The sequence below is a fragment of the Funiculus sociatus GB2-C1 genome, from assembly GCF_039962115.1.
Lineage (GTDB): Bacteria > Cyanobacteriota > Cyanobacteriia > Cyanobacteriales > FACHB-T130 > Funiculus > Funiculus sociatus.
Genome location: NZ_JAMPKJ010000005.1, coordinates 1 through 115,343, shown reverse-complemented (window position 1 = coordinate 115,343; position 115,343 = coordinate 1). Strand labels below are relative to the sequence as shown.

95 protein-coding genes are annotated in these 115,343 nt (G+C 45.9%); 54 read left to right on the top strand and 41 right to left on the bottom strand.

Going from position 1 to position 115,343, the window contains the following annotated elements; all coding sequences use genetic code 11:
• The first annotated feature begins 596 nt into the window (after positions 1 to 596).
• From NDI42_RS04325 to NDI42_RS04285, 9 genes are all read left to right on the top strand, one after another.
• Positions 597 to 1,415 carry a response regulator transcription factor gene (locus NDI42_RS04325; RefSeq protein WP_199311056.1) on the top strand — a complete coding sequence of 273 codons (819 nt, stop codon included), beginning with the start codon at positions 597 to 599 and terminating at the stop codon, positions 1,413 to 1,415.
• 166 nt (positions 1,416 to 1,581) lie between these two features.
• Positions 1,582 to 2,499: an EboA family metabolite traffic protein gene (locus NDI42_RS04320; protein ID WP_242017553.1), complete on the top strand. Its 918-nt coding sequence runs from the start codon at positions 1,582 to 1,584 to the stop codon at positions 2,497 to 2,499.
• Positions 2,500 to 2,824: 325 nt separating this feature from the next.
• Entirely contained in the window at positions 2,825 to 3,730 is a 906-nt protein-coding gene (locus NDI42_RS04315) for a TatD family hydrolase (RefSeq protein WP_190436070.1), read from the top strand.
• Between the two features lie 101 nt (positions 3,731 to 3,831).
• Positions 3,832 to 4,746 carry a UbiA-like protein EboC gene (eboC, locus tag NDI42_RS04310; RefSeq protein ID WP_313930860.1) on the top strand — a complete coding sequence of 305 codons (915 nt, stop codon included), beginning with the start codon at positions 3,832 to 3,834 and terminating at the stop codon, positions 4,744 to 4,746.
• Positions 4,747 to 4,764: 18 nt separating this feature from the next.
• A complete protein-coding gene (gene tyrA / locus NDI42_RS04305) occupies positions 4,765 to 5,871 on the top strand; it encodes a bifunctional chorismate mutase/prephenate dehydrogenase (protein ID WP_199311055.1) in 1,107 nt (368 codons plus the stop codon).
• A 197-nt stretch (positions 5,872 to 6,068) separates the two neighbouring features.
• Positions 6,069 to 6,722, top strand: a complete 654-nt coding sequence (locus tag NDI42_RS04300) for a DsbA family oxidoreductase (RefSeq protein WP_190452861.1) — start codon at positions 6,069 to 6,071, stop codon at positions 6,720 to 6,722.
• Positions 6,723 to 6,757: 35 nt separating this feature from the next.
• Positions 6,758 to 7,984, top strand: a complete 1,227-nt coding sequence (locus NDI42_RS04295) for a 3-dehydroquinate synthase (RefSeq protein ID WP_190452859.1) — start codon at positions 6,758 to 6,760, stop codon at positions 7,982 to 7,984.
• A 201-nt stretch (positions 7,985 to 8,185) separates the two neighbouring features.
• Positions 8,186 to 9,409: a metabolite traffic protein EboE gene (gene eboE, locus NDI42_RS04290; RefSeq protein WP_190452856.1), complete on the top strand. Its 1,224-nt coding sequence runs from the start codon at positions 8,186 to 8,188 to the stop codon at positions 9,407 to 9,409.
• A 235-nt stretch (positions 9,410 to 9,644) separates the two neighbouring features.
• Complete coding sequence (locus NDI42_RS04285; protein ID WP_190452855.1) at positions 9,645 to 11,018, top strand: alkaline phosphatase family protein; 1,374 nt, start codon at positions 9,645 to 9,647, stop codon at positions 11,016 to 11,018.
• Positions 11,019 to 11,087: 69 nt separating this feature from the next.
• On the opposite strand, the gene miaA is transcribed toward NDI42_RS04285, so the two are convergent.
• Complete coding sequence (miaA, locus tag NDI42_RS04280) at positions 11,088 to 11,993, bottom strand: tRNA (adenosine(37)-N6)-dimethylallyltransferase MiaA (RefSeq protein ID WP_190452853.1); 906 nt, start codon at positions 11,991 to 11,993, stop codon at positions 11,088 to 11,090.
• A gap of 172 nt (positions 11,994 to 12,165) precedes the next feature.
• Between miaA and gyrB the strand changes: the two genes are divergently transcribed.
• The 4 genes from gyrB to NDI42_RS04260 all read left to right on the top strand — a co-directional run bounded on the left by gyrB (position 12,166) and on the right by NDI42_RS04260 (position 17,565).
• Positions 12,166 to 14,109: a DNA topoisomerase (ATP-hydrolyzing) subunit B gene (gyrB, locus tag NDI42_RS04275; protein WP_190452851.1), complete on the top strand. Its 1,944-nt coding sequence runs from the start codon at positions 12,166 to 12,168 to the stop codon at positions 14,107 to 14,109.
• Between the two features lie 308 nt (positions 14,110 to 14,417).
• A complete protein-coding gene (locus tag NDI42_RS04270) occupies positions 14,418 to 15,368 on the top strand; it encodes a type IV pilin-like G/H family protein (protein WP_190452849.1) in 951 nt (316 codons plus the stop codon).
• A gap of 6 nt (positions 15,369 to 15,374) precedes the next feature.
• The gene (locus NDI42_RS04265) at positions 15,375 to 15,503 is read left to right on the top strand and encodes a hypothetical protein (RefSeq protein ID WP_348231367.1); all 129 of its coding nucleotides are present in this window, start codon (positions 15,375 to 15,377) and stop codon (positions 15,501 to 15,503) included.
• Positions 15,504 to 15,522: 19 nt separating this feature from the next.
• A complete protein-coding gene (locus NDI42_RS04260) occupies positions 15,523 to 17,565 on the top strand; it encodes an ABC transporter ATP-binding protein (RefSeq protein ID WP_190452848.1) in 2,043 nt (680 codons plus the stop codon).
• Between the two features lie 226 nt (positions 17,566 to 17,791).
• Here the strand turns inward: NDI42_RS04260 and NDI42_RS04255 are convergent, their stop codons facing one another.
• Entirely contained in the window at positions 17,792 to 19,588 is a 1,797-nt protein-coding gene (locus NDI42_RS04255; protein WP_190452846.1) for a serine/threonine protein kinase, read from the bottom strand.
• 289 nt (positions 19,589 to 19,877) lie between these two features.
• Complete coding sequence (locus tag NDI42_RS04250; RefSeq protein WP_190452844.1) at positions 19,878 to 21,179, bottom strand: serine/threonine protein kinase; 1,302 nt, start codon at positions 21,177 to 21,179, stop codon at positions 19,878 to 19,880.
• A 229-nt stretch (positions 21,180 to 21,408) separates the two neighbouring features.
• Between NDI42_RS04250 and NDI42_RS04245 the strand changes: the two genes are divergently transcribed.
• The 4 genes from NDI42_RS04245 (at position 21,409) to NDI42_RS04230 (ending at position 24,213) form a co-directional block, all read left to right on the top strand.
• Positions 21,409 to 22,092 carry an S-layer homology domain-containing protein gene (locus tag NDI42_RS04245; protein WP_190452842.1) on the top strand — a complete coding sequence of 228 codons (684 nt, stop codon included), beginning with the start codon at positions 21,409 to 21,411 and terminating at the stop codon, positions 22,090 to 22,092.
• 144 nt (positions 22,093 to 22,236) lie between these two features.
• Positions 22,237 to 23,079 (top strand): FAD-binding domain-containing protein, encoded by an 843-nt coding sequence (locus NDI42_RS04240; protein ID WP_190452922.1) that lies wholly within the window; start codon positions 22,237 to 22,239, stop codon positions 23,077 to 23,079.
• A gap of 21 nt (positions 23,080 to 23,100) precedes the next feature.
• A complete protein-coding gene (locus tag NDI42_RS04235) occupies positions 23,101 to 23,517 on the top strand; it encodes a hypothetical protein (protein ID WP_190452840.1) in 417 nt (138 codons plus the stop codon).
• A 15-nt stretch (positions 23,518 to 23,532) separates the two neighbouring features.
• Complete coding sequence (locus NDI42_RS04230) at positions 23,533 to 24,213, top strand: chromophore lyase CpcT/CpeT (RefSeq protein WP_199311053.1); 681 nt, start codon at positions 23,533 to 23,535, stop codon at positions 24,211 to 24,213.
• On the opposite strand, the gene NDI42_RS04225 is transcribed toward NDI42_RS04230, so the two are convergent.
• From NDI42_RS04225 to NDI42_RS04215, 3 genes are all read right to left on the bottom strand, one after another.
• Positions 24,160 to 24,441, bottom strand: coding sequence for a hypothetical protein (locus NDI42_RS04225; RefSeq protein WP_190452838.1), 282 nt, complete (start codon positions 24,439 to 24,441; stop codon positions 24,160 to 24,162). The two genes, NDI42_RS04230 and NDI42_RS04225, sit on opposite strands and share 54 nt — an antisense overlap.
• An 81-nt stretch (positions 24,442 to 24,522) precedes the next feature.
• On the bottom strand, positions 24,523 to 24,684 hold the full coding sequence (locus NDI42_RS04220) for a hypothetical protein (protein ID WP_190452836.1): 162 nt from the start codon (positions 24,682 to 24,684) through the stop codon (positions 24,523 to 24,525).
• Positions 24,685 to 24,691: 7 nt separating this feature from the next.
• Complete coding sequence (locus NDI42_RS04215) at positions 24,692 to 24,949, bottom strand: hypothetical protein (protein ID WP_190452833.1); 258 nt, start codon at positions 24,947 to 24,949, stop codon at positions 24,692 to 24,694.
• Between the two features lie 218 nt (positions 24,950 to 25,167).
• Between NDI42_RS04215 and NDI42_RS04210 the strand changes: the two genes are divergently transcribed.
• Positions 25,168 to 29,091 (top strand): WD40 repeat domain-containing protein, encoded by a 3,924-nt coding sequence (locus NDI42_RS04210; RefSeq protein ID WP_190452831.1) that lies wholly within the window; start codon positions 25,168 to 25,170, stop codon positions 29,089 to 29,091.
• 73 nt (positions 29,092 to 29,164) lie between these two features.
• On the opposite strand, the gene NDI42_RS04205 is transcribed toward NDI42_RS04210, so the two are convergent.
• Positions 29,165 to 29,626, bottom strand: a complete 462-nt coding sequence (locus tag NDI42_RS04205) for a putative quinol monooxygenase (RefSeq protein WP_190452829.1) — start codon at positions 29,624 to 29,626, stop codon at positions 29,165 to 29,167.
• Between the two features lie 210 nt (positions 29,627 to 29,836).
• Between NDI42_RS04205 and NDI42_RS04200 the strand changes: the two genes are divergently transcribed.
• The 6 genes from NDI42_RS04200 to NDI42_RS04175 all read left to right on the top strand — a co-directional run bounded on the left by NDI42_RS04200 (position 29,837) and on the right by NDI42_RS04175 (position 36,760).
• Positions 29,837 to 30,373 carry a PadR family transcriptional regulator gene (locus NDI42_RS04200; RefSeq protein ID WP_190452827.1) on the top strand — a complete coding sequence of 179 codons (537 nt, stop codon included), beginning with the start codon at positions 29,837 to 29,839 and terminating at the stop codon, positions 30,371 to 30,373.
• Between the two features lie 61 nt (positions 30,374 to 30,434).
• On the top strand, positions 30,435 to 31,790 hold the full coding sequence (locus tag NDI42_RS04195) for a PQQ-dependent sugar dehydrogenase (RefSeq protein WP_190452825.1): 1,356 nt from the start codon (positions 30,435 to 30,437) through the stop codon (positions 31,788 to 31,790).
• Positions 31,791 to 31,797: 7 nt separating this feature from the next.
• Positions 31,798 to 33,174: a pentapeptide repeat-containing protein gene (locus NDI42_RS04190; RefSeq protein WP_190452823.1), complete on the top strand. Its 1,377-nt coding sequence runs from the start codon at positions 31,798 to 31,800 to the stop codon at positions 33,172 to 33,174.
• Positions 33,175 to 33,236: 62 nt separating this feature from the next.
• Complete coding sequence (locus NDI42_RS04185) at positions 33,237 to 33,662, top strand: pentapeptide repeat-containing protein (RefSeq protein WP_190452821.1); 426 nt, start codon at positions 33,237 to 33,239, stop codon at positions 33,660 to 33,662.
• A 127-nt stretch (positions 33,663 to 33,789) separates the two neighbouring features.
• Positions 33,790 to 35,571: a pyruvate kinase gene (pyk, locus tag NDI42_RS04180; protein WP_190452819.1), complete on the top strand. Its 1,782-nt coding sequence runs from the start codon at positions 33,790 to 33,792 to the stop codon at positions 35,569 to 35,571.
• 802 nt (positions 35,572 to 36,373) lie between these two features.
• Entirely contained in the window at positions 36,374 to 36,760 is a 387-nt protein-coding gene (locus NDI42_RS04175; RefSeq protein WP_190452817.1) for a hypothetical protein, read from the top strand.
• Between the two features lie 328 nt (positions 36,761 to 37,088).
• Here NDI42_RS04175 and NDI42_RS04170 read toward each other — a convergent pair whose 3' ends face one another.
• Together NDI42_RS04170 and NDI42_RS04165 are read right to left on the bottom strand one after the other, a co-directional pair.
• Positions 37,089 to 37,238, bottom strand: coding sequence for a hypothetical protein (locus tag NDI42_RS04170; protein ID WP_190452815.1), 150 nt, complete (start codon positions 37,236 to 37,238; stop codon positions 37,089 to 37,091).
• A 104-nt stretch (positions 37,239 to 37,342) separates the two neighbouring features.
• Entirely contained in the window at positions 37,343 to 37,537 is a 195-nt protein-coding gene (locus NDI42_RS04165; protein ID WP_190423913.1) for a hypothetical protein, read from the bottom strand.
• A 529-nt stretch (positions 37,538 to 38,066) separates the two neighbouring features.
• Here NDI42_RS04165 and NDI42_RS04160 point away from each other — a divergent pair.
• Entirely contained in the window at positions 38,067 to 38,402 is a 336-nt protein-coding gene (locus NDI42_RS04160; protein ID WP_190452813.1) for an STAS domain-containing protein, read from the top strand.
• A gap of 123 nt (positions 38,403 to 38,525) precedes the next feature.
• Positions 38,526 to 41,216: a TIGR03960 family B12-binding radical SAM protein gene (locus NDI42_RS04155; protein WP_190452811.1), complete on the top strand. Its 2,691-nt coding sequence runs from the start codon at positions 38,526 to 38,528 to the stop codon at positions 41,214 to 41,216.
• On the opposite strand, the gene NDI42_RS04150 is transcribed toward NDI42_RS04155, so the two are convergent.
• The 3 genes from NDI42_RS04150 to NDI42_RS04140 form a co-directional block, all read right to left on the bottom strand.
• On the bottom strand, positions 41,198 to 41,968 hold the full coding sequence (locus NDI42_RS04150) for a 2-phosphosulfolactate phosphatase (protein ID WP_190452809.1): 771 nt from the start codon (positions 41,966 to 41,968) through the stop codon (positions 41,198 to 41,200). The two genes, NDI42_RS04155 and NDI42_RS04150, sit on opposite strands and share 19 nt — an antisense overlap.
• Positions 41,969 to 42,106: 138 nt before the next feature.
• Entirely contained in the window at positions 42,107 to 43,297 is a 1,191-nt protein-coding gene (locus NDI42_RS04145) for a glycosyltransferase family 4 protein (RefSeq protein WP_190452806.1), read from the bottom strand.
• Positions 43,298 to 43,990: 693 nt separating this feature from the next.
• A complete protein-coding gene (locus NDI42_RS04140) occupies positions 43,991 to 45,631 on the bottom strand; it encodes a DUF2079 domain-containing protein (RefSeq protein ID WP_190452803.1) in 1,641 nt (546 codons plus the stop codon).
• A 131-nt stretch (positions 45,632 to 45,762) separates the two neighbouring features.
• On the opposite strand from NDI42_RS04140, the gene NDI42_RS04135 reads away from it, so the two are divergent.
• Positions 45,763 to 46,938 carry a histidine kinase gene (locus NDI42_RS04135; RefSeq protein WP_190452917.1) on the top strand — a complete coding sequence of 392 codons (1,176 nt, stop codon included), beginning with the start codon at positions 45,763 to 45,765 and terminating at the stop codon, positions 46,936 to 46,938.
• A 55-nt stretch (positions 46,939 to 46,993) separates the two neighbouring features.
• Here NDI42_RS04135 and mutT read toward each other — a convergent pair whose 3' ends face one another.
• From mutT to NDI42_RS04120, 3 genes are all read right to left on the bottom strand, one after another.
• Complete coding sequence (gene mutT / locus NDI42_RS04130) at positions 46,994 to 47,404, bottom strand: 8-oxo-dGTP diphosphatase MutT (protein ID WP_190423901.1); 411 nt, start codon at positions 47,402 to 47,404, stop codon at positions 46,994 to 46,996.
• A gap of 192 nt (positions 47,405 to 47,596) precedes the next feature.
• Complete coding sequence (locus NDI42_RS04125) at positions 47,597 to 47,944, bottom strand: DUF760 domain-containing protein (protein ID WP_190452916.1); 348 nt, start codon at positions 47,942 to 47,944, stop codon at positions 47,597 to 47,599.
• A gap of 250 nt (positions 47,945 to 48,194) precedes the next feature.
• Positions 48,195 to 49,151 (bottom strand): RNA polymerase sigma factor, RpoD/SigA family, encoded by a 957-nt coding sequence (locus NDI42_RS04120; protein ID WP_190452801.1) that lies wholly within the window; start codon positions 49,149 to 49,151, stop codon positions 48,195 to 48,197.
• Positions 49,152 to 49,536: 385 nt separating this feature from the next.
• On the opposite strand from NDI42_RS04120, the gene NDI42_RS04115 reads away from it, so the two are divergent.
• Entirely contained in the window at positions 49,537 to 50,181 is a 645-nt protein-coding gene (locus NDI42_RS04115; protein WP_190452799.1) for a histidine phosphatase family protein, read from the top strand.
• Positions 50,182 to 50,185: 4 nt separating this feature from the next.
• On the top strand, positions 50,186 to 51,268 hold the full coding sequence (locus NDI42_RS04110) for a glucokinase (protein WP_190452797.1): 1,083 nt from the start codon (positions 50,186 to 50,188) through the stop codon (positions 51,266 to 51,268).
• 101 nt (positions 51,269 to 51,369) lie between these two features.
• Here NDI42_RS04110 and NDI42_RS04105 read toward each other — a convergent pair whose 3' ends face one another.
• On the bottom strand, positions 51,370 to 52,659 hold the full coding sequence (locus NDI42_RS04105; protein ID WP_190452795.1) for an ABC transporter substrate-binding protein: 1,290 nt from the start codon (positions 52,657 to 52,659) through the stop codon (positions 51,370 to 51,372).
• Between the two features lie 362 nt (positions 52,660 to 53,021).
• Between NDI42_RS04105 and NDI42_RS04100 the strand changes: the two genes are divergently transcribed.
• The 3 genes from NDI42_RS04100 to NDI42_RS04090 all read left to right on the top strand — a co-directional run bounded on the left by NDI42_RS04100 (position 53,022) and on the right by NDI42_RS04090 (position 55,968).
• Complete coding sequence (locus NDI42_RS04100; protein WP_190452792.1) at positions 53,022 to 53,789, top strand: YebC/PmpR family DNA-binding transcriptional regulator; 768 nt, start codon at positions 53,022 to 53,024, stop codon at positions 53,787 to 53,789.
• A 240-nt stretch (positions 53,790 to 54,029) separates the two neighbouring features.
• Positions 54,030 to 54,485 carry an orange carotenoid protein N-terminal domain-containing protein gene (locus NDI42_RS04095; protein ID WP_190452790.1) on the top strand — a complete coding sequence of 152 codons (456 nt, stop codon included), beginning with the start codon at positions 54,030 to 54,032 and terminating at the stop codon, positions 54,483 to 54,485.
• 262 nt (positions 54,486 to 54,747) lie between these two features.
• Positions 54,748 to 55,968 carry an FAD-dependent hydroxylase gene (locus tag NDI42_RS04090; protein WP_190452788.1) on the top strand — a complete coding sequence of 407 codons (1,221 nt, stop codon included), beginning with the start codon at positions 54,748 to 54,750 and terminating at the stop codon, positions 55,966 to 55,968.
• 91 nt (positions 55,969 to 56,059) lie between these two features.
• Here the strand turns inward: NDI42_RS04090 and NDI42_RS04085 are convergent, their stop codons facing one another.
• Positions 56,060 to 56,851 carry a hypothetical protein gene (locus tag NDI42_RS04085; protein WP_242017551.1) on the bottom strand — a complete coding sequence of 264 codons (792 nt, stop codon included), beginning with the start codon at positions 56,849 to 56,851 and terminating at the stop codon, positions 56,060 to 56,062.
• A gap of 570 nt (positions 56,852 to 57,421) precedes the next feature.
• On the bottom strand, positions 57,422 to 58,609 hold the full coding sequence (locus NDI42_RS04080) for an EcsC family protein (RefSeq protein WP_190452786.1): 1,188 nt from the start codon (positions 58,607 to 58,609) through the stop codon (positions 57,422 to 57,424).
• Between the two features lie 402 nt (positions 58,610 to 59,011).
• Here NDI42_RS04080 and NDI42_RS04075 point away from each other — a divergent pair, with 402 nt between their 5' ends.
• Positions 59,012 to 59,860 (top strand): ABC transporter permease, encoded by an 849-nt coding sequence (locus NDI42_RS04075; protein ID WP_190452784.1) that lies wholly within the window; start codon positions 59,012 to 59,014, stop codon positions 59,858 to 59,860.
• 357 nt (positions 59,861 to 60,217) lie between these two features.
• Here the strand turns inward: NDI42_RS04075 and NDI42_RS04070 are convergent, their stop codons facing one another.
• The 4 genes from NDI42_RS04070 to NDI42_RS04055 form a co-directional block, all read right to left on the bottom strand.
• Positions 60,218 to 60,715 carry a hypothetical protein gene (locus NDI42_RS04070; protein WP_190452781.1) on the bottom strand — a complete coding sequence of 166 codons (498 nt, stop codon included), beginning with the start codon at positions 60,713 to 60,715 and terminating at the stop codon, positions 60,218 to 60,220.
• Between the two features lie 216 nt (positions 60,716 to 60,931).
• Positions 60,932 to 61,912 (bottom strand): DUF1517 domain-containing protein, encoded by a 981-nt coding sequence (locus tag NDI42_RS04065; protein ID WP_190452779.1) that lies wholly within the window; start codon positions 61,910 to 61,912, stop codon positions 60,932 to 60,934.
• 147 nt (positions 61,913 to 62,059) lie between these two features.
• Positions 62,060 to 62,281, bottom strand: coding sequence for a sulfur carrier protein ThiS (gene thiS / locus NDI42_RS04060; RefSeq protein WP_190447382.1), 222 nt, complete (start codon positions 62,279 to 62,281; stop codon positions 62,060 to 62,062).
• Positions 62,274 to 63,383 (bottom strand): thiamine phosphate synthase, encoded by a 1,110-nt coding sequence (locus NDI42_RS04055; RefSeq protein WP_190452914.1) that lies wholly within the window; start codon positions 63,381 to 63,383, stop codon positions 62,274 to 62,276. The genes thiS and NDI42_RS04055 overlap by 8 nt, the downstream gene beginning before the upstream one ends.
• 405 nt (positions 63,384 to 63,788) lie before the next feature.
• Here NDI42_RS04055 and NDI42_RS04050 point away from each other — a divergent pair, with 405 nt between their 5' ends.
• Complete coding sequence (locus NDI42_RS04050) at positions 63,789 to 65,654, top strand: DUF1565 domain-containing protein (protein ID WP_190452777.1); 1,866 nt, start codon at positions 63,789 to 63,791, stop codon at positions 65,652 to 65,654.
• 59 nt (positions 65,655 to 65,713) lie between these two features.
• Positions 65,714 to 66,187, top strand: a complete 474-nt coding sequence (locus tag NDI42_RS04045) for an ATP-binding protein (RefSeq protein WP_190452775.1) — start codon at positions 65,714 to 65,716, stop codon at positions 66,185 to 66,187.
• Between the two features lie 111 nt (positions 66,188 to 66,298).
• On the opposite strand, the gene NDI42_RS04040 is transcribed toward NDI42_RS04045, so the two are convergent.
• Both NDI42_RS04040 and dapF read right to left on the bottom strand, forming a co-directional pair.
• A complete protein-coding gene (locus tag NDI42_RS04040; RefSeq protein WP_199311051.1) occupies positions 66,299 to 67,315 on the bottom strand; it encodes a PDDEXK family nuclease in 1,017 nt (338 codons plus the stop codon).
• A 63-nt stretch (positions 67,316 to 67,378) separates the two neighbouring features.
• Positions 67,379 to 68,293 carry a diaminopimelate epimerase gene (gene dapF / locus NDI42_RS04035; protein WP_190452772.1) on the bottom strand — a complete coding sequence of 305 codons (915 nt, stop codon included), beginning with the start codon at positions 68,291 to 68,293 and terminating at the stop codon, positions 67,379 to 67,381.
• A 139-nt stretch (positions 68,294 to 68,432) separates the two neighbouring features.
• On the opposite strand from dapF, the gene NDI42_RS04030 reads away from it, so the two are divergent.
• Positions 68,433 to 68,648 (top strand): Hfq-related RNA-binding protein, encoded by a 216-nt coding sequence (locus NDI42_RS04030; RefSeq protein ID WP_190423867.1) that lies wholly within the window; start codon positions 68,433 to 68,435, stop codon positions 68,646 to 68,648.
• Between the two features lie 48 nt (positions 68,649 to 68,696).
• Here the strand turns inward: NDI42_RS04030 and NDI42_RS04025 are convergent, their stop codons facing one another.
• Positions 68,697 to 71,033, bottom strand: a complete 2,337-nt coding sequence (locus NDI42_RS04025; RefSeq protein WP_190452770.1) for a cation:proton antiporter domain-containing protein — start codon at positions 71,031 to 71,033, stop codon at positions 68,697 to 68,699.
• 360 nt (positions 71,034 to 71,393) lie between these two features.
• On the opposite strand from NDI42_RS04025, the gene NDI42_RS04020 reads away from it, so the two are divergent.
• Positions 71,394 to 72,320, top strand: coding sequence for a M23 family metallopeptidase (locus NDI42_RS04020; protein ID WP_190452768.1), 927 nt, complete (start codon positions 71,394 to 71,396; stop codon positions 72,318 to 72,320).
• A 194-nt stretch (positions 72,321 to 72,514) separates the two neighbouring features.
• Here the strand turns inward: NDI42_RS04020 and NDI42_RS04015 are convergent, their stop codons facing one another.
• The gene (locus tag NDI42_RS04015) at positions 72,515 to 72,664 is read right to left on the bottom strand and encodes a hypothetical protein (protein ID WP_190452767.1); all 150 of its coding nucleotides are present in this window, start codon (positions 72,662 to 72,664) and stop codon (positions 72,515 to 72,517) included.
• 184 nt (positions 72,665 to 72,848) lie between these two features.
• Between NDI42_RS04015 and NDI42_RS04010 the strand changes: the two genes are divergently transcribed.
• Entirely contained in the window at positions 72,849 to 73,409 is a 561-nt protein-coding gene (locus NDI42_RS04010) for a late competence development ComFB family protein (RefSeq protein WP_190452764.1), read from the top strand.
• Positions 73,410 to 73,654: 245 nt separating this feature from the next.
• On the opposite strand, the gene NDI42_RS04005 is transcribed toward NDI42_RS04010, so the two are convergent.
• Positions 73,655 to 74,236: a L,D-transpeptidase gene (locus NDI42_RS04005; RefSeq protein ID WP_242017550.1), complete on the bottom strand. Its 582-nt coding sequence runs from the start codon at positions 74,234 to 74,236 to the stop codon at positions 73,655 to 73,657.
• A 453-nt stretch (positions 74,237 to 74,689) separates the two neighbouring features.
• On the opposite strand from NDI42_RS04005, the gene NDI42_RS04000 reads away from it, so the two are divergent.
• Together NDI42_RS04000 and NDI42_RS03995 are read left to right on the top strand one after the other, a co-directional pair.
• Positions 74,690 to 75,340, top strand: a complete 651-nt coding sequence (locus tag NDI42_RS04000; protein ID WP_190423859.1) for a sigma-70 family RNA polymerase sigma factor — start codon at positions 74,690 to 74,692, stop codon at positions 75,338 to 75,340.
• Between the two features lie 382 nt (positions 75,341 to 75,722).
• Entirely contained in the window at positions 75,723 to 76,289 is a 567-nt protein-coding gene (locus NDI42_RS03995) for an anti-sigma factor family protein (protein ID WP_190423857.1), read from the top strand.
• 159 nt (positions 76,290 to 76,448) lie between these two features.
• Here the strand turns inward: NDI42_RS03995 and NDI42_RS03990 are convergent, their stop codons facing one another.
• A complete protein-coding gene (locus tag NDI42_RS03990) occupies positions 76,449 to 76,841 on the bottom strand; it encodes a gamma-glutamylcyclotransferase family protein (RefSeq protein WP_190452762.1) in 393 nt (130 codons plus the stop codon).
• Positions 76,842 to 76,978: 137 nt separating this feature from the next.
• Between NDI42_RS03990 and leuS the strand changes: the two genes are divergently transcribed.
• Positions 76,979 to 79,543 carry a leucine--tRNA ligase gene (gene leuS / locus NDI42_RS03985; RefSeq protein WP_190452752.1) on the top strand — a complete coding sequence of 855 codons (2,565 nt, stop codon included), beginning with the start codon at positions 76,979 to 76,981 and terminating at the stop codon, positions 79,541 to 79,543.
• A gap of 159 nt (positions 79,544 to 79,702) precedes the next feature.
• Here the strand turns inward: leuS and NDI42_RS03980 are convergent, their stop codons facing one another.
• The 3 genes from NDI42_RS03980 to psb27 all read right to left on the bottom strand — a co-directional run bounded on the left by NDI42_RS03980 (position 79,703) and on the right by psb27 (position 82,184).
• A complete protein-coding gene (locus tag NDI42_RS03980) occupies positions 79,703 to 79,912 on the bottom strand; it encodes a hypothetical protein (protein ID WP_190452750.1) in 210 nt (69 codons plus the stop codon).
• Positions 79,913 to 79,955: 43 nt separating this feature from the next.
• Positions 79,956 to 81,485 (bottom strand): family 10 glycosylhydrolase, encoded by a 1,530-nt coding sequence (locus NDI42_RS03975; protein WP_190452748.1) that lies wholly within the window; start codon positions 81,483 to 81,485, stop codon positions 79,956 to 79,958.
• Between the two features lie 297 nt (positions 81,486 to 81,782).
• The gene (psb27, locus tag NDI42_RS03970; RefSeq protein ID WP_190452745.1) at positions 81,783 to 82,184 is read right to left on the bottom strand and encodes a photosystem II protein Psb27; all 402 of its coding nucleotides are present in this window, start codon (positions 82,182 to 82,184) and stop codon (positions 81,783 to 81,785) included.
• Between the two features lie 478 nt (positions 82,185 to 82,662).
• Between psb27 and NDI42_RS03965 the strand changes: the two genes are divergently transcribed.
• Genes NDI42_RS03965 through NDI42_RS03955 form a run of 3 tightly spaced genes read left to right on the top strand, consistent with a single transcriptional unit; the run spans position 82,663 to position 89,474 of the window.
• Positions 82,663 to 83,463 carry an alpha/beta fold hydrolase gene (locus tag NDI42_RS03965; RefSeq protein WP_190423841.1) on the top strand — a complete coding sequence of 267 codons (801 nt, stop codon included), beginning with the start codon at positions 82,663 to 82,665 and terminating at the stop codon, positions 83,461 to 83,463.
• 54 nt (positions 83,464 to 83,517) lie between these two features.
• A complete protein-coding gene (locus NDI42_RS03960; RefSeq protein ID WP_199311050.1) occupies positions 83,518 to 87,138 on the top strand; it encodes a response regulator in 3,621 nt (1,206 codons plus the stop codon).
• A gap of 2 nt (positions 87,139 to 87,140) precedes the next feature.
• A complete protein-coding gene (locus NDI42_RS03955) occupies positions 87,141 to 89,474 on the top strand; it encodes a hybrid sensor histidine kinase/response regulator (RefSeq protein WP_190452736.1) in 2,334 nt (777 codons plus the stop codon).
• Between the two features lie 27 nt (positions 89,475 to 89,501).
• Here NDI42_RS03955 and NDI42_RS03950 read toward each other — a convergent pair whose 3' ends face one another.
• A complete protein-coding gene (locus NDI42_RS03950) occupies positions 89,502 to 90,197 on the bottom strand; it encodes a DUF8692 domain-containing protein (protein ID WP_190452734.1) in 696 nt (231 codons plus the stop codon).
• A 44-nt stretch (positions 90,198 to 90,241) separates the two neighbouring features.
• A complete protein-coding gene (locus tag NDI42_RS03945; RefSeq protein ID WP_190452908.1) occupies positions 90,242 to 91,198 on the bottom strand; it encodes a glycosyltransferase in 957 nt (318 codons plus the stop codon).
• Here NDI42_RS03945 and NDI42_RS03940 point away from each other — a divergent pair.
• Positions 91,185 to 91,337, top strand: coding sequence for a hypothetical protein (locus NDI42_RS03940; protein ID WP_348231365.1), 153 nt, complete (start codon positions 91,185 to 91,187; stop codon positions 91,335 to 91,337). The two genes, NDI42_RS03945 and NDI42_RS03940, sit on opposite strands and share 14 nt — an antisense overlap.
• A 332-nt stretch (positions 91,338 to 91,669) precedes the next feature.
• On the opposite strand, the gene NDI42_RS03935 is transcribed toward NDI42_RS03940, so the two are convergent.
• The 4 genes from NDI42_RS03935 to NDI42_RS03920 all read right to left on the bottom strand — a co-directional run bounded on the left by NDI42_RS03935 (position 91,670) and on the right by NDI42_RS03920 (position 95,159).
• Positions 91,670 to 92,737: an LOG family protein gene (locus NDI42_RS03935; RefSeq protein WP_190452733.1), complete on the bottom strand. Its 1,068-nt coding sequence runs from the start codon at positions 92,735 to 92,737 to the stop codon at positions 91,670 to 91,672.
• Positions 92,738 to 93,051: 314 nt separating this feature from the next.
• Positions 93,052 to 93,375 carry a thioredoxin gene (gene trxA, locus NDI42_RS03930; protein ID WP_190423833.1) on the bottom strand — a complete coding sequence of 108 codons (324 nt, stop codon included), beginning with the start codon at positions 93,373 to 93,375 and terminating at the stop codon, positions 93,052 to 93,054.
• Between the two features lie 276 nt (positions 93,376 to 93,651).
• On the bottom strand, positions 93,652 to 94,815 hold the full coding sequence (locus tag NDI42_RS03925; RefSeq protein WP_190423831.1) for a GuaB3 family IMP dehydrogenase-related protein: 1,164 nt from the start codon (positions 94,813 to 94,815) through the stop codon (positions 93,652 to 93,654).
• 170 nt (positions 94,816 to 94,985) lie between these two features.
• A complete protein-coding gene (locus NDI42_RS03920) occupies positions 94,986 to 95,159 on the bottom strand; it encodes a hypothetical protein (RefSeq protein WP_190452731.1) in 174 nt (57 codons plus the stop codon).
• A gap of 112 nt (positions 95,160 to 95,271) precedes the next feature.
• Between NDI42_RS03920 and NDI42_RS03915 the strand changes: the two genes are divergently transcribed.
• Entirely contained in the window at positions 95,272 to 97,983 is a 2,712-nt protein-coding gene (locus tag NDI42_RS03915; protein ID WP_190452729.1) for a tetratricopeptide repeat protein, read from the top strand.
• Between the two features lie 74 nt (positions 97,984 to 98,057).
• Here NDI42_RS03915 and NDI42_RS03910 read toward each other — a convergent pair whose 3' ends face one another.
• From NDI42_RS03910 to NDI42_RS03900, 3 genes are all read right to left on the bottom strand, one after another.
• The gene (locus NDI42_RS03910; RefSeq protein ID WP_190452727.1) at positions 98,058 to 98,702 is read right to left on the bottom strand and encodes a hypothetical protein; all 645 of its coding nucleotides are present in this window, start codon (positions 98,700 to 98,702) and stop codon (positions 98,058 to 98,060) included.
• Positions 98,703 to 98,855: 153 nt separating this feature from the next.
• A complete protein-coding gene (locus tag NDI42_RS03905) occupies positions 98,856 to 100,985 on the bottom strand; it encodes an SPFH domain-containing protein (protein WP_190452725.1) in 2,130 nt (709 codons plus the stop codon).
• 91 nt (positions 100,986 to 101,076) lie between these two features.
• Positions 101,077 to 101,742: an OB-fold-containig protein gene (locus NDI42_RS03900; protein ID WP_190452723.1), complete on the bottom strand. Its 666-nt coding sequence runs from the start codon at positions 101,740 to 101,742 to the stop codon at positions 101,077 to 101,079.
• Between the two features lie 491 nt (positions 101,743 to 102,233).
• Between NDI42_RS03900 and NDI42_RS03895 the strand changes: the two genes are divergently transcribed.
• The 5 genes from NDI42_RS03895 to NDI42_RS03875 all read left to right on the top strand — a co-directional run bounded on the left by NDI42_RS03895 (position 102,234) and on the right by NDI42_RS03875 (position 108,465).
• Positions 102,234 to 102,470: a hypothetical protein gene (locus NDI42_RS03895; RefSeq protein WP_190452720.1), complete on the top strand. Its 237-nt coding sequence runs from the start codon at positions 102,234 to 102,236 to the stop codon at positions 102,468 to 102,470.
• A gap of 79 nt (positions 102,471 to 102,549) precedes the next feature.
• Positions 102,550 to 105,048: an endonuclease MutS2 gene (locus NDI42_RS03890; RefSeq protein ID WP_190452718.1), complete on the top strand. Its 2,499-nt coding sequence runs from the start codon at positions 102,550 to 102,552 to the stop codon at positions 105,046 to 105,048.
• 144 nt (positions 105,049 to 105,192) lie between these two features.
• Positions 105,193 to 105,780, top strand: coding sequence for a DUF3038 domain-containing protein (locus NDI42_RS03885; protein WP_190442410.1), 588 nt, complete (start codon positions 105,193 to 105,195; stop codon positions 105,778 to 105,780).
• Between the two features lie 26 nt (positions 105,781 to 105,806).
• Positions 105,807 to 107,420, top strand: a complete 1,614-nt coding sequence (locus tag NDI42_RS03880; RefSeq protein WP_190452716.1) for a DUF4335 domain-containing protein — start codon at positions 105,807 to 105,809, stop codon at positions 107,418 to 107,420.
• Between the two features lie 124 nt (positions 107,421 to 107,544).
• Positions 107,545 to 108,465 (top strand): tetratricopeptide repeat-containing protein, encoded by a 921-nt coding sequence (locus NDI42_RS03875; RefSeq protein WP_190452715.1) that lies wholly within the window; start codon positions 107,545 to 107,547, stop codon positions 108,463 to 108,465.
• Positions 108,466 to 108,472: 7 nt separating this feature from the next.
• On the opposite strand, the gene NDI42_RS03870 is transcribed toward NDI42_RS03875, so the two are convergent.
• Entirely contained in the window at positions 108,473 to 110,482 is a 2,010-nt protein-coding gene (locus NDI42_RS03870) for a hypothetical protein (RefSeq protein ID WP_190452713.1), read from the bottom strand.
• 68 nt (positions 110,483 to 110,550) lie between these two features.
• Here NDI42_RS03870 and NDI42_RS03865 point away from each other — a divergent pair, with 68 nt between their 5' ends.
• The 3 genes from NDI42_RS03865 (at position 110,551) to NDI42_RS03855 (ending at position 115,181) form a co-directional block, all read left to right on the top strand.
• Complete coding sequence (locus NDI42_RS03865) at positions 110,551 to 113,796, top strand: alpha-mannosidase (protein WP_190452711.1); 3,246 nt, start codon at positions 110,551 to 110,553, stop codon at positions 113,794 to 113,796.
• A 27-nt stretch (positions 113,797 to 113,823) separates the two neighbouring features.
• On the top strand, positions 113,824 to 114,420 hold the full coding sequence (locus tag NDI42_RS03860) for a methyltransferase domain-containing protein (RefSeq protein WP_190452709.1): 597 nt from the start codon (positions 113,824 to 113,826) through the stop codon (positions 114,418 to 114,420).
• An 89-nt stretch (positions 114,421 to 114,509) separates the two neighbouring features.
• Positions 114,510 to 115,181, top strand: a complete 672-nt coding sequence (locus NDI42_RS03855) for a HEAT repeat domain-containing protein (RefSeq protein WP_190452707.1) — start codon at positions 114,510 to 114,512, stop codon at positions 115,179 to 115,181.
• Positions 115,182 to 115,343: the final 162 nt, after the last annotated feature.

The window sequence follows — 115,343 nt, the reverse complement described above, 5'->3', positions numbered from 1 at the left end:
TTGTTCTTTTTGTGTTTTTTAGTGCTTGCTCACTCTGTTAATTATTAAATTTGAGTTAACAGCACTTTCGTGTTGGGTCTTCCCTGTGAAGAAGCTTACAAAACTTTAAGGTGAGGCTGCAATGAATAATCTATTGATATATTTGTCAATTCTTTCGATTTTGTTCTTTATATATACGTAAGTATTGCCGCCTACCTTGCTGTGATTGGCTCACAGCAAGGCTTAAAGCCCTATGAATTTAATCAGTTTATATTCTATTGACTTGCCTTGTATAGACAAACACACGATGTTTTTTATCTCTACCTTTAGGAGTATTTACAAATATTAACATTAAAAAGAGAATTTTCGTAGAGGAGAGATTAACCCAATCTAAAATCTACCTAGTCTCCACCAAGTAACTGTATCCTGTTTCATTTAGCAAAAAAAAATGTGTAAAAATAAGGGCTTAACCTGATTAGGGAAAGTCCATAATTTGCTTGGTAAACTTGAAGTGCGTCATTGGTTTTACAAATTTGCACTTTTTGAATCTTCAAGCTCTCTTCTTACTTGATGAAACTGGATGTGTTCACATACGTAAGTGTTGAGTAATAGGGAAAATGGTGAAAAAAATTTTAGTAATTGAGGATAATGCCCCAACGCGAAATTTCTTTGTAGAATGCCTTAAAGCTGGAGGTTTCTACACTATTGATGCTGAAGACGGTAAATTGGGAATTCAAAAGGCACAAAAACAGCTACCCGACCTGATAATTTGCGACATTGTAATGCCGGAAACAAATGGTTACGATGTCCTAGCTACGCTGCGCTCTAACCCCCTGACAGCGATTATTCCTTTCATTTTTGTCAGTTGCAAGGGGGAACGGCCTGACCTCCGCAAAGGCATGGAACTGGGAGCAGATGACTATCTCACTAAACCTTGTATGGGAGAGGAATTGCTGAGCGCGATCGCTACCCGTTTGAAAAAACAAGCTACCTTACTACAGTGGAGTTCATCTGAGAACCAGCGATCAGATTCACCTTCTACTGAAGCTGCAAGCGCGTCTTCTCCGCAGTCAATATTTCCTGAATGTCCCCAAATGATTGAGATATTCAATTTTATTGAGAGTAATTATCATCAACCGATTACGCTCTGTGATGTGGCTCAGGCATTTGGTTACTCTCCGGCTTACCTGACTAGCTTAGTGCGGCAACATACCGGAGAGAGTATATACCGCTGGATTGTCAAGCGTCGGATGGCACAGGCGCTTTTCTTGCTCCAAGAAACCGACCAGGCAGTAAATCAAATTGCTGAAGCAGTCGGCTATAAAGACGCAGGCCATTTCAGCCGCCAATTTCGCCAATTTTACGATACAACTCCTCAAGGCTGGAGAAGCACTCATCGCCTAAAGCTAGAGACACAACAATATCAAAAGAATTGACCAATGTATCAAAAGATTATTCATTGCAACTTTGCCTTAAATTCTTAAAAGTTAAGAGTAAGGAGTTAGGAGGCGAGGAGTTATAAACTCATAATTCATGACTTTTGTAATCTAGTATTCGATTCGCACACACCAGGCGAACCTTGAACCAAAGCCAACCCTTTTAATGAGTATTATGTATTCTTTAATTGACCTTGATCTAAAGGGCGTAAACGGCTTACTCCGTTGCTGGCTAGCACAAAATATCGCCAAAGAAAGTCTCACCTGGCTAGATGAGAAGATAAAGCAGATTGCCGAAGGTAATCAGGAGCGAGTATTCTTTACCTCCTTCAGTGCTGTGCCTCGCTATACGGGCAAAAAAAACCTGGAACTAACACCAGAAGACTTACAAGCAGTTTCAATACAAAGAGGTTGGTTCCCCGGTCATTGGAGCGTAGATCAAGCGGCTCGCACCTTACTGATACTGGCGCTGCCGCAGGATAATGTGGAGAAATATCTGCGATCGCTTGAGCAAATCTTCACCACCGCTGACGTGGGAGAGCTAGTCGCTCTCTATCAAAGCTTGCCAATATTACCCTACCCAGAACGGCTTTGCGCCAGAGCTGCTGAGGGAGTACGGAGTAACATGACTTCCGTGTTTAATGCGATCGCATTGCAAAACCCTTATCCTGCTGACTATTTCGACAACAACGCCTGGAACCAAATGGTACTAAAAGCTGTTTTTGTCGGTAGTCCCTTGCATCTCATCGTCGGACTCGACCGTCGTGCTAACCCAGATTTAGCAAGAATGTTGGCAGACTATGCTCACGAACGTTGGGCGGCTAAACGTCCAGTAACGCCGGAACTCTGGCGACCAGTCGGGCGGTTTGCGGACACCCGGATAGTAGCGGATTTGGAAAAGGTGCTGAACGCTCCTGATGCAGTCCAGCAAGAAGCAGCTGCTTTGGCTTGTTCTCAATGTCCCTTACCCCAAGCTCAAGAACTACTCGCTCGTCACCCAAACTTGCAATCATCTATTGAGCAGGGTCGTCTGACTTGGAGCAGTTTTAGCCAAAATAGACTTCTGGCATTAATTCAGCCCTGAACTAAAATACTCTTCCAGAAGCCGCAAAGCGTCTAAGGGGCTTCACAGACTAAAGTCATCGTCACTATTCCTTGGTAAATGTTTCAACCTGTTTTAACGGGTTTAAGTTTTCAGCCGGAAATTTATTTACAGGAATATGAATGCAATAAGCCACAATCTGAAAAAGTTTTGAGTTAAATCTTTTCTAATAATTCAAAACTCATGTGATGTGTCACTTTCCAAGTCAGAACGCCCTTAACAAGGGGAGAAAAGTTGCACATAACTCAAAACTCATAATTCTGCGAAATCCATTATTCAAGAAGTAACCATGTCTAACAACAGCAGGATGTTCATCGATCCTCACATTCATATGTCCTCCCGCACAAGTTACGATTACCTCGTGATGCGAGAGTATGGCATTGTTGCCGTCATTGAACCTTCCTTCTGGTTGGGACAGCCCCGGACTAACGCCGGGAGTTTTAAGGACTATTACAGCAGCATTGTCGGGTGGGAGCGATTCCGAGCCAGCCAGTTTGGGATCAAACACTACTGCACAATTGGCTTGAACCCGAAAGAAGCTAACAACGAGGCGTTAGCAGAAGAAGTTATGGAACTGTTGCCACTTTATGCCTGTAAAGAGGGCGTGGTTGCTATTGGTGAAATTGGCTATGACGATATGACACCAGCTGAGGACAAATATTTTCGTCTACAGCTAGAGTTAGCAAAAGAATTGGATATGGTGGTGTTGATTCACACTCCCCACCGCAACAAGAAAGCAGGTACTAGCCGTAGCATGGATCGCTGTATTGAGCATGGATTAGATCCAGCGCAGGTAATTATAGACCACAACAACGAGGAAACTGTTGAAGAGGTACTAAATAGAGGTTTCTGGGCTGCTTTCACGATTTATCCGCAGACCAAGATGGGGAATGCAAGGATGGTGGAGATCGTGCGCCAGTATGGATGCGATCGCGTAATCGTAGACAGTAGTGCAGATTGGGGAGTCAGCGATCCCCTAGCTGTACCTAAGACAGCCCAGCTAATGCTAGAACGGGGAATCTCAGAAGAGTATGTGCGGGCTGTCTGTTACGAAAATGCCCTAACAGCTTATAGCCAAAGCGGTCAGATGAAAGAAGCAGACTGGCTAGAACCCTTACCTATTGACCAACGCGAACTTTTCAACGGAAATTCCGTACTGCGCGGACAGTCACCAGTCGTAGAGTCTAACCGCGACTTTGCACTCATTGAGTAATTGGCTCATGGCTCATGGTCAATTCACTATTAGCTATTAGCAAAAAATAGCCTTCTACCTCATAACTCCCGAAAAAAATCTTATAATCACGGAGAATCACAGTGAATGCTGCAAGTTTGAGTTCCCACCGTTTGTGGGCTTATCTACAGCTAATGCGGCCTGCAAATATTGTTACTGCTTGGGCAGACATTCTAGTTGGTTTTGCAGCTTCAGGAGCGATCGCATTCCTAAATCAAACGCTAACAGGATCGGCAACACTTGCATGGTTACTTCTAGCTACCACAGGTTTATACGGTGGCGGTGTAGTATTTAATGATGTATTCGACGCTGAACTGGATGCCAAAGAGCGACCAGAAAGACCAATTCCTAGCGATCGCGCATCTCGTCAAGGTGCGATCGCGCTTGGAAGTCTGCTTTTAGCTGTCGGCATAGTTGCAGCCTTGCAAGTATCCTGGTTGAGTGGCGCGATCGCTGCTACCATCGCCTTTGCCGCTCTACTATATGATGCTTTCGGCAAACACCACTCAATTCTTGGCCCCGTCAACATGGGCATTTGTCGCGGCGGCAATTTATTGCTTGGCGTGAGTGCTGTACCAGCAATGTTGGGAGAACGCTGGTTTTTAGCTTTAATTCCTATCACCTACATTGCTGCTGTCACCGCTATTAGCAAAGGTGAAGTACATGGGGGAAAAGCGAGTACGGGAATAACAGCTTTGCTATTTGTTGGTGCAGTCATTGTTAGCATATTAGCGCTGGGGCTTTTGCCAGATTATCAAGTTCTTGCCGCATTGCCGTTTATTCTTTTATTCGCTGGGCGTGTGTTACCTGCTTTTGTAAAAGCCGCCCGCGAACCAACTCCAGACCTAATTCGAGTCGCAGTGAAGGCGGGCGTATTGTCGTTAATAGTCTTGGATGCGACAGTTGCAGCTGGTTTCGCAACTTTACCTTACGGTTTGTTGGTTTTGAGCCTGCTACCAATTTCAATGATACTGGCGCAAATATTTGCTGTGACTTGAAGCCTAGCCTCCGCGTTCATGGCTAATGGTAATGAACAATTAGCCGCAATTAGTAATGAAAACAATACTTACGAGCGGTTTTATATGATACCAGATAAGCTCAAGCAAACTGACCAATTTCTAATCAAGCTATTACGCGATCGCATATCGATTTTGAGTGAATCAGAAGTTCCAATTGAAGAACAACTATCCTATATTGCTCCCTTTCTTGCCCAGATTGGTGTTCCGGAATCTGTTTGGGAAAATGTAGTAACGAGTTGTCTCGCCGGTACCGATAACTTTTCATCTATAAATAATGTCAGACCCCGACAAATTACCATTATTGGCGGGCTTGGCAGAATGGGAAAATTGTTTACACAACAACTGTCAGCAGCAGGCCACAACGTTAGCATTCTTGAACACAATGATTGGGATAATGCAGATAAACTGCTGAGCCAAGCAGACCTAGTTTTAATTAGCGTTCCTATTGACAGAACGATAGATGTAATCAAGCGTACAGCTAAATATCTTTCTCCAACTACAGCACTGGCAGATATTACCAGTATCAAGACTCAGCCAGTACAAGCAATGCTCGATTTCCATGCTGGGCCTGTAATCGGATTACATCCCATGTTTGGCCCAACTGTCAAATCTTTCCTATCCCAAAAAGTTGTAGTTTGTCCAGGGCGAAATCAGGATTCATTTCAATGGTTTCTAGACTTCATAGAAAGTCAGGGTAGCAAGCTGATTGTATGCACTCCCCAAGAACACGACCGCATGATGGTAATTATTCAAGCAACGCGGCATTTTTCCAGGTTTAGTCTCGGTGTTTTTCTAGCAGCAGAAAGAATAGATATAGACCGTAGCTTGTCGATGTCAACCCCAAGTTATCGCTTAGAAATTGACATAGTAAAACGTTTGTTTGCCCAAAGTCCGCCCTTATGTGTAGACATCATGCTGGCGACAGAAGACAGATGTCAAACTATTGAGAGATTGGCGAACACCTACAGCCAATTAGCACAACTGGTGGCACAGAAAGACCGCTCCGCCTTAATCGAAGAATTTGAAACAGTTCAAAACTTTTTCGCCGAAGAAATCATCCAAACCACAGAAAAAGAATACACACTTAATGCTTTGGTTAACTGAGTAAAATAGAACCACAACAATCAAAATTCATTTATATAACAATCCTCAGTAATTTATGAACTTCTCCCTTTCCTCCTCTTTTGCTCCTGGGTAGTTCGTTTAAAAAGTAACTTTCAAAACTCAGGATTGGTATATAACTCCCTCTTTTCTCCTCCTCTGAGGTTCATTAATCTTCAAAAATAAAACCAGATTGCCATATGCTCATTGAAATTTTTCACGATACCGCCTGCCCTTGGTGCTATATTGGCAAAAAACATCTCTTCGATGCCCTTGAAAAATGGCAATACGAAGCGATAAAGATTCGGTGGCATCCCTTCTTGCTAGACGACACAATTCCCCCTCAAGGAGTTGAGTTTCGCGCCTTTATGAAAGCGAGGAAAGGCATGGAACCCGAAGAATTGAAACGCCTGTTTGACTACACTAAGCAAAGAGGTGAGGCATCTGGCGTAAAACTAGATTTCAACAAAATATCTTTGGCTGTTAATACAACGCTTTCCCATCAGATGATCGCACTTTCCCCAACAAAAAGTAAAAATGCTGTAGTTGAAGCAATTTACAAAGCTTACTTTGAAGAAGGGTTAAACATCGGAGACATCGAAACCCTTGTTTCTGTGGGCAAAGCTGCTGGCATAGATGCTACACAATTACGCAGCCTTTTAAGCAGTGATGCTGCCTTAGATGAGGTTATGGCTGATGCGACATCTGCGCGACGTAGCGGTATCAACAGCGTGCCTTTCTTCATCTTCAATAACAAAATCAACGTCAATGGTTCTCAGTCGGTAGAGGTGTTTCTTCAAACTTTGGAACGCGCTGCACTTCCGGAAACGTTGAAAGTGAATTCTTTGTGGTAAGTACGATTGTTCGCGGTAATTTAAAAAACAAAAATATGACAATTGGCATCAAGCAAAAGACTGATTTGAATCTGGAACCGATTCATCAATGTGTCCCCGTTACCTTTCGCTATAACGTTCACTTTACCAAAGGTTTGTTTGAATTGAACAATCCTTTACTTGCACAAGCGATCGCATCCGAAGGAGACGCGGAACCAAAGAAAGTAATAGCAGTTGTAGATGGAGGGTTATTGCGGTTTCATCGGGGGCTGTTAGGTAAATTAGCAGCGTATAGCGAGCATTATAGAGACATCCTAACGCTCATGCTTGAGCCGATGATAGTTCTTGGGGGAGAAGCAGCTAAAAACGAACCAATGTTGCTAGAGCAAATTCACAAACTTATTGATTCAGCTGGCTTATGTCGCCATTCGTACATCTTGGCGATTGGGGGAGGAGCCATGCTAGATATGGTAGGATATGCCGCAGCGACTGCTCACAGAGGCATTCGATTAATCCGAATTCCTACAACAGTATTGGCACAAAATGATTCCGGAGTCGGAGTAAAAAACGGAATTAATGCCTTTGGAAAAAAGAACTTTCTCGGTACTTTTGCACCTCCTCATGCTGTCTTGAATGACTTTGATTTTCTGACTACTTTGAACGAGCGAGACTGGCGTTCCGGTGTTGCTGAGGCGGTCAAAGTTGCACTGATTAAAGATAGGAAATTCTTTGAGTTTATCCAGACACACGCACAAGCGATCGCTTGTCGCGATATGGACATCATGCAACAGCTAATCTATCGCTGCGCCCAGTTACACTTACAACATATTGCCACCAGCGGCGATCCCTTTGAAATGGGTTCATCGCGTCCCCTAGATTTCGGCCACTGGGCGGCTCACAGGCTAGAGCATTTGACAAATTACAGCCTGCGTCATGGCGAAGCAGTAGCGATTGGAATTGCACTAGATAGCACCTATTCTTATCTAGCTGGACTGCTTCCCGCGTCGCACTGGCAGCAGATAATAAATACACTCAAGGTATTGGGTTTTACGCTTTATGTGCCGGAACTAGCTCCAACACAGCCAGGAAATTCCCGATGCTTATTCCGGGGACTAACCGAGTTTCGGGAACATTTGGGCGGTGAATTAACCCTAATGCTGCTGCAAGGAATTGGGCAGGGAATTGAGGTTCACGAAGTGGATATCTCTTTATATATGCAAGCCGTTTCTATCCTGAAACAGCTTGATAAAGCTAAGCAGACAGTAACTTGTAGTTTGGGTTGAGTACCGTTCACCCAACTTACCTTATCAAGTTAGGTGTCATTCGATAGTAGCGAAGAATGGCACTGATTTAGGAGCCTCGAAATAAATTTCGGGTTCAAAGCTTACTTAAGCTCTGAACCCGTTCCAGCGGGTTTTAGCTTTTAGTCTAAACTAAAGTTTAGGGCTTAAGTTCAGTGCCATTCGATAGTAGGGAACGTAAGCATGAAAATTGGGAACAGCAGCTTTCACTTAACTTATTGCACAAACATTCATCCAGGCGAAAACTGGAGCGAAGTCTTCGCCAACCTAAAAAAATATGTTCCAAATCTCCAAGCAAGATTGGCACCAGGGAAACCATTCGGTATTGGGTTACGGTTATCAGATATAGCAGCACGGGAACTGCTGGAAGAAGATACTTTAGCTCAGTTTCAAATATGGCTGAATCAACAAAATTTATACGTGTTTACCTTAAATGGATTTCCTTACGGGGGATTTCACCGGCAAGTTGTAAAAGACCAAGTTTATGCTCCAGATTGGTCAAAGAAGGAACGGTTAGATTATACAATCCGCTTGACGAAAATTCTGGCAGCCTTATTACCAGAAGAAATTGACGGCGGAATTTCTACATTGCCGTTATCTTATAAACCGTGGTGGGTAGAAGACAAAATAAGCTGCGATGCAGTCTTCAAAAACAGCAGTTTAAACTTAGCTTTAGCTGCTGCCGAAATGGTACGCATCCGGGAAGAAACAGGGAAACTGCTGCATTTGGATTTGGAACCGGAACCGGATGGATTAATTGAAAATGCTGCCGAAGTAATTGATTTCTTCCAAAATTGGTTATTACCAATCGGAGGAGCGTGGTTAGCAAAACACTTGGATATTTCGCAGGAATTAGCCGAGGCGAAGTTGTTTGAACACCTGCGCGTTTGCTATGACACCTGTCATTTCGCGGTGGAATATGAAGATCCAATATCAGTTTTTAAAAGTTTCAAAGCGGCGGGAATTCAAATTGGCAAGATTCAGCTAAGCGCCGCAATTCAGGTGGCGTTGCCTTCTACTATTCAGGAACAGAACTTGCTAATTGAACGGTTGCATCCTTTTGCAGAATCTACCTATCTGCACCAAGTTATAGAGCGGAATGGTGATGGAACTTTGCATCACTATCCTGACTTAGCAACTGCTTTACCGTACCTCAAGCAATCATCCGCCGAGGAGTGGCGAACTCACTTTCACGTCCCAATTTTTATCCGCGATTATCAAATATTACAGTCTACTCAAGACGATATTGTGACTGTTCTGGATCTGCTGCAAGAAAACTCCACCTGTAAGCAGTTGGAGATTGAAACTTACACTTGGGATGTGTTGCCATCCGAGATGAAGATGGATTTATTAACATCTATCCAGAGAGAGTATGAATGGGTGTTAGCAACAGTTGTTACTTGCTAACTTCTATTAGTTCTTGAGTAATAATATCAAACCTGTTTGTAAGAAGCTCGCCTCAAGACACTCTCAGTAAACGGGGAGCAATAAAAGTTTGATTCTGTTATTTTTAAATATCCCAAGAGGGAAGCAATAAAAGTTTGGATTTTCTTGGTCTCTGGTTACTAAACAAGGGTAGGGCATGAAGCTCTTTATCAACGCGATCGCTTAAATTTCAGATAACTAATAATCAATAAAAATAATGCAGAAAACAGTTGTTCTCAATGTCGTGGGATTAACGCCCAGTTTATTAGGAAAACATACACCGTTTTTATCAGAATGGGCGGCACAAGGACAAGTGGTTCCGATTAAACCAGCATTGCCTGCTGTAACTTGTTCGGTTCAGGCGACTTACTTAACTGGAAAATGGCCTAATGAACATGGAATTGTTGGTAATGGTTGGTACTTTCGAGACGAGTGTGAAATAAAATTTTGGCGACAGTCTAACAAATTAATTCAGGCTCCGAAAGTGTGGGAAACGGCGCGATCGCTTGACCCGACATTCACCTGTGCTAATCTCTTCTGGTGGTACAACATGTACTCTTCAGCAAATATTTCGGTGACACCACGACCGATGTATCCGGCTGACGGCAGAAAAATTCCGGATATTTATACTCAACCTGCCGAGTTGCGATCGCATCTTCAAGATCGTCTCGGTACTTTTCCTTTATTCGAGTTTTGGGGCCCAAAAACGTCTATCCGTTCCAGTCAGTGGATCGCCGAGTCAGCTAAGGTTGTAGAGCAGATGTATGCTCCCACATTAACTTTAATTTATATTCCGCACTTAGATTACAACTTGCAGCGGCTGGGTACTGATGAGCAAGCGCTCGCAACTGATTTAAAAGAGGTAGACGACGTATGCAAGGACTTAATCCAGTTTTACGAATCTCGCGGATCGCAAGTAATAGTTCTTTCTGAATATGGAATAACACCCGTAAATAAAGCCGTCTCATTAAACCGAATATTGCGGGAAAATGGCTATCTTGCAGTGAGGGAAGAGTTGGGATTAGAGTTACTGGATGCAGGAGCCAGTATTGCTTTCGCCGTCGCAGATCACCAAGTGGCTCACATCTATATAAACGACAAAGACAAAGTTTCACAAGTGCGGAATTTAATCGAAGAAGTGCCAGGTGTGGAATTAGTTTTAGGCGAAAAAGAGAAGGCAAATTACCATCTAAATCATCCTCGCTCTGGTGAATTAGTAGCTATTGCTGCTCCTGATTCTTGGTTCACATACTATTACTGGTTGGACGACACCAAAGCACCAGATTTTGCCCGCAATGTAGATATTCACCGCAAGCCGGGCTACGACCCAGCGGAGTTATTTATCGACCCTTCTATTAAGTTTCCTCAGTTGAAGATAGCTGGAATATTACTTAAGAAGAAGCTGGGCTTTCGCACTTTGTTAGATGTCATTTCCTTAGATGCTTCATTAGTGAAAGGTTCTCATGGGCGACTTCCTAATTCTCCTGACGATGCGCCATTAATTATTACTAATAATACCAATCTGCTGCCAGCTACCCTAGAGGCGACAGACATCCACGATATCATCTTATCCCACTTACAAAAGGTATAGCCCAAAATGGTCGGTAGAGGAAAGGGTATAATTTCGCAGGAATTTCTACCAATAAAAATTTAATCTTTATTAGGGATTAAAACTATGCAGATTCTTGAGAAAATCTTGCACTCGCTGCCATACTTGCTCTAATAAATCGGGAGACTCTGCATCAAACCATTCAATCTGAGGATATGCCTTAAACCAAGTGCGCTGTCGCTTAGCAAATTGGGAAGTGTGCAAAACTGTTAATTGTTTTGCTTCATTCAAAGAAATTTCCCCAGCCAAATATTGCTTCATTTCTCGATATCCCAACGTATTCAGCAGAGGCAAATCAAAACTGTATTTTTGACACAAGGCTTTTACTTCTGCTTCCCAACCAGCCGCTAACATTTGTTCTGTGCGCTGTTCAATGCGGCGGGTGAGATCAGAGCGATCGCAATCTAACCCAATTTGCAAAATGGGATAATCGGGTGGGTTCTCTCCTTGCTGCTCGGAGATGGCACGACCAGTCACATAATATACTTCTAAGGCACGTAACGTCCGCACAGGATCGTTGGGATGAATTTTCTTTGCCGCGGCTGGATCGACTTGTTGCACAAAGGCGTAAAGTTGAGTTTGACCGAGAGAGGAAAGTTGCGATCGCAATTCCTTATGCGGTGCCACCCTGGGAATCTTTAACCCCTTAACCACAGAATTGATGTAAAGTCCAGTACCTCCAACCATTACCAAAGGAGCAGGTACACAAGCAATCAAAGCTTGCGCCTGCTGCTGGTAATCTGCCACAGTTAACGTTTCCGTGGGATCGCAGATATCAATTAAGTAGTGTGGCACCAACTTTTTATCCGTCTCACTTGGCTTAGCTGTCCCAATATCAAATTCGCGGTACACTTGACGCGAATCAGCACTGAGAATCGCCGAACCCAGCCGCTGCGCCAAAGCCAAACCTAGCCCAGACTTACCCGTTGCCGTTGCACCACAGATTACGATGAGCATCTAACTCCTCGCCTCTAACTTTACCCGGTTATTCATGGGTATATCCCCTAGACAAATCGCTCTTTATATTGACCTACAGCCGCTTTGAAAGCTTTTATGTTACAATTTCGGAGTGTTTTTCCCTTTTTGGAGTCCCGGTAGGGTTCCAAGCCATTATTGGAGAATCCTTTTCATGACGAGCAGTTACAGTGCCGATCAGATTCAAGTTCTGGAAGGTTTAGAACCAGTCCGGAAACGACCGGGGATGTACATCGGTTCCACTGGACCCCGTGGACTTCACCATCTAGTTTACGAGGTAGTGGACAACTCGGTTGATGAGGCTCTGGCTGGCTACTGCACTCATATTGAGATAGACATCAACGCCGATGGTTCTGTCACAGTTACAGACGACGGGCGAGGCATTCCCACAGATACTCATCCTACCACTGGCAAATCAGCCTTAGAAACGGTGATGACAGTGCTGCACGCCGGAGGTAAGTTTGGTGGTGGCGGCTACAAGGTTTCTGGTGGTTTGCATGGTGTCGGTATTTCAGTAGTGAATGCCTTGTCCGAGTGGGTAGACGTGACCGTTTGGCGGGAGAAGCGGGAGCATACCATGCGCTTTGAGCGCGGTATTCCTGTCACAGAACTGAAAGCCAAGCCAATTAAAGAAGCCAAAACAGGCACCTCAATTAGTTTCAAGCCAGATTCGCAGATTTTTGTGACTACTGGCATTGAGTTTGATTACACCACCTTGGCGAGCCGTCTGCGGGAGCTTGCTTACTTAAATGCGGGTGTCAAAATCACCTTTACTGACAACCGCCTGGAATTGGTTAAGGGTGGAGAGCCCAGAGTAGAAACCTACTGCTACGAGGGAGGTATTAAAGAGTATATCGCCTATATGAATAGCGATAAGCAGGCTCTCCACGAAGAAATTATCTATGTATCCGGCGAACGCAACAATGTGCAGGTAGAGGTGGCGTTGCAGTGGTGCGTTGATGCTTATACAGACACTCTGCTGGGGTTTGCAAATAATATTCGCACAGTTGACGGCGGTACTCACCTGGAAGGGTTGAAGGCGGTGTTGACTCGGACATTGAATGCGATCGCTCGCAAGCGCAACAAAATCAAAGAAAATGAACCGAACCTCGGCGGAGAGAATGTCCGCGAAGGTTTAACGGGCGTGATCTCCGTCAAAGTCCCCGATCCGGAATTTGAAGGACAAACTAAAACCAAACTCGGTAACACCGAAGTTCGGGGAATCGTTGATTCTCTGGTAGGCGAAGTTCTAACAGAATATTTAGAGTTTCGTCCAAACGTTGGCGATGCGATTCTGGAAAAAGCGATTCAAGCTTTCAAAGCCGCCGAAGCAGCGCGTCACGCACGAGAATTAGTGCGCCGCAAATCGGTTTTGGAATCTTCTCCTTTACCGGGTAAATTAGCCGATTGCAGTACGCGAGATCCCTCAGAATCTGAAATTTACATCGTAGAAGGGGACTCAGCCGGAGGAAGTGCCAAACAAGGACGCGACAGACGCAACCAAGCTATACTCCCATTGCGCGGTAAAATTCTCAACATCGAGAAAACCGACGATGCCAAAATCTACAAAAACACCGAAATCCAGGCGCTGATTACTGCACTGGGGTTGGGTGTCAAGGGTGAGGAGTTCGATGCTTCTCAGCTGCGCTATCACTGCATCGTGATTATGACTGACGCTGACGTAGATGGGGCGCACATTCGGACGCTGTTATTGACGTTCTTCTATCGTTATCAACGGGCGCTGATTGAGCAGGGTTACATCTATATCGCTTGTCCTCCACTATATAAGGTAGAACGGGGACGCAATCATTACTATTGCTATAGCGATCGCGAACTCAACAACCTGGTGCAAAACGAGTTCCCCGCCAATGCTAATTACACCATCCAGCGATTCAAAGGCTTGGGTGAAATGATGCCGCAACAGTTGTGGGATACTACCATGAACCCGGAAACTCGCACCCTCAAACGGGTGGAAATTGAAGACGCTGCTGAAGCCGATCGCATCTTTACCGTCTTAATGGGCGATCGCGTCGCACCCCGCCGCGAATTCATCGAAACCTACGGTTCTCGCCTTAACCTCGCCGATCTAGATATCTAGATTACCTGAGTTGTAGAACGCCATCAAATCCTCACCGCCTGTAGCCATCAGGCGGTGAATTTTTCTCTTGTTGCGATTTACACAGTTGTCGGTTGAAACCAGGCGACGCAAGTGTTACCTAACAAATCCTTCAGAAGGTTGGATTTGGTTCCAATAAACCAAACTACGCTCGTTTATCCTGTGGTAAAACAATATCAAAAAAATAAAATATACTAATTTATGTGCTACTTATAAATACTGAACTCCCAAAAGTAACGAAAAAACCTTAAAATATTCCCAAAAAATTATTAAGGAATTGCCAAAACATAATGATTTACTTTAACGTTCCAGTTAAGGGCTTGTTTGTTGCATCCAGCGTACTGATAGCAATGGGCAGCACTCTAGCTATATCGGTAAGTACCCAAGCCACAATTCCCACCTTCATTGCTCAAACTAAACCTGCACCACAAACAGACGCTGCTAAACAGCAGCTTTTGGGGCAATGGCAAACTAAAGATCCAGAATCGGGAGATTTGGTTACATTTATTTTCGCACCGGAAGGAAAATTATTTATTTTATTTCCTGCACCCGAAGGCGCACCCGAAGCCCCTCCTGTAGCTTTAGGAATTAAGTATCAAATTAATTCCACCGCGAAACCCGGACAAATTGACCTAGTTTTTACCGAAGAAGAAAGCATTAAAAGCATCTTTGAGTTTACCGATAAAAATCAGCTGCGCGTAGAGTTAGAAGGTCGCAAAGCTGGACAATCTAGACCTACTGCTTTTAGTTCTGAGGCAACAGTTTTCGAGAAGGTTTCTCAGACAACAACATTGCCCGCCAACACTCAAGTAATTGACCTAGAAACTGAAAAGAAAAATGCAGCTGATAATCAACTTCCCAGACCGCAAAGCGAAGCCAAGCTGTATATCGGGATGATGAACAAAGCGCAGCAGGTTTATTATCGAGAACAAGGTAAATTTGCAACAGAATTTGAAGAGACAGGACTGGGAACTGAGCCAGGAAGCGCGTATTACACTTATCGGCTTGCATCACCAGGTAATGAGAAAGAAAGCGTGATGATAACCGCCCAAGCCAAGGATTCTAAACTTCCTAGCTACACGGGGGTTGTGTTCGTCACAAAAAGTAACGGTAAAGCCACTACAATTGCAACTATTTGCGAGACAATTAAACCCTCAACTTCGCCTCCGGCTATGCCCACTGCTCCCAGCAGCGGTTCATCAGAAATAAAATGCCCTGATGGTTCGCGTCCCATACAGTAAATGCTTTTGAGGAACTTTCTTCAGGTAGCGCCAGACAGGTTTATAGGTGCATTGGCGATCGCGATCGCATCTTTGATTACAGAAACATTGAGAACTATTTCCCCAAGATGGAATGAATTGTTAAGATGCAGTTAATTTTCAAACCTTGAGTACCATGAGTGACACCGTTCTAGACGTTCGCAACCTGCAAGTTCAATTTGCAACTGACGAAAAGCAAATTTTGGCAGTTGATGGTATTTCCTTCAAACTGGAGGGTGGGCAAACACTGGGAATTGTAGGAGAGTCGGGGTCGGGAAAATCGGTGACTTCCCTCGCAGTTATGGGTCTGGTGCCAAGTCCAGGGAAGATAAAAGGCGGCGAAATTTGGTTTAAAAACTCAAAAGCGAATAGCAAAGAAAAAGTTAATCTGCTAAATCTGACACCCGAAGAACTGCGTTCGTATCGCGGTGGTCAGATTTCCATGATTTTTCAGGAACCGATGAGTTCCTTAAACCCAGTTTTTACCTGTGGGTATCAGCTAGTCGAGGCAATCCGTCAGCATCAAGATATTTCCGAAAAGGAGGCAAAAAGACAAGCGATCGCGCACCTGCAAGAAGTTAAGTTACTCCCCAGCGATGAGGAGTTGAGAAAACGCTATTTAGAAGCAAATGAAGCGTTAAGCGAAGCGGAAGTTAATCGCCACATCAATCAGCAAAAACTGGCAATATTGGATCGCTATCCCCACGAACTCTCCGGCGGTCAATTGCAGCGGATCATGATTGCAATGGCCATTTCCTGTAACCCAGCAATACTAATTGCTGACGAACCGACAACAGCCCTAGATGTGACAGTACAGGCAACAATTCTGGACTTACTGCGAGAATTGCGCGATGCCCGTGGAATGTCGATGATGTTTATCGCCCACGACTTGGGCGTAATTGCGGAAATTGCTGACACTGTAGCCGTGATGTATCAGGGCAAAATTGTTGAGTACGGAACAGTTGAGCAGATTTTTTCCAATCCCCAACATCCTTATACCAAAGGTTTGTTAGCTTGTCGCCCCAGCCTGAATCGCCGCGTGCAATATCTCCCCACCGTCTCTGACTTCATGGAAGTTGTGACTACCTCCAGCGGCGAAATCGAGATTCGGGAAAAAACGGTTAATAGGGAAATAGTTGATAATAACGAATCATTAACAACAACTGCTCAAGGTTCTCCTTTAATCGTTAATAGGAATGACCCATCAACAATAGTAGGTCAAAGTTCATCTTTCATAGTGCGTAATGAACCATTAACAACGAACCCCGAACAATCAATCAGAATGGGTCATGCTTCCTCGTTCATAGTTAATAACGATGAACCACCAACGGAAACCCCAATTTTACAAGTCCGCGACTTGCAAGTAGGTTTTCCAATAAAAGGGATGTTTGGTCAAACCCAACGCTATATGATGGCGGTGAATAATGTCTCTTTTGATGTTTTTCCCGGTGAAACGCTGGGATTGGTAGGAGAATCGGGTTGTGGCAAAAGTACCTTAGCACGTACCTTACTACGCTTGATTGAGCCAATGAGCGGTCAGGTGATATTTGAAAATCAAGACATCACCAAACTCTCTGGAAAGTATCTGCGGCTATTGCGGCGGGAAATGCAGATTATCTTCCAGAACCCATATAGCTCCCTCGATCCACGCATGAAAATCGGAGAAGCTGTGATAGAGCCGCTACGCATTCATGGCTATGCGAAGACAAAAAAAGAATGCCGCGATCGCGCAACTTATCTGTTAGAGCGCGTAGGTTTAAATCCTATCTTGATGAACCGTTACCCTCACGAGTTTTCTGGCGGACAACGCCAGCGGGTGTGCATTGCTCGTGCTTTGGCACTAAATCCCAAGTTCATAATTTGCGACGAATCTGTATCAGCGCTAGATGTATCCGTACAAGCGCAAGTGCTGAATTTGCTTAAAGAATTACAGAGCGAATTTGGGCTAACTTATATTTTCATTTCTCACGACTTGAGTGTGGTGAAATTTATGAGCGATCGCATTATGGTAATGAACAAAGGCAAAATCGAAGAAATTGGTTCATCTGAAAGCCTCTACCTCGAACCGAAACAGGAATACACCCGCCAGTTAATTGCCGCCATTCCCACAGGCAGCTTAGAACAAATTCAGCAGCGTCAGCAACAGCGAACCAAAGTATCAGCCGTCAGCGAGAAATAACCCCTCTCTAACCCTCCCCGTTAACAGCACTACCGTGTATACAGAAATGGTTTTGGTTGGTTAGCAATTAGAGTTTTCGATCCCCCCTGACCCCCCTTGAAAAGGGGGGAAATCAGAGTCAAAGTCCTTCTTAAAAAGGGGGATTTAGCGGGATCTACAACCCCAAACTCTAGACCCAAGACCTCTGTATACACGGTAGCTGCAAACAGGAGTGGCGTTTTTTCCCCTACGACTTAATCAAATGCTGCTCAAACTTGCGATAGTTAGAAATCAACCTGGCACGCTCAAAAGGCGGGTAAAAAAGCATTGTTCCCAAAGGTAAACCAACTGCCAAAACAGCCAACATCACAAAAGGATTTAACAAGCCTATTTGCAACCCAATTCCTAAACTCATACCTAACGCAGTTGCTAACAGCGAAACTCCCACAGCCAGACTGTTACTGAATCCTCTTTTTAAGCAAATTGCTGCCAAACTTGCAGCTCCCAAACCAGTTATAAACATACCCAAATCTACCGCGCCAAACCCAGCAATAGTCTCAGAAGCTCCCCTAAACTGTTCGCCAAAACCAGTGACAAATAAAGCCACAATTCCAGTCACAAACAAAGCCACAACTGCATCAAGAGCCGCAAACTTAATTTTATTCTTGGCAAGAAGTTTAGATGCAACAGCAGCAGCAGCCGTCGCCGCAACCGCAGCCGCAACCCCAAACACAGCGACGAACAAAGTAACAAACGTCGCCATTACCACACCCATAGAACCACTATCAGCAACAACTCCACTCCAAGCTTCCGCCTCCACCCAAGCCCCTGCTAAAGCAAGTGCAACCAGCGAGGCTATAAAAATATAAGGGAGTTTTTTTGTAGCAATAGGAATCGGTGCGGTCTGAACTTTAACAGTTACAGCGTGAGTTTCTGGCAAAGAATTAGTGTGTAATAAAACCTGTCGCTCATAAGTTTTATTCGCCATCAATCTGCTGGTATTAACCTTAATTTTGCAATTAGATTGATTGCTTTCAAACTTGTCTAAATCAAAAGAAATCCAACTGTGTTCCTCTGGGGTATGCGGTGGGTCGCTTTCGTGTGGTGCAACTTCCCAATTACCCTCAAGTACCGTATCGGGAATCGAGTTAGTTATCGCGATACTTTGAGTTACCCTTTCACCTAATTTTTTTGCCTTGAATTCCAAACCCGATTGACTCAGCTTAACTTCTGGTACACGCATCACGTAAATAGGTTTCAGCGCTTCCAAGGCAGCAGCAGCATTAGAATAGCGGTCTTTTGGTTTAATTTCCACCATCTTTTGCAGCCACTCAATCCACCGCAAGCTAAGTTTAGGAACAAGATGCTTAAAATTGATGCGATAATCTTCATCAATTAACTCACCAATTGCTGTAGATTTTATTCCAGTCAGCAAGCAAATCAGCGTTGCTCCCAAACTGTATAAATCTGAAGCTTCGGTAAGATGGCGATGAAATAATTGCTCTGGCGGCATGAAACCTAAAGTTCCTTTTGCCACGCTACTCATCGTCACTTCACCATCACCAATTCTAGCTAAACCAAAATCCACCAGAAACACATTAATTTTCTCATCGACTAAGATATTTTCTGGTTTAATATCCCGATGAATAACAGTGGGAATGCGATTTTGCAGGTAAACCAGAATTTCTAATAGAGAAACAGCAATCTTTTTAATTTCATCGGGGTCAAAACTGCGTGGTACTGCTAATGATGGTGCCTTTTTATACTCTTGCACCATGCAAAAGCCATTTGGCGTTTGGAAAGAATCGAGGTAACGGGGAATGCTGGGGTGTTTTAGCCCTTGTAGCACTTGAATTTCACGCTGATAATTGTCGTATTCTGACCAACTGGCATCTGTTTGGGCGAATTGAAAATGCTTAATAACTACGGGTTGACGGGTTTTCAGATTTGCAGCCAGATAAGTTACTCGACCTCCGGCGCGGTTTTGTCCCAATTGTCGGACTACCTGATAACCGTGGCTAGACAAGTTTGGGAAGTTACTCATGTGTGTGAGAACGAACGCTCATTTCAACTATTTTATGCAACCGCTACGGATTGCATCACTCAGCAAACAAGGGACAAATGATCAAAGTTGCCCCTTCTGATCCTAGTTCACAAGTCCCGCAATCGGAATGCCAATTTTTGATGTGATTCACACGAGCAAAGTAGGTAAACTATACCTAGTTGAGAACTAGCTCATTAGAGGCTTGTAATTATTACACAGCGATCGCGTTTGAAACCCAGTATCTCCAAAGAAGTTAACAATTCTGGCAGTTTGGCATAACCTATCGACATTATTCAGCTAAAACAGTAATATTCTCCTTCACCACTTTTTGCCCATCTAGGGAGAACACAAAAGTCAAATCACCCGGCTTGTCAACATTTTTATCAAAATCATAAAAACACCCCGTACTCAAACTATTTTCTTCAGCCGTAAGAGTCGATTGAGCCGCATAAACCATGCGCCCCGTACTACTAAAAACTTGACATAAACAATCGTATTCTTTATCAATTAACTTAAAGTTGACATAAAAATAAATTCGCTTATTATTTTTTGAGATTGAAATATCTTTATTTAATACTTTATATTTATCATCGAAAGCATGGCTAAACTTTGCCAAAAAATCAACTGATAAAGTCGATTGAACTGTCTTGATTTCCGGTGCGTTTAAGTTAAAGCTTGGTGCCATCATCAAAGCAAAAATCCCCAAACCAACTAAGCTAAGGCTGGAAAGTGCAACAGCCTTAATTTCCAAGTTCCGTCGCTTATAACTGCGATTAACATCAATTGGCTTTAATGCTGCTTTGGCTGCGGCTGCGTTAGGATAGCGTTCTTTAAAATCTGGTGCCACCATTTTTTGCAACCAGTCAAAAAGATGCTGATTTATCTGAGGCACCAAATGTTTAAAATTAATCCGATAAGACGCATCGATTAAGTTACCAATTTTCGCTGATGGAGTGTTAGTAAGTAAACAAATCAATGTTGCACCTAAACTGTACAGATCGGATGCTTCCGTCAGCTGACGATTAAACATTTGTTCTGGTGGCATAAATCCCAAAGTGCCTTTAACAACACTACTCACAGCAACTTCGCCGCCACCGATACGAGCAAAGCCAAAATCCACTAGGTAAACCTTAATTTCCTCGTCAATTCCTACTAAGATATTTTCAGGTTTAATATCCCGATGAATAACGGGAGGCGTTTGATTTTGCAGATAAATTAAAATATCTAATAGTGAGAGGGCAATTTGCTTTATTTCGTCAAGTGTCCAGCAACGAGGTGAGGCTAAAGAAGGTGCGGGTTTGTATTCCTGCACCATGCAGAAACCACTGGGAGTTTGAAAGGAATCGAGATACTGCGGGAGACCAGGAGAGGAGAGGCTTTGCAACACTTGAATTTCTCGCTGATAAGCCTCAAAATCTGCCCAATTTGCCCCTGATTGGGCAAACTGAAATTGTTTAATTACAACCTGCACCTCCTCTTGGTAAGGCGGGGTACTTCTTGCCAGATAGGTGACGCGACCACCAGCACGATTGTGTCCTAGTTCGCTTTCAATTTTGTAACCGTAGGTAGAAAAATCTGGAAAGCTGTTCATAATGGTATGACGACGATTTTATATAACTATGTTGCTCTAAAAAACTGAAAACGGGAAGCGATCGCTTTCGACCAACTCCGCCGGAACAAAGCCAAAGCCTTCATCTTCTCTTTACATAGGGGGAAACTTAAAACTGCGCCCCTACTCTACTTTGATTAACCCGACTGGGGGATGAGTATCCGGATATATTTTTTGTACAGTAATAGTAACCTTAAAAAGGATTTTCATCATGCGTCGCGTCTTCAGCACTCTTTCCTTATTAGCACTTCTGCAATATTTTCCCGCAACTGTGAATGCTCAACAAACACAACCATCAGAACTACCATCTGACCCCGTTGAGCGAGTTATTGCTGCCAAATTGATGACTAACTATCCAAATGGCAATTTTTATGCTGAACAAATTATCAGCCGTGCCGAACTTGCTTCAATTTTAGTTAAAACCTTTAACCTTGATAAGCGTGAAGGTGCTGATAAACCAGGAGTTGTTGAAGTTCAAGATGTTCCGGCTTCGCACTGGGCATATAAAGATATTCAGACAGTTTTAAAAACTGGCATTATGAAAGGCTATCGGAAAAATATGTTTTTCCCAAATCAAAAAATCAATCGTGCCGAAGCCTTTTCCATCCTTGCCCAAGCTCACGGTGTATTTCAGTTTAATGATGAAACTGTGCAAACAATTATTGCCCAACATCCAGATGCAGGAAATATACCTGATTGGGCTAAAAAATCAATGGCAACTGCAATTTATGAGCGGTTTATAAACACTGATGAACAAGGCAACATTTACCCTTTAAATCCTATGAGTCGTGGTGATATGGCTTATGCTTTGAGTCAATTTTTAGAACGACAACAAATAACAGCCCCGTTGTTGCCTGAAGATTCGCCTTTCCCTGGTAGTTCGCGAGACCGATAGTTCTGGTACTTTTGTTTCTTCCAAAAAACCATTTTCTCTCTTGAAAAGAGGTTTTTGCTTTCCGCCAGCAGCAGGTCGCCTGTTAAACTTTATTAAGTCTGCGCGATCGCTCTTTATATGAACGCCACCCCAAACCATCGAGATATGCGGCGAGAATTTGCCAGCCGCGACGAATTGCTCGCCTACCTGGGCGAACAATTCCCCGCCGCCGCCGAACGCGATCGCCATATCAGCACTATTCTCGGAGGACGTAAAGCCGCCGAAGCCGCACTGAGCAAAGTAGATCCTCCCAGTTACGCCAAAAGCCGCAACTTTTTCACCGGGACAGTCACCCGCCTTTCACCTTATCTCCGCTACGGCGTCTTGAGCTTGGCAGAAGTGCGGGATGCCATCCTGGGCAAAGTCCAGAACCAAGCCGATGCCGAAAAACTCATCAACGAACTCGGCTGGCGCGACTATTGGCAGCGACTCTATGCCAAACTGGGAAACGACATCTGGAAAGACCAGGAGCCATACAAGACAGGCTACACAGCCCAAGATTATGCCGAAAAGTTACCGGAAGATGTTGACAAAGGTAGCACAGGTATGGTCTGTATTGACAGCTTTAGCCGCGATTTGCACTCCTCCGGCTACCTGCACAACCACGGCAGAATGTGGTTAGCAGCATATCTTGTCCACTGGCGGCGCATCCGTTGGCAAACCGGGGCAAAATGGTTTCTGCAACACTTGCTAGATGGCGATCCTGCCAGCAACAATTTATCATGGCAGTGGGTTGCCAGCACCTTCAGCCACAAGGCTTATTTCTTCAACCGGGAGAATTTAGAACGCTACACAGAGGGCGTTTATTGCCGTGAATGTCCGCTTTACGGTAATTGCGATTTTGAGGGCAGTTATGAAGAATTAGAGCAGCGACTGTTTCCCAAAGCTGAAGGTAGCGATCGCAGTGGCGGTAGCCGAAGTTTTCAGCGCGGAAAGAAGCGTCGTTAGCAAGTTTTGAGTTTTGAATTAATGAAACAGCCGATAATTTGGGTGCATGGAGAGTGTTTAAGTCCTGAAAATCCCGCATTGCAAGCATACCCCGAAAGCCCTGCAATATGGGTTTGGGATGATGCTTTGATCGAAGAGTGGCAGCTGAGTCTGAAGCGGATTACTTTTATTTATGAGTGTCTGCTAGAACTGCCAGTAACGATTCGGCGGGGTGATGTCGCTGCTGAAGTTATCGCTTTTGCCAAGGAACACAATGCCGATGGAGTCGTTACAGCAGAAAGTCCCAGCCCGCGATTTGACCACATTTGCGACAAAATTGAGGAATCGCTGGTTATCGAAGTGTTACCTGTTGAGCCATTTGTGAAATACGACGGATATATTGACCTTAAACGCTTTTCTCGCTACTGGCGCGTTGCCGAACGTTATGTTTTTGATTAGCACTGGGAGACTATTGTGAAGAATACAAGTATTAGAAATTTGATAGCGATCGCTCTTTTTTCCTCAACTAGCACTGTGGCTTATTCGCGTCCAGCACCGAATATCCAATCGATACCAATGCAGCAACAAGTTGGGGAAGTAGTGTCGCATTTAGTCGGAGTAATGGACACGTCTGCACAAGCGCAAGCCAATCCCAAAGCCCCAAATGTGAGAATGACTACCTGCAAAGTCAGCGTAGAAAATACTAAAAAAAATCCCAAGGTAGTTTTCCTCTACCAAGAACAAGCCATGTCCCAGAATCTTGCTAAACCATATCGGCAGAGATTCCTAAAAATTGCCCCCAGTGCTGATAACCAAAGCGTAGAATCGCAATCATTTAAACCACCAACACCAGAAGCTTTAATTGGTCTATGTAGCAAACCCGAAGCAAAACGTGTTGTCAGATTAAACGATATTGGTACTGCTAAATGCAGCGTATTTTTAAAACCTGACGGTGAAAAATACATTGGCGAGACACCAGAGGCGGGTTGTCCCAGCGACTACAAAGGCGCTGTCAAGGTAACAAACCGAATTGTGTTGCATTCTACTGGAATGGACACATTAGATCGCGCTTTTGATGCCGCAGGAAATCAAGTGTGGGGGTCAAAAGGTGAACCTTATCAGTTTCGGTGGGTTCAGCCAAGCGCGAGTCGCTGAAGCAGTTTCTTGGACGCGAAAAGCTTCTTGAAGTTGGTAGCGATCGCGGGCGTAAGCTTGCACAACGCTAATTTGACATTGCCGATACAGTTCCACTGGAAAATTCCCCGTGTTAGCTACTTCTAACGCCAGGTTTTCCCGCTTCGCTAGCTCAATTCGCTCCGATAAAGATTTGCCTGGGATTGAAATCTCGTCAGATGCAAGTATAGGATGAATATTTGTGGGCATTTTTCTGGGATAAATTCTTTGGCACCTACTCAGCTTGTAAGCTTGTCGCGTTTGTTCAAGGCTGAAGCCAGCGTGCGATCGCTAGCAGGGAGGTAGAGGGTGCGATCGCGGCTTGTGAAATTGTTGATAGGGAAATACAGACGCGATCGCCCTCCGCACGCGCAAGTGTTTTAGTGCTGTAGCAAACAGTGAAAACACAAGTTGCGATAGCAAAACTCTAAACGGATGTGCGATCGCACTCATTGATATCTCACTCTTTGCCTTTAATCAGATGCCAGACGAGCATAACTACACTAATCCAAAAGCCTACTGCTGGATCGAGCCAACCGACTAAACTGACAACTGTGAATTCACCGATCATAAACAGCTTTTTCTTATCCCATTTGAATTTTTTGGGAGTGTTCGCCAATGGCTCAGCGCTCTTGAAATTGTCTGGTTGCAATTGTTCGGCTTGGAGGTTTGAGTATAATGACTCAGTTTCGGTGAAATCATCTTTAACGATTTCCATCAATTTATATCCTGGTTTGCAGGTAGAAGCTTGAATGTTTAATTTGTAACTTTTTGAGATTTTGAATAGGAACTTTAAACCCTAATTCAAATGCCAACTTAAAGCCAATTTTCGAGTAAGCCAACTTAAAGCCAACTTAATTGGAAGTCAGCCCTAAACTCTGTTGTTAGAATGGCTGGAAGGCAAGAAGCAATGTTTAAATCACCGTCTGGTACTTTATGGGTGAGCCGCCGGAATCCGACAAACCGCAGCGGGGGAACGTCCCCGTTCAGGTGTCCTCAGCCTTGCAGCGGAGGTTACTCGAAGCGTTTGAGAACAGGTACAAGAAGCCGGGAAAAAGTCGTGCCCGAACTGGGGAATTTTTAACCCACTGGCCTATCCAACTGAGGACTGATGCCCCTTCAGACCAAGCGGTCTTGAATGTTTTGAAAGGAAAACGAGACACTGCTGAGCTTTGGCTTGTTGATGGCTTGTGTCGGCTGTTGATTGGCTATTCGTATGCAGAATGGAGCAGCCAGCCTACACAAGATCAAGGCACTTCGCCAGAACTGCCTCAACTATCTCAGTCACGTTCGCAGGTTGTTCTTCCTTGTCCGTATCGCGGTCTGGATGCGTTCCAGAAAGAGGATGCACTGTTTTTCTATGGGCGGGAGAATTTCATTGAGCAGCTAGAGGTAGCTGTGCGGAAAAAGCCCTTAGTTGCCGTGATTGGGCGTTCTGGTAGCGGTAAGTCCTCAGTGGTCTTTGCTGGACTCATCCCGAAGCTGGGTCAAAAAAGGGGTTGGCTCATCCGTGACTTCAGACCCGAAAAGCGTCCTTTTTACAATCTGGCTAAGGCGCTCATTCCCCTGCTGGAACCGAAGATGACCGAGACTGATAAGCTGGTTGAAGTCAGAAAACAGGCTGAGGCACTTCAGCAGGGAGACTTAGCGTTACAGGATGTGGTGGAACCCATCTTGCAGAAAACGCCCTCTGCCCAGCACTTTCTCTTAGTGGTTGATCAGTTTGAGGAGCTGTACACCCTTTGTCCGGTAGCCGAGGAGCGTGAGCAGTTTATAAATCAATTAGTGGCAACAGTCGAAGCAGTGGAGCAAAAACGGACACCGAATTTCACCCTGCTTATTACCCTACGTGACGACTTTTTGGGACAAGCGCTCGATTACCCACCTTTTGGGGAGCAGTTGCAGCAGTGGAAACCGGAATTCATCCTCTCGATGAACCCCCAGGAATTGAAAGATGCAATTGAAAAGCCAACCCAAAAACTCGATGTGCAGCTTCAAGAGGGGCTGACTGAACGCATTCTAGACACGGTAAGCAGAGAACCGGGAAGCCTTCCGTTGTTGGAGTTCGCCCTAAAGTTACTTTGGGAAAAACGAAGTGATGGCAAACTTACCCATGCTGCCTACGAGGAGATTGGCGGAGTCGAAAAAGCCCTAGCTAACCATGCCGAGAATGTGTATCAAAAGCTTACTGAGGATGAGCAGCAACGGGTACAGCATATTTTTACCCAATTGGTGCGTCCTGGTGAAGGAACAGATGATACCCGCCGACTGGCTACCCTTACTGACGTGGGACAAGACAACTGGGACTTAATAACATATTTAGCCAATCAGGATGCTCGTTTGGTTGTAACTGGATGCGATGAGACGACTGGAGAAGCAACGGTCGAGGTTGTGCATGAAGCACTGATTAGGGGATGGGAACGCTTGCGCCAGTGGATGGAGGCTGACCGCGAGTTTCGTATTTGGCAAGAACGGCTAAGGGCTGCAATCAATACATGGGAAAAAAGCCAACAGGATGAAGGAGCGTTCCTGCGAGGAGCGCTCCTGGTAGAAGCTGAAAACTGGATGAAAAAACCAGAGGACGTTATCAATTCAGCAGAAAAAGAATTTATCCAAGCAAGCCGAGAGCATCAAGAGCAGGAGGAGCAACGATGGCACAAGCTATACGAAAAGTCTGAGCAGGAGCGAAAGCGGGCGGAAATTGGCGAGGTCAATGCAACTCTCCGTGCCCTTAGTGCATCTTCACGAGAACTATATGACTCAGGTAAAAGGTTTGATGCACTTATGGAAAGCCTGAGAGCAGGAAGACTGCTGAAACAGAACTTTGATGTTGTCAAAGCTGATACTCGCATTCAGGTACTGACTGGGTTACTGGATGCAGTTGACGGCATCATAGAGCGAAATCGCTTTGAGGGACATAGCGGTAGTGTCAATAGTGTTAGTTTCAGTCCTGATGGTGAGTTGATTGCTTCGGCGAGTGCGGATAAGACAGTAAAACTCTGGAGAAGGGACGGCACCTTACGGCGAACTCTAGAGGGACATAGCGGTAGTGTCAATAGTGTCAGTTTCAGTCTCGACGGTGAGCTGCTTGCTTCGGCGAGTGCGGATAAGACAGTGAAGCTCTGGAAAAGCGACAGCACCTTTCTCAAAACCCTAGAGGGACATAGCGATAGCGTCAATAGCGTCAGCTTCAGTCCCGACGGTGAGCTGCTTGCTTCGGCGAGTGATGACGGCACAGTCAAACTTTGGAGCCGTGATGGCAGGGGAATCAGAACCCTTGACCATAATGAAGAGGTCACTAGCGAGAAGCTAAGCCCTAATGGAGTCGATAGCAGGTTTTACAATGCTGATGAGATTGGCGACGGGAAGTGGAGTCCTGATAAGGTCACTAGCGTGAATTTCAGTCCTGACGGTCAGCTAATTGCTACTGCTAGTGAAGTGTCTTACAGATTCGGCAGTATGTTTCGTTTGTCGAGAAAACTTTATAACACTGTCAAACTCTGGAGTCGTAGCGGCATCCTACTCAGAACTCTTCAAGGATATAGCCCTAGAGTCGATAGTGTGAGTTTCAGCCCGGAAGGTCAACTGATTGCTGTAGCTAGTGGTTCCGTTGTGGAACTCTGGACGCATGACTTTGTTTTTGAGCCAGGTTCCTACTCTCCGCTAAAGTCTAAGGGTGTCAATCATGTCAAAACCTTTGAGAGGCATAGAGATAAAATCTTTGAAGTAACTTTCAGCCCAGATAGCAAAACATTGGTCTCATCTGGCGGGGACGGCAGACTAAGACTTTGGGGCATCAAAGTAAGAACTAGCATCGGGTTCTGGGAAAATCGCAGAACTAAATTCGACGGGCACATTGATTCTGGCTCTAGTGTGAGTTTCAGCCCAGACAGCAAGACACTGGTTTCTACCAGTAGCGCCGTCACACTCTGGCATTCTGATGGCAAGTTGCTCAAAACCTTGGAGGGTCATAGTGGGAGTTTCAGCTCTGATGGTCGGAAAATTCTCACTATTACTGACAACACAGTTCAACTCTGGGATTGCGGCGGCATACAAATCAAAACTCTCATAGGGCATAGCGATTGTGTCCGGAGTGTAAGTTTCAGCCCAGATAGTCAGACCATTGCCTCGGCTGGTGCCGATAGGACAGTAAAACTTTGGAGGGTCGATGGCACCATGCTCAAAACTTTGGACTTGGATGTCTCTGGGGTAATTTTTAGCCCGGATGGTCAGCTTCTTACCTCCGCTAGTGATGAAATCGCCGTCAAACTTCGCGATCGTAACGGTAAGTTGATTAAAATTCTTGATTTCCCTGAAATAGATTTCACTCTAGATAGCCAGACAATCGCCACTATTGGAGATGACACCCTCAAGCTCTGGCATTGCATTAGCACCTTTCGTAAGACTTTAGGTGGGCGCTCTAGCTTGAGTGTCAGCCCGGATGGTCAGACAATCGCCACTATTGTTGATGAGGAAATCATCCAACTCTGGCATCGTGACGGTAAGTTGGTGAGCACTCTAGAAGCGCATCAGTCTAGTGTGTTTGACGTGAGTTTTAGCCCAGATAGTCAAATCCTTGCCTCGTCCAGTTCTGACATGACCGTGAAACTTTGGAGCCGCGAGGGTATTTTACTGAAAAGCTTTGAGACGGCTCCTATCTTTCAACTGAGTTTCAGCCCGGACGGCAAAACGCTAGCCTTGAAGGGTTGGAACCACTGTCCTACTCTAGAGCTATGGAATTTGGATCTCGATGATCTACTGGTGGGCGGCTGCAATTGGCTGCATGACTATCTGAAGACCAACCCCACTGTGAGTGAGAGCGATCGCCATCTTTGCGACGGTATTGGCACTGAGCAGTAGGCAGCAATTTGTGTTTTATCTGTGCTACAAAAGACGCGATCGCACTTCTCAACCAGCCACGCGATCGCATTCTCTAAATCCCTCTAACACTCGCTTCTGGGTTTTTCCTTCTGGGGCTGAAAACTAAACCTTTAGATGATTGGGGTTCTGGGATTTTTCGCTCAAGGTGAGCGGGTGAAGGCTTAGAGAGTTTGGTAGGATGCCCATTTGTCACCATACGGCGGTGAACATCTCCCCACTCAGGGAGGTTGCTATCTTCCTGTTGCCAGTGAACAACAGAAGCTTCATCACACCAGTCCTGAAGACGGGGCATAACATTTTTGTGAGCGCCTGAGTTGCGGTAAAACTTCATTGCTGCCTGTTCCTCCCAAGCAGTCAGCGTCCAAAATGTTCCGTTAGAGTCTCGCAGAAGTTGACCCTTTAAAAACCCAGGTGTATTGATGATCTGCCATGTAGACAGCACATTGTTCCACAAAAATGCTGGTAAATATAGAGGCGATCGCACGCGCAAGCGGGTAGCTGAAATAAACACCATTAGATGTTTCTCCTGTGTCTAATAGATTGAAAACTTATGCAGCTAGCTGTGCTTTTAGCACTCCAGAATGCGCCGCTGTTCTTCCGCCTGAGTGCGTGAGACGGTTGGCATGGGAATACCTCCACGTTCTAGTTGCACTATACTCAACTAATTGAGTATGTATCTTTAATTTATACTCAATTAGTTGTATATGTCAACAAGTTAGTTTTTATGGCTTTAGCTCACGCACTGTTAGCCTCTCTGATTAAGCAATCTTGTAGTGGCTACGATCTATCCAAGCAGTTCAATAGTTCTGTGGGCTTTTTCTGGAAGGCAAGCCAGCAGCAGATTTATCGGGAGTTGTCCAAGCTGGAAACTGAGGGTTGGGTGAGTGCCGAGATTGTTTGCCAACAAGGTCGTCCAGATAAAAAGCTGTACCAGGTGACAGAACTTGGACAAAAGCAGTTGACACAGTGGATTGCCCAACCGTGCGAACTTAGCCCGATTAGAGATGATTTATTAGTCAAAATATTTGCGGGGTCTGTGGTTGAGCCTCAGGTGATAGTGGAAGAATTAGAGCATCACCGCGAACTACACCAGCAAAGATTGGCTGTTTATCGAGATTTAGAGCAGCAATACTTTAACAATGGTCAAGACTTGTCACCAGAAGCAAAATTTCGCTACATAACGCTCAAAAGAGGTATTAGCGACGAGACGAGTTGGCTGGCATGGTGTGAGGAAGCGATCGCACTTTGCTCAAGTTCGTAAGGGAAGTGATCGCATCGGGCCGCAATGACTACCCTGGAATTAGAGTTCCTAAATTGTTGACATGAAATCCCGATATTTTTTGTTGCTGCTACTAATACTCACCACAACAGCAGCCTGCGACTCAACACAAGCATCCCTCGACCCCCAGACAACTCAACAAGTTGAACAACCACCTCAAACTACACCCCAGCTAAAACAACAGTCACAACAAGCCGCGCAGACTAAAAACGTGGTGCGAACCCAACCACTCACGCCCCAACCAATTCGCATCACCCTCAACAACTTACCCAAACCCTACGCCACCGACAGCGCCTCCAACTCGCCCAACGTAGTATCAGTACCCCAAAACCCCACCCTGCGCGTCCCACAAGGCTTTGTAGTCAACGTCTTCGCCGAGGGCTTAGACGCCCCTCGTTGGCTTACCCTCACCCCTAACGGTGACGTGCTAGTAACCGAAACTCGACAAAATCGCATTCGCCTACTGCGCGACACCAACGGCGATGGCGTTGCAGATGTCAACAAAACCTTTGCTACTGCACAAAACGGGGTAAATATACCCTTTGGCATGACCTTTGCAGGCAACAACTTCTTCCTCGCCAACACAGGCGAAGTCCGACGATATCCCTACAACCCAGGACAACAGCAACTTAACGGCACAGGTCAAAAAATCGCCACCCTCACCCCAGGCGGCTATAACCAACACTGGACGCGCAACGTAGTAGCCGCACCCGACGGCAAAAAGCTTTACGTGTCCGTTGGTTCCCGTTCCAACGCCGATGAAGAACCACTGCCACGCGCCTCAGTACAGGTGATGAATCTCGACGGTTCCAACCAACAAACCTTCGCCTCCGGCTTACGCAACCCAGTCGGACTTGATTTTCATCCCACCACGGGCGAACTTTACGCCACCGTCAACGAACGCGATGGACTAGGCGACGACCTCGTACCAGACTACCTAACCCGCGTCCAACAAGGAGAATTTTACGGCTGGCCCTACGCTTATCTGGCACCAAATCGCCTCGACCCGCGTCAGGTGGTCAATGGCAAGAGTAAACGCCCCGACCTGGTAGCGAAAACAAAAACGCCCGATGTTCTCTTCCAAGCACACTCAGCAGCTTTGGGATTGCAGTTTTATGACGGGAAGACCTTCCCAGAAAAATATCGCAATGGTGCATTTGTTGCCTTTCGCGGGTCTTGGAACCGCGACCAAGGCACGGGATACAAAGTTGTCTTCGTCCCCTTCTCTAACGGGCGTCCTCAAAGCTACTATGAAGACTTTCTCACCGGGTTTCTGCTAAACCCAGCCCAAGCAACCACTTGGGGGCGTCCGGTGGGTTTACTCGTACTGCCTGACGGCAGTTTGCTAGTTACGGAGGAAGCAAATGACCGAATTTACCGCATTCAATATCAAGGATGAGGGATGAATGACTATAGCGCCAGAGAAAGCATTTGCTTGCATTGATGGGGCAGTTCATCGCCCTAACTGGTATATTAACCCCGCCTTCGTGGGTTTGGCTTGCGCGGTTGCAACTTTAGTCGTCGGAGTGTTGGTCAACCCAGCGCAAGCGGCCAATTCTCGACACGTAGAACGATTACTCGAAACAAACGCCTGTCCCAGATGCGACCTGAAGAATGCCAAGTTGGACAATGCCAAGCTAAAGGGTGCTGACTTGACGGATGCTGATTTGGAAGGGGCAGACTTAAGTAGTGCTGACCTGAGTGGTGCCAAGCTAGAAGGTGCCAAGATGAACGGTGCCAAGCTGGTTATTACCAACTTAGAGAAGGCAAACTTAAGGGAAGCAAAATTGGGGATAATGCGATCGCGTAATGAAGACCGCAAGGACTCTAAGCAAGCTAAGGAATTTCCTGCTGATTTGCGGTACGCCAATTTAAAGGGCGCTGACTTGTATAACGCTGTCCTAACCAAAGCTCAGTTGAGTGGTGCCAAGCTAGAGAATGCGAATCTGAATTTTGCTAATCTGGTTGATGCTGATTTGCTCAAGGCAAATTTAAGTAATGCTAATCTTGCGGTTGCCAATCTAGTAAGGGCAAACCTGGCAGAGGCAAAACTGAACATTGCTGACTTAACGGGTGCTAACCTGGCGGCTGCTAACCTGACGGGTGCCGAACTTGATAATGCCAAGCTGGGTAGTGCTAACCTGAGCGAAGCCAAGCTTAATCAGGCATACTTGGGCAATGCTGACCTGAATGGTGCTGTTTTGGCTGAGGCGTCTCTTCTTGGCACCTTGTTGCCGAATGCTAACTTGCAGAGTGCCAATCTTACCGATGCTAACTTGAGTGGTGCTAACTTGAGTGGTGCTAGTTTCAATCGTGCTAATCTGACTACGGCTGGGCTGAAAAATGCTAATCTGACAAATGCCAAGTTAGCGATCGCTAATCTAAGTGGTGCTGACTTGAGCGGTGCCAACCTCAATTATGCTTACCTGAGTGAAGCTAATCTGATTAATGCAAACTTGAGTGGCACAAACTTGCGCGAGGCAAATCTGCGTTCTGCTAATCTAACTGGTGCGTCTTTAGTTGGTGCAAATCTGGTTCAGTGCAATCTGATTAGTGCCATTTTGAAGGAGGCTAATCTGAGTTATACCAATTTCAGCACCGCAGATTTGAGCGGAGCTGATTTGGGAGATGCTAATCTAAGTTACGCTAACCTGACAGAAGCAGATTTTCAGGGGGCTAATCTAGCTGAGGCTAATCTCACAGGTGCCAACTGGCAGGAGGCTAAGCTGAAAGGTGTTATCGGCTTGAACAGATATTCGCCTTCCGAAACGGCAGCACCTTAAAAAGGTAAAAGTCAAAAAAAGACTACTACTACTGATTGAAAGCAGCTGTTGCATCAAAAAACATGAAACGAGAAATACTAACTGTAGCTGCGTTGTTGATGCCTTACTATTGGGCGATGCCCGTTAAGGCGGATAATCCAGAACACGTTCAACGGTTAATGGCGACGAATCAATGTGAATTTTGCGACTTGAGTGGCGCTAGCTTTACAGGGAGTGACCTGAGCAATGCTAAGCTCAAAGGTGCCAATTTAGCTAACGCCAACTTAAGCGGTGTGATTCTGGCAAATACCGACTTCACGGGAGCTAATTTGGCTAATGCTAACTTGAGCAATGCGGTTCTCAATGGTGCTAACATCAGCGGTGCAAATCTGCAATTCGCCGATTTGCAAAATGCAAGTCTTTTAGGAGCGATCGCTAGAGAAAAAGCAGAGTTGGCGGGTGCTAACCTCAAGGGTACAATTATGCCTGATGGCAGAATCCACAACTAGGCTCGTTCCCTGACGCGATCGCAACGCAAAATTAGAGCTATATACTATCACTCAGCGAAATATGATAGTATCCCTTTTGCTTTAGTGTTGTTAGCAGTCCTCTTCTGCTCTCCCTGAAATTTTCCCCATGCAACTGCGAAATTTCCTGCGCCGGACAAAAATTGTTGCTACGATTGGCCCCGCTACCAGTCGTCCAGAAGTCCTACGCGATTTAATTGAAGCGGGTGCGACTACTTTGCGCCTCAACTTTTCCCACGGCACCCATGAAGACCATCAGCGTAGCATTCGCCTGATTCGCCAGACAGCTTTTGAACTAAATCAGCCAGTCGGCATTTTGCAAGATTTGCAAGGGCCGAAAATTCGTCTGGGACGGTTTGAAAATGGGTCTATAGTTTTAAGGAACGGCGATCATTTCATTCTAACTAGCAAACCAATCGCAGGCTCCCAGGAAATTAGCTCTGTCACCTACGAACCTCTGGCCGATGAAGTCCCCTGTGGTGCCACGATTCTGCTTGATGACGGCAAAGTTGAAATGGTCGTGGAAAAGATAGACCGCACTTCACGGGAATTGCATTGTCGCGTCGTCGTAGGGGGAACTCTCTCCAACAACAAAGGCGTGAATTTCCCAGGTGTCTACCTGTCAATTAAGGCGCTTACTGACAAAGACCGTAAAGACTTAATGTTTGGTCTTGACCAGGGCGTTGACTGGGTAGCGCTGAGTTTTGTCCGCAACCCCCAGGATGTGCTGGAAATCAAAGAGCTAATTTCCAATGCTGGTAAGCAAGTGCCAGTGATTGTCAAAATTGAAAAGCACGAAGCCATCGAGCAAATGGAGGCGATTCTTTCCCTCTCTGATGGCGTTATGGTGGCTCGCGGTGACTTGGGCGTGGAATTGCCTGCGGAAGATGTCCCGATTTTACAAAAGCGTCTGATTGCCACCTCGAACCAGCTGGGCATTCCCGTGATTACGGCGACTCAGATGTTGGACAGCATGGTGAACAATCCCCGCCCAACCAGGGCTGAAGTTTCCGACGTGGCGAATGCCATTCTTGACGGTACCGATGCGGTAATGCTGTCGAATGAGACTGCTGTCGGTAAATACCCCATCGAAGCTGTGCAGACGATGGCAGCAATTGCCGTGCGGATTGAGCAGGAAAAAATCGCCCCGAATGTCAAAGGCACCACCCGCTCTATCACTAATGCTATTAGTCAGGCTGTCGGTCAGATTGCCGAACAGTTGGGGGCGGCGGCGATTATGTCGCTTACGAAAAGCGGCGCTACTGCCAGAAATGTTTCCAAGTTCCGACCAGAAAAACCGATTTTGGCAATAACTCCCCATGTGGATGTAGCGCGACAATTGCAGCTGGTGTGGGGCGTGAAACCCCTACTGGTGCTGGAGTTGCCTTCAGCTGGTCAGACGTTCCATGCGGCAATCAATGTGGCTCTAGAGAAGCAGATGCTGATTGAGGGCGATTTGGTGGTGATGACCGCCGGAACGCTGCAAGGCGTATCTGGCTCCACCGACTTAATTAAGGTTGAGGTGGTGACTTCGGTTCTGGGTAAGGGCATTGGCATCGGACAGGGCGCGGTCAGTGGTCGCGCGCGGGTGGCTCACACTGCCAGGGAAATCGGAAACTTCAATCATGGAGAAATTCTGGTGGTGCCTCGCACTAATGCTGATTTTGTTGATGTAATTCGCAAGGCATCTGGGATTATTACTGAGGATGAAAGTTTGGCTTCTCATGCGGCTGTGATTGGCTTACGCTTGGGTGTTCCGGTAATTGTGGGCGTGAAGAAGGCAACGGAAATCATTCGGGATGGAGCGATTCTGACGCTGGATATGCAACGAGGTTTGATTTACTCCGGTGCGATGGGAGTGAATTCTGCAAATTCGGTGCTGCCAGTTTAAGGGAGATTTACTGCCAACCCCTTCTCCCTTGATGGGAGAAGGGTTGAGGACAATACATCTCGGTTAACGTTGTGATGCAACACATTTGCTCCCTAATCCCTAATTTATCGGGGATTGGGGAGCAAACCTTAATATTTTTATTTAGGTAAGAAATATAGCATATTGCTTATAGAAAGAAATTATATAGCAATCCTATTTGAGTTGTGATGTCCTAGCACTTTAGATCCCCGACTTCTTAGAGAAGTCGGGGATCTGGCATTCACGAATCATTTAGGACTGCTATAGAGATCGCTTATCCGCAAAGCGTCAAAATTTCTTCATTCTGGCAGTGACATTAAAGCCAAGGCACCAGCCAAAATTTCCTTTTTATTAACCAGTATAGATACTTCCCAACAGCGATTTGTGCAATTTTCGACTTGCTCCCTTATCAGATGTAATAGCCTAGCTGCTAATATTATTAATAATGCCATTTTTACTTTTTGATTCGAGTTATTCAACAATCGTCAATGAGTCGTGGATAGCCCGATTTAGCAGCAATTCTTTAAGTGTAAATAGTTCTTGCATAAATATTGATTTGTGAGATTCTAGCCCTTCAGATCCCCGACTTCTTTAAAAAGTCGGGGATCTCGCCTTCAGGAACCAATTAGGGATGTTATATTAGGTTGTTATTGTTATATTTGGTAGCGATCGCTCATCTGGGAGGACGTGCCAAGCGTAGCACCAAAGGTACTCCAAGCTTACCCCCTAAAGGGCATCTAACTTCTACAATAAAGAAGCAATAAGAAAAGTCCTATTTCTTCCTGTGAAGCAAGCCTCAATCAGTTCCGCTCCTAACTTTCAGCCTTACCAGATTGTTTGTTTAGAGTATGAAAATTCTCGCCTGTACGCTGAAGTTATTCAAGTTGTGACTTCACGACAGGTTTGCTGGGTGCGCCCTTTAATGCTTACTGTATTACCAAACAAGGATGCTAACCCATTACCAATGCTGTACAATTTGCGTCAAGGTGCAGATTTAGTATGGCCTGTAAGTTTGTTTCGACCTGCACTTGATACAGAGGTGATTCCTCTGTTAACCCAGATGGATGCTCCAAATGCGCCAATAACCGACGCAACTGAAGGCCATCGGCAACTTACTTGCTTTGTCCGCCAGGTTTGGCAAGTCTATAAAAGTGAGTTTCAGGCTTCGTAGCGAATGTTTGCGTCTTTCATTTCTTGAATCGCTTCGCACATCCGTTCATCTGCTAGTCTCAAGGTAATTCAGAAGAAGCTTCCCAACATCGTAGCCTTTACAGTGGGTACAATGATGCGGCATTTCTCTAAGACAGGGAGATAAATTCTTTCCAGGTATTTTGGATTACTTTTTTCAAGCCTATGAAATACACAACTGCGGTGTTTGAATTTAAGTCTTTGACAGCAAAACAGTATTTCATTCATGCAGCAGATGAGCGGTAATCTTTGGTTCGCTGATCTGGTAGATAATGATGAGTCAATGGATTGTCAATTACTTCGTGCATCGCCTAGACAATATCTGCTGGCGTTGGACGGTCAGGAGTGCCGACGTCCATGTTGATTATGTCCACCCCTAAGCCGACTATTTCATCCTGATTGCTGTTAATCTCAGCAAATATATAGGGCAAAATATTCTTTAGGCGTTTAGCAAACGGCATGGAAGTTTAGCAACTGAAAAAATGGCGTTATAATGAACCATCAGACAGTTTACCGCCAAGTGGGACAAAAAAGGCGATCGCCCAAATATGAGTATTTTGCCTTTTTAGCAACTTGCCACAAGTTGAATGCGACCTGCATCCATCTCTGACATAAGTAATTCCAGTGCCTCATAATCTACATCAGAGATGTAGCCTAGCCTGGTCAGTTCATAGTTTATTTCACTCTCTATATCTGGAGTCAATTTCTTAATATGGAGAGCTTTTTCTACCAGTTGACGAATAACGAATCTAGTTCTCATAAAAACCTATAGAACTCCGCATATAAAAATTATCAATTATATATCTAGTTGAGAGAGTGATCTAATACTGGATAGCAAAGTGATCCAAATCACTGTTTTTTTAAATTTGAGATTACTTTTAGTTTTTTTACAATTTTATTTATCTTATCTGTTTCAGATTTAACATAAATATTATGGCTTCCTAAGGTAAGCGATATTGTCTAGCCTTAGGTTTGAACCCTAGCTTGGCTTCGCTAAGTGCAGAAATAAAGAATAATTTAAAAGCTAGTGCATCTACCATAGGTTTGATTTAAGGAGGGGGAATAAGTTAAGAAGATATATGCCTAAATGCAACTAATAGATTTATTAAATTATGTCCGTAGTATTTGACACTGAAAGTTAAAGCTTATTGAAAACTTTAAAAAATAGGGGTCAAGTAATGAAGATTTGGCAAAATACCTAGGAAGGAGTAGGCAATTCAAGAATTTAGAGTATATCGTCAAAGCTATCAGACAATTTTTTGATTATTAGCTCAAGCAGGATATACGCTATGCAAAGTACACTGGTCCGCTTAAACATTACGGTTGTTTGCCCCCAAGGTCACGTAAATGCTTCCAACGCGGTAGAGCTTCAAGGTGAACTGACAGCGGCGGTTTCCTCTGAACAGTCCATAGTGTTAGTTGATATGGCTGGAGTGGATCTTTTGGATAGTGCTGGACTCATGGCGTTAGTATCCGCTCACCGTTTAGCTCATAAATTAAATCGGCAGTTTGGACTCTGCTCGGTTTCGCCCTCGATTCGGATGATTTTTGAGCTGGCTCAACTTGACGGTGTATTTGAAATTTTTGAAAATCAGTCAGCATTTGAAGCAGCTCAAAAAGTCTAGGGACTAGGAAATATCGAATTTTGCCCGCTGAGCGTAACTACTTCAAACTAGAAGCTAAACTGCTGACTGCGAATTGGTGCTAGGGTTGAATCTGAGGCACTGGAAGCAGGGGAGAGTTTTGCTGTGGCGATCGCAATCGAAAAGTTACTTACGCCAGACATACAGAAACCTGCTCGTTATCTGGGGAACGAGTTAGGAGCGGTACACAAACCTTGGGACGCAGCGGCGGTGCGCTGGGTTCTGACTTACCCAGAAATTTATGAGGTGGGTGCATCTAACCTTGGGCATATCATTCTCTACAATATTTTGAATGCTCAGCTAGGGCAACTGTGCGATCGCGCCTATTTACCAGCTCCCGACTTAGCGGCGAAGCTACGAGAAACACAAACGCCCCTGTTTGCTGTTGAGTCACGGCGCAGTCTCACAGACTTTGATATTTTAGGCTTTAGCCTCAGCTACGAACTCGGAGCCACCAACATCCTTGAAATGCTGGATTTGGCAGGAATCCCTTTGACGTGGCGCGAGAGACTAGAGACTGGGGACAAGTCCCCCAACTCCTCTTACCCGCTAATTTTCGCAGGGGGACAAACTGCAACATCGAATCCCGAACCCTACGCAGACTTTTTCGACTTTATTGCGCTGGGAGATGGCGAGGAACTGTTGCCAGAAATAGGCTGGGTAGTAGAACGCGGCAAAAAAGCCGGATTGAGTAGAGAAGACTTGCTGCTTTCTTTGGCACAAGTCCCCGGCGTTTACGTGCCTCAATTTTATGACATGGCACCCCCCTCAATCCCCCCGCAACAGGGGGAAGATAAGGAGCTTTTTATCAGTGGCTCAGTTCATCCCAACCGCCCAGACGTGCCAAAGCGGGTTATGCGGCGGGTTGCTGCACCCATGCCAGCTTATTCTATCGGCTTAGTTCCCTTCGTGGAGACAGTACACGATCGCTTGACGATAGAAATACGGCGCGGATGTACTCGCGGTTGCCGTTTTTGTCAACCAGGAATGTTGACTCGTCCGGCGCGGGACGTCGAACCAGAGCAAGTTGTCGAAGCAATTGAGCGGGGAATGCGGGAAACTGGGTATAACGAGTTTTCCCTATTGTCTCTCTCGTGTTCCGATTATCTGTCTCTGCCAGCTGTGGGGATGGAAGTCAAAAATCGCCTCAAAGATGAGAATATTTCCCTATCTTTACCGAGTCAGCGGGTAGACAGGTTTGATGAAAATATTTCCAATATCATCGGCGGTACGCGACAAAGTGGGCTAACTTTTGCACCGGAAGCTGGAACCCAGCGGATGCGGGATATTATCAACAAAGGGTTGACTAATGCCGAACTGCTGCGGGGTGTGAAAACGGCCTTCGAGCAGGGCTGGGATAAGATTAAGCTCTACTTTATGATCGGTTTGCCTGGGGAAACGGATGTTGATGTGCTGGGCATTGCCGAAACTGTACGCTGGCTAAAGCAAGAGTGTCGTGCCGAGGGCAGAAGGTGGCTGAATTTTAATCTGACAATCTCTAATTTTACGCCCAAGCCGCACACACCTTTTCAGTGGCACTCGGTATCAACAACTGAGTTTAAACGAAAGCAGAAACTTCTACGCGAGGAGTTTCGCGGGATGAGGGGGGTGAAGGTAAACTTCACAGATGTTCGGCTTTCGGCGATGGAAGATTTTATCGGACGGGGTGACAGGCGTTTAGGCGAGGTGTTACGTCGCGCCTGGGAATTGGGCGCGGGAATGGATTCCTGGTTCGATAATGTGGAACGGGCTTTTGCTGCTTGGGGAGAAGCGATCGCGCAATCTAATCTAACCTGGAAATATCGCCTAGTGGAAACTGGGGACTGGGGACTAGGAACTGGAAACTGGGGAGAAGAAACTCCCAATTCCCAGTCGTCTATGCCTAATGCCCAATTAATAGATGCGCCTCTCCCTTGGGATCATATAGATACGGGAATTGATAAAAACTGGCTCAAAGATGATCTCAAACGCGCGCTAGAGGCGGCGACGGTTCCAGATTGCTCTTTTGAAGGTTGTTCTCACTGTGGCGTTTGCGGTATTGACTTTGGTCACAATATTGTGGTAAAGCCATTGCCGATTCCGGAATTTGCCGGACACTTCACGCCAAATCAAGACCGGGTGCAGCGTTTGCGAGTCTGGTTTGGGAAGCTGGGTGATATGGCGCTGGTGAGTCATTTGGATTTGGTGCGCCTATTTGACCGGGCGGTGCGACGGGCGGCTTTACCGATTTCTTTCACTGGTGGGTTTCATCCTAGTCCTCGAATTTCTCCTGCTAGTGCGCTGACTCTAGGTGCGACTAGCAGTGGCGAGATTGTGGATTTTGAGTTGAAAGAAAGGCTGGATGAGGAATCTTTCCGCCAGAGGTTAGCTGCACAGTTACCTTCAGATATTCCGATTTATCGGGTGGAAGATGTTGATCTCAAGGGGACTGCGGCGACTGCGCTGCTGGAGAAGGCGGAGTATTTGATTACGGTGGTGACTGAGGGTGAAACTCAGTGGCTAGATTGGGTGGAGGCGATTAAGGCTAAAGACGAGATTTTGGTAGAGCAAACTACGAAGTCTGGGAAGATTAAACAGGTGAATCTGCGCGATCGCTTGTTTGAGTTGGAGGTTAAGGAATCGCAGAAGCACGGAGGGCGCAGAGAGGAGGAAGGAGTTGCTTTGCGTTATGTGGGTAGTTATTGCAATGATGGAACTATCTTAAGACCTGAACATCTTGTTTCTATGTTGGAACAAGTAGCAGGCCGGGAGTTTCAACTTTTGCACAGTCATCGCTGTCAGTTGATTTTGAAGTAGGCTTTTTCAAAATACTCGCCTCGCATGACGGGTACGGAATCGTACAGGTTTAATGTTAGGGAGTGCTGTACGTCGGCTTCAAATCCTGACTCTCGCAGTTCCCGCGCACTTCCACACTCCCAAAGCGTCTCCTCCAAATGGTTTTGAATATACCTGAAAGAACCCTCACACACACGGGCTTCAGGTGATTTTTCATATTCTAGATAAGACAAGATTGCGCCTGCACCCACGTAGTCCTCGATTGCTACGCGCAGTTGCCCTTCCTCAGAAGGTATTGACCACTGTTCTCCGCAGGCAATGACTGTCACAGATAGATTAGTTGTACTCATAACCTGTGACACGGCTGTAGCTACGGCTGCTGCGTTTACTAATGCTCCCGTGAAAAGGTAAGAAACCTGACCAGACAAGCGGCTGCACGTTGCTCCGTTGGGGGAAGCTAGCACGATTCGTGTTCCTGACTCTAGTCCCAGGTAGGTCAGAGGCGATAGCGAAAAACGCCCCTTGTCAGGTACGTCTCTCCGATTCACAGATGCTTCACCACTAATGCGCTGTGCAAAGGCTGCTACATCTTCAGTTTTTGAACAGGGATAGACAATGCCGCCATGATGCACTGCACACGCTACCGCTGTCGAGAAGCTGAGGGTATCCACAATGACGATAATATCTCCTCTCTCTGCCGCCTGACGAGCGCCCCTCTGTCCCCAATCCAGTTTGCAACGGTACGGATGCTGGGAAAATATGGGAGTGTTCATAGTTTTCTTTCAGCCAGCCTTATGGTGATGCAGACCATTCCGTCTCTCGTTCCCAAACTGAGTTTGGGAACGAGAATTTCTCAATCCAAAATCATTGGAGTTTCCGAAACTCCGACCTCAGCAAATTCCAAAATCGGATTATGCCCAGTGAACTTGCGATCGCTCTTGCACTACTGTCTGATAAACTTCCTCTGTCTGTTTCGCTATCTTTGTCCAACTGAACCGCCGTTCTAAATCTTTGTAGGCGTTGTCCACTAGCCACTGTGCGTAAGCTGGGTTTTTTAGCACCTCTAAGATTCCCCAAGCCAGAGAATCAGCGTTATTTGTCTGAGTCACAACTCCAGTTTTGGTGTGTTGCACGACTTCTGGTAAACCACCCGTGTCTGATACTACAACTGAAACGCGAGCGGCAAAGCTTTCTAAGGCAACAATGCCAAAGGGTTCGTAAAGGCTGGGAAATACGGCGCAATCGGCAACGGTTTGAAATTTATCTAAATCAGCATCAGACATAAAGCCTGTGAAATAGCACTTGTCCCAAATGCCTAAATTCCAAGCTTGCTGTTTGAGAGGGTCGGTGTTACCGCCGCCAATAATCACAATTTTGACGTTACCTTCCATTTCCCAAATTACCTTCGGGGCAGCATTCAGCAGCACGGAAACGCCCTTCTCGTGGGACATTCTACCGACGTAATAGACAATTTTTTCCCTGTCTTCAGCAAAGCGACCGCGGAAGTTCCAAGCATCAAATTCCTGCGCCCTGCGTTTCTTCTCCGGTCGGATGCCGTTGTAAATTACATCAATTTTGTCCCAAGGACTTTCTAAAGCCCGTTCTACTTCTTGCCGCATATAGTTGGTACAGACAATTATCCGCCATGCGTTATAGGCGAGAAGCTTTTCTTTGCCACTAATATATCGGTGGTCGTCGTTGTAGATGCCGTTGTAACGTCCAAATTCTGTGGCGTGGACAGTGGCAACTAGGGGAACTTTAAAGTTGTGCTTGAGCGCGATCGCGGCATCTCCTACCAGCCAATCATGCGCGTGGATCAAATCAAACGGCCCTTCTTCCATCATCAGTTTACCACCGTGAATCCCCATGCTTTGGTTTAGATTCACAACCCAGTGGAAGAAGTCGTGACCGCAACCGACTGGCACCCGATGCACGTGTACACCATCCACCACCTCATACAGTGGCGCATGACCAAACTCTACCGTCAGCAAGTGGACTTCATGCCCCAGCTTGGCAATCTCTGGATATAACTCTCCTACATGGCGGGCAATCCCTCCCACAATGCGCGGCGGAAACTCCCAAGTTAGTACCAAAATCTTCATAACTCCCCTCTCCCTAATAAATTTACAAATTGCTATAGATTGACATATTTCTCAAAGTTATAGTCTTATACCTGAATTAGTGTAAGATGTAAAAACTTTTAATAATCTTTTAACATTTAACAGGGATTGACAGCAAAGTTGCTGCGATCGCCGCTCTAAGTTGAGTGACGATCAAAAAATAGGTTAAATGCAGGAAATTACAAAAGTTTTCCTAATCCACAGCCCTTAAAGAAAGAAAAAGGGCAAAGTAAAAAATTCTTTTCTTTCCATAAGAGCCTTTTTAGTTACCAGTCCCTACCCTTTGAGGTACTGCCTTTCTCGTAATCTCAATCCCTAAAGACCCAAAACCAAGCTCTGAAATACACTTCAATTGACCACCGTGTTTTTCCACAACAATCTAATAACTAATAGACAAGAGCAGAAAAGTAACTCTACCTACCGCTTTTGTGGTGAAAAACGGATCAAATATGTGATCGCGTAAATTTTCAGCCATCCAAGGGTCGTTATCTGTAAATTAATATTGTCACGCGATCGCCCTCTAGGGCTTCCGTGCGAATGCGGATCATGGGTGGACTGATTGATATCTAAGTGCGATCGCCTACAGCGTATGCCTCTTCTTACGGGGCTTGTGGCGGAGTCCCGATAAAGAGTCCAGATAGTTTTCCCAGTCTATCTGGACAATTGGTTTAAAACTTACTTGGGCGGAACCTGTTGGCGAAAGGCTTGCCAAGATGCGATCGCTTGTTCTACCGACGCAGCACCTTTTTGCATCAAAATCACCCCATCTTTGAAGCCAATAATCCCATACTGCCCACTACTAGACAATTGCTCAATAAAAGGAATGCCATTTTGCAAGAGTTCGCGTTCCTCGCGAAAAGCGGTTTGATATTGCTGCATCTGCCACAAGTCAGCAATAATGTAGTCCACATTCACAACCTCACGCGCATCGTTGCGTAGCTGCAAGTTAGGAAAGCGGATAATTTCGCGGCGACCGGAAAGATGGGGAATGAGATAGGTACTTGCAGTAACACTAGCATCTGGCGGAATTTGAGCCAGCAACGGACGCACTTGGCTGACGTGTTCCCACTGTCGCGGAAGTGGAACATAAACTAAAGGCTGAATGGAATCTGGAATCAGGAAATAAAGAGTCCGATTCGGGTTAGATGTAAAGGTAAAAAATAGAGAAAGGCTTAGGCAAATTATCCAAAAGCGGCGAAAGGATTTGGGAATTGGGGATTGGGAATTGGACATCCCCTCTGCCCCTCTGTTCTGCTTTCTCCCCCACCAGAGAATCGTCCCGTAAAATAGTCCAGGTACAACTGTCATGGCGTAGCGAATGCTGATGGCGAGGACGGACATACCTTTACCCAACAGCAGCTTTAAGAGGGGAAATCCAGCTATCATCCAAGAAGCGGGCGCGATCGCTGGTACAAAAGCTAAAGGCAACCATTGGCCTAACAAATACTTAATCGTGCGGTCTAAAGGTGAAAATAACTCTACTATTAGCCGCAGCGGATTGCTAACCATTCCCCAGATAATTTCCAGAGTGGAAGCTTCATCGCCATCCGCGTACTGACCAAATCGTTCCATCATAAACCGCTGGGAAATATCTTCGGAAAATAGCGGCATGATCAGATTGGTGAGGACAATCATGTAACCAAAGCTGAGAGTACATACAGCAAGACCGATGCGCGGATAGCGTTTGCTGAGAATCATGTAAAAGCCGACACCAAACAAACTCACTCCGCTATCTTCCCGCACCGCCAAAATCAAAACAGCCACCACCCAGAACAGCCACCACCAGCGTTTTTCCATTGCCAGCAGCAGAGTAAACATAAACAAGGGAATCTGGCAAATGTCGTGGAAGTTGGATAAAGTAGGGCCGAGGACAGCGTTAGCGCAGTAAAAGCTGACGGTAATCATCGCTGACAGGGGTGGTTCCAAATACTGTCGCGCCAAGACGTACAGAACCAAACCAGCGGCAGTTACAAGAGTGACTTGTAAAACGGTGAGAGTTGCTGGATACGGGAATAAAGCATACAGCGGTAGCCAGAGCAAGAGGGCGGGGGTGAAGTGTTGCCCTAAGCGGTGGTAAAAAACCTCTGGTACTTCGCTATTGTGGACGACGTTAGTGGAAAGTTGGGAAGAAAGGGTACTTTGAAAGAAACGACCGTGAAGGTTGTTCCAGAAGACTTGATTAAAGATGCCCTGGTCGTAGGAGGAATAGAAGGTGTAGTGTCGGTGCAGGGTGAGAATCAGGGTAAACAAAAAGAACGCGATCGCTGCGCCCATCACCATCCGCAACACTGACGGCTTCTGTAATCTTAACAACATCACTTACAATCGTTTATAAATGTTAAATAGATATTAAATTGAAAGCGGATCTTGGATTCTGTTCAACTGTCAGTTAGTCTCACTCACAGTCAAAGCGTCCCCGGTTGGTGCCAGTGCTGAAACCAGATTACATACAGGCAGCTCCTGAAAAACCTACGTCTTCTGAAGCGTCACTACAGCTAGTGCTGTTCGTTGATGAGCGTCCTAGTTCGCGCAAACAGATTCAACAAATACACAGTTATTTAGCTCAGCTCAAAGCACAGTATGCCTTTGAAATTCAGGTTATCGAGGTGGGGGAACAGCCTTATTTGGCTGAACACTTTAAACTTATAGCGACTCCTGCTCTGATTAAAATCCATCCAGAACCCCGACAGACTCTTGCTGGTAGTGATTTAGTAACTCAGTTGAAGAATTGGTGGCCCCGCTGGCAACTTTGTGTTGAGGAATATCAACAGAATTTACCACTCCCAACTGAGGCACCGACAACACAGACACCAAAATCAGCAATTAGTTCCGTTGCCTATTCCGCAGAACTTATTCAACTGTCTGACGAAATTTTTCGGCTCAAGAAAGAAAAAGAAGAACTGCTGGCTCAGCTAAAGTTCAAAGACCGGGTGGTTGCTATGTTGGCTCACGACCTGCGTAGTCCCCTGACAGCTGCCTCTCTGGCGGTGGAAACTATAGAAATAACCCAAAACTGGAGCAATGGTGGCGGCGCTCCCAGGTTGACCCCAGCGCAGATGGAGCAGTTAAGCAAACAGGCTCGTTCCCAACTCCGCGCTATGGACAGGATGATTACAGATATTCTGCAAGCTTCCAGGGGGACGAGCGCTGAATTACATATTAAACCTCTGAAGTTAGACTTGGGGGCGCTGTGCCATGAGGTTCTCAACTCCTTGAAAAATCGGTGTCAGGCAAAATCTCAATCCTTAAAAACTGATATTCCCAACGATCTCCCCTATGTTTATGCAGATGAAGAACGGGTGCGTCAGGTGATCGTAAACCTGCTGGACAATGCGATTAAGTACACTCCAGAAGGAGGCAAAATCCAGGTTTCAATGCTTCACCGCACTACACAGAAAATTCAAGTGAGTGTTGACGACACTGGCCCTGGCATCCCTGTAGAGAATCAAGACCGGATCTTTGAGGATCGCTATCGGCTGGAGCGAGATGAAGCAAAAGATGGATATGGGATTGGTCTTGGGTTGTGTCAGCGCATTATCCGGGCGCATTATGGGCGAATTTGGGTAGATTCGGCTTCTGATAAAGGCAGCAGTTTCCACTTCACCCTGCCAGTTTATCGGTAGAGTTCTTCCCTCGTTCCCAGGCTGAGCCTGGAAACGAGCGATGAGTGAAGAATTGTTAATTTTTCCGCAGGGCGTTGATAATCTGGATATTAGCGGCGGGAAAGGGATACTGATCGAGTTGATCGAGTGTCACCCAGCGCACTTCTTCGGATTCGATAGGTTGGGGAATGCCTGTAAGGTGTTGGCAGTGATGGACGTTGAGGGTGATGCTAAATTGGCTATAGATGTAGTCGATAACGATCAAGCGATCGCCTACTTCTATTTCAATTCCCAACTCTTCTTTGATTTCTCTTTTTATACATTCCACGACGGTTTCTCCAGGCTCGATTTTGCCGCCGGGGAATTCCCAAAGTCCGCCCATTAAACCACCTGGGCGTCTTCGATCTATTAAAATTTGTCTTTGCTCGTTCCAGATAACAGCAACGCCAATTGACTTATGAGGAAGAAGCGCGGAAGTTTGGCTCATAAGAGAATCACTTTTCCTCCAAAATAGCAGAACTCGGCAGACTTACTTTCTCGTCTGCCGAGTCGCTATATCGGACGCTGTACCTTTATTTAGCCTGTACCTTGATTTACCGTAGCGTCCCGCCTCCAATAATCAAACAGGCGAGACGCTTGTTCTACAGGCATTTAAGAAAAGCACATCGCCTGACGTTTATTACTCAGCTTCAAAAGAGTTGGCTTCAGTGGCAGCTTGTAAGGATTTCTCAAACGTCATTCGCTGTTCGGCGTTACGCAGAAAATAGCCGCTAATCATTGCCGAAGCCAGCAAACGCCCCAGATTTTCACGATTGGTAGTGACTGTAACACCAAAGTGTTCTGGTGGTAGATTCCCCAACAGCCCCACGATGTTGCGTTCCATTACCTGAAACACTTCCTGAGAAGAGGGTTTGGAAAGTTGGGTAATCGTGTCTGGATTCATAGATTGGACGTATTGCCAAAGCAAGTTGCCGCCTTCTGAATCGTTTTCAAAGAATTCTGAGACTCGATTTGACGGGTTGTTCACCTTGTTCCTCCGTTCTTCAAGAGCGGCAGATGCTCCCAGTTCTTTGCACCAGGATAGATTGCTGCTCATCTGTTGGTTGTACTGGTTGACCCGGAAACTCGCTCCGAGATTTATTTACCTTTATGTAAACAAATGTAGCAAGTTCATTGGCTGGGTATAGTGAGTAGAACCGAACTCAAAACGGCGGATTGTATCACCAGTTTCTGATTTGCGAATGGCTAATGGGAATAAACAATTAGCCATCCTTCTATTAGCTGGCAATATATTCCCGCATATCAGCTTTGCGCTTGCGGAGCTTGGAGAGGGCTTCTCGTTCAATCTGTCGCACTCGTTCCCGACTAATGTTTAGGAGATCGCCTATTTTTGCTAACGTCAAGGCTTGCCCATCCGCCAAACCAAAGCGCAGTGCCAATACTTGGCGCTGCTGAGGGGTCAAATCTGCCATCAGTTTTTCTAAGTCAACTTGGAGAGATGATTGGGTGGCGAAGTCTTCTGGTGTAGGGCCATCGTCTTCCAATAACTCTACCAGTTCTGTATCCTGGTTATCGCCGACGCGCAGATCCAAGGAAAGCGGCTGACGCGCCCTTTCCAGGTACTCTCTGACTTGCTTGGGGGTTAGTTCTAGTTCGGCAGCAAGTTCAGCGGCTGTGGCGGCTCTTCCTAGATTCTGAGCTAGTTGGCGTTGGGCTTTTTTGATTTTGTTCAGCTTTTCGGTGATATGAATTGGGAGGCGAATTGTCCGTCCTTTTTCTGCGATCGCTCTGGTAATTGCCTGTCGAATCCACCAGTAGGCGTAGGTGGAAAATCTATAACCTTTGGTAGGATCAAATTTCTCGACACCACGCTGCATTCCCATTGTGCCTTCTTGGATTAAGTCCAACAGGTCAACGTTGCGCTTGATGTATTTTTTGGCAACCGATACTACTAGCCGCAAGTTAGCCTCCACCATCTTGCGTTTGGCTATCTCTCCTAGTGCGATCGCTTGCTGTAATTCTTTCTCTGACAACCCAGTTGCATTTGCCCACTCTGCCTCAGTTGGCTCATGTCCTAACTGAGTTAAAAGTGTATTTTTTAGTTCTATTAAGGCGGTTGAGCGCTGTACTTGTTTCCCAAAAAGGATTTCCTGCTCGTGCGTTAGCAGGGGAACGCGCCCAATCTCTCGTAGGTAAGCACGGACAGTATCTGTGGAGGTCTGAGCAGTTTTCATAGTGCTTAGTCTTTAATCAGAGCGATCGCTTGTTAATTATTGTAACATTCCTTAAAGCTGCTTTGTCTATCCCCGGAGGGGGTTTCCTAGCCTTACTTGCTTTCGGTATAGCTATTTAAGAGGATACCCACGAACAGCCTTGACAATTGCATCTTGGAAAACAAAATGAGAAAAACTTTGCTGATGCTTGCTATAACGTGGGAAATTCGGGCAGTTAGGCGAGGAAACAAAGGCAGTAAGGTCTGAGAGTAGAAGGCAATACGGGCTATTGAAGCGCTAAATTTCGCAAAAATAAAAAACTTAAACTTAAATTAAGAATTTGGGGATGCCAATGAACAGAATGCGCCCTTAGCAACAGAGCCTGTGGGAATATATAAAAAAACGCATGAGTCAAACTATTTGGATTGCAAGACACGCCAACCGTCTCGACTTCGTGAACCCCGACTGGTTCTTAACCGCCGAACGTCCCTACGATCCACCCCTCTCTTCTGATGGCGTAGTGCAAGCAAAACAACTCGCGCAACGCCTGAAAGGAGAAAGCATTGCCCACATTTTTGCCTCCCCTTTTTTGCGAACAGTGCAAACTGCTAACGAAGTGGCATCCGTCCTCGATTTACCTATAAAACTGGAGTCTGGCTTAAGCGAATGGCTGAATCCTCACTGGATGCCAGCAATGCCAGAAAAATTATCTTTGTTAACATTGCACGAGCAATTTCCTCGAATTGACCTGAGTTACACCTCTCGCGTTATTGCCAAGTATCCCGAAACCGGGGAAGAATCGCTAGAACGTTCCGGAGAAACAGCAAGACAACTAGCAGCATTTTCAGAAGATATTCTGCTGGTGGGTCACGGAGCATCCGTTTTGGGTGCGACAATCGGCTTAGTAGGCGGCACGCCTGAAAGCACCCAAGTCAACGCTGCTTTGTGTTGTTTGGTTAAGCTGGTGCGTGATGGTGAAAAATGGGTGATGGAACTCAACGGGGATACCTCCCACTTGAGTCAAAGCGAAAAAGTCATCCGGTTTCACTAGAGTTATGACCTTACTTCTGGCAGGCGATATCGGCGGCACCAAAACCATTCTGCGCTTAGTTAATGCGGCTGATGCTGAGGGATCATTACACACCCTCTACGAAGCGATTTACCCTAGCCGCAACTATCCCGATTTAGTGCCGATAGTGCAGCAGTTTCTCAAAGCTGCTACGGAGAGAATTTCCCCAGTTTCCCCGCCCTTAACGCAGGAAATGCAAGGGGGAGTGCTGGTGCCGCAAAAGGCTTGTTTTGCGATCGCAGGCCCTGTGGTCAACAATACCTCTACCCTCACCAATTTAACTTGGTCACTGGATGCCAAACGTCTAGAGCAGCAACTGGGAATAAAATCAATCATTTTAATCAACGATTTTGCCGCCGTTGGCTATGGTGTCTTGGGTCTAGCTGAGTCTGACTTGTATACCTTGCAAACTGGCAAACATCAGCCAGAGGCTCCCATTGGGGTAATTGGTGCTGGTACAGGGTTAGGACAAGGATTTTTGATCCGAACGGCAGCCAATCTCTATCAGGTGTTTCCTTCCGAAGGCGGACACGCTGACTTTGCTCCCCGCTCGGAATTAGAATTTGGGCTGTTAAAATACTTGCTCGATAAGCACAATATCCAGCGAATTTCTGTAGAAAGGGTAGTTTCTGGGCAAGGGATCGTGGCGATTTACCAATTCTTGAGAGACAGACAAATTGCCACTGAAATGCCAGAAATTGGACAAACGGTCAGAACTTGGGAACAAGAAGCAGGTAGGAGTGAGAAAACTGTAGATCCCGCGGCTGTCATTGCCAAAGCTGCCTTAGAAAAAAGCGATCGCCTCTCGGAGCAAACCCTACAATTATTTGTAGAAGCTTATGGTGCCGAAGCAGGTAATCTTGCTATCAAACTATTACCTTATGGCGGTCTTTACGTTGCTGGTGGCATCGCTGCTAAAATTCTCCCACTTATAAAAGAGGGAAGTTTTCTTCATGCTTTCACCCACAAAGGTCGCGTCAGCCCTTTACTAGAACGGGTGCCAGTACATATAGTTTTAAATCCGCAAGTCGGACTCATCGGTGCTGCTATTTGCGCCTCCAGATTGTAGTCAATACTTTTGGGATAGCGAAACTTCTCAAAGCCCCCAATTTATCGGATTGGGGGATAAAATGTGCTGTATCAAAACGTTAACCTCTGCTACTTAAAGCTTTAAAAAATTAAATTTAGTCGCTGCTGCGAAGCATTGAGTGCTTCTTGAGGCGAACTTTTACCTAATAATACCCCCTCAAGCGCTCTGCCCAAATTTTCCGAGATTCGATTATAACCAGGAAAGATAGGACGCGATCGCGCATCTTTTGCTTGTTCCAAAAACACCTTCAGCGCTGGCGACTTCGCAATAAATTCTTGATATTCCGCACTTTGCCGCGATTTGAGATTTACTGGTAAATAACCTGTTCCCAGCGCCCACTGAGTTTGAAATTCTTCGCTGATAACGTACTGGGCAAAGGTCCAAGCAGCGCGTTCTCGTTCCGGAGTGGTTTTGAGGATAAATAGATTTTCTCCTCCCATCGCCGTCGCCTGTTGCGTCTGTGCCGGAATTGGGAAAACGCCATAATCTACACCAGTTGCGTTCAATTGTCCCAGCGTCCAAGGGCCAGTAAGTTGCATCGCCACCTTACCAGTAAGAAAATTATCTAACTCATAACCGCGTTCGGGCAAAGACAAAACCGCTGATTTATCATCTATGAGATGTCGCCAGAATTGCAAGGCAGCGATCGCGCCCTCATTAACAAGATTCACACTGGCCCTATCATTCCCAATCGTAAAGTCGCCGCCGCCACTCCACATAAATGGCAACCACAGAAATACCGCAAATTCCCCTTTCCCCAAAGGCAAAAGCATCCCGTGTTGGTCAATGCGGTTATCCCCATCGCGATCGCTAGTTAAAGTTCGCGCAACTTGTCGCAACTCCTCCCAAGTTTTCGGCAACTGAGTTATCCCCGCCGCCTGAAACAGACTCGGACGGTAAAAAACTCCCACATTATTCGTCCCAAACGGCACCGACCAAGTATGACCCGCGTACTGCATCGAATCAAACAAAGCTGGGTCAACTTCATCACGTATCGGTGACGCATTTAACCAATCTTCCAAAGGACGAATAGCATCCAACTCCACCAGCTGACCCGTCAGCATCGGCGAAAACCACAACATATCCGGAGGCGCATTTCCCACCACCGCCGCCAGAATCTTCGGCAACTGCTGATCCGCCTGACCCACATAAAGCGATTCCACCTGAATATCCGGATGCTGTCGATTAAACTTATCCACCAACGACTGCAACACATCCCGATTCGGCGGCGGATTCACCCCTTGCCACAACGTCAACTTAACTACACCCACCTGTTGCTGCACTTGACATCCCGCCAAACATAGCAAACAGACACCCAACAGCAACCACCGCAGCAAAATGCGACCCAATACGTCCAATCCCAGCGACATAATATAAAAAATTATTTAATATTAACAGATAGAATTAATCTTAACATTTATAAAGCTCAACATATTTAAATAATAATTACAAAATTAATTATTTAGATTAATTTAAAAGTTACTATGATAAACCCAAACTTTTATTTATTCTTAACTAGAACATCTAAGTTGTTCCAAATAAAAGACGTACATCCATCACCTCTTCTTTGTATACAACGCTCTACTCAAATAGATTGTTATAGAACCGCTAGACACTTACATTACCCAAAAATTTGATATAGCAGAGTAGGATTAATGTGGGATGGATAACCCTCAACCTAACCTACAAGCTACAAGCTATTTTTGAATAAGCGTGTTAATGATTTAAGTGTATGGCAGGACATAGTAAGTGGGCAAATATTAAGCGTCAGAAGGCGAGAGTAGATGCGGTGAAGGGTAAGACTTTCACGCAACTGTCTCGCGCTATTATTGTGGCAGCTCGAAGCGGTATCCCAGATCCAACCGGCAATTTTCAACTGCGGACGGCGATTGATAAGGCGAAGGCGGCGGGAATTCCGAATGATAATATTGATCGAGCGATCGCAAAGGGCGCTGGTACTTGGGAAGGTGGCGCTCAACTAGAAACAATTCGTTACGAAGGCTATGGTTCCGGCGGTGTGGCGATTTTGGTGGAAGCGCTTACAGATAATCGCAATCGTACCGCAGCTGACTTGAGAGCAGCTTTTAGTAAAAATGGTGGCAATCTCGGTGAAACTGGTTGCGTATCGTGGATGTTTGAGCAAAAAGGCGTTTGCACGGTAGTAGGTGCGGTTGAGGAAGACTCGCTGCTGGAAGCGTCTTTAGAAGGCGGTGCTGAGTCTTATGAGCTAATTGAGGATGAGGATAATGAAGGTGCTGAGGTATTTACCTCTGTGGAAAATTTGGAAAGCCTTGAGCGCACCTTGAAGGAAAAAGGCTTTAAAGTTGGTGGGGTGGAACTGCGCTGGATTCCCAACAATACGATGGAAGTAGCCGATCCAGAAATTGCGCGATCGCTCTTAAAATTAATCGACACCCTAGAAAATTTGGATGATGTCCAAAATGTCACCGCTAACTTTGAAATGGCGGATGAGCTGATGTCTCTGAGTCTAGTTTGTTAACTATATCTTTTTGTCGGGCAGGCATCTTGCCTGCCTGACAGAATGTGACTAATTTTACACTGGTGAACGGATTATAGGCGATATGAGATATATACATCCGTCGCGAGTAGCGATCGCTATATCTGTCTTCAGCGTGGTTAATCCTTAGCTCTGAGCTTATTAAATCTTAATATTGAGGCAAAACGAAAGTTACTCAATATTTCATAGACAGACGATTTTACTAAGCATTCGGAGATTTAAATGACATTTGCAACCGATGAAACTACCAGAAAATCCTTAGAAACCTTTCAGCGTTTCGATGTGGATACTCAGCTTGCTATCCTGTGGTTTGGCTACCTCGACATCAAAGATCAACTGACACCAGCCAATGCCACTTCTGCTCAAGCAGAAGCCGAAACTATATATCATCACATCCTGGCGCTGCCCAAAGAGCAACAGCTACAGGTGCAACGCGATATCATTTCCAAAGCTGATAGCGACCTCAGCCGTGCATATGGCTCTATGAGTTCTAGTTCTCAGTTAGATATTTGGCTGCGTCTAGCACAAGGTATGGATAAAGGCGAAATCATCCAAGTGCCTTCTGACTACGAATTGCCAGAAGAAACCAATGAGTTTGTATCTCAGATCAAGCAACTCGGCTTTGAAGAGCGGATCAACTTCATGCGGAGTGCAGTGATTGAGATGGGTGCTAAGTAAGTAGCAAATATAGCCTGCCCACCCAGGCTTTAGAAGAATAAAAAGGCTGCTTCAAGCAGCCTTTTTATTCGATCACTCCAGACTTTATAGCCTTTCTCAGTTGGGTGGAATATATTGCGGTTCTAACGTTTGGTAGGGGGATTGCCATGCCCCTACAGCCAGAAGTCCAGAAAAAAGAAGCTCTGCCTTGCTCGCTTGGGCTGTTCGCGTCAAAATAAAGAAAAGTAAATATTCTTATCTTGTTTGACAAATTTTGTTAAAAATGGCGCTGCAACAGACAGATAATTTTGACTACGACTTGGCAATTGTCGGTGGTGGTATTGTCGGGGCAACCCTGGCTTGTGCCTTGAAGGATTCCGGGTTGCGGGTAGTGTTAATAGAGCGATCGCGTCAATCTGCTGCTGTAGCCATAGGACGAGCATACGTCATTTCCCTAATGTCGGGGCGCATTTTCCAGGGAATCGGCATTTGGGATAAAATTTTGCCTCAAATTACTGAATTTGGGCAAATTAGCCTCTCCGATGCCGAAGATCCTCGCGTGGTGCAGTTCTATCCCCCGGATTTAGGCACGGAAAGATTGGGTTATGCTGCGGAACATCGGGTGTTGCTAACTGCTTTGCAGGAGTGTCTAGAAAATTCCCCGAATGTGTCGTGGCTGTGTCCAGCAGAAGTGGTGAACGCAGAATATAAACCTGAAGCGGTAGAGATAGAATTGAGTGCGAACGGCGATCGCAAAGTTATCCGCACAAAGTTGCTAGTGGCGGCAGATGGGGCGCGATCGCGTATTCGGGAAACAGCTGGTATCCGCACCCAAGGCTGGCACTACTGGCAATCCTGCGTAGTGGCAACGATTAAAACCGAAAGACCCCATAATAATATCGCCTACGAAAGATTCTGGCCTAGCGGCCCGATGGGAGTTTTGCCGTTACCAGGAAATCGCTGCCAAGTTGTGTGGACTGCACCCCACGCGGAAGCGAAAGCTTTGAAGGAACTAGATGAAAAGGAATTTCTCGCAGAACTGGAACACCGCACAGGTGGAGAGTTGGGGCATTTGGAACTTGATGGCGATCGCTATCTTTTTCCGGTACAGTTGATGCACAGCGATCGCTATACTCTTCCCCGACTAGCTTTGATTGGCGATGCAGCCCACTGTTGCCATCCAGTAGCGGGACAAGGGATGAATTTAGGGATTCGGGATGCAGCTGCGATCGCGCAAATCTTGCAAACTGCCCACAATTCGGGTGAAGATATCGGGGATATCCGCGTACTCAAACGCTACGAACGCTGGCGCAAAACTGAGAACCTGACAATTTTAGGTTTCACCGATTTTCTAGATCGAATGTTTTCTAACAATTTCTTGCCAGTTGTAGCAATTCGCCGTCTAGGTTTATGGATGCTGCGACGGATACATCCTGTGAAGAAGTATGCTTTGCAGTTGATGACTGGTTTAAGGGGTCGCCATCCAGAATTGGCTTCTCGCTAAAAATTACCTCTGGCTGAAATATTAATCGGTAATACACTGCTACCTAATTTCCAATAACCACCAGTGATATTTAATTACTCTTACCTGCTAACTATGTAAATACACCTTCTTGTTCAGGGTTAAAAATGTATTCGTAGTCAAAAACTAAAGAATTAACATGACGAATAATTGAAAACCCAAAATGAGTCACTATATCTGTATTAAAAGTAGCCATGACTAGGTGAATTAATTTCTTTTCAGTAATATTGGGTTTTTGAACAAAATAATTGCGCCTTTCAAAAAACTTCTTTCTAGATGTAGGAACAATTATACCGTTGACTCGGTGAGCATATTGAATAGGTTTGATGTAGGTATTAAGAAATTCTTCTTGGTTTATCTGAAGTTGATACAACCTTTCATGTTGTAACCAACTCATACTAAACATCATTTTAATGAGTTCAAAACCCAAAATGTAATTAAATACGTTGTTTCGTTCTTCTGTACTCAGAACCAAGCGGAGAGCGGATTCTAAATATAAATCCGGCTGTCTGCTAACATCTTGAGCTGAATGTATATAAAACTGTCTAATATAACTTCTTAAGACAGTTTCACTTAGCTCTAGTTGAATCTGAAATTGTTTTAAATGTTCTTGAACACGTTGTTGAGTATTTTTGTCCTGAAGCCTTTTAGTAACTAAACCAGTTGCCGTATAATCATCTAAAAATTCGGCTTGCATTTCTGGAGTAGCCGCACACATTAGATGACACAAAGAAAGTACATAACGGCGCTGGTTCCAAGGCAAGCTTTCAGCCCACGTTTTGGCTTCCGGAGGCAGCTTATCAAGAATACTTTCTGAGTCGGTTTGGAATAAAATTTGCGCTTCCATAAATGCTTGTTCAGCCATGACTTGAATGAATTATAAGTAGGTATACAAATCGGAGCCTAAAATACATTCAAACAACCTAACAATTAGTCAGGTTAGGTTAAAATAAACTGTTATATTCATTTTGTCCTCCCTACTGAATCACCCTGATATCAGCAATAAAATTTATTGCTGGTTACGCAACGCTAGAGATTTCCACTCGCCATTCGGCAGTTATGCCTATGGGTGGGAAGCTTTGCGGTAAGAGGGGACGATTTTATCCACTTTTCCCCGGTTCTTTCTAGAAGATGCGGCTGTCTAGTCATCAAGAGCAGTAATTGCGGGAGACACATTTAGAATCACCCCTATTACTAGGATTCCCGAATTAAATACGTTACTAACACTAGAAAGATAAAAAGTGCCGAATTTATTGCCAGAAACCCGCGTAGCTTGGGCGATTAGGGCAAAAAACCAAGGCTATAAGGGCATTTGTTGGGTAACGCGATTTCGGACGAACCCAAGGAGCAATGAGAGGGGTTGTGGCGCTGGCGTGGAGAGATTAACCAGAAAGTATTGGAACCCACGAGACGGCTTGCGGTTGAGGAAGCTGTATTAAATATTTACAAGCTTTTTAATCGCATCCACGTCAATATCAAATCTTTGAGTAATTTTGTCGATAACCTTGGATTCTTCTGGTGTCAGTGCGCTATCGAGTTCGGATACTCTGTAACACTGCGCCAACAGGGGGATAGCATAGTCGCGGTTGAGTTGATCTAAAAGCGTATCTAAAGGCTGAGGAGATTTAATATTAGAAGCGATCGCATCTATTGATGCAGGGCTGAGATTCGCCGCCTGTAAGGAAGGGAGAATGTCTTCCCAAGACTTGCCGGGATAACTTGCCACAATTGTATGAACCAGTATCCGATCCATAATCGCTTGTTGCGCGATCGCAGTCTGCAAGTAACTTTCACTCGCCGCCTGCGTTTCTACTAGCTTATCCTCCGATACCTGCGAATGCAGCTGTGCCTCATAAAACCTACAAGCCGCATAACCCAACGCATAGATCATCGTCGCATTTGCGCTGGCACCAATTACCGCGCCCGCCACAGGTGTAGCTTTCAACAAACCTAAACCCGCCTTAATTCCTTGACTCCCGCCCAGCGACAAACCAAATATAGCTAACACTTCACCTTTACGGGCTGGATCTTTCAAATCTAACCCATAAGCTGCCGCAATCTGATAAACCATTTCCGCTTGCAACAGTGTCGTCGCCGCCAAATCAACAGTCAACAACGCCAACGCCTGTCCGGGCAAAAAGCTAGTAGCCAAACCCATCCCGCCGCCATAAACTGCTTTTTCCACCATCAAACGATGGGCAACTTGATTGGGGCTTTCCTTTGGATGCTTTTGCTGTAAATCTCTAACAGCATTTTCGGCTTTTACTACATCAACTTGATTGATGATACCGAGTAGCCAAGTTGTAGGCAAGGCTCTGGTGACATGGCGTAAAAATTGGTTATCACCTACATAGTTAACCGCACGTCCTGCACCTTGCGTAGTTTGCGAAATCAACTTTTGCGTTTGTTTCGCCGCCGTCTCGCCAACACCAGCTGCTGTCTTTACTACAGCTTTGCCTGTTTTATAAGCCGTGTTGCCTATTGCGGCAACTCCTCCAACGGCTGTTTTTGCGATCGCTTGCCCAGAAGCCGCAACTGAACCCCAAAACGACGGTTTGACATCCGTGGACTGTGTATCGGACTTTTCCACTTTTTCAGATACCATTCCCGGTTTGTTTTCCATCGTTCAATTCCCATTCCCACCAGGCGTTCTTTTTTGAGAATATCTTGCCAGAATGCGATCGCGCCTGTATCAACAGAAAGAAAAACACTCTCTTGTTCCCTTCTTCCTTCCCGCCTCAGTAGCTCTTTGGTAACTGCAAGGCTTGCTTCCTCTTTTGCTCTGCCCTATACAGCGTCTAGAATAGTTCGTTTAAAAGACTATATATGAGCGCACAGATTCCCATTGTATAAGTATAATCCTAACTCAAGAAATACTAGTAATAAATGATACAAACATTAAAGATATTACTGAAAAGTTGCACAGGTTGAAGTGCTCGCACTCTTCCAGACATTCGATGGCATCCGGTAAAGTGAAGAAATAGCGCATAGTGCGATCGCTTCCCGTGGCTAGTGGTGAAAATTGATGACAGGTACAGTAACAAATCAGCAGGAGGACATCACCCCAGATATGTTGAAGTCCAAGGATAAACCTCGTGTCTCTTGGCAGGTTCTTTTTACCCTGCTGATGTTTTTTTATATGTACCTACCCATTCTGGTACTTGGCGTTTACAGCTTTAACGAATCTGCCTATGGCGCTGGGTGGGAAGGATTTACCTGGAAGTGGTATCTCAAACTGTTTGGCGACTCTCGCGTTCTCACAGCACTGCAAAATAGCTTGACAGTAGCATTTTGTGCGGTAGCGATCGCTGCTGTTATTGGTACGCTGATGGCAGTAGGTTTAGCTCGTTATCGCTTTCCTCTTCAAAGCTTGTATCGCGGCGTTGCATACCTGCCCCTGATTATTCCCGATATTGCGATCGCAGTCGCCACATTGGTATTTTTGGCAGTAATTGGCATACCTCTCAGCCTTTGGACAATTGTTGCGGCTCATGTCGTCTTTTGTCTTGCCTACGTCGCCCTTGTCGTCTCTTCCCGAATTAACGCCCTCGATCCCCACTTAGAAGAAGCCGCCCTAGATTTAGGGGCGACACCAGTGCAAGCTTTTATACAAGTATTGCTTCCGGAGTTGATGCCAGCAATTATCTCTGGTTGTCTATTATCTTTCGTCCTCAGCATGGACGACTTTCTGATTGCCAGCTTCACTGCTGGTACTGGTGCCACAACTCTACCAATGGAAATCTTTAGCCGCATCCGCACTGGCGTTAAACCTGATATCAACGCCTTGAGCGTTATGTTAATGATAGTTTCAGGTGTTGTTGCCTTTGTCGCTGAATTACTCCGTTATCGCAGCGAACAAAAACGGTTTAAGTAGTGCCGATTTTTTGAGGTTATGAATTTTAAAATTTTAGCTGGAAATATTGTCAAAAAATTAACTTTTTTTAGGGTATAATGATTTAATTAAGTTTAGTTTTAAATGCTTTTTTCATAATAGAAATCTATCTGTATTTTAAAAATACAGATAGATTTCTATTATCTAATAATACCACCCTGCGGCACTAGAGTAAATAATTAATTTTTCCTACTTATATTCCTAAACGAAAAATTAACGAATTACTCTAGGCGCAGCCGAAAAAAAACAGAGAAGCGTTGACATTCTCAAGAAGAAACCCACAAAAAAAGCCCAGATATACTGGGCTATGTCGCTATTTGCTAAGTTATTTTTCTACGCTTACCAAAGCAATTTAACTCTTTTAAACTTTCTGCTGGTTTTGCTTAACAGCCAGCAACCTGCACCCAAAGCACCAAAAACAAAAAAACTGGCAACAGAGTTAAGCTTTGCAACAGAATGGGGTACGGGTATTACATCGGTGGTGATGGGATTGAGTTCTAAGAACGATCCATCGCTAAAAGGCGCACTCAGAGAAAGGTTAGAATTGCTGATAGCAATCTCATAACAATTAATGTAGTCGTGGCAAGTAGCCGAAAGTATAGGCTTTTCAGCAATGTCTCCAGCAGGTACTAAGCTAACAGCAGTGGCGGGAGAGATATTTGTCAGCAATGCGATCGCACTGGCGATCGCGACTACTAAGAGTTTTTGCCAAATCTTCGTCATTTTTTGTATCCGATTATCTAACTTCGGTAGGTTGGGATGTGCGTCCAGAACCAGCAGATAGCTACCAATCTGTTTAGCAGTACGCCTAAAAACATTCCTAGATAAAAATGGCATAATTTGAAGAGAATTACCAGCATTTCGGCGCGGTTTTATTGAAAAAATAAATTTAGATGGTCATGTTAAAGCCTGAGTTAAGTTTGTTATGCCAAGACAGTCACCTAGACTGACCAAATAGTTTGGGATTGACATGAAAAAAGGAGGCTGATAATCAACCTCCTCTTGAGAAGAAATCAGTAGAAGTACGCAATCGTGCGCCCCTACAAATTTCGATTAAACTAATTTCAGATCCGGATACTCAGCCAGCAAGTCATCAGTAGTGAGCGTGTCGCCCTCTGCTTGGGGTGTCCAGAGAACTTCTACAGCGAGTAAGCGATCGCTTGAAATACCCCCAATTTGACGTAGAGCTTGACGCAGATCGTCGGTGCTGTTAATTTTCGGTAGTTCCAGATTACCTTCCACACCCACTACCATCGTTACAACGAGGTACTCACCAGGGTCTTGTGTCATCAGTTCACCACCCGCAGCAGTTCCTGGTAAAGATGCTTTAGGAGCAGCTGCTCTGAGCTGATTATTGACGTTAGAGAGAGTTTCTTCAGTAAACTTACTGCGTTCGCCCAGCGCTAGCTGATTGAACTTAGCTTCTGCGGCTTGTAGCGCCGTTTGCTGAGATTCACCCGCACCGTAAACCCAATATTCCGGGTGACGTAGCAAAGCTAAGGTGCTTTCTTGTAGAACTTGGGCGCGACCTTCGGCGGAACTTGTATCTGCTGTACGCGCCAGCTGGTCTAGCTCTTTTTGCAGACTCCGGGCTTCCGACAACAAACCAACTTGCACTCGTGCGACGGAAACCTTGGGATTGCTGTAGCTGAGGGAGTCCACTTCGCCAGCATCGCCAGCACGAACACGACGGAAGCTGGAAATCAGGAAGTTAGCGATCGCCAAGAATATCAGGATACTGAACAGACCACCGCCTCCCCCACCAAAAAAGAAGGGGAAAAGTAACGGGAAGCCAAAACCGCCACCACCGGGATAGGGAGCCGGATAGTATCCTCCTCCTCCTGGTGCGTAAGTACGGCCAGGAGGTGAATAGGTGCGGCTGGGCGCTCTGAAACCGCCACTACCTCCCATCCGCCCACCCGAGCGGGCTGCTAAAGCTCCATCAGCATGACTAAATGCCAAAGTTAGGACAAGCCCAATGACGAGCAGAGATTTAAAAAATGGTTTAATTGTTGAAAGTATTTTGTTACGCATTAAACTATGCCTCTTGAATCTGATTAAACTGTAGCGGCTCTTGCAGCTCAAGGCATCTTTCGATTGGCATCACCGGGTACATATTTAATCTATCGCTTGGTTTCTGACTCTGGGGACTATACGGGGGACGGATTACCGACCCTTCTTCTACCCACCGCCGACGATGGTGACGATTTCTAAGTTGTCCCCTTGTTTCATCTCAGTTTCCGACCAAAACTGGCGATGCAGAATCTCACCGTTGTACTCAACAGCCACTAAGCGCGGGTTTAACCCCAATTGTTCCAGCATTTCGGGCAATTTGGTATGCGGCGAACAGCTACGGGGTTCGCCATTTACCTGAAGCGCAATCTGATGGGACTGATTAGACATGAGATTGGGGAAGACGAGCATCAATTGTGCGAAGAGTTTGCACTCGACTCAGTTGCGAGATGAAATACTGAGCCATCAACATCGGCTGATCTGACTGCATAATAGCGCGGACAACTGCCACTCTCTCGGCTCCCGCTCCCAGCACATCATTTAAGTTATCCACCTCAATGCCACCAATTGCAAACCAGGGAATCGGGGAATTTGCAGATGCATAGCGGACGTATTCTAGACCAGCAGCCACTTTACCAACTTTGGTTGGAGTCTCGTAAACTGGGCCTACCCCAATATAATCAGCACCTTCAGCGATCGCGCGTTGCATCTCTTCTGGATTTGTGGTGGAACGACCGATCAGGCGTTGTGGCCCAAGTATCTGACGAGCGATCGCAATTGGCATATCTTGTTGTCCCAGATGGATACCATCGGCATCCACAGCCAAAGCTAGATCCACCCGGTCATTCATAATAAATAATGCACCGTATTGATGGCACAGCTGGCGGAGTTTGTTGGCGTGAGCCAGTTTCACGTTATCGTCGGCTGTTTTTTCTCGGTATTGTACCAGAGTCAGTCCCCCTTGCAGGGCGGCTTCGACGATGGAAAACAGCTCTTCCGAGGCAGATGTTACCAAATACAGACGCGATCGCAACAGTGCCTGATGTCGTTTGTAAGCCAGCAAGCTGCTCTCTAAGGTATACACCCGATAGCGCATCTGCTTAGTCGCCGCTCCCATATCCGGGTCATAAAGCTTGCTATACTCTTCCAGCACCCGCAACGCTTCTTCCACCCTGGAGAAATTTACCTGCAACAGATGCTCAATACTGGAGCGCTGTTCTTCTTGAGGATGGCTCAGCTCTGTGCCTGGGTCGCCGGGAGTATCCCGCGCTGCCCTCAGTTCAATACTATGCCAGCTCGCTAGCTCCTGCCGCATTTGCTTGCATTCATTTACAAGTGGCGAGCTATTCATGCCGAAACGACACCATTCCTCAATAATTCGCAAGCCTTCTCTGGCTCGGTCTAGATTGGCATCTAAAATGCGGCAAACAGCTGGCTGTGTTTGTATGGGCAAATCGCCGACTCGCCCTCGAACGCTGTGTTTCTCGCCCATCGCAACCACTCCATTATTTTTCATCGTAACAGTCACTTCCCCTTGTTCGCGAAATATTTAAGGTGAGAGGGTGGCACGCCGAGCCAAATTTTGCCATTAACCCATCTATTTTATACAAACGGATAAAAAAATAAAGACGCGGGGATTAAGTATGTTGAACAAAATAAACATAACTTGTATTGCATCCATTGATTAAAAATCTTGTCGAAAATAAAGTATGTTGGTAAGATATGACCCTGCACATTGAAAAAATTAATCTTCTGATAGATGGCTGGAAACAGCTTTTTAGAAATGTAAAAAGATGGGTAGTGTCTATCCAGCATTGGCGTGCATAAACTAAAACTAGGTGCCAATGCCATCAAACTTCACCTTGTATTGCAGTGCCAACTTGAGAGGAGTAGAGCCGTGAGTTTGACACGCCCCCGCAATCATAAAATTTCGGATTTCGGATTTTGGATTTTCGATTATCAAATTTCAGGCAAGAGCCGCCACAATATTCGTACCTGTAGTATTGTCCTGGGAATAGTGGCGGCGACAACAATACCGTTTTGCCTAGATGTAACCGCAGTAGTGGCATCTAATGTAGCTCAGCCTGCTGCTGATACCACTATGAAAATCCTATACGTCAACCCAACCGCAGGGAATGACACTAATGGCGATGGGGGTGAAAAGACACCTTTCCAAACCATTACCCAGGCATTGCGGGTAGCTGGAGCCAACACCACGATTATCCTTTCTCCCGGCACTTACAGCCTGGAGACGGGCGAAGTTTTTCCCTTGAGGCTAAAATCGGGGATCACGATTCAAGGCGACCCCAGCAGCAAAGGGCAGAATATTGTGATTAAAGGCGGGGGTGGTTTCCTGAGTCCGACCTTTGCTGGTCAAAATATAGCGATCGCTTCAGCTAACCAATCCACAATCACAGGGGTAACGGTAACTAATCCTAATCCGCGAGGTTACGGTCTGTGGATTGAATCTAACAGTCCCCTCGTCGTCGATAATACCTTTACCGGAAATACACATGATGGGGTTTCTGTCAATGGAAAAAGTTCGCCCACCATTCGCGGCAACAACTTTTACAGCAATGGCGGAAATGGCATCACTATCTACGGCAGTTCCAGCCCGGAAGTACGGGAGAATGTGTTTCAAAACACAGGATTTGGGATTAGCGTCGGTCAGAATGCCGCACCACAGCTGATTGGGAATCGCATCATCGGCAATAAAGATGGTGTAGTTCTCGAAGGCAAGGCGCAGCCAATCTTACGCAACAATGTCATAGAAAACAATACTCGCTATGGGTTAGTGGCAATTTCTCAAGCTCGTCCCGATTTGGGGAAAGCTGACGAACCGGGAGGTAATGTTTTTCGTGCTAATGGTGAATTAGACCTTTACACCAAAGCTTCCAATCAAATTATTCCCGCTTTCGGAAATCAGATCGCCTCCCGTACAGAAGGAAACATCGATTTAGGTGGTGTCGCTACTCCCGCCGTCGCCAGCAACACTCTGGATCGGGTTCCTGCTGCTCTATCGCCAAGGCAAATATTGCCAGTCGCCACGATCGCACCGAGCCAGAATTCTCCATCCTCAGATATAGACCCAAATTGGCGGAGTGAGCCAACCTTTTCCACCCCAGGACAACGCGCACCCAACAACACAGTTATAAAACCTGTGCCGCCTGCATCAAGGTCGCGATCGCCCCGGTCTTTACCAACGCTACAGGGTACCTTACCAGCCTTACCGCCTCGTCCTCAGACCTCACCGTTACCAATTCCAGCAACACCGCCTGCATCAAGGTCGTCTCTACCTACTCTCGACCCTCCCAGGCAGTCTCGGACGTTACCAGCGCTACCGTCGCTAACGCCCTCTTCCTCTTCGCCAGCGTCACCTACTCAACCTAGGGTTATAGACTTTGGCGCTTCGCCAGAGGAGCCTCTAGGAAATCCCAATTCTTCAGATTTACTGCCAGTGCCTAGCGCTAATATTCCACTGGGGAATATTGGCGGACAGACAACGACTAGAGGAACGAGAAATTCGTCTCGCCGTAGTAGTAGTACGCAGGCGCGAGGTTTGCGCTATAGGGTTTTGGTGAATGCTCAGGATTCGCGCCAAGAAGCTTTAGTGCGATCGCTGGTTCCAGATGCCTTCCGCACTGTCGCCAACGGTCGCGGAGTGATGCAAGTGGGAGTATTTAGCAGACGCGATCGCGCTAACGAAATTGTGCAAATGCTGGATAACAAGGGTGTGGAAGCTATTGTTGAAGAAATGAATTGACAATTGCTAATAGTTGATAGCTAATAGCTAATTGTTCCAAATCTATTAGCTATTAGCCTATGCAACTGGTCATTTTTATCGGTTTACAAGCTTCTGGAAAAAGTACGTTTTTTCGTACTCATTTTGCCGAAACCCATAAACTTGTTAGCAAAGATTTATTGCGTAACAATAAAAAGCCCTCCAGAAGGCAAGCACAACTGATTGAAGAGGCACTTCAAGCCGGAGAATCAGTAGTTGTTGATAACACTAACCCAACAATTGAGGATCGTGCCTCTCTAATTCAGTTGGGTTGTAGCTACAATGCTGAAATTATCGGTTATTACTTTACATCAATCTTAAACCAATGCCTTGAACGCAACCAGCAGCGCACGGGGAAAGCTAGAGTTCCAGATGTAGGGATTTATGCCACAATCAAGAAACTAAAACCCCCATCTTATGCGGAAGGCTTTCACAAGCTATTTTACGTGCAGATTGCTGATAACTCTGCTTTTGAGGTGCGGGAATGGAATAAAAATGAGGTAGCTGATGGATAATGATGCGTTTTAGAAACAAATGCGCGAACTTGAATATAGTGGTCTTATCACAAAGCTTTAATTTCTTGAATCACCCAATCAAATGTTTCAAGAAACTGTTTTAGTGCAGCTTCATCTGTCAACATTGAAATAATTAGGATAAGTTTTTTCCACAAGAGAATCAAGACGTTTTTCAAATTCTATTACTTTATCTTGGGAAGAAAATAGCCGCCTGTCAATTTGGATGGTGCCATCAGTCCATATTGTAAAAAGCGAATAATCCTTTCCCTGATAGTTTAGTTTTGGAATAAATGTCCCGTATTTGCTGCCTGTACCCCATCGAACCTGTATCTGCTCAGGACGTATCCATTCAAGAATTTTTTTTGCAGCTTCACATTGAGCGCTACCTTGTTTTTCTTCAAGTTCCTTAAAAAATGATAATTTATCCCACTGTCTTCTCTCAGTAACATAAACAGAGGAATTTTTATCAACAATTTGACCAATAACTCTAGGAACAAGAGTCCTTAAACCTTGACCAACGTATTGCTTAATTTCAACTGCCAATACCTCCGCTGGATTCATTTGTTTATTTAAGAACTCCACTACACGCTGAAGTTCAGTAGGAATTTTATCAGCAACAAAGACTAGGCGTATTTTGCCAGCTAGCAGGTTCGTTTTGACCTGCTGCCAGAACTGCTTTTGGTCAGCGTCAGCACCCAAAAATTCAGCTAGTATCTGTTCAGAATCGCCACCTTGAAACTGACACGTAGCCTCAAATTGAGCAATAATTTTCTCAACAGGCCAGTAAACTGCTCCATTAGCAGCATAGTCGAGCATCTGACCTACTACCTCTCGCCGGAGGCGCGTGTCAGTGCTACGCTTGACTTCCACTAGGGTTGGAATTCCATCCTGGTCAAGAAACAAATGATCGACTGACCATCGATCGATACCACCCTCCTGAGATGGCACTCCAACCTCTCGTTTAACTAGCAACCATTGTCGTGGTGCAGCAGTGTCGATTTGATCGCCAGCCAGCAGATTAGGATATTTTGCAAGAAGTTCTTGCAGCAAAGCCTCTGAGTCATAGGCTGTTTCTTTCATCTCAACCAGCTGACCGTTATCTTGAATCAGGTAAATAGCACCACTCATCGAAATTCCCTTGTATTGACCTATCTAAGGTTCCCATTTTCAAGGTTCGATGTTGCATAGCGGCTAGATTCTACCTACGAACACGCACTCAGCTGGGCCAGTCATATAAACTCGCTGATCTTGTTCTGACCATTCGATTTCCAAACAGCCGCCGGGTAGTTCCACTGTAGCAACGCGATCGCATTTCTGTGCCAATACCCCAGCCACCACTACAGCACAAGCACCCGTACCGCAAGCTAAAGTTATCCCAGCACCTCTTTCCCACACCCGCATTTTTAGATAATCTGGGCGCACTACTTGAATAAACTCGGTATTAGTACGCTTGGGGAAAACTGGGTGATGTTCAAACTGAGAACCTATGGTCTCTAACTCGATAGCAGCGACATCCTCCACAAATGTGATGCAGTGGGGATTGCCCATGCTAACACAAGTTACTAACCAAGACTTTCCAGCAACTTCCAAAGGTTCATTTATCGCTTTCTTGTCTGGTGCTACTAGCGTCGTGGGAATTTCTGCTGCAAGTAGTCGCGGCATTCCCATATCGACTGTAACTTGACCATCCGGTTTAATTTGCGGTGTCATGACACCAGCCAGTGTGTGGATGCGATAGGTGATTGGGGACTGGGGATTGGGGATTAGAGATTGGGGATTGGGAACCTTTGAAGATTCTTCACCCAGTCCCTTGTCCCCAGTCCCTTGTTCCCAGCCTTCTAAATCGGCGATAAATTTGGCTAAACAGCGAATACCATTGCCGCACATCTCCGGTTCTGAACCATCGGAGTTAAAAATCCGCATCGTGTAGTCGGTGCCATCTTGTCCAGGAAGGGCGAAAATCACACCATCTGCACCGATACCGAAGTGGCGATCGCATAACTTGACAGCATCCTCTGGTGTCAGACAGGGTTCGTCTGTGCCACGATTATCAATAAGGATGAAATCATTCCCCAGTCCCTGATATTTAGTAAACTCGATATTCATAGCAGCAATTAGCACTTAACGGTCTTCAATTAGCATAAACTATGTAATGGGTGATGGAAAAGTTAGGAGTTATCAAGTTTCGATTAATAACTCTTAATTCCTAATTTTTTAAAATTACCAATTATCAAGGATATATTTTATGGCTGCTGAACTGGAAACTGGATTACCGAGTATTCGCCTACTCCAAACATTTGTTAAAGAAGGAAAAGAAGTCGAGATAAAACTGCTTACAAACGATGTTTTAGGTGGGAAAATTCGCTGGCTGGATCAGAACTGTATTTGTTTGATGGAGCAATCAAATCAGCCCACAATAGTTTGGCTGCAAGCGATCGCATATGTGAAGCCGAAGTCCTGAAGAGTGTTGAGTGTTGAGTTGTTTTCCCAATTCAACACTCAACACTTTTTAAAGTTCCTGCTGATTATCAGATGGAAGCAATTCTTGGAAAGCTTCGCTCGCAGGCACCTGGATTACAGGAACCTGCACAACAGGAGAATCCTCAGACACTGGGGAGAGCCACTCCTGCACTTGATTTAGAGGATAACTGCCTCCGCACAAAAGTAGCTGATCGCCTGCCAACAGCTGGGTGTCGCCGCCAGGAAACCGGATGAACTTCCCATCGCGCCGAATTGCTTGCACTTGTACTCCGTACTGGCGGCGCATATGTAACTGGGAGAGAGTTTTCCCAGCAACCGGACTATCTTCTGGAACTAACAACCACTGACAGGGAGCATTTTCACTAGGAATTGCCACTTTACCCTTTGCCAGTTGATCGAAGGCAGCTTGTTCATTTGATTCTCCCACCACCAAGAAGCGATCGCCTTCTTCCAAAATTGTTTGGATATTTGGATAATCTATTTCTTCCCCGCCACTGCGACGAATTGCCACCAGAGAGACACCAGTCAAACGGCGTAAATCAGTCTCCTCCAACGTCATCCCGATTAAAGGAGAACCAGGAGGGAGAGGATACCACTTGCTATTCATTTGGGCAGCAGCAACCTCCAAGTCGCGGGCAATTTCCGAAGCCGATCGCTCTGGGCGCAGTGCCAGATAATGACTATTGCGGATTTGCTGCATTTCCTTCTGAATTGTCCATGAAGGCAAGCCATTACCAGCCAAAAGATGCGAAGCCAGTTCCAAAGAAGCTTCAAACTCAGGTTGCACCACCTCCCGCGCCCCCAGTTGGTAAAGCAGTTCGATATCTTTATTTTGGTTGGCGCGGACAACTATATCCAACTCAGGAGCTAACTCTAAAGCGCGTTTCAGGCAAAGACGGGTAGCCATCGGATCGGGCATAGCGATCGCCATCCCCGTCGCCTTACCTACCCCAGCAGCTTCCAAAACGTGCAAAGAAGCCCCATTGCCATAAACATAAGAAACCCCTGCCTCTCTCATTTGCTGAATCTTACTTTCAGACTGATCGATAACCACAACTGGATACTTGTGTTCCTGCAACAGTTTCACCAGATTTCGTCCCACTCGCCCATAGCCACAAACCACCACATGATTTTGCAAAGGCAAATCGCAAGCAACTTCCAACGGGGCATCTGCTGTGTCTAAAAAGGACTTCAGCCAAGGCAACTCCAACAATTTTGGCACCAGGCGCAGCACAAAAGGCGTAAGTACCAACGTTACAGCGGTTGTACCCAAAATCAGTAAGTAAATTCGGCGAGAAACCAATCCCAGTGCTTGCCCTTCACTCGCCAGCACAAACGAGAATTCCCCAATCTGCGCTAATCCCAGCCCAACAATTAAAGCCGTTTTCAAAGGATATCCAAACGCTCTCACGATTGGTGTCACAATCAAAAACTTGCCGACAAAAACCAAACAGACTAGCCCCAGAATTAACTCCAGATTTTCCCACAGAAAAACCGGGTCGATTAGCATCCCAATCGCGGCAAAAAATAAAGCTGCAAAAACATCCCGCAGCGGTTCCACATAAGTCAGAGTTTGGTCGGCATATTCCACCTCCGAAATCATTAACCCGGCGACAAATGCCCCCATCTCAATCGAAAGACCCATATACTCTGTGAGCAACGCAATGCCCAAACACAGCGCCACCACGCCCAGTAGAAACAGCTCCCGGCTTTCCGTTTTAGCCAGCAAACGCAGCAAAGGCGGAATCAGCCAAATACCAACAGCTACAGCCCCCGCAGCAAATAGCCCAATCTGCAAAAGCGCTAAAGCGATCGCTTTGCCAATTGCTTCCGGGGGTTTGTCCAGCGCTGGTAACACCGCCAGCATCAATCCCAGCGCCAAATCCTGCACCACCAGAATCCCCAGCATCACCTGAGCATGAGGCGTTGCCGTCTCGTTGCGCTCCATCAGACACTTGAGGACAACAGCGGTGGAAGACAGAGACAGAATCGCCCCTAGGAAGACACCCTTCGCTGGTAAAGTACCCCAAGCCCCAGTTACGCCACATACTACAACTGTGACTAGAATAGTCAGGGCGATTTGTAACCCGCCCCCTCCCAGAGCAATTTTTTGAACTTTTTTCAGTTCCGTAAAGGAAAACTCGACTCCCAGCGCGAACAACAAAAAGGCAACGCCAAACTGAGCCAGCGTTTCTATCTGAATCAACTCTTTAATTAGTTTCAATCCAGCTGGGCCAACAACCATCCCGCCCAGAATATAGCCCAGCAAAGCAGGTTGACGGCATAAGGCTGCCACCAGCCCACCAGCCGCAGCTGCCGCGAGAACCGTAACTAAGTCAACAATCAGTCTAAAATCTTCTTGCACAAGTTTCTTTTATAAAAAAACTATGAAGGTATATAAACTTTAGGATACAGAGTTTTAAGGGCTGTGCAGATCCCTTTGGCTAAAGGTTCATCTGCCTTCAGTAGGAACTACGGACACTACTTAGTCCGCCTTTTCTCGTTCCCAGGTGAGAGAAGGGAATGCTCAGAACAGGCTCCTGCCTCATCTGTTCCTTGGCTTTATTCGCCGTTGGTGAAGACTGGAGCCTTTGCTAATCGCGTTCGGAGGCTCTTAACCAGTAGAAGAATATGGGAAACACTTGAGACAGGGTGATAGTCTATCCGCTAGTACAAAAAACATCTGTATGTTTTGTCAACAATCCTGTGGGAGTAATTGCCTGTGATGTCGAAGAATCTGCTAAAATCTCGCCCTGACCTACAGCAACTCGGTTCTACACTTTTTTCTCTAAAAGTCAAAAATACAAAGAAAGAATTTTTTCTTTTGCCCGTTGCTTTTTGCCTTTTTACTTTGCCAGCGCGAGCCTTGCAGGTTCAGGTGACACCCACTAATCCCGAGTTGGGGGATACTCTTTCTGTGGTAATTCAAAAAGATGCCGCAGACTCGCAAAGTCCCACGGTGTCTCTGAAACAGCAGAATTACTCAACGTTTTCTATCGGTCAAAATCGTTTTCGAGCTTTGCTACCAACGACACCTTTAGATAAGCCAGGAAAATTGGTAATTCGGGTGGCGGGTGATGGGGAAGTCCGGGAAATTCCGATTGTTTTGCGATCGCGCTCTTTTCCAGTGCAACGGATTACTCTACCCCCTGGAAAAGCTGGACAGGGAGCAACGCAATATGAACTAGATCGGGTGGCGGCTTTTAAAAAGTTAGTGACACCCCAGAAGTTCTGGAATGGCCCCTTCCTGAAGCCGAACCGGGGAAGAATCAGCAGCATTTACGGAGTTCGTCGCTACTACAATGGCAAATTTGCCAACGATTACTACCATCGCGGGGTTGACTACGCTGGCGGGTATGGTTCGCCTGTGACAGCGCCAGCAGCAGGACGGGTGGCGTTGGTGGGAAGAGTAAGCCAAGGGTTCCGGGTTCACGGTAATGTAATTGGAGTTGACCACGGGCAAGGTGTCACCAGCATTTTTATGCACCTGAGCCGTATTGATGTTAAGGAAGGGGATATTGTAAAACCTGGCCAGGTAATTGGTGCAATTGGTTCTACGGGCGCTTCAACTGGCCCTCATTTGCACTGGGGACTGTATGTAAATGGCTTATCAGTTGACCCTGGCCCCTGGCGAAATCAGGAATTTCAATGAGGCTTGAGGAAGTTTTGATGTATTTTTTGAAGTTTTGATCTATTTAGTGTTGTATTGAGGTACACATTGTGGCAGGGTTGTCTATGTGAAAAAAGAGGGGGCGTGGCACTTTTAATGTCTTGCAATATCCCTACCTTGGGGATTGCAAATAGCTTTAGCTGCAACGCCAATGTTGAATAGCCTCCAGGGAACAATCACGAAAATCCCCGTAGGTAAAACACTTCCGGTTTCTTCGCCCGACAAAACTGATTTTCAGGGTAGCTGGTGAGAGGTGCTGTGTCATGCCAAGATATTTTGATGGGGATGAGCGAAGAGACATCTATACAGATTTCAACTTTACTCATGGCTTATAGAGGCGTTTCAAAAAATTGCTTCTATCCAAAGACAGAAAATTAATTTTTTAGGGAAGCGGCAATCTCAGCTTTGCTTTCCTCGCCAACCAAAGTAGGAGGCAACTAGCCATGTTGCCCGGAGGCGGATTTACTCCGCCTCCGCTGTAAAGGATGGGGTATAAAGCGGGATTTTTAGATGAGTATTGAAAAGATTGTTGAACAAGCCCTACAAGATGGTTATCTGACACCAGCGATGGAGGCAGAGGTAGGACGCATTTGTGACACCGCGTCTGAGTTGTCAATTGAAGAGTACATGGCGCTGGATCGTCTGATGGGGGCGCTGTTGACGGGGGAAGTCGTTGCGGTTCCTCGCAAACAGTTTATCAATGTGATGGAAGAGTTGGTGCTGACAGAAGCGATCGCGCGAGTCGCAGAAATTGAAGCTACTAGCGATCGCGTTTTGGATGTGGGGGATATTGCCGCCTACGCTCTAAATCGTCTACCGCCGCTGTACGCGACGACGGAGGAAGGAGCCAGCTATCAGCGAATGCGAGCAAAAGATGAACTCCAAGAGCTAATTACCCAGCAAGTAAACGAAGCGATCGCTCGTAACTTGGATCGTCCCGAAAACCCAGGACAAGTTATCAGCAAATCTTCTGGGCCGGATGTATTTAAGCAGGTCAGTTCTTTACTACAAACTTACGCTTCCAACTTTGAGCAAAGAGATAAGGATGAAAATGAAAATAATGAAGAATGAAATCTTTTAAATAAGAGAACCCGGTGAAGAATATCTTAGCTGTGGGATTCACAGTGTTAGCCGGTGGAGCCACCGTAAGGCCAAGCCGAGCAGGATGGCGGCGGGTGTAATCAAGCAGGGAAGCAAAGCCGCGAGGTTATACAGACTCACAAGCAATGCCAACGTTCCGGGAAATCCCCATTTTCAAAACCGCAGGCTCGTAGAGCTAAGGTTTAAGGTGGGGAGGAGGTCAAACTTCTACCTTCTCAGCGACGAACAATTACAGGCGTTCCTTTACTTATCTGCTGATACATAGCCCGAATATCCTGATTACGCATTCGCACGCAGCCGTGAGAAACAGCTTGCCCTACCAGCTGCTCCTGGTTGGTGCCGTGAAATCCGATTTGATGTCGTCCATCCGACCAAAAGCTAATCCAGCGATCGCCTAAAGGATTATTCTTCGCCCCGGCGGGGAAGACTTCCCCGGTGATGGGTTGGCTCCAAGCTGGATTTTTGTTCATTTTTAGAACTTGAAACGAACCGATGGGAGTTTCCCAACCCGACTGTCCCACAGCTACCGGGTAGGTGGCGAAAAGCTGATTCTCTAGGTAAACATAGACAACGCGATCGCTCAAATCGACAATCAAACGCGATCGCCCAAGGTATTCTGACGTTGATGGCGATAAAGCAGCCCCGAAGCTAAAATTTTCCCCAGCAATAACTGGTAATCCCAAGCTGTTGAGCGTCAGCTTTGAGAAATGCGATCGCCACGAAACTGACAACAGCACAAAAGCTGTCCCAAAACAAATCAGCATCAAATTTCGAGACAGTGGCTCATTTCTTGACATAGCGCTTTTCGCTACGAGTTGCTACCTAATTACCTTATAACCTTCTTCTTTTAGCATACGCCTATCAATATTAGGCTTCGCGCAATTGGCGGAAAGCTAAATGACCCTACACAAACCAAGCCTCATCCACCCAGGCTTGATATAGTAAAGTCCCCTCACCATCAGGACTTCGTTAAATAAAAGCTCTCAACTTGCGTCCTCTTCCAGAAGAATAGAGGTTGGCTTTTAAGGGAATTCAGTCGTTGGCGACTTTGCCAGCAGTTTATTGAGCCAAGGAAATTTTTCCTGATGGGATTTTATTAGTTGCGAAGAATAGTAATAACTCCCCACTCTCTGCTACTGCTATTCGCTACATTGGTGTGAGAGCGCAAAAATTGCGTTCCATCTAATTGGGAACATTGCACAAGTGGCAGCGTCTTGGGGAGTAAGGCTGTTTTAACCCCCATTTCATCCATGAGTCAATCGATTCCTGCAACCTGGTCAACGGCTGAAGTAACGGTTCAGGTGCAACCTGAAAAACTCTCAAACTACGATTTGATTTTACGCTGTCAGGCCGATCTGCGTCCCGATCGCGCTGCCTTTGCAGAGCTGTTGCGTCGCTATCAGTCTCATGTCGAGAAAATTTTGTACCACCTGGCTCCAGATTGGCAGGATCGGGCAGATTTAGCACAAGAAGTTTGGATTCGGGTTTACCGCAATATCAAACGTTTGCAGGAACCAGTCAAGTTCCGGGGATGGTTGAGCCGCATAGCCACCAACCTGTTTTACGATGAGCTGCGTAAACGCAAACGGGTTTCTAATCCGCTGTCGCTGGATGCTCCTCGCATGATGGATGACGGTGAAATGGATTGGGAAATTGCCTCAGACAATCCAAGTCCCGACGAAGATATGACGACGCGGGAATTCTACGAACAGCTGCATGAAGCGATCGCTGATCTGCCAGAGGTTTTCCGTACTACCATCGTCCTTAGAGAAATCGAAGGTATGGCATACGAAGAAATTGCTGAAATTACTGGCGTTTCTTTGGGAACTGTGAAGTCTAGAATTGCTAGAGCCAGACAGCGGCTGCAATCTCAGTTGCAAAACTATCTAGATGGGCGCTAGCCTTTTCAAGGTGAAATTAATTTTCAGCTTTTAGGTGGATTTGCCCTCCCCAGAAAGTCAATTATGCTCAAAGCAGTAGAATGGTGTTCTTTGAAATTGTTGAAGTGGTGCTGCTGTAAGGAATTTACCCTAATCATCGGGTGAAGAAAGTTTGATATCTACTTGCTGCTATAACCGCCAAAAACTCCCAAAGAGCTGAGTTGAACCCCAACCAAGCTATTCCGGACGGCTTAAGTAAATTCCCTACCACTCACTTACGTGCTGATTGTTGACAGGACAGTTACAATCTTAGACGAGATACGAGTATCTACCATATACTGATAGTGGCAAAAATTTGTGAGAGCTGTAGTTTCCAATTGTGTGATTTGCTGGTGACGTAAACATGACCCCTGACTTTAATACTCATAAGGATGCTGGACTGCGATGCCCAGCGGACGCACAGACCTCGAAGGAAATGGATATTTTGCAGCGTGATCGCTTTGAATTGCTCAGTGCCTACTTAGACGGTGAAGTAACCGCTGCGGAACGCAAACAAGTTCAGGAATGGCTGAAAACTGACCCGACAGTGCAGTGCTTGTACACCAGATTAGTGACGTTACGTCAAGGGTTACAAACCCTGCCAGTTCCTGAGTCTGGGCAATCCACAGAACAGGCAGTAAATGAAGTTTTTGCTTCGATCAACCGCCGCAGATTTCAAAAATTTGCTGGATGGAGTGGTGCAGCGATCGCAGCTTTGTTTGTTGGCGCTTTCTCAGGCATTCTCCCCGGCAATTACTCCTTGAGTCCGCAGATGGCTCAATCTCCCATAGCACCGCAGCCTTCAGAGCCTTTGATGGTTGCTCTAAATCGCCCTGCCATAGAGATTCCCAAAGCAGCAGTAGCGAGTCCAGAACACTCTCTCAACCAACTGCTAAACTCTGCCGAAGATACACAAAATCAAAGTTATTAATTTACATTCTTAACCCCTCAATTGACCTTTAGAGTTGGGGGGATGAAACGCTCAGTCAATTCACAGTTAACATCTTTCCCACCCTTCTCCACCTAACCCTAGCCCTTTGAGGGGAGGGTTAGGTAGAGAGGGGCTTTAACTTATTTGCACTTCAGGGTTTTATCCTTTCCAGTAACCACACGGCAGAGCAACACCCCCGTAGCGTCTAACTTGCTCTGGTGTCATCAGATAAACCCACGCCGTCCCTAGCGATCGCGCATCTAAATCATACGTCTGGATTTCGTGCCGATTATATAAATTTTGTGCTGCTTTCCGCTCTTGGTCGTAATCTTCCAATTCATCCAAATTCAGTAAAACTGCTGAATCGGCGAAAGACAGCAAAAAGCCGTGAACTTTCCCGTTGCCTATAGTCATGGCGGGATAACCTAATTTTAGGGCGAAGAGTTTACCGTGCGCGATCGCGCTTGTCTCCTCCACCACCTTACCCGCACAATAACGTTGATAATTCGACCCCCCAGGCTTGAGAGTGCCGTAAACGAATACTTTTAACATTTGATGACTAGACAACTTCAGATGTCATTCGTTTGTCACTTATAAACTGAAACCCCCTACTAATGCCACACCCAGCGAGGTAGTATGACAGAATTAGGAAAATGTAGACGATTAATGACCCAGTAGGAGTTTTCGTTGTGGAGTCCCGATACAACCCAGCAGCAATAGAGGAAAAGTGGCAACAGACTTGGATAGAACAAGGCTTAGATAAAACCCCTACAGACAGCAGCAAGCCGAAATTCTACGCCCTGTCTATGTTTCCGTATCCATCGGGCAGCCTGCATATGGGACACGTTCGCAACTACACCATCACAGACGTGATTGCCCGACTCAAGCGGATGCAAGGGTATCGCGTACTCCATCCGATGGGTTGGGATGCCTTTGGTTTGCCAGCGGAAAATGCCGCCATTGACCGGGGCGTTCCTCCAGCAGAGTGGACTTATCAAAATATTGCTCAGATGCGGCGTCAGTTACAGCAGTTGGGGCTTTCTATAGACTGGAGTCGCGAAGTAACTACTTGTTCTCCCGACTATTACAAGTGGACGCAGTGGATTTTCTTGCAATTTTTCTCTCGCGGACTAGCTTATCAGAAAGAATCCGCCGTCAACTGGGACCCCATCGACCAGACAGTATTGGCAAACGAGCAAGTTGATAACGAAGGGCGTTCTTGGCGTTCCGGTGCCAAAGTTGAGCGCAAGTTGTTGCGGCAGTGGTTCCTCAAGATTACCGATTATGCCGAGCAATTGCTCAACGATTTGGACAAGTTGAACGGATGGCCTGAGCGTGTAAAGTTGATGCAGGCTAACTGGATTGGTAAATCTGTTGGCGCTTACTTAGAATTTCCGATTGTCGGGAAGGATGAAAAAATCGGTGTTTTTACTACCCGTCCCGATACTGTCTATGGTGTTACTTACGTAGTCTTGGCACCAGAGCATCCTTTAACTGCGAAGGTTACTACTCCAGAACGGAAAGCGGCTGTAGAAGCCTTTATTCAGGAAGTTTCCAACCAAACTGAGTTGGAACGTACTGCTGAAGATAAGCCAAAGCGGGGTATTCCTACAGGTGGTAAGGCGATTAACCCCTTCACTGGCGAAGAGATTCCGATTTGGAGCGCAGATTATGTATTGTACGAGTATGGCACGGGCGCGGTGATGGGTGTACCCGCTCACGATGTTCGGGATTTCAAGTTTGCTAATGGAAACGATTTGCCAATCAACGTGGTAATTGTGCGTGCTGATGCAGCTGATACAATCATAACTTTGAAAGAAGCTTATACCGAGGCGGGAGTTGTAGTTAATTCTGACATCTTCAATGGCATGGATTCAAACGAAGCCAAGTCAGCGATTATTCAATACGCCGAACAAAAAGGTTTCGGGAAAGCGCGGATACAGTATCGCTTGCGAGATTGGCTAATTTCCCGACAACGCTATTGGGGTGCGCCTATCCCGGTCATTCACTGTCCCAAGTGCGGTATAGTGCCAGTCCCGGACGAAGACTTGCCAGTAGTATTGCCGGAAAATGTAGAATTTACCGGACGCGGTGCTTCTCCTTTGTCTGGGATGGATTGGGTAAATGTGCCTTGTCCGAGTTGCGGAACACAAGCAAAGCGGGAAACAGACACGATGGACACATTTATCGATTCCTCGTGGTATTTCTTGCGCTATCCCGACGCTAATAACAGACAACAGGTATTCGACAAGACGAAGACAAACGACTGGATGCCTGTAGATCAGTATGTAGGCGGAATTGAACACGCAATTTTGCACTTGCTTTACTCGCGCTTCTTTACTAAAGTGTTGCGAGACTGCGGCTTGCTGAATTTTGACGAACCCTTCCAGCGCTTGCTAACTCAAGGCATGGTACAGGGTATAACTTACAAAAATCCTGAGACTGGTAAGTATATTCCAGCGGCACAGGTAAAAGACCCGACAGCCCCAAAAGACCCGGAAACGGGTAAACCGTTGGAAGTCTTCTATGAGAAAATGTCGAAGTCGAAGTACAACGGTGTAGATCCGTTGGAAGTTCTCGCCAAGTACGGTGCAGATACGGCGCGGATGTTTACCTTGTTCAAGGCACCTCCGGAAAAGGATTTGGAATGGGATGATGCTGACGTTGAGGGACAATTCCGCTTTTTAAATCGTGTGTGGCGTTTGGTTGCGGAGTTTAACAGCAGTCAGTCGTCTTCACAACAAACAACGGACAAGGGACAACTAACAAAACCTGAAAAAGATTTGCGACGAGCAATTCACAATGCTATCCAAGCTGTCACGGAAGATTTAGAGGGCGAATATCAATTCAATACGGCGGTTTCTGAGTTGATGAAGTTAAGTAATGCGCTTACTGATGCCATCTGCAAAGATTCTCCTGTGTATGCGGAAGGGATAAATACTTTGATTTTGTTACTGGCACCTTTTGCTCCTCACATTGCTGATGAGTTGTGGAATTTAGGTAACACTGAGTCAGTACACTTGCAAACCTGGCCTAACGTTGACCCAGATGCCTTGGTGGTTGATGAAATTACTTTGGTGATTCAGATTATGGGCAAAACTCGCGGGGCGATTCAAGTGCCTGCTGATGCTAGTCGGGAGGCTTTGGAGAAGTATGCCCGTGAGTCAGAGGTGGCTTTGAAGCATATCCAGGGTAAGGAGATTAAAAAGGTAATTGTGGTGCCTGGAAAGTTGGTTAATTTTGTGGTGGCGTAGGTTTAGGGTGGAGGCACCAGGCTGAGCCTGGGAACGAGAAAAGTTCTCTTCCGACTCATTCCCAGACTCAGTCTGGGAATGAGTCTTGCTAATTGACAATAAGTTAAAGCCGTGGTACAGGGAAGCGTTAACCACTAATATGAAAAGAGATCGCTTTTTCTAAAGCTCTTTGAGATCGATTCCTCGCTCTTGTAACTTAGCCATTAATTGGGCAAGCTGCTGTTCAGCCCTGTCAGCGCGTTGGCGTTTAACTTCAGCTCGTTGGCGCTCCTGTTGAATAACATTCTCTGGTGCCGGGAAACGCTTAGAGTTGGAATCGTACCAGTAGAGCCACTCGCGGCTAAAACTTAATTGCTTGGATCTTAACACAGCTGGTTATTCGTTCCGAGGCCGCAACCCAGGAACGAGTAACTTAGCGGGAACGGCAGGATTTGCGATCGCGATCTACTTCCGGTTCTTGCCAGGAGAAGGCAAAATGGCTCACTGCGTTAATTTGTGGGGTTCCAGAGCGAATTGCCTGCATCTGGTCTTCTAGCGATGGGCGAGAATTATACGACTTTCCCCAGGCTCCCGCCAATACTGGTTGAACCTGAGTTCCCGGCGGTGCCTGGCTCAAGACTCGCTGAACTTGGGAGACAATGCAGTTGGTGCTGCCGCAGGTTCCGTAGGACATCGGATGCCACTCCATAGAAGCCGGAAACCGATCCCAAGGCTGGATTCTGGAATCATAACCTCCCTGTCCGATGGGTTGGTTCCCCTCTGGAAAAAACACTGCCCCGGTGGTAATTCCTTGCCTAGCCGCAGGCTGGCTGGCTAAATTTATAAAATCCAGAACGCCTTGAGCAGCGTGGGCAACACTCAATTGCCACAGCTCCCATTGCAGCAATGGTTGACGCTGACCAGGGGTGGCTTTCATTTCCTCCTCCGGGGGTTTACGTCCCTGCCAAAGCGGCGATCCTTCCTGCGGGTAAAGCTTATCCACCTCTGCAACATCACCTGCACGAATAAAGCCTTTTGTCAAGTAACGCTGAATTAAATCTCGTCCCTTGTTGTTAAGAGCGCGTTGATACAAAGCTTCTCGTGCACCGTCTCCATAAATCCATAAGTCTTGGACTTTGGTAACTACAGAGCTGGCACCTGCCTGCCGTGGATACCGAATGTAGTCAAAAAGTACCCCATCCGGACGACGGCGAACCATAGCCTGCACCAGGTCGTAATAATCTCGTTTGGCTAGGGGGTTGTAGGGATCTATGAAGACTTGAGAGCCATCCTCGACAACCGAGGAACTGGTCTGTCCCTTGCCGTCACGAGCTAAAACCTCTTGGCGATCGCTTCGCTGAGAGTAGGAGTAGCCGAAGTTCATGCTAAACATCCAGGCGTAAACTTTCAGCCCCCGCTCATGCCCTTTGTTAATCGCTTGTGCTAATAAGTCAACTTTTTCTGCACCAGGGGTTCGGACTACGGAAGGCCAAGGAGTGCGGTTTTCGGCGACGGGCAACAACACCTGACCATCAGCAAAGGTTTCCACATAAACTTGGTTGTAGCCTCGGTTAACCAGACGATCCATAAGTTCATCGAGGGCACCCTGACGGATATCGCATGGATACAGGCGCAGCCAAATTGCCTGAGTGCGGGGCCAGGTTTGCGAGCGACATTGCTGCAAACGCTCTGCGTGTTTTTTCAAGAGCGCTTTGTAGCGGGTTTGAGCATCTGGGTTTCCCTTTAAGGCTGAGGAGCGCAGACTTTCTTTTTCTGCGATCGCATCTGCTGATAATTGGCAATATGCCTTTGTTTGAGCTTCGGCTGGTTGTACCAACCACAGATTGACAAGACTACTACTTGTCAGCACTGCCGCGACCAAGCCGCGATAGAGACGCCGCCACTGTTGCGGCAACTTTAGCGATGCCTGAGTCAAGGACTTCCTCCTATACACCAATTTCATTGAACTGTTATATGTGTCTGTTTATCAGACGAAAGGTGGGAAATAAGGTGTCATCATTCCCTTTCACTGAAAAAGCATCATAACAGCACTTTTTGATTGACTTTATACAGATTTTGGAAAAGTTTTTCCGAGAAATATAAGCATTTAGTAGATATGCACCTATAAGCAAGCAGCGCTAGCTGCCGCATCTTAACTGTTTGAAGCACTGCGGCGATCGCTCCAAGGGTATAAAAACTCTGATGCTCTCATGCAAAAAAAGAATACTTCATTTTTTCCTTTTGCATGAGAGCCTTTACTTCAAGCTCCTCGTCTGAGAGCAGTTTCCACCTGCTGGAACTCTTGCTCTAAGCGATTCTTGAGTTTTTCCGGCAAAGGACGGTTAGGGTAAGAGCTGTAATGACCTGCAAGGGAGTTCAAAGCGGTTCGCATAGTTGTGAACGAACTCAGCTTGGTGACAGAGCTATCCCGCCGATAGCGGGAGGCAAAATCATTAATTGTCTGACGCGCTTGTGCCTGAGCTGCTGCCTTGTCTGGCGTACCTTCTGGTAATTCAATGGCTGTTCTCAAATTTTGCAACAATGCCAATGTATCAGAGCGGTAATCTCCACTCAAGCCGACTGCGCTGTTTGAGGAACAGCCCGTCATAGCGATCGCAAAAACTAAAACAATGGCAAGTAGACGTGATAAATAGCGCTTCATAAGTATTTTTCGCCAAACGAGATAGAAAAGCAAAATCAGAGTTAATCCTATCCCGAATTGGAGTCATTAAAATTTTAGATTTGAGATTACTCTTGCTGGTTTACGGAAGGTGCTTGCTGTATATAGTGTTTCTCAGTTGGGGGGAATGTATCGCACCCACGCCTAGAATTACCCTGCAACTAGGTGAACCTGCGGCGAGGTGTGCGGGGTAAAGTAAACAGAGCCATCCAGCAGCTGCTTTGCCTTTGGTATTTGGAAGTTTTATCATATAAGCATCTATAATTCTTAAACTTTTGGAACTTATAGGACATAGTGCTTGTTTTTGGCGACTATTATCGCCTCAAAGGAACTGGTTGCTGTATAACCTTTTGATGCCCTCCGTTAGCTATTGATGTTTTGAGGGAACTATAATATATGACTTTTTTTCAGTGAGCATTTTTGGCGCATGTTTAAAGAATGGAGACAGGAGTCCTGACCGATGGCAACTAGCATCATGCAGCGGAATAATGTCAATATTGTGGGTCAGGGCGATCGCACAATCATCTTTGCCCACGGATTCGGCTCCGATCAGACAGCCTGGAGACACCAGGTAGCAACTTTTGCGTCTGATTTCCGGATCGTACTGTTCGACCATGTAGGCGCGGGTAAGTCAGATTTTGGAGCTTATAGTCCGCGCCGCTACACCAGTCTCTACAGCTATGCAGAAGATTTGCTGGATCTGTGTGCCGAGTTAAAGCTAACTAAGAGCATCCTGGTTGGTCACTCTGTTAGTGGAATGGTAAGCTTGCTGGCAGCATTAGTAGAGCCTGATTGCTTCAGCCAGCTGGTTTTTCTCGATGCCTCTCCCCGTTATCTCAATGATATGGGATATTACGGCGGCTTTGAGCAGTCTGATTTGGATGCGCTCTATGACTCCATGTCAACCAACTATTATGCTTGGGCGGCTGGGTTTGCTCCTATAGCAATGGCTACCCAGGATCAACCTGAGTTAGCGGCAGAATTTGCCAAGACCCTTGCGGCTGTCCGTCCGGACATCGCCCAAGCCGTCTCTCGCGTGATTTTCCAGTCTGACCATAGAACCGAGTTGCCTCGATTAACTGTACCAACGGTGATTCTCCAGGCGAGTGACGATATTGCTGTGCCAACCCAAGTCGGTCAGTATCTGGCAGATAAAATTCCTAAAGGTAAGCTGGTAAACATCAACGCCAAGGGACACTTACCGCATATCAGCGCCCCCGAAGTGGTAACGAATGCGATCGCTGATAGCATAGCTGCATAATACTTAGGTTGAGACTTGTAACGTTTTGACTTTTTTAGCTAAATCTTTGTAGAGATGCGATTCGCATCTCTACAGTTCAAAATCCAAAATGGCATAAGCATTACTCGTTGCGATATGCCGCTAGATGCAGCACCTTTCCCCATGTTTCGCCGCTTAATTCTAAATCGTCTTTGGTCGCCGTTACTGCTGCGTCCTGCTCCTGAGTGGCTACCGACATTTAGACCAGCCTTACTATGGCTAACCCTCTTTCTTGTCGGCTTAGGCGTGGGATCAGGATGGACACCCGGACAGCTTTTTGCCCCAGTCATCTTGACATTATGCACGCTGTCACCGCTAAAAAGCTGGCGCGTTGCTCTATCGGTGGGGCTTATGACCCTAATCGTAGCGCTGTTGCGCGATCTAGGGCTGTTGCGTCAGTCAATAGAACTGGGTAGCGCAGCTGTATTCGGTACTAACTTTGGCTCTTTCCTGCGGGGCATTGAGTGGCGGTTGGCTTCTCAATCCCTGCTGGCTAAACTCACGGATGATCAGACAAATGCTACACCAGATAAACTGCTTGAGCAAGCCCTGGAGTTACTGCACTCCTTAACTCGTGCAGATGCAGCGATCGCGCTACGCCAACTTGATGATGTCACCGCTGAAGCCTTGGTATGTATACCTCCAAAGGCTCTCCCCAATCAAGTTACAACTCCCAGCTTGTTTGCAGAGGCACTAGAGCAAAACTGTTGTCTCTACTATACAGACTACAAAGCAACCCCCGGCGCATCTCATGTCTTATTAGCCCAAGGCACTAAGTCATTAGCTATACTCCCACTCCAACCTGCCCTAACTTCGGATAAGACGGGAGCATTCCGGGGTGCTATCCTACTGATTTGGCATCGTCAAACTGACATTTCCTCAAATCTGCGCCAATTTATCGAGTCATTACTTGGCGAGTTAGGCACCCTGATCAAGTTCTGCGATACTACCTTAAACCTGGATAAGCTACAGGCACGCTTTGGTGCCATGCTAGAGACAATCCATCAAGGAGTAGTTTTTGTTGATGAGAGTGGCGAACAAGGCTGGGTCAATCAAGCAGCCGCCGAACAACTGGAACTTTCTCCCGGCGCTGTAGAACCACCAGCAATCGCGCAAGCAATGGCTATATTGCGTACCAGCGCTGATAATCAAGCGGAAATTATGGCACTGGCGGCCCAGTTTTTCTCCCAACCTCAAGCTGTAATTCGTAACTGGAATTGGGTTTTTAATAAACCGCAGCCCAAAGTTTTGAGCCTTTCTAGTACACCAACCAAGGTACGCGATGTACCCGGTCGTCTGTGGATATTAGATGATATTACTGAGCGTTATTTCGCACGGCAAGCTCTAATTGAACGCACCCTGGAATTATCCGAGGCGAATCAGGAATTAGAAAAAGCAAAAGCTGCTGCTGAGGAAGCAACTCGCATCAAGAGCCAATTTTTAGCCAATATGAGTCACGAAATCCGTACCCCAATGAATGCCATCATTGGTATGACGGGTTTGCTACTTGGTACAGAGTTAACCGAACAGCAGCGTGATTTCGCGGAAACAACCCAGAACAGTAGCGATGCGTTACTAACACTAATTAACGACATCCTCGACCTTTCTAAAATTGAGTCAGGGAAACTGGAGTTAGAAGAACATTCTTTTGTTCTTAGAAATTGTGTTGAAGAATCTCTTGATTTAGTAGCTTTTAAAGCAGCAGAAAAAGGTATTGAATTAGCCTATTTAATTCATCCGGAAGTCCCTATATCAATTGTCGGTGATGCGACTCGATTACGCCAAATATTAATAAATTTACTAAGTAATGCGGTCAAGTTCACACAGACAGGGGAAGTTGTTCTGTCAGTGGCCAGTCGTCCGTTGTTAATTGACTCGGAATTGTCAAGTTCTCTTGAACACGTATCAGGTTTTAACAACTTGACAACGTTAACGGACAACAAACAAAAATACGAAATTCAATTTGCTGTCACAGACACCGGAATTGGTATTCCCCCAGACAGAATCGACCGTCTTTTTCAGTCATTCAGTCAAGTGGATTCTTCCACAACTCGCCAGTATGGAGGCACAGGGCTAGGTTTAGCAATAGGTAAACAACTGTGCGAAATAATGGGCGGTCAGATGTGGGTAGAGAGTAAAGGCGCGATCGCTGGAAATCCTCCTAAAGATTTTACATTGACTGGAGGCTGGGGGCTGGCGACTGGGGAGGAGGGGAAAGTCGGTGAGTTACCAATTCCCAATTCCCAATTCCCAATTCCCCACCATCCAAAATCGATTGGTTCTACTTTTTATTTCACCATAGTTGCTGCATCATATCCCCATTCCGCACTCATTGGTACTAATAATTTACCACCTCGGTTGAATGGTAAAAAAGTGCTGATTGTAGATGATAACGCTACAAATCGTAAAATTTTAAGGCTACAAACCCAATCTTGGGGAATGCTAACCAAAGAATCTGAATCAGGCTTTCAAGCTTTGGAATTGCTAAAGTTAGGGGAAGCATTTGATATGGCAATTCTGGATATGCAGATGCCACAAATGGATGGTATGACTTTAGCAGCAGAAATTCGCCAACTGCCTAAGTACGAAAAATTGCCCTTAATCGTATTGACCTCTATCAATAGGTCAGAAATAATTAATCCTGTCTCTGGAACTGTAGATTTCGCAGCTTTCCTAACTAAGCCAGTAAAACAATCCCATCTCTATAATGTATTAGGCAATGTTTTAGCGCAACAGCCTATTCAAGTAAAGCATTCTCGCTCTAACATCCCTCAGATAAATTCCCAACTAGGGGTAGAGTTTCCTCTAAGAATTCTGTTGGCTGAAGATAATATAGTGAATCAAAAGGTAGCTTTGCAATTATTAAAACAAATTGGCTATCAAGCAGATATAGCTAACAATGGATTAGAAGTATTGGAAGCTTTACGCCACCAGTCTTATGATCTGGTGCTGATGGATGTGCAGATGCCAGAAATGGATGGCTTGAGTGCAACTCGCCGCATTGTGGAGGAATGGTGCAATGATCGCCCTTACATTATTGCGATGACAGCCAATGCCATGCAAGGCGATCGCGAAGAGTGTCTGAATGCGGGCATGGACGACTATGTTAGCAAACCCATCCGGATAGAAGCACTGATTACAGCCCTAAGCAAGTGTCAACCCAAAGAAGCTGGGGACTGGGGACAAGGGACTGGGGACAAGGGACTGGGGACAAGGGACTGGGGAGAGGGGGAGAGTAAGAATTCCCAACCCCCAATCCCCAATCCCCAATCCCCAATCCCCAATTCCCCAATTCCCAAATCCCCCAATGCCATCGATGCCAAGGTAATGCAATCATTCCGCAAAATGATTGGTGAAAATTCCGGCTCGATTGTAGCTGAGATGATTGATTGCTACCTTGAAGATACGCCAAAACTAATCAGCGCGATCGCAACAGCACTCCAACAAGGAAATGCGACACAATTGCGACAGGCAACCCATACTCTCAAATCAAGCAGTGCCACATTAGGAGCAATAACCTTCTCCAATTTTTGTAAAGAATTAGAAATAATCAGTCGTAGTGGTAATACTGAAAGTGGAATAGAAAAATTGCCTCAGCTGGAAACGGAATATCAAAGGGTCAAAGCGGCTTTGCAAATAGAACGCCAGCAGAATTAGTAATGAACAGCACCGAACAAAATAAAGATACTCCCCTCATCCTCGTCGTAGACGACGACAAATTCACGCGGATTCAACTTCGCCTAGCGATGGAACAAGCAGGGTATCAAGTAGCAGAGGCTGGTGACGGAGAAGAAGGTTTAGCCGCCTACACTCGCCTACACCCAGATATTGTGCTGTTGGATGCCATGATGCCAGTTATGGATGGCTTTACCTGCTGTCATCTACTAAATACACTTCCCAAAGATAATTCGGCGGCGCGAGGCGAGAACACACCCGTACTAATGATCACTGCCCTTGACGATCAAGAATCAGTCGATCAAGCATTTGAAGCAGGTGCCATCGATTACATCACCAAGCCCATCCACTGGGCAGTTCTGCGCCAGCGTGTACGTCGTCTCCTGGAAGCTAGTCGCGCAGCAGCCGAATTACAACAGCAGACTGAACGCACGCGACTAAGCGAGGAGCGACTGAGATTAGCCCTGGAAGCCGCCCAAATGGGTAGTTGGGACTGGGACATCGAAAACGGCAAAGTTATTTACTCCTCTAACACTGAAGCGAGCCTGGGGCTTGCTCCCGGATCATTTGGAGGCACCTATGAAGGCTTTCTAGAGAGCGTTCATCCTGAAGACCGAAATTTAGTAACTCAAGCTGTGCAACGCGCCCTAGAGCAGGGTGCGAACTACGATATTGAATTTCGCGTTATTTGGCCTGACGGTAGCCTTCATTGGGTGGCAACCAAAGGTCAAGTTTATTATGACCAAACAGGCTCCGTGCCAGTGCGGATGACGGGAATTGACATGAATATCACCGAACGCAAGCACTCAGAACAGAAAATTCGCGAACAAGCTGCTCTACTGGATATCGCCACAGACGCTATTATTGTGCAAAATCTAGAAAACCAAATCTTATTTTGGAGCAAAGGTGCTGAGCGTCTATACGGTTGGAATAAAGAGGAAGCAGTAGGAAAAAACACCAATCAGCTTTTGTACAAGCAAACTCCATCCCAACTGGCAGAATATAGCGAAATTTTGTTCGCCTACGGAGAGTGGTATGGTGAGTTGCATCAAGTCACGAAATCCGGCCAGGTAATTATTGTCGAAAGTCGCTGGACTTTAGTGCGCGATAACCAAGAGAAACCAAAAGCTGTTTTAATTGTCAACACTGACATTACAGAGAAAAAACAACTAGAAAGGCAGTTTCTCAGAGGGCAGCGTCTGGAGAGTTTAGGAACTCTTGCTAGTGGTATTGCCCACGACTTGAATAATGTGCTGGCACCTGTTTTGATGTCAGTTCAACTGCTGCAACTAAAACTCCAAGACGAACAAAGTCAACACCTACTTTCTATATTAGAAACGAATACTAAACGCGGCGCTGATTTGGTCAAGCAAGTGCTGTCATTTGCGAGAGGAATCGAAGGTGAGCGTACAGCTATTCAAGTAGGGCATCTAATTCTTGAGCTGAAAAAAATTGTCCAAGAAACTTTTCCTAAATCAATTCAAATTTGTACTGATATCCAGACAAGAGAGCTTTGGACTATCTCTGGAGATGCCACACAACTGCATCAAGTGTTAATGAATCTTTCCGTTAATGCTCGCGATGCCATGCCAAATGGGGGGATTCTCAATATTTCTGCTGAGAATATTGTGGTTGATGAAAACTATGCCCGAATGATCGCGGGTGCCAAAGTTGGTTCCCACATTGTTGTTACTGTCTCAGATACTGGAATGGGTATGCCTTCTGATATTTTAGATAGAATTTTTGAGCCGTTTTTTACCACTAAAGAGCTTGGCAAAGGTACGGGATTGGGGCTTTCAACTGTTCTTGGGATTGTCAAAAGTCATGGCGGTTTTATAAACGTATATAGCGAAGTTGGAAAAGGCACAGAGTTTAAGGTTTACTTGCCAGCAGTCCAGGCAAAGCAAGTGCAGCAAGTGGAAAAAGATGAATCTAAACTGCCTAATGGACAAGGAGAGTTGATTCTTGTTGTTGATGATGAAGCCTCAATTGCTGAGGTTACTAAAACATCCCTAGAAACATATGCTTATCGAGTCTTAACTGCTAGTGATGGAATTGAGGCAGTCTTAGTGTACGCCCAGCACAAAGAGGAAATTAGTGTTGTATTACTCGATATGATGATGCCTTCTATGGACGGGCCAACAACTATTCGCACTTTACAAAAAATTAACCCGCAAGTTAAAGTTATTGCTGTCAGTGGGTTAGCGTCCAAGGAGAGAGTTACTGAAGTGGCTAACTTGGGGATTAAAAACTTTTTGTCAAAACCCTACACAACACAACAGTTGTTGCAATCTTTAAATGAGGTTATTAGCAGGTGATGTAAAACTCCTAATTCTCGCCTGGTTCTATCCTTTAAAAACACGTATGCCATACTTCCCATGCAAGATTTCATCGCAACATACGTGCCAAAAATAAAAAGTAATATTAATTATTCCTAATAATTTAGTTCCGTCTTCTAGCATGGCCGGAGTTCCCTGTCCTTGGATGGGTAGGACATCTACTATGCAAGAAATAGCGAACAGCAAACCACCAACTAGCAACAGAATATAGGGTGTCGATACGAGTTGGTGCCGGAAGAGAAAGCCATAAGCGATCGCGCCGACACCATAAACTAAGTACATCACTATTTTAGGTACACCAGCGGTTCCATTCAAAATTAAGGTAATCCGAAACAGATCGTCGGCTAGTAAAGCAAAAAGCCCAATCGCAGAACACAGGATAAATAAATTTCCTTTGCGCTTGGGATGAATACTTTTTAGCAAGCTAAAACTGAATAAACAGGTTGTAGCTCCTATACACCATATAATTTCAGAAACACTGGTTAAGAAGCCGTAGTATGGTCGTCTTATAGAAAAGGGATCTGCAAATATAAATTCGATTGCTTGACCTTTTCCCCATATTTTGGCGTAAATTGACAAAGCAAAAAACAATAATACAGTCAAACCATTAAATATGATAATAAAACGATCTGCCGCTATTTGCTTCTTACTTTCTTGCCAAAGTTTCTTAAATAGGATAATTTGCATCTCTATTTTAATCAATTTACCTATTTAAGATAGCCTACAGCTTATGCAACGTCTACAACTTATGTAGAAGCTGCGATGTATGGCATAACTTCTTGCCGCACATATTGAGACTGACGTTTGATTTTTTTGGAATAAACAACTCTTGCTAAAGAAGTCCAGGCTATAGGTGAAAGTAAAGCTGGATATCCCATTTTCAAAGCTGCTCCGACTTTGCCCTGCTTTAAACTTACCAGGCTCCAATGTAGCTTAAGAAACGCTTGAATTTCTTTAAGTTTCGGTATGGATGAGCGATATTTTTCATTGACTAACGGGTAGATTCTTTCTTTGATTAAAATATTTGTTTCTAACCGTTTTTGCAGAGAAAACTTCTGATTGCATCCACCGGGCCATAATGTCCGGAAGGTGAGATACTGATTGACAAAGGCAGCATCACCGTACTGAGCAATTTTTACCCAGGAGTCGATGTCGTCGCAGTTTCCATCTAAGGTTGAATCCCAACCTCCTGACTGGCGAAAGGCTTCTTTTTTGAAAGCAACTTGGACTGGTGTACCAAAAGGAACTACTTCCATGAGCATTCCGTAGTGGATGTCCTCTTGTGGCACGTAAAACACGTTGCCTGGGCCACTCGGTTTTGTGCGGGTGACTTCTTCGCCATTGACATCTACTTGAATGGCTTGGCAAGAGCAAATAACTGCGCCTGGACGTTGCGCGATCGCTCTGGTCATTTCCTCAATGCAGTTGGGTGCCAGATAGTCATCGTCATCCAATAGTTTGACCCAATCTCCTTTTGCCACCTCAACCCCAGTATTTACTGTGACCGAGTGACCGCTGTTAACTGGGTTGCGGTGATAAACAACGCGATCGCCCAGACTCTGAACGTATTCTTGGGTACCATCCGATGAACAGTCATCCGCTACCACAACTTCACAAGGCAAGGTTTGGGCTAGTGCCGATTCAATTGCCCGCCGCAGGAACGGTAAACGGTTGTAGGTAGTGATAACTATGCTGAATTTCATCATTAGAGAGCATCTCCTGGGTTGTTATCGAGTCACTTTATATTTCGCTAATAGAGCGATCGCATTTTTTGCTTACAACCGCAACTTATATCTCACATTTTGTCAATCCGTTATTTCCCTTTCTCGTCCCTTAGACTGATGAATTTACTAATTTTTTTATATGTATTTTTACCAGAATCAGCCTTTAGACAGACAAGAAATTCTTAATTTCTCCGTGTAACTACTTATCTTAGACCACTTTTTTAAAGAATTTATCAAGTTGGCTTAAAGATCAAGTAACAATACTAATTCCTTTTTTAAAGTTCGTGTGAAGATTCACGGCAAATATGAAGTATCGGAAAGCTGGCTAACGACAACTTTCCGATAAATTAAATTTTAGGATAGATATAATACCACTAAATTAGCAATAAAGCATTGGTAATTTTACCAATGCTGCCCGCAGAGCATTGCGTGAATTGTGCTAACAAATTTTTACTTGCGTTCTGGATGCGCTGCTACTGGTGAAGGAGTTCCCAGACGGTTAATTACGGCAATCATCTGATACAAGCGACCAAAATCCCGCTGATTAAAGTACAAAACCAGGCGAGGCAGTTTTTCAGTTCCATCCCCTGTCTCTTGGGGTAATACCTGACTTTTTTCAATTTGTCCCTTCACTAAGATGTCGCTGAAGTCTGCATTCAGATGTTCAACATCTGCATCTGATAAGTCAGTCTTGAGGCGGATGACAAATTTCTCTTCTACATAGCGGCTGGAGTGATAAACCCGATAAAAGCTATTAATCGCCTCGCACGCCACATCTAAATTATCTGTAATCGTGTAGAGACTAGGATCGTTTGGACTCACCAAACCTGTTTTAACCAAATGTTCGCGAACATAAGCATCCCAAGCTTTCCAGTAGTTGCCACCGGGACGGTCAACTAAAACTACAGGAATGGGGCCAGACCTTCCGGTTTGGCAAAGCGTTAAACATTCCAGAGCTTCATCTTGGGTACCAAAGCCACCGGGAAAGAGTGCGATCGCATCGCTTTCTCTCAGAAAAAACAGCTTTCGCGTGAAAAAATACTTAAAAGGAATTAGCTTAGGGTCGCCCTCAATAAACGGATTTGCTCCCTGCTCAAAAGGCAGCTGAATATTCAACCCAAATGAATTTTCAGCACCAGCGCCTTCATTTCCCGCCTGCATGATGCCCCCACCAGCACCGGTCATCACCATGTAACCCGACCCAGTCACGGAACGAGCAAAATCAGCAGCCATGCGGTATTCTGGACTATCCGACGAAATCCGAGCCGAACCAAAAATCGTCACCTTGCGGACGTGTCGATAAGGATAAAATACTTGAAATGCTCGCTCCATATCCTGCATAGAAGCGCTCAATATTTTCCAGTCTAGGCGATCGATCTCCTCCCCAGCCAATCGCACCAGTAATGTCAGGGCGCGTTGTATCCATTTTCCATGTTTCAGGTTCGGCAGATTGTTAATTAGTTCAGCTACGTCTGCCTGAAGCGACTCAAGCGCATCGGAAGGAGGAGTTATGGTCATAAATTCTTGCTTCAAGGGCGGCATTCTATTGTAGCTAGATTCGCGTCCCCAGAGCAGATATGGGTATCCTTCTATAGGAGTTAATACTAGGAATTCTCCGTTTGTGAACTATACACAATCGGAGAACCTAAAAAATAAAGCCCCATCTTTTCCAAAAAAAACGGGTTTTTTAGCTTTTGCATATCTTTAGTTATGAAAAACCATCAGCCAAGACATCCAGGCAGGATGAAGCAGCTGATGTCATAAGGGCATAATTTCCGAAAATACAGACAACTATATTCGCGGCTTATCAGTATTTTGCCCCTAGAGAGCGGTTATAGATACTTTTCCAAAGTATTAGCGAGAGTGGTTTTAGGAACCGCACCCACTACCATATCAACCCGTTGACCGCCTTTAAAAATCATTAAAGTAGGAATGCTGCGAATTCCATACTGGCTGGCGACGTTAGGATTCTCATCGGTGTTGAGTTTCACTACTTTTATTTGACCGTCGTATTGCTGAGCAATTTCATCGACGACAGGAGCCACCATCCGGCAGGGGCCGCACCAGGGGGCCCAAAAATCTACTAAAACGGGAACTTCACTGTCAAGTACTTCTTGCTTAAACGAGGCGTCTGTAACTTGTGCGGCTGCTGACATCCCTAGAAATCCTTGGCTTAAATTTTTCTTATTTCATAGGCAATTCTATCATAGTGAAAACCGACATTCTCTCCCTCAAACCGTATACATTTAGACATAAATTATTCCTGCCCTAAATAAGGAACCGCCCGAACAGTAGTCCGGGCGGAGTGTGGTGTGAGGAGTGAACGGAAACATGCGTCTCCGCTTTCTCTATTCTAGACGACGGCTTTAGTTTTTCCCGTACTCTGGTGTTGAGTCCGGAAAATTTTCTTGCCCAAAAACTAGGCTTTAAGTTTATTTACCCATGCCCAATTGCTGTGCTTTCTGATAAAGTTTGCCTTCAGTTAGCAAGGAGGGCGCGATCGCTACCTCCACTTGCTGCATTTGTTTGAGGTCTTTGGCTCCCAACGTCCCCATACTGGTTTTCAAAGCTCCCAGCAGGTTATGAGTGCCATCATCCAGTGCAGCCGGGCCGCGAAGGATCTGTTCGCAAGTGCCTGTAGTGCTTACGCGAATGCGAGTACCACGAGGCAGAATAGGGCTTGGCGTTGCCATCCCCCAATGATACCCCCTTCCGGGTGCTTCTTTTGCTCTGGCAAACGGAGAACCAATCATCACCCCGTCAGCACCGCAAGCAATACACTTGCAGATGTCGCCGCCAGTGATTAAACCGCCATCGGCGATGACGGGGACATAATTGCCAGTTTCGTTGAAATAGTCATCGCGGGCAGCGGCACAGTCCGCAACTGCTGTTGCCTGTGGCACACCCACGCCCAAAACGCCGCGAGAGGTACAAGCCGCGCCGGGGCCAATTCCCACCAACACGCCAGCAGCCCCAGCCTTCATTAAGGAGAGAGCCACTTCGTAGGTAACGCAATTGCCCAAAATCACTGGCATGGGCATTTCTAAACAGAATTGCGCCAAATCCAAGGGGGTTATCGACTCTGGCGACAGGTAAGCGGTAGAAACCACAGTGGCTTGCACGAAGAACAAATCTGCACCAGCTTTCGCCACAACCTCGCCGTACTTAGTTGCCCCTGCTGGGGTAGAACTTACTGCGGCAATCCCACCTTGACTTTTTATTTCTTCTATGCGTCGCTCGATTAATTCTGGTTTAATCGGTTCGGCATAAAGTTCTTGCATCAGCGCAACAAACTCTTCTTTTCCGACTGAGCTAATGCGCTCTAATATCGGCTCTGGGTTTTCATATCGGGTTTGGATTCCCTCTAAGTTGAGGACACCCAAAGCCCCCAGTTGAGACAGCAGAACTGCCATGCGGACATCTACTACCCCATCCATCGCACTAGCGATAATTGGGATTTCTCGCTCAATACCCCCGATGCGCCAAGTCGTATCTGCCAAACTGGGGTCTAGGGTTCTATTCCCTGGTACTAGCGCAATTTCATCGATTCCATAAGCTCGACGAGCTGTTTTACCCCGCCCAATTTCAATATCCACGCTTCTTCCCGTTCCCAAGACTATTTAAGTTAGGGTATCAAATTCGATGGGTAATTTGTTCTGGGGGTGAGGTTAAGATTTCCGGTTAGGGTGGAGCGATCGCAGCTACACAAACGAAGTCCTACAAGAGCGGACTCAAAGGCGCGATCGCTTCTTTGCTTCAGCTTCCGTTATTTCTCTTCTTGATTTTCATCCTCATCATTTTCGTTGTTGTTGGGCATTAGGTAAAGGTAGCCGAGAATGGCTGCACCAGCGGCAATTCCCAAAGGCTGGGAAAAGGCGAAAAGAGCCACTACAATCTGGGCGATTTCCAGGGCTTTTATGAAGCAGTTGAAGTCTTTCATGGGCTGTCTTCGTTTAACGATTGCGCTGTAACTCATCTTTTTACAGTTTTGGGCAAGAGGCTCTCATATATTGGTAGTGAGAAGAATCTCAGTTTTATGAGAATTCCTTTATATGAACCAAAGACAAATAAAAGAAACTTTAGATAAGCTACCTTCTAAGCGCAAACAGGTACTTCTGAAAGTCTTGGCAGGTGATACCAAGATAAAAATCGCTTGTGAGGTTTGTAATGGGAGCGAAGCTGCTGTTCAACAGCATTTAAGACAGCTTTATAAGAATTTTGATATTCAGGGAGACGAGGAGCGCAAGTTACCTGCATTAATTGCTCTATTTGCTAATAAGAAGCCTGAGTTAATCAGTAGCGATGCTCAAACCGTCGGAGGTAATGGGAATGAAGTAAAAACCGTCAACCCGCCTCAAACTCCTTCAATCGCTTGTAGTGCCTATGACGAGGAGACTTGGGTAGAGCGAGGAGAACTGAGTTGCCAGCTAAGCGAAAAGCTGCGGGGACAATTGCGAGTATTAATTATTACTGGTATCACGGGACAAGGTAAGACTGCTTTAGCTGAACGCTTGGCAAGTTTCGAGCTGCGGGGAGACTGGCAACAGTATAAATGTGTAAATTTTGATGATAGCGGTATGCGAGATTTTATCAGTGCCGCAGATGCGCTGCTGACTCAACTGGGAGAAGAGGTAACGGCAGATGAGCGCAAAAATGCAGATGAATTGCTAAATCGCTTGCTGCAAAAGCTGCGAAATCACTGTTACTTGGTGCAGATGGATTCCCTAGAACTGCTGCTGAAGGGGAAAGGGGATGAGGATACTGCCAGGAATGAGTTTGAGGATGAGCGGTGGTGGGAATTGTTTAATCGCTTGCTGGCGGGTGGGGAATGCCAAAGTCGGCTGATTTTGACTTCACAGGATTTACCAACGCAGTTTAAAAGTTGCCAGTCTCGAAGATTTTGGCATGAGGAACGGTTGGCGGGACTTGATGAAAACGAACAGTTCGAGTTGTTTCAGAAGTTGTTCAAGAGGGATGGGAAGGAGATTTCGCCTGAATCAGAGGCAGCAGATTATCTCAAGCGGATGGGGAAAGCTTATGAAGGACATCCGCTGGTTATCGAAGTGATTGCTGGGGAAATCCTCACTCAGCCGTTTAATGGCAATGTGGTGGCGTACTGGAACAAATACCGTCAAGAATTTGAAGCCATTGAAGCAGCGATTGGTCATCAGGAGTTGCAACTGCGAGTTAAAGATAGGGTGAGGAAGTCTTTAGAACGGTTGCAGCAAGATGTACCTTATGCCTATACACTCCTCCTTCGCAGTTCCGTTTATCGGCATCCAGTGCCAGAAAGATTCTGGCTGTCAATGTTGGGGAGTTGCACAGAACAAGAGAAAGCAACTGCGCTGGGAACTATAGAATCTCGCTATCTCGTTTTTAGAGAGGCAGTCACTCACACTGGTCAATTTTTGCTCCGTCAGCATAACTTGATTCGGAATACAGCCTATGAACTGCTTAGAAAAATCTCTAATCAAGGGTTAGAGTGGCAAGACGATCACTATATTGCTGCTGAGATGTGGCGCACGGCGTATGAACCAACTCCAGATGCTTCTAACCTAGAACAAGTGCAAGGCTACCTAGAAGCATTTCACCATTTCTCCGAGGTGGGGTACTGGGAAGAAGTCAGCCAAATCCTTTCTATTCGCCTTGATATTCCTACTAATGAACAATTACACAATCAATTAGGAATTTGGGGTTACTATCACCAACAGATTGAACTATACAACAGAATGTTGGGTAAATTAAACGATCATTGGAATAGTATTTGTTATGGCGGTTTGGGAAATGCTTACTATTTTCTAGGAAATTATTCCCAAGCCATCGACTATCTCCAGCAGCATTTGACCATTGCACGAGAAATTGGCGATCGCAAGGGTGAAGGAACCGCACTAGGAAATCTGGGCATTGTTTACCGAACTCTAGGAAATTATCCCCAAGTCATCGACTATCTCCAGCAGCATTTGACCATTGCACGAGAAATTGGCGAGCGTAAGGGTGAAGGAACTGTATTGGGCAATCTGGGAAATGCTTACTACTTTCTAGGAGAATATTCCCAAGCTATCGACCATCTCCAGCAGCATTTGACCATTGCACGAGAAATTGGCGATTGCAAGAGTGAAGGAACCGCACTGGGAAATTTGGGAGGTGTTTATCGTACTCTCGGAAATTATCCCCAAGCCATCGATTATTGCCAGCAGAGTTTGACAATTGCACAGCAAATTGGTGATCGCAAGGGTGAGGGAAGCGCACTAGGAAATTTGGGAAGTGTTTACTATTCTTTAGGGAATTATCTCCAAGCCATCGATTATTACCAGCAGAGTTTGACAATTGCACAGCAAATTGGCGATCGCAAGGGTGAGGGAATTGCACTGGGAAATTTGGGAAGTGCTTGCTCCTGTCTAGGGAAATATCCCGAATCCATCGACTATATCCAGCAGCATTTGACCATTGCACGAGAAATTCGCAACCGCCACGGTGAGGGAACTGCACTGGGAAATCTGGGGAATACTCTATTCAAAATTGAGCAGTATTCAGAAGCTCTGGAAAAGTTGCAGACGGCTTTAAAGATTTTTCTAGAAATTGGCTATCGTTCGGGTCAGGCTGTAATTTTCAACGACTTGGCAGAACTTCATCTAAAATTAGGCGATCGCGCTTTGGCTCTTGAGTATTGCGATCGCGCCTTATCCATCGCTACAGATTTAGGCATACCGTTAGCGAAAGAGTGCCAGGAACTGAAGGAAAAACTACTGAGTGAGGAAGCATAGGAAGTGAGGCGCTGCAATCGCATTCCCTATTTGGTGAAAATTGCAAAAGCGCGATCGCATTCTCAAAAAAGCGCTTAGCACCGATTATTTTGTTCAAAATTCACACCGTTAATGCGCCGCAGTATTTTGTCATCCTTACCCAATACCCGCATTTGGCAGCTGTGATTAGCTCCTGGTGATATTAGGACAAAAACACCGTTAGTGGGTTCGTCGCGCAGAATCTTCCCGTTATCAAAGGTTATTTCGACAGCAGCAACTTTTGGCGAGAGTAGCTTACCGTAAGTGAGGGCGTAAGTCTCACCTTTATTATTCGAGTAGTTGCTGCTTCCATACCACACCAGTTCCTCTGGCGGTAACGGTGGGAGATCCGTAAAGAATTCAGCGCTGTCATTACCAATCTGTTCCCAGCCACTTCCTTTACTGACAAGCACGCTGTAACCAAGTATCTGTGGCGGCGCTTGCTTGCGATCGCTGCTGGGGCAGATGGCGCTATAGAGTACCACTACACCCTGCGACCATTGGCGGGTACCCAGCACGCGAAAGTCCTGAGCTTGGGTTGTGGGAGAGGGACAGAGGTTGTTTTGGCGTATAACCTGTTCTGGGGTGGCTGCCACACGCTCAGAACTACAGCTAGAGGTGACTAGCACCAGCAGCCCTATTAGGGGGAGGATTAACCGTCTCATTGTCGTGTGGCTGGATTCGCCTGGGTAAGATTCCATTCAAACTTGGCTCAGCCGTGAGTGAGTGGCATCTTCCCAAAGTAGAGTGCGTATGCCAATACTTCTCGGACAAGAAGACCTAAACGCCTTCCCAATTATGGAAAAGAGACGCGATATATCGCGTCTCTACAGGAGAGGGGTTGGAAAGACGGGTTAACTGATTTGCATACCGTCTTGGTTGTTATTTTGGCTTGGCTTTTCTACTGAGGAAATCATGGCGGTGAGAGCTTCTGGCGGAATACTGCCGTTGTTGCTACGAACCAGATTGCTAACTTGACCAATTAATGAGCCTAATTTGCCATCTTCTAGCAAGGTATTAATTAGGGCTAAACCGCTGGTAGATAGTAACATTTTGTTGATGTCACCAGCACCGTTGCCGTTGCTGCCATTGGCACCGGGGAAGGAGTAAATTCGGGCATCGCCGATAACTCCTGGTTGAGGTGCCAATGCCTTGACAATTTCTGGCAATTTATCTGCGAGCTCAGGCCAAATTGTGGTGATAATCTTAGCTGTGAGGTTAGCGTCGCTAATTGTATTTTGGGCGGCAATTTGGGCTTGAATACCTTCGGCTTCGGCTAAAGCTTTGTCGCGGTTGGCATCTGCTAAAGTGCGAATTGCTTCGGCTTCTAGTTCTGCTGCTTGTTGGGCAATTTCGGCTTGCCGTCTGCGTCGGAAAGCATCAATTTCGACAACGTTGCGATCGCTAATACTCTTTTCTTGGGCTTCTCGTTCGGCAGCAATAATTGAAAGCTGTTTGTCCCGTTCGGCTTTCTCAACTGCACTTGCCGTTGTCACAGATGATTCTGCTCTCGCTTGTTGTGCCTCAGCGACAAAGCTTTCCCGTTTTTTGTTGGCGACTGCGATCGCTACCTCTTCTTGGGCAATTCTTGACAGTTTTTCTGACTCCGCTACCTGCACTTGCGCTTGCAATTTCGAGGATTCTACTGTCTGTAGACGAATAATTTCCGCCATTTCTGCTTCTTGTTTTTGCAGTGTTTGCGCCACCTTGAATTGTTTATTGCGTTCCTCTAGGGAAATATCTGCCTCAATTTGGCTTTGTTGTACTGCCAGTTTTTTGTTAATTTCTTCCTCTTGAATGATGCGTTGGCGGGTTATTTCCGCAACTTCTGCTTCTTGTTTTTGTAGTGCTTGTGCAACCTTGAGTTGTTTATTGCGTTCCTCTAGGGAAATATCTGCCTCAATTTGGCTTTGTTGCACTCCCAATTTCTTGCGAATTTCTTCTTCTTCAACGGATTTAAGCTGCAAAATCTTGGTACGCTGCACGGTTGCTGCTTCTCTGTCTCTGGATTCTTGGATTTCCCGCTGTTTTTGAGCTTTGAGTGCTTCTACTTGTAACTGTTGCTCTTGTTTGGCGTTTTCTTTCTCTTGCTCAATTTGGAGCGATCGCTTTTGAGCATCCAGTTCTTTCTGCTCAATGGTAACTTGAGTCGTTAATTCAACTTCTCTTTTTTGTTGAATCGAGCGTTGAATCGTTTCAGTCCGCAGTCGCACGCCTTGAGCATCGAAAAAGTTATTCGTATCGTAGGTATCGCTTTCTTCAATTTCTGAAATGGCAATATTGTTTAGCGTCAAACCTACTTTCTTCAAATCTTGCTGAACCAGATTTAAAACGGCATCAGCAAACCCAATCTTGTCTGAATCAATCTCGGCTAGACTCTTATTTTTCGCCGCTGCCCGAATCGCATCGTCTGCCCGTTTTTCCAGAGCATCTTTAATATCTTCCGGCGTGATTTTTCCAGCTCTAGATAGCCTAGCCGCCGCCGTTAAAACATCTTGTTCGTCGGCATTGATGCAGACATAGAAAGTCACCCGCATATTTGCCCGGAGGTAATCTTGGGTACGGACAGCCAGCTTCCCGGTGCGTTCAACATCAATGGAAATTTCCCGTAAAGGTACACGGGTAAGCTGATGAAATCCTGGCAGTACAACGCAACCGCCATAGAGAATGACCGCTTTACTTTTAATAAAAACTCCGCCAGTTCTCACAAAAGCTTCGTTGTTGGGTGTAACAACATAAACCCGTGTATACGCCCAAATGCTTAACAGCAGTAAAAGAACCAAAGCGGCAATAATTCCAGGGAAGACAATGCCGCTACCTAATTGGGCAACTGTAGGTTGTACTGGAAGTGGTTGGAGTGTTTGAGCGAATAGATTTGATTGCTCATTCAGTGGAATATTCTCCTCTGTTTGCAACTCGGTAGGTGCTAATTCAGAGACGTTAGCAATTGGTAGTGATTGGATGAAAGTGAGCCAAAATAGCATATTGTTGATTGGTAAAAAGGTGATTTACTGGATAAGGAGGCAGAGCCTCTTTAACTTCATTACCAGTCGCACACTGGGAACGAGAAATATCTTACTTACGTGAATTTTCAAGCCAATGTTCTTGATCCAAACTATCTTTGGCGACGACTAAATAGTATTGTTCCCAACGTTCAATGACTAAAACTTTTTCTCCTCGTCGCGGGAGAACGTTTGCCCAATTAGGTAAAGTGGCGTTAATAGTAACGAGATTTCGCGCTGAATCAATTACATCTACTTGACCAATTTTGTTTCGGTGCTGGTGGGGGATAAAGGCAGAACTCACTGTACCAATGCAACCAATCAAGCGATCGCTACTGGCATCTTCCCCAAAGGAAGCAAAAATTTTCCCCAAAGGTCGAGAAATCAGCCCTCCGAGAAATAAGCTAATTGCCATTGAACCTAATAACACCACTCCCCCTAATCCAAAAAAACGGCTGGGAATTCCACCAGTGAGGCTACCTACCCAAACATTGAGCATCCAGCCGATGACACCCCAGAGGCTAAAGTCGGTTCCTAACAATAGAATTAGCGGTGCTTTGCCAATGCCTAACCATCCCAATATTTCCAATCCGCCAAATTCACCCTCTGCGTCAGCATCTACATCTACGTCAGCATCTACGTCAGAGTCTCCCCCACCAGAAACAATCACCAATAGAAATAAAAGGACTCCCATCCCTAGGAAGATCCAGTAGGGTAGGTTAGCTGGGTTGAACAGCATAAATACTTAGTATTGTTGAATGAGTTGCACTGGCACTTAGATAGCTACAAGACTTATGCACAAAATCCATAAACGAGAAGTTAGTTCTTGAGCTTCATTAACCAACGGAGCTGTTGACTACACTTTTATAATCCCTTCAGATGTATCGGTTATTCGATTCACTGTTTGACTCAGTTGTTGGCTCACTGGTTTTTCTATGCTCCATCTGCGGCACTCGTCACAATGAGATTATTCCTTTTGGCTGTTGTATTCTTACCAACTTAGGTAAAATAAGTCCCAGCCTAGCCGCGATGTCAGGGAAAAGCGGAAAAATTAAATCTTTTTTAATGTCCTCTATCCAAAGAAGGAATTAAAAGTTGTTAGCGAGAGGAATTTTATCTCCAGCACCCTTATAAAGATAGAACTAAGTAAAAATAAACTTATTTAATTAGGTAGATGTGTGTAGGAGAAGCTTGCCATAGCTTGAAAAAATTATCTTCATCAGGAACGCCATGTTTGCATCTACTACTGGAAAAATCCCAGCCGGGAAAGATTCCCAGCTCGCTATGCCTATGAGGGAGCGCGACTTGGACGCACTTACAGAAATATTTGATGACTTGGACACAGAACAGGCAGAAAATATTGATGAAGCGATCGCTACTCTCTCTACCCCAACTCCCCTGCAACCTTGGGAGGAAATCGGGTGGGTGTTGTTCCAAGCCCAGGACTATGAATGGCAATTTGCTTGACGGCAATCATTGCGGCTGGCTCGTTCTATAGCTTCATCACAGCTTAAAATTGAATATATATAAGCACTTTTTTTAAGCTTTGATTCAATCTGAGACGCTCGAACTACTAGAATGGCCCCGCCTGTGCCAGCATCTGTCAACATTTGCGGCAACTAAGCTGGGAGCTTTCGCTGCAACCCATCTGCAAATCCCCACTGCTCAGTCTGAAAGTCTGCACCTCGCCGCCCAAACTCAGGAAGTCTACCAACTGGAAAATCGCTTGAGGGCTGGTTTGACATTTGATGGAATTAGTGACATAGGTGATTCTTTAGAAAGGGCGGAACTTCAGGGACTTTTGGCTGGGGAAGAGTTGCTGGCGATCGCAACAACTCTGGCGGGAGTGAGGCGACTGCGGCGCATTATCGACGATCAAGAAGATGTGCCAGTGTTAAGTGAGCTAGTCGCTGACATCCGCACCTATCCAGAACTAGAGCAGGAAATTAACCGCTGTATTGATGAGCGAGGAGACGTAGCAGATAGGGCCAGTGCCAAACTGGGTGGCATTCGCATCCAGATGCGGCAATTGCGCGATCGCATTTATCAGACATTGCAGGGAATTTTGCAGCGTCAAAGCAATGCAGTACAGGAACCGACTATAAAACAGCGGGGCGATCGCTTTGTGATTTCTGTCAAAGCACCCCAAAAAGATGCCATTCCCGGTATAGTCCACGACACCTCAAGCAGCGGTGCAACGCTGTTTATTGAACCAAATGCGATCGTGCAGCTGGGAAATCAAATGCGGCAGGTACGACGGCAAGAACAAGCTGAAGAAGAAGCCATTCGCCAAGCTTTAACTCAACAAGTGGCAGCAGTTAAGCCAGATTTAGAACAGTTATTGGCAGTGGCAACCACTTTAGATTTGGCAACAGCTAGAGCCAGATACAGTTATTGGTTAGAAGCAAATCCAGCCAAATTTATCGAACGTGATGCAGGCGAACCCATCACCCTGCGGCAGTTGCGTCATCCTCTGTTGGTGTGGCAGCAGCGACACGAACAAGGTAGCGCAGTTGTACCAGTGGATTTACTGGTTCATCCGCAAATTCGGGTAGTAACGATTACCGGGCCTAATACTGGCGGTAAAACTGTCACCTTGAAGACGCTGGGGTTAGCAGCACTGATGGCGAAGGTGGGGTTATTTGTGCCAGCCAGAGAGCCAGTAGAATTGCCCTGGTTTGACCTGGTTTTGGCTGATATTGGGGATGAACAGTCACTTGAGCAGAGTTTATCTACCTTTTCTGGTCATATTCGCCGCATTAGTCGGATTTTAAAAGCGATAAGTAATACAGGAACTGAGGAAGAACAAGAATTAGCTGTTCCCAATCCCCAATCCCCAATCCCCAATCCCCAATCCCCAATCCCCAATCCCCAATCCCTAATTCTGCTGGATGAAGTCGGTGCGGGTACAGATCCGGCGGAAGGAAGCGCATTAGCGATCGCTCTTTTAAAATATCTGGCAAATACCGCCCAACTGACTATCGCCACCACCCACTTTGGCGAACTCAAAGCGCTGAAATATGAAGACGAACGCTTTGAAAATGCCTCCGTAGAGTTTGACGATCGTACCCTCAGCCCTACATATCGGCTATTATGGGGAATTCCCGGACGTTCTAACGCCCTGACAATTGCCCGACGTTTGGGACTAAATCCGGAAATTGTCGAAGATGCTCAAAGTTTGGTGGGTGGTGCATCCGAAGACATCAACCAGGTGATTGCTGGACTTGAAGCACAACGCCGCAGCCAAGAAACCAAGGCGCAAGAAGCTCAAGAGTTGTTGCAACAAGCAGAACGTTTTTATCAAGAAGTTTCGCGAAAAGCAACAAATTTGCAAGAACGGGAGCGGGATTTAAAGCTTTCGCAAGAAAGAGCAGTAGCGGAAGCTCTAAATCAAGCCAAGGGAGAAATTGCCCAAGTAATTCGGCGTTTACAGCAAGGAAATGCTACCGCTCAAGATGCCCAAGGTGCAACCAATGCCTTAAATCAAATTGCCGAACGTTATATCCCACCATCGCCGCCACCCAAACAAAAACCAGGGTTTAATCCCAAAAGTGGCGATCGCGTCCGCATTCCTCGCTTAAATCAAACCGCCGAAGTGCTGACTAATCCAGACGAAGATGGAGAATTCACTGTCCGCTTCGGGTTAATGAAAATGACCGTGAAGCTGGAAGATATTGAATCTCTAGATGGTCAAAAACCGGAACAGCTAGTCAAGAACAAGGAACAAAAACAAAGTCAAGCCAAAAACCAAAATCCAAAATCTGATTCGCAAACCCCAACCCCCAGCCCGAAGCCAGTAATTCGCACTTCTCAAAATACTATCGATATTCGGGGTAGTCGAGTAGCTGATGCAGAAGTAGTTATAGAGAAAGCGATCGCTAAAGCAATGGAGTCTGGCTGCCTGTGGATAATACACGGCAAAGGAACCGGAAAATTACGAGAAGGAGTCCACGAATTCTTGAAACAGCACCCGCAAATCGAGAGTTTTTCTTTAGCTGGCACATCAGAAGGCGGCACAGGTGTCACAATTGCTTATATTAAATAGCGTTAAGAGCTAATGGCTAATTGTTATAGCCATTAGCCATTAGCTCTTGACTAAGACTTGTGAAACTTCTCCAAATCGTGAGAGTCTGGTTTCAAGACTGGTAACGGTGAAGTTACAGCTAGTCTCGTCACCTACTCTAAAGATATGACCTCCATCGTGAAGACACCTGCATCAACCCCGCAGTGGGATGATTTGCCCCTTCCCCAACAGCCGAATGAAATTCAGTTGGACAACATCAAAGCTCAACTGGATTTAGTTTTATTGGCTTTGGAAGCATTGGCGAACATAGGTTCCGAGGCGATACTTCAGGCAGCAGCTGAACTGAATTTAGAGTCAATAGTGGCAGATCGGGTAGCTTTGTGGCGACTGCGACAATCTAACCCAATGCGGAAGAGCCAGGGAGGCCGGAAAAAGCTAGATGTAGAGGAAGCGCGATCGCTTGTTTTAATCATCTGCCATCTTGCCAAACAACACCAAGAGCTAATCCGTCGCGCTGTTGCCCTACTCGAACAGCTAACCGAGCAAAACCGCGAACCACATCAAGCATCGTTATTAGGAGACTATCTCGATGCCTTTAGTAACACATATCAAGAACGCATGGACGAAGGAGAAAACGTATCAACTGACTCCTTAACCCACCTGGCTTTAAAACTTCTGATTGATTTACTGTTTTACAGTAGCCCTAACGGTCATCGCCGCCTCTGGTTAGCACTTTTGGATCGCGCCCGCTAACAATTAGCAATCCTTGAATTAGCAAAATGGTTTTGAGACGCTATACTCCCCCCACCTGTACGCTGGAAATAAAGGCGAAAAACTCGCCCCTGTCCCGCTGGGCAGGACAACCAGTGCTGAAACATCTACGATTTGAGCTGAGCTTTGACGATCCGCGCCAGCCAGAAGATAAACGAGTGACAATTCAGGGCGATCGCGCTGATCTGGAAGCCTTGTATGAAGGCGTTACTAGCTACGTGCAGAACTTCCTCCAGCAGTCTTCTTTCGAGCCTCCGGCGACGAAGATTCAGACAGCCGCAGCCCAAGAAGAACCAGCATCAGGCGTCCCAGTTACAACACTGCAAAACCCAGATGTTGTCCCCATAGGATCGTACCCTCGCACCTTAACCCCCTATTTGCAACCGAGAGGTTTACTTTCCCACGACCTGTTTTTAGGGCAGATGGCAACAGAAGAAACAGGGCCAGTCGTTACCCTGAGCGTGTTGCAATTATTCGACTTAGCGACAGCCTTAGATGAATACGCGACTGAACTTGTCGCTTTGCCGAGCCTCAAGCGCCACAAATTGCTTTCTAACCCCCCCGCTTGGAGTCGGACAGCGGCAATTTTTCTGCTGGGAGTGGGTTTGACAGCAGTTATGGTAAAACTACTGGAATCACAGAATGCGGTAGTGCAAACTGCATCCACACCTCAAGCTACACCCACAACCACCGCTCAACTGCCAAACACAGCGCAGTCGCCGCTAGTAACGCCAACACCCTTCCAAGGAGGAGCGCCAACGCCGCCGCCGTTGATTTCTGCGTCGCCCACGCCTTCCTTATCTCCCTCTCCAGGTGCGTTATCTTCTTCTCCCATAGTCGTTTCGCCGTCGCCTCTGACTGCACCTGCCCCTCTGACTGCGCTCCCCCCTCCCCCTAGAAACATTAGCCCCCCCTCTTTTAGTACACTTCCCCAAGCTCGAACCTCAGCCCCAGCCCCACCCCAAGAGCCACTTTTCCCACCCGCAGCCCCTGGCAATCGGCAACAGCTGCCAGTCCTGAAAGCACCTCCTGAGCCAGCAGTAAAACCAACTCTTAGTCCTGATAGGTTTCAGCCTATCCCCAGTCAAAGTGGTGTGAGTGCGCCCATAGTGCCGTCGCAGACTGGCAATTCTGGGGGTGAAAGCGCTTCAGGGTCGCCAAGTAACGCCAGTGTTCCGGTTACGCCTCCCCCACTTCCAGATCTTCCTTTACTTAATCCCGGTTCGGCATCTAGCAACGATGCTCCTGCTCAGGTGGCTACTCGCGGTGTTGCCCCACCTGCGGGAAGGCGCGAGCTGGCATCAAATAATAGGTCGGCTACCAATGATGGCAGGTTATTTGACACTATTCCTCAGGTAGCGCAAATCAGAGAATACCTTCAACAGCGCTGGAAGCCACCCGCAGATTTGAAACAAACTCTGCAATACTATCTGCAACTGAATCCGGATGGCTCAATTGAGCGCATTCGACCTTTAGGAGAAGCTTCAGTTAGGTATATTGACAACACGGGAATGCCTGCGCCAGGGAAACCGTTTGTTTCTGCTATTGAAAGCGATCGCAATGCCCAAATCCGTGTCGTTCTTAGTCCTGATGGCAAAGTGGAAACGTTTTTGGAGCCTTAAAACGTATCTTTTGTGAGATTTGGAATTTTTTTTAATCGTACCTTTTAACAAACTATAAATTTGTAGGTACATTTCTGAGAAATTTAGGGAACAATAAATCTATCAACAGGTAGATTTATTGTTCATGAACGAAAAGCACCTCGAAGCTTATCTCAAGATTATTCAAGCGCTACTCAATTGCGATCGCGGCAAAGAAAGAGAGGTTTTGCAGATTAATTCAGGGCTAATCGATGCTGGGTTAATCAAGACGATGGCAGGAGTAGCCGCAATGCTTTTAGAACGGGGCGATACAGAAGCCGCCGAGTGGTTGCAAAATGTTGCAGCCCCGTTAGTCGGTGAAATGGTCAACTTTTCACCAGTAGCTTCCCAAGCGTATCTGAATTTCTTAACCCGACTTTTGCAGGCAACCTCGGATAGCAATGGCGACCCGTATGTAGTGTATCCACTGCTACAAGGCAATCTGGAAAAATTGGATCGGAAATTTGCCCAAATCTTGCAGCAGTGGGCAATGGCAACTTTGCTGCAACTAAAGTCAAAAGAAGCACCATTATTTGCTGCCACCCTAGGTACTTTGAGTAACATGATGGCGCAGTTCCCCTTAGGGGATAGAGAAAGCAACTTGGAAATTGCGATCGCTCTTTACGAAATAGTTGTTAAAATTTTTACTCGCGATCATCCCCTAGAGTGGGCGACGACGCAAAACAATCTCGGCAATGCGTACCGCAACAGGAATGAGGGCGATGGCACTCTTAATTTAGAAAAAGCGATCGCTGCTTACAAAGCGGCGTTGGAAGTTTATACCCGCGATGCCTTTCCGGAAGATTGGGCGATGGTGCAAAATAATCTCGGCAATGCCTACCGCGATCGGATTCAGGGCGACAAAGCCCAAAATTTAACAATAGCGATCGCTGCCTACAAAGACGCATTACAAGTTTACACCCGCGAAGCCTTTCCCGAAAAATCGGCAACGATCCAAAATAATATGGCAGTTGCCTGCGAACATATGATAGAGAACCACCGAGAAAAGAATCTGGAAAATGGGTAGTTGAGAGTTACCTTCTTCCTTTTGTCTTTCTGTTCGCCCATTGCCAAATTTTCACCAGCAGATTTTCCAGCCAAAGCATCGCCGCATCTAGCCATTCCAGTAAATATTCTAAGGGGTGCTTGACATATCCAGCAGGTTGTGCATCTGCTTCTATCCAATCTGGGGTATGGGTAGCGAAGCGGTTTCCTGTGACGGGTGCGATCGCGTTTGCATTAGCGCTATTAACGCCAGCGTGTGTTGCGTCTAACACAGATGTTACTGGCAGTTGCCGAGTCCTGGCAACTGAGGTTTTAGATTTGCGTACAACCTCTTTTTTCTGAGTAGTTACACTAGAAGCCTTTCGATGAATTATTTCCCCAGTTGTTGCAGGTTCCGACTGCGGTAAATCATTTTGTCGGAACAGGTTACGCTTAACAACATTCCAGATAGAATTTTTAACAGAAACCTCTGTATTTTCGGCTACAGGGAGAGCAATTCTTGTCTTCGTTCCTGACAGTTGAGAAGTCTGTTGAGCGTTGTTTATTTTCTCTTTTGTAGGTGCAGTTTTACCGAATAAATCGTCCATCGTTAACCACGGGTCGGCAACATCGGCTGCTGCAAGTTCCCTACTGGGTTGACGTAAAAACATTGAAGTCCAATTGCGACCTTTTAACTGATTAATTTCCCTGTTAGAACCTGAATTAATTACTGGTGTTTCTTGACTGGGAAATTTACCGTCTCCCTTGCCAAAAAAGTAGTCAATTGCTGCCCGAATTAACGCTTGAATTTTCAGACTTTGGGTATCGGTAACATCGGGAGACGTAGGTTGCTGTTTTGGCTTGTCGAATAAAGTTTGTAGACGCTGTAGGGGAAATTGATAAATTTTCTCTAATTCCAGAGAACCGGGTTTCAGATTCGCTAAAAAGTCTTGTTGTCGCACTTCTATTTCAGCAACTGTGCGGTCAAGCTGAAAGATGAAAGATGTAGGATGAAGGGTGATATTACTTTCCTGCGGCTGTGTAGCTGTGCGGCTGGGCGACTGGGTGACTGTGCTGCCAAAAGTGATTTCTTGGAAGACATTAGCCGCGATCGCAACTGGCCCTCTTTGCACCCAAGCCATCAATCCCCAAAAGACCCGCACTGGTGGTAAGATATTTCTTTGGTCAACGGGAGGCTGCAATCGCATTCGGGATCTTCTAGCTGATGCTTGCACTAACCGCAACTGATGCCAGTAATCAGCCAATTCCCAACTGATGCGTTGTTGTAATTTTTGCTGTTGCTGATGGCTAAGAATATCCAGAATTTGATTTTCGGCTGTGACGAGTACCAAACAACGGGTATTTAATAGTGTCGCCACTCCCTGCACTTTAATTTCTGCTGGAGATACCTCCGATGATTGTGGAGAAGTGCTGATGGATGTCTTAGTGTAGGGTAATACATCCTCACTCAGTTGAATTGTCAGCGCACAAGACTCGGAAGATTCGGCTAACCCTTCCCCTAAAAGCGGAGTAAAGAATAATTTTCCCCCCTTCTCTTTGAGAAAAGCAGGTTGGAGAGTTAAATTTTCCGGCTGAGAACTACGAGCAAGAGAGTTATTATTAAATAATTTGAATCCCCACCACGCCGCAGACACGCGATTAACAGTATCTGTCAAGAAATTGAGAAATTCATTCCCACTAGCTGCTAGCGCTGGATTTGAAATTTCACTTTTCCCGCCACTGAGTGCGAGTAGCACTTGCTGAATTGGTGTATCTGCGGCGGGAGTTGTTTGGGAGGAAGAACGGTTTTTTTGGTTATCCTTATTAGAAGCGTCTAATTGGGGAAATCCTTCTGGCGCTGCTTGCTGTAACTGCTTTCCTGCTAATTGGAAAGTTTGAACTAGCAAATATACAGGATAAAGCAGAATTTGCACTCCCCAAACCGTTGCTACTTTTAAATTCCGAAAGGCGCGATCGCCTTCATCCTTCAACTTGAGGGACGCTTGAGATAGAAAATTAAATAATCGGCTTTGATAGCGACCAGTAGAAGAGGGGGACATTTTGCTAAATGCTAAAAAGCTAAGTGCTAAAAAGCTCAAAATAGTAGATGCCCTGATTCTATCTAAAAATGACCGATTCCAAGACACCTTTTATATCTCAGCCTTGCAGCCGCCAGATTTCGGAAGCGATTGAAAAGCTGTATGCGCTGACTCAGGCGAATGTTAAACTCCATTGGCGTTACTGTACCGCAGATATCCCAGTTTCGGAAGCACTCGACGCTGAGTGGAATAATTGGCAAGTTGTCCAACCTAATGCTAAAGAACATATCGCTTGGAGTGGGGGAAGACAAGTTTTATGGCTTGCTCAACAATTCTTAATTCCCCAAGATTTGTCTGGTTTCCCTTTAACGGGTTTGGCGTTACGTCTGGTGCTGACTTGGTGGGCTGATTCTGCCCAAATCTTTGTTAATGGTAAGTTGGTGCAAGAGGGAGATTTATTTGATTGTTCTACACGGGTTCTACTCAGCCCCTCTGTTACTCCGGGTGAGGTAATTACGGTTGTCTTGCGGCTGGTAAGTCCGGGACATGATGATGGGGCGTTGGTAAATTCGCTTTGCGTGTATGAATCTACTTTGGAACCGGGTTTTGTCGCTTCTGAGTTAGCTGTATTACACCGCTATCTAGAAGAGGCACCGGAAAAACTTGAAATATTAGCCGCAGCTGTTTCCCAAATTGATTGGGAAGCATTACCAGATGGTCAGAAGTTTATGCGATCGCTTTCTACTCTTCGTGAAAATCTGCTGCATTGGACAAGAGGGATTAACCGCAGAGGCACAGAGAGCGCAGAGGGAAGAGAAGCAGTAATCTGTTTGGTTGGTCATGCTCATTTGGATTTAGCTTGGCTATGGCCTGTTGGTGAAACTTGGGTTGCTGCCCAACGCACTTTTGAATCTGTTCTTGGGTTACAGCAGGAGTTCCCTAATCTGACGTTTTGCCATTCTACGCCAGCGCTTTATGGCTGGATTGAGCAGCATCGCCCTGATTTATTTTCTGCTATTCAACAACAGGTTGCTGCTGGACGTTGGGAAGTTGTCGGCGGAATGTGGGTGGAACCTGAGCTTAATTTAATTAGTGGGGAGTCGATTGTTCGTCAGTTACTTTACGGTCAGCGTTACGTCCAAGAAAAATTTGGTCAGGTGAGTAAGGTCGCTTGGTTGCCAGATACTTTTGGCTTTTGTGCGACTCTCCCGCAGTTTCTTTTATCTGGCGGCATTGAATATTTTGTCACCCAGAAGTTGCGCTGGAACGACACTACAGAATTTCCCTATAGTGTTTTTTGGTGGCGATCGCCTGATGGGTCGGAGATTTTTAGTCTGATGTCTCCCCCCATCGGTGAAGGTATCGACCCGATAAAGATGTCATCCTACGCCTTTGATTGGCAAAAACAAACTAATCTGCAAGATGCTCTTTGGCTTCCTGGTGTTGGCGATCACGGCGGCGGCCCCACCCGCGATATGTTAGAAGTCCAACAGCGTTGGGAAAAGTCTCCCTTTTTCCCCCGCCTCGAATTTACCTCTACTCTCAACTATTTACAGCAAATTAGCGATAAGTTAGCAGAGGAGCCATTCCCAATTCCTACCTGGGAAGACGAACTTTACCTAGAATTCCATCGCGGCTGCTACACTACGCACGCTGACCAAAAGCGCTTTCTACGTCGCACTGAAGGTTTGTTGTACCAAGCCGAACTCTTCGCCTCTCTCGCAACTATCACTACAAATGCGGCTTATCCCAAAGATGAGTTAGAATCCGCCTGGAAAAAAGTCCTATTCAACCAATTTCACGATATTCTGCCGGGAACTTCGATTCCTCAAGTCTTTGTGGAGGCAAACCAAGCTTGGCAGGAAGTAGAACAGGTGGGTGAGGAAATATTGGCGAAATCTTTGAGTGCGATCGCTTCCTCTATCTCTCTTCCTCCACCACCGCAACCCGACGCTTTACCTGTTATTGTCTTCAATTCCCTTAACTGGCAACGATCTCAGGTCGTTACCCTCAACTTACCAGATTCTGCACAAAGGTGGCAAATTTGTGCATCGGTTGGGGAAAAAATGCCTGTTCAACTCGGTGAGGCATCAACTCTACTGTTTCTTGCCAAAAGTATCCCCGGCTTGGGTTATCGCGTTTTTTGGCTATGTAAAAAAGACGATTTTTCCCTAAATCAGCAACAAGAAGGGTATTTTAGCAGTAGCATACCGGGAGAAAATGCCACCTGTCAAGATACTGATAGTAATAGCATAAAAAATTGGGTTTTAGAAAATCAGTTTTTGCGGGTAATTGTGGACGGTGAGACAGGGGATTTAAGCAGCGTTTTCGACAGAGTTAATCATAGAGAAGTTATAAATAAATCCGGCGGAAATCAACTACAAGCATTCAAAGATAGCGGACAATATTGGGATGCTTGGAACATAGATCCCAACTATACCGAAAATGCCTTACCTCCAACCGAGTTAAAATCTATTCAGTGGGTAGAACGAGGATTAGTGCAAACTCGTCTGCGCGTCGTGAGGCAGTTGGGTGAATCGGAATTTTGCCAAGATTACCTGCTGGAAGCTGAATCGCCAGTGCTGAAAATTGTCACTACTGTAGATTGGCAAGAACGTCACGTATTAGTAAAAGCTGCTTTCCCGCTTACCGTGACGACAGATTCAGCGACATACGAAATTCCCTGCGGTACTATTGTCCGTCCCACCCAACCACAAACACCTCAAGAAAAAGCAAAATGGGAAGTCAGCGCATTGCGTTGGGCTGACCTGGGCGACAATAACTACGGTGTCAGCTTGCTAAATGATTGTAAATACGGTTACGATGCTCAACCTTCAGAATTACGCCTAACATTATTACGCAGTGCTACTTGGCCTGACCCAGAAGCAGACCAAGGCAAGCATCAATTTACTTATGCTCTATATCCTCATTCCGGCACTTGGCAGTCCGCCCATACAGTGCGACGCGGCTATGAGCTAAATATACCTTTGCAAGCGATAGTGTTGCCATCAGTAAATCAACAAAATTCGTCTTTACCTGCTGTTGGTCAATTTTTAGATTTACAAGCTGAAAATTTGATTTTGATGGCGTTGAAACAGTCAGAAGATAATCCGCAACAATGGATTTTGCGGTGCTACGAATGTCACGGAGAAGAGGCACAGATGCAACTTAAAAGCGATTTGGGATTATCAATATCGCATCCTATTGATTTATTAGAGCGTCCCATTGATGCAGCTGAAGTGTTTCCCGCCGAGCAATCTATCAGAATCCAGCCTTGGAAAATTGCTAGTTTTACCCTTGAGGATGGGAAACTTAGGAGTTACAAGAAGGATTAATTCAAAATTCACAATTACCTACCAATTATGCAATCAGTGACTGAACCTAATGATTGGGAAAATCGCTACCAAGCAGGAACAACTCCTTGGGATTTAGGTGAGGCAGCACCGCCTTTGGAAAGTCTCCTAAATTCGTCTCAACTTCCTGTTGGTCGCGCAGTTGTTCTCGGCTGCGGTCGCGGTTATGATGCCTTGCTATTTGCTCGTTATGGCTTTGAAACAATCGGGGTTGATTTGGCACCGAGTGCGATCGCATCCGCAACATCTTTGGCTAATGCCACTGGTAGCACCGCCCAATTTTTGCAACGCGATATTTTTGAATTACCAGCGGAGTTTCTAAAACTTTTTGACTACGCCGTTGAGCATACTTGCTTCTGCGCCATCTCCCCCGAACAGCGTCCAGCCTACGTGCAATTAGTAAGCTCTTTGTTGAAGCCTAAAGGAGAATTGATTGGCTTATTTTTCACCCATAATCGTCCGGGTGGCCCTCCTTTTGGTGTAACACCCGCAGAAATTCGCCACTACTTTGAGACAGATTTTGAAATTCTTTCCTTAGAACCAGTGACAAATTCCATACCAAAACGTCAAGGCGAAGAACATTTGGGACGCTTTCGCCTTAAGTAAAGTGCGGGTAATGGGGTGATTGCCCAACTCCTTATTACCCCCTTACCATTTTTTAATATGTTAAGATTTATTAAAAAGCTTAGAATATTATGAGTCATCCCAGTTTAAAAGAGATTGGCGAACAGTTAGAAAGTCCAAATTCACGCGATCGCATGATTGCTCTTGCTTCGTTGCGTCAAGTTGCACCAGACGAGGCAGTGCCTTTAATTAAAAAAGTTTTAAATGACGAAAATCTGCAAATTCGTTCAATGGCAGTATTTGCACTAGGTGTAAAACCGACCGAAGAATGCTTTCCAATTTTGGCAAAGTTGTTAGAAACAGATCCGGATTACGGTATCCGGGCTGATGCGGCTGGTGCGTTAGGTTATCTAGCCGATATCAGAGGATTTGAACCTTTGGTAAGAGCTTTCTACGAAGATACAGATTGGTTAGTGCGGTTCAGTGCTGCTGTTAGTTTAGGCAATTTAAAAGACCCCCGCGCCTTTGAGGTGCTAATGCGGGCATTAGATGGCCCAGAAGTAGTATTGCAACAAGCAGCGATCGCAGCCTTGGGAGAAATCAAAGCAGTAGAATCTGTAGATAAAATTCTCCGCTTTGCTCAGTCAGAAGATTGGCTGGTTCGTCAGCGTTTAGCAGAAGCCTTGGGACACCTGAAGAGTGATAAGAGTATATCAGCTCTTAATTACTTAGAAAAAGATAGCCATCCCCAAGTTTCTGCTGCTGCCACTATTTCCCTCAAGCGCTTGGCAGAAAATCAGTAAAGGTTGGGGACTGGGGACTAGGAACTAGGGACTAGGTAAGACTTTTTCCCTGACTGCCTGACAGAAGTAGGTGAAAGCCAATAGCCGCGGGGAATTTGTGAAAAAGGGTAGAGGGACATGAGAGGCTAGAGTTACCACACAACAGCCATCTATTCATGACAA

Coding starts and splice junctions, on each gene's coding strand:
- NDI42_RS04150 (WP_190452809.1), bottom strand. CDS start 41,968: ATGAACACTCCCATATTTTCCCAGCATCCGTACCGTTGCAAACTGGAT.
- NDI42_RS04195 (WP_190452825.1), top strand. CDS start 30,435: ATGAAATCCCGATATTTTTTGTTGCTGCTACTAATACTCACCACAACA.
- NDI42_RS04110 (WP_190452797.1), top strand. CDS start 50,186: ATGACCTTACTTCTGGCAGGCGATATCGGCGGCACCAAAACCATTCTG.
- NDI42_RS04095 (WP_190452790.1), top strand. CDS start 54,030: ATGACATTTGCAACCGATGAAACTACCAGAAAATCCTTAGAAACCTTT.
- NDI42_RS04270 (WP_190452849.1), top strand. CDS start 14,418: ATGATTTACTTTAACGTTCCAGTTAAGGGCTTGTTTGTTGCATCCAGC.
- NDI42_RS04320 (WP_242017553.1), top strand. CDS start 1,582: ATGAGTATTATGTATTCTTTAATTGACCTTGATCTAAAGGGCGTAAAC.
- NDI42_RS03955 (WP_190452736.1), top strand. CDS start 87,141: ATGAACAGCACCGAACAAAATAAAGATACTCCCCTCATCCTCGTCGTA.
- NDI42_RS04070 (WP_190452781.1), bottom strand. CDS start 60,715: ATGCCATTTTTATCTAGGAATGTTTTTAGGCGTACTGCTAAACAGATT.
- NDI42_RS03910 (WP_190452727.1), bottom strand. CDS start 98,702: ATGGAATCTTACCCAGGCGAATCCAGCCACACGACAATGAGACGGTTA.
- NDI42_RS04015 (WP_190452767.1), bottom strand. CDS start 72,664: ATGAGTAAAGTTGAAATCTGTATAGATGTCTCTTCGCTCATCCCCATC.
- tyrA (WP_199311055.1), top strand. CDS start 4,765: ATGGCTAATGGTAATGAACAATTAGCCGCAATTAGTAATGAAAACAAT.
- NDI42_RS04160 (WP_190452813.1), top strand. CDS start 38,067: ATGCAAAGTACACTGGTCCGCTTAAACATTACGGTTGTTTGCCCCCAA.
- NDI42_RS04220 (WP_190452836.1), bottom strand. CDS start 24,684: ATGAGTGCGATCGCACATCCGTTTAGAGTTTTGCTATCGCAACTTGTG.
- NDI42_RS03940 (WP_348231365.1), top strand. CDS start 91,185: ATGCTGAATTTCATCATTAGAGAGCATCTCCTGGGTTGTTATCGAGTC.
- NDI42_RS03885 (WP_190442410.1), top strand. CDS start 105,193: ATGACCTCCATCGTGAAGACACCTGCATCAACCCCGCAGTGGGATGAT.
- NDI42_RS03860 (WP_190452709.1), top strand. CDS start 113,824: ATGCAATCAGTGACTGAACCTAATGATTGGGAAAATCGCTACCAAGCA.
- NDI42_RS03855 (WP_190452707.1), top strand. CDS start 114,510: ATGAGTCATCCCAGTTTAAAAGAGATTGGCGAACAGTTAGAAAGTCCA.
- gyrB (WP_190452851.1), top strand. CDS start 12,166: ATGACGAGCAGTTACAGTGCCGATCAGATTCAAGTTCTGGAAGGTTTA.
- NDI42_RS04090 (WP_190452788.1), top strand. CDS start 54,748: ATGGCGCTGCAACAGACAGATAATTTTGACTACGACTTGGCAATTGTC.
- NDI42_RS04190 (WP_190452823.1), top strand. CDS start 31,798: ATGACTATAGCGCCAGAGAAAGCATTTGCTTGCATTGATGGGGCAGTT.
- NDI42_RS04065 (WP_190452779.1), bottom strand. CDS start 61,912: ATGCGTAACAAAATACTTTCAACAATTAAACCATTTTTTAAATCTCTG.
- NDI42_RS04185 (WP_190452821.1), top strand. CDS start 33,237: ATGAAACGAGAAATACTAACTGTAGCTGCGTTGTTGATGCCTTACTAT.
- NDI42_RS04225 (WP_190452838.1), bottom strand. CDS start 24,441: ATGCCCACAAATATTCATCCTATACTTGCATCTGACGAGATTTCAATC.
- NDI42_RS04040 (WP_199311051.1), bottom strand. CDS start 67,315: ATGAGTGGTGCTATTTACCTGATTCAAGATAACGGTCAGCTGGTTGAG.
- NDI42_RS03995 (WP_190423857.1), top strand. CDS start 75,723: ATGACCCCTGACTTTAATACTCATAAGGATGCTGGACTGCGATGCCCA.
- NDI42_RS03900 (WP_190452723.1), bottom strand. CDS start 101,742: ATGCTGTTCAACCCAGCTAACCTACCCTACTGGATCTTCCTAGGGATG.
- NDI42_RS04105 (WP_190452795.1), bottom strand. CDS start 52,659: ATGTCGCTGGGATTGGACGTATTGGGTCGCATTTTGCTGCGGTGGTTG.
- dapF (WP_190452772.1), bottom strand. CDS start 68,293: ATGAATATCGAGTTTACTAAATATCAGGGACTGGGGAATGATTTCATC.
- NDI42_RS04145 (WP_190452806.1), bottom strand. CDS start 43,297: ATGAAGATTTTGGTACTAACTTGGGAGTTTCCGCCGCGCATTGTGGGA.
- NDI42_RS04255 (WP_190452846.1), bottom strand. CDS start 19,588: ATGAGTAACTTCCCAAACTTGTCTAGCCACGGTTATCAGGTAGTCCGA.
- NDI42_RS03880 (WP_190452716.1), top strand. CDS start 105,807: ATGGTTTTGAGACGCTATACTCCCCCCACCTGTACGCTGGAAATAAAG.
- NDI42_RS04000 (WP_190423859.1), top strand. CDS start 74,690: ATGAGTCAATCGATTCCTGCAACCTGGTCAACGGCTGAAGTAACGGTT.
- NDI42_RS03865 (WP_190452711.1), top strand. CDS start 110,551: ATGACCGATTCCAAGACACCTTTTATATCTCAGCCTTGCAGCCGCCAG.
- NDI42_RS04165 (WP_190423913.1), bottom strand. CDS start 37,537: ATGAGAACTAGATTCGTTATTCGTCAACTGGTAGAAAAAGCTCTCCAT.
- NDI42_RS04210 (WP_190452831.1), top strand. CDS start 25,168: ATGGGTGAGCCGCCGGAATCCGACAAACCGCAGCGGGGGAACGTCCCC.
- NDI42_RS04120 (WP_190452801.1), bottom strand. CDS start 49,151: ATGAAAACTGCTCAGACCTCCACAGATACTGTCCGTGCTTACCTACGA.
- psb27 (WP_190452745.1), bottom strand. CDS start 82,184: ATGAAGCGCTATTTATCACGTCTACTTGCCATTGTTTTAGTTTTTGCG.
- NDI42_RS03945 (WP_190452908.1), bottom strand. CDS start 91,198: ATGAAATTCAGCATAGTTATCACTACCTACAACCGTTTACCGTTCCTG.
- NDI42_RS03920 (WP_190452731.1), bottom strand. CDS start 95,159: ATGAAAGACTTCAACTGCTTCATAAAAGCCCTGGAAATCGCCCAGATT.
- mutT (WP_190423901.1), bottom strand. CDS start 47,404: ATGAGCCAAACTTCCGCGCTTCTTCCTCATAAGTCAATTGGCGTTGCT.
- NDI42_RS03935 (WP_190452733.1), bottom strand. CDS start 92,737: ATGACCATAACTCCTCCTTCCGATGCGCTTGAGTCGCTTCAGGCAGAC.
- NDI42_RS04010 (WP_190452764.1), top strand. CDS start 72,849: ATGAGTATTGAAAAGATTGTTGAACAAGCCCTACAAGATGGTTATCTG.
- NDI42_RS03905 (WP_190452725.1), bottom strand. CDS start 100,985: ATGCTATTTTGGCTCACTTTCATCCAATCACTACCAATTGCTAACGTC.
- NDI42_RS04235 (WP_190452840.1), top strand. CDS start 23,101: ATGAAACAGCCGATAATTTGGGTGCATGGAGAGTGTTTAAGTCCTGAA.
- NDI42_RS04325 (WP_199311056.1), top strand. CDS start 597: ATGGTGAAAAAAATTTTAGTAATTGAGGATAATGCCCCAACGCGAAAT.
- NDI42_RS03870 (WP_190452713.1), bottom strand. CDS start 110,482: ATGTCCCCCTCTTCTACTGGTCGCTATCAAAGCCGATTATTTAATTTT.
- NDI42_RS04100 (WP_190452792.1), top strand. CDS start 53,022: ATGGCAGGACATAGTAAGTGGGCAAATATTAAGCGTCAGAAGGCGAGA.
- NDI42_RS04075 (WP_190452784.1), top strand. CDS start 59,012: ATGACAGGTACAGTAACAAATCAGCAGGAGGACATCACCCCAGATATG.
- NDI42_RS04205 (WP_190452829.1), bottom strand. CDS start 29,626: ATGGTGTTTATTTCAGCTACCCGCTTGCGCGTGCGATCGCCTCTATAT.
- NDI42_RS04020 (WP_190452768.1), top strand. CDS start 71,394: ATGTCGAAGAATCTGCTAAAATCTCGCCCTGACCTACAGCAACTCGGT.
- NDI42_RS04030 (WP_190423867.1), top strand. CDS start 68,433: ATGGCTGCTGAACTGGAAACTGGATTACCGAGTATTCGCCTACTCCAA.
- pyk (WP_190452819.1), top strand. CDS start 33,790: ATGCAACTGCGAAATTTCCTGCGCCGGACAAAAATTGTTGCTACGATT.
- NDI42_RS04140 (WP_190452803.1), bottom strand. CDS start 45,631: ATGTTGTTAAGATTACAGAAGCCGTCAGTGTTGCGGATGGTGATGGGC.
- NDI42_RS04300 (WP_190452861.1), top strand. CDS start 6,069: ATGCTCATTGAAATTTTTCACGATACCGCCTGCCCTTGGTGCTATATT.
- NDI42_RS04245 (WP_190452842.1), top strand. CDS start 21,409: ATGCGTCGCGTCTTCAGCACTCTTTCCTTATTAGCACTTCTGCAATAT.
- NDI42_RS04285 (WP_190452855.1), top strand. CDS start 9,645: ATGCAGAAAACAGTTGTTCTCAATGTCGTGGGATTAACGCCCAGTTTA.
- NDI42_RS03895 (WP_190452720.1), top strand. CDS start 102,234: ATGTTTGCATCTACTACTGGAAAAATCCCAGCCGGGAAAGATTCCCAG.
- NDI42_RS03965 (WP_190423841.1), top strand. CDS start 82,663: ATGGCAACTAGCATCATGCAGCGGAATAATGTCAATATTGTGGGTCAG.
- miaA (WP_190452853.1), bottom strand. CDS start 11,993: ATGCTCATCGTAATCTGTGGTGCAACGGCAACGGGTAAGTCTGGGCTA.
- NDI42_RS04215 (WP_190452833.1), bottom strand. CDS start 24,949: ATGGAAATCGTTAAAGATGATTTCACCGAAACTGAGTCATTATACTCA.
- NDI42_RS04115 (WP_190452799.1), top strand. CDS start 49,537: ATGAGTCAAACTATTTGGATTGCAAGACACGCCAACCGTCTCGACTTC.
- NDI42_RS04250 (WP_190452844.1), bottom strand. CDS start 21,179: ATGAACAGCTTTCCAGATTTTTCTACCTACGGTTACAAAATTGAAAGC.
- NDI42_RS03875 (WP_190452715.1), top strand. CDS start 107,545: ATGAACGAAAAGCACCTCGAAGCTTATCTCAAGATTATTCAAGCGCTA.
- NDI42_RS03960 (WP_199311050.1), top strand. CDS start 83,518: ATGCGATTCGCATCTCTACAGTTCAAAATCCAAAATGGCATAAGCATT.
- NDI42_RS04260 (WP_190452848.1), top strand. CDS start 15,523: ATGAGTGACACCGTTCTAGACGTTCGCAACCTGCAAGTTCAATTTGCA.
- NDI42_RS04240 (WP_190452922.1), top strand. CDS start 22,237: ATGCGGCGAGAATTTGCCAGCCGCGACGAATTGCTCGCCTACCTGGGC.
- NDI42_RS04005 (WP_242017550.1), bottom strand. CDS start 74,236: ATGTCAAGAAATGAGCCACTGTCTCGAAATTTGATGCTGATTTGTTTT.
- NDI42_RS04295 (WP_190452859.1), top strand. CDS start 6,758: ATGACAATTGGCATCAAGCAAAAGACTGATTTGAATCTGGAACCGATT.
- NDI42_RS04200 (WP_190452827.1), top strand. CDS start 29,837: ATGGCTTTAGCTCACGCACTGTTAGCCTCTCTGATTAAGCAATCTTGT.
- NDI42_RS04085 (WP_242017551.1), bottom strand. CDS start 56,851: ATGGCTGAACAAGCATTTATGGAAGCGCAAATTTTATTCCAAACCGAC.
- thiS (WP_190447382.1), bottom strand. CDS start 62,281: ATGTCTAATCAGTCCCATCAGATTGCGCTTCAGGTAAATGGCGAACCC.
- NDI42_RS04080 (WP_190452786.1), bottom strand. CDS start 58,609: ATGGAAAACAAACCGGGAATGGTATCTGAAAAAGTGGAAAAGTCCGAT.
- NDI42_RS04045 (WP_190452775.1), top strand. CDS start 65,714: ATGCAACTGGTCATTTTTATCGGTTTACAAGCTTCTGGAAAAAGTACG.
- NDI42_RS04055 (WP_190452914.1), bottom strand. CDS start 63,383: ATGGGCGAGAAACACAGCGTTCGAGGGCGAGTCGGCGATTTGCCCATA.
- NDI42_RS03975 (WP_190452748.1), bottom strand. CDS start 81,485: ATGAAATTGGTGTATAGGAGGAAGTCCTTGACTCAGGCATCGCTAAAG.
- NDI42_RS04315 (WP_190436070.1), top strand. CDS start 2,825: ATGTTCATCGATCCTCACATTCATATGTCCTCCCGCACAAGTTACGAT.
- trxA (WP_190423833.1), bottom strand. CDS start 93,375: ATGTCAGCAGCCGCACAAGTTACAGACGCCTCGTTTAAGCAAGAAGTA.
- NDI42_RS03990 (WP_190452762.1), bottom strand. CDS start 76,841: ATGTTAAAAGTATTCGTTTACGGCACTCTCAAGCCTGGGGGGTCGAAT.
- NDI42_RS03915 (WP_190452729.1), top strand. CDS start 95,272: ATGAACCAAAGACAAATAAAAGAAACTTTAGATAAGCTACCTTCTAAG.
- eboE (WP_190452856.1), top strand. CDS start 8,186: ATGAAAATTGGGAACAGCAGCTTTCACTTAACTTATTGCACAAACATT.
- NDI42_RS04170 (WP_190452815.1), bottom strand. CDS start 37,238: ATGCCGTTTGCTAAACGCCTAAAGAATATTTTGCCCTATATATTTGCT.